General features: G+C 67.3%; 93 protein-coding genes, 4 tRNA genes and 1 pseudogene. 27 read left to right on the plus strand and 71 right to left on the minus strand.

The genetic code is table 11. The features are described 5' to 3' along the window. From DID98_RS16850 to DID98_RS16895, 10 genes and pseudogenes are all read right to left on the minus strand, one after another. A pseudogene (locus DID98_RS16850) lies at nucleotides 1-264 on the minus strand (c-type cytochrome biogenesis protein CcsB); the annotation flags it as partial. 183 nt (nucleotides 265-447) lie between these two features. Further along, a complete protein-coding gene (locus tag DID98_RS16855; protein WP_124571051.1) occupies nucleotides 448-1128 on the minus strand; it encodes a cytochrome c in 681 nt (226 codons plus the stop codon). Between the two features lie 43 nt (nucleotides 1129-1171). Continuing rightward, nucleotides 1172-2557, minus strand: coding sequence for a cytochrome C (locus DID98_RS16860; RefSeq protein ID WP_185640860.1), 1386 nt, complete (start codon nucleotides 2555-2557; stop codon nucleotides 1172-1174). A 149-nt stretch (nucleotides 2558-2706) separates the two neighbouring features. Beyond that, nucleotides 2707-4431 carry a c-type cytochrome gene (locus DID98_RS16865; protein WP_185640861.1) on the minus strand — a complete coding sequence of 575 codons (1725 nt, stop codon included), beginning with the start codon at nucleotides 4429-4431 and terminating at the stop codon, nucleotides 2707-2709. After that, on the minus strand, nucleotides 4428-5246 hold the full coding sequence (locus DID98_RS16870) for a hypothetical protein (protein ID WP_124571052.1): 819 nt from the start codon (nucleotides 5244-5246) through the stop codon (nucleotides 4428-4430). Before DID98_RS16870 ends, DID98_RS16865 begins: the two co-directional genes overlap by 4 nt. Before the next feature lie 27 nt (nucleotides 5247-5273). Further along, nucleotides 5274-6098, minus strand: a complete 825-nt coding sequence (locus DID98_RS16875) for an outer membrane lipoprotein-sorting protein (RefSeq protein ID WP_409362340.1) — start codon at nucleotides 6096-6098, stop codon at nucleotides 5274-5276. A gap of 42 nt (nucleotides 6099-6140) precedes the next feature. Continuing rightward, a complete protein-coding gene (locus DID98_RS36640; protein WP_373558746.1) occupies nucleotides 6141-6467 on the minus strand; it encodes a hypothetical protein in 327 nt (108 codons plus the stop codon). Nucleotides 6468-6657: 190 nt separating this feature from the next. Beyond that, a complete protein-coding gene (locus tag DID98_RS16885) occupies nucleotides 6658-14946 on the minus strand; it encodes an Ig-like domain-containing protein (RefSeq protein WP_185640862.1) in 8289 nt (2762 codons plus the stop codon). 17 nt (nucleotides 14947-14963) lie between these two features. Further along, nucleotides 14964-16496, minus strand: a complete 1533-nt coding sequence (locus tag DID98_RS16890) for a multicopper oxidase family protein (protein ID WP_260428084.1) — start codon at nucleotides 16494-16496, stop codon at nucleotides 14964-14966. 85 nt (nucleotides 16497-16581) lie between these two features. Further along, nucleotides 16582-18150 carry a multicopper oxidase family protein gene (locus DID98_RS16895; RefSeq protein WP_124487386.1) on the minus strand — a complete coding sequence of 523 codons (1569 nt, stop codon included), beginning with the start codon at nucleotides 18148-18150 and terminating at the stop codon, nucleotides 16582-16584. Between the two features lie 728 nt (nucleotides 18151-18878). Here DID98_RS16895 and DID98_RS16900 point away from each other — a divergent pair. The 5 genes from DID98_RS16900 to DID98_RS16920 all read left to right on the plus strand — a co-directional run bounded on the left by DID98_RS16900 (nucleotide 18879) and on the right by DID98_RS16920 (nucleotide 28283). Beyond that, nucleotides 18879-19703, plus strand: coding sequence for an IclR family transcriptional regulator (locus DID98_RS16900; RefSeq protein WP_124571054.1), 825 nt, complete (start codon nucleotides 18879-18881; stop codon nucleotides 19701-19703). A gap of 273 nt (nucleotides 19704-19976) precedes the next feature. Continuing rightward, nucleotides 19977-21344: an MdtA/MuxA family multidrug efflux RND transporter periplasmic adaptor subunit gene (locus DID98_RS16905; RefSeq protein ID WP_124487388.1), complete on the plus strand. Its 1368-nt coding sequence runs from the start codon at nucleotides 19977-19979 to the stop codon at nucleotides 21342-21344. A gap of 15 nt (nucleotides 21345-21359) precedes the next feature. Beyond that, nucleotides 21360-24473: an MdtB/MuxB family multidrug efflux RND transporter permease subunit gene (locus DID98_RS16910; protein ID WP_124571055.1), complete on the plus strand. Its 3114-nt coding sequence runs from the start codon at nucleotides 21360-21362 to the stop codon at nucleotides 24471-24473. Nucleotides 24474-24476: 3 nt separating this feature from the next. After that, the gene (locus DID98_RS16915; RefSeq protein ID WP_124571056.1) at nucleotides 24477-27785 is read left to right on the plus strand and encodes an efflux RND transporter permease subunit; all 3309 of its coding nucleotides are present in this window, start codon (nucleotides 24477-24479) and stop codon (nucleotides 27783-27785) included. A 114-nt stretch (nucleotides 27786-27899) separates the two neighbouring features. Beyond that, on the plus strand, nucleotides 27900-28283 hold the full coding sequence (locus tag DID98_RS16920) for a VOC family protein (RefSeq protein ID WP_374692660.1): 384 nt from the start codon (nucleotides 27900-27902) through the stop codon (nucleotides 28281-28283). Nucleotides 28284-28387: 104 nt separating this feature from the next. Here DID98_RS16920 and DID98_RS16925 read toward each other — a convergent pair whose 3' ends face one another. Next, nucleotides 28388-29893, minus strand: coding sequence for an NYN domain-containing protein (locus DID98_RS16925; RefSeq protein ID WP_124521891.1), 1506 nt, complete (start codon nucleotides 29891-29893; stop codon nucleotides 28388-28390). A 252-nt stretch (nucleotides 29894-30145) separates the two neighbouring features. Between DID98_RS16925 and DID98_RS16930 the strand changes: the two genes are divergently transcribed. Further along, nucleotides 30146-30775 carry an SDR family oxidoreductase gene (locus tag DID98_RS16930; RefSeq protein WP_124487395.1) on the plus strand — a complete coding sequence of 210 codons (630 nt, stop codon included), beginning with the start codon at nucleotides 30146-30148 and terminating at the stop codon, nucleotides 30773-30775. A 107-nt stretch (nucleotides 30776-30882) separates the two neighbouring features. Here the strand turns inward: DID98_RS16930 and DID98_RS16935 are convergent, their stop codons facing one another. Next, complete coding sequence (locus DID98_RS16935; protein WP_124571058.1) at nucleotides 30883-31434, minus strand: peroxiredoxin; 552 nt, start codon at nucleotides 31432-31434, stop codon at nucleotides 30883-30885. Nucleotides 31435-31713: 279 nt separating this feature from the next. Between DID98_RS16935 and cdpA the strand changes: the two genes are divergently transcribed. Both cdpA and DID98_RS16945 read left to right on the plus strand, forming a co-directional pair. Beyond that, nucleotides 31714-33453, plus strand: coding sequence for a bifunctional diguanylate cyclase/phosphodiesterase (gene cdpA / locus DID98_RS16940; RefSeq protein WP_221622528.1), 1740 nt, complete (start codon nucleotides 31714-31716; stop codon nucleotides 33451-33453). Between the two features lie 27 nt (nucleotides 33454-33480). Beyond that, entirely contained in the window at nucleotides 33481-34992 is a 1512-nt protein-coding gene (locus DID98_RS16945; RefSeq protein ID WP_124521331.1) for an HDOD domain-containing protein, read from the plus strand. A 78-nt stretch (nucleotides 34993-35070) separates the two neighbouring features. Here DID98_RS16945 and DID98_RS16950 read toward each other — a convergent pair whose 3' ends face one another. The 16 genes from DID98_RS16950 to hpnI all read right to left on the minus strand — a co-directional run bounded on the left by DID98_RS16950 (nucleotide 35071) and on the right by hpnI (nucleotide 53295). Beyond that, nucleotides 35071-35865: an ABC transporter substrate-binding protein gene (locus tag DID98_RS16950; protein ID WP_044849131.1), complete on the minus strand. Its 795-nt coding sequence runs from the start codon at nucleotides 35863-35865 to the stop codon at nucleotides 35071-35073. A 356-nt stretch (nucleotides 35866-36221) separates the two neighbouring features. Further along, entirely contained in the window at nucleotides 36222-37280 is a 1059-nt protein-coding gene (astE, locus tag DID98_RS16960; RefSeq protein ID WP_124571060.1) for a succinylglutamate desuccinylase, read from the minus strand. Continuing rightward, complete coding sequence (astB, locus tag DID98_RS16965; RefSeq protein WP_044849129.1) at nucleotides 37264-38604, minus strand: N-succinylarginine dihydrolase; 1341 nt, start codon at nucleotides 38602-38604, stop codon at nucleotides 37264-37266. Before astB ends, astE begins: the two co-directional genes overlap by 17 nt. A 14-nt stretch (nucleotides 38605-38618) precedes the next feature. Further along, the gene (gene astD, locus DID98_RS16970; RefSeq protein ID WP_124521335.1) at nucleotides 38619-40082 is read right to left on the minus strand and encodes a succinylglutamate-semialdehyde dehydrogenase; all 1464 of its coding nucleotides are present in this window, start codon (nucleotides 40080-40082) and stop codon (nucleotides 38619-38621) included. 7 nt (nucleotides 40083-40089) lie between these two features. Next, a complete protein-coding gene (gene astA, locus DID98_RS16975) occupies nucleotides 40090-41121 on the minus strand; it encodes an arginine N-succinyltransferase (RefSeq protein ID WP_124521337.1) in 1032 nt (343 codons plus the stop codon). After that, on the minus strand, nucleotides 41118-42170 hold the full coding sequence (gene aruF, locus DID98_RS16980; protein ID WP_044849126.1) for an arginine/ornithine succinyltransferase subunit alpha: 1053 nt from the start codon (nucleotides 42168-42170) through the stop codon (nucleotides 41118-41120). The genes astA and aruF overlap by 4 nt, the downstream gene beginning before the upstream one ends. 30 nt (nucleotides 42171-42200) lie before the next feature. Further along, a complete protein-coding gene (locus DID98_RS16985; protein WP_044849125.1) occupies nucleotides 42201-43433 on the minus strand; it encodes an aspartate aminotransferase family protein in 1233 nt (410 codons plus the stop codon). A 956-nt stretch (nucleotides 43434-44389) separates the two neighbouring features. After that, entirely contained in the window at nucleotides 44390-45433 is a 1044-nt protein-coding gene (locus DID98_RS16995) for a GlxA family transcriptional regulator (RefSeq protein WP_124487403.1), read from the minus strand. A 19-nt stretch (nucleotides 45434-45452) separates the two neighbouring features. Then, nucleotides 45453-46253 (minus strand): ABC transporter ATP-binding protein, encoded by an 801-nt coding sequence (locus DID98_RS17000; protein ID WP_124487404.1) that lies wholly within the window; start codon nucleotides 46251-46253, stop codon nucleotides 45453-45455. 20 nt (nucleotides 46254-46273) lie between these two features. Continuing rightward, the gene (locus tag DID98_RS17005) at nucleotides 46274-46987 is read right to left on the minus strand and encodes an ABC transporter permease (protein ID WP_044849122.1); all 714 of its coding nucleotides are present in this window, start codon (nucleotides 46985-46987) and stop codon (nucleotides 46274-46276) included. Continuing rightward, nucleotides 46984-47673: an ABC transporter permease gene (locus DID98_RS17010; protein WP_044849121.1), complete on the minus strand. Its 690-nt coding sequence runs from the start codon at nucleotides 47671-47673 to the stop codon at nucleotides 46984-46986. The genes DID98_RS17005 and DID98_RS17010 overlap by 4 nt, the downstream gene beginning before the upstream one ends. Before the next feature lie 265 nt (nucleotides 47674-47938). Continuing rightward, the gene (locus DID98_RS17015; RefSeq protein WP_044849120.1) at nucleotides 47939-48496 is read right to left on the minus strand and encodes a lipoprotein; all 558 of its coding nucleotides are present in this window, start codon (nucleotides 48494-48496) and stop codon (nucleotides 47939-47941) included. Nucleotides 48497-48584: 88 nt separating this feature from the next. After that, the gene (locus DID98_RS17020) at nucleotides 48585-49625 is read right to left on the minus strand and encodes a lysylphosphatidylglycerol synthase domain-containing protein (protein WP_124571061.1); all 1041 of its coding nucleotides are present in this window, start codon (nucleotides 49623-49625) and stop codon (nucleotides 48585-48587) included. Next, a complete protein-coding gene (gene hpnK / locus DID98_RS17025; RefSeq protein ID WP_124487405.1) occupies nucleotides 49622-50506 on the minus strand; it encodes a hopanoid biosynthesis-associated protein HpnK in 885 nt (294 codons plus the stop codon). The genes DID98_RS17020 and hpnK overlap by 4 nt, the downstream gene beginning before the upstream one ends. 3 nt (nucleotides 50507-50509) lie before the next feature. Further along, a complete protein-coding gene (gene hpnJ / locus DID98_RS17030; protein WP_308234889.1) occupies nucleotides 50510-51952 on the minus strand; it encodes a hopanoid biosynthesis associated radical SAM protein HpnJ in 1443 nt (480 codons plus the stop codon). A 167-nt stretch (nucleotides 51953-52119) separates the two neighbouring features. After that, a complete protein-coding gene (hpnI, locus tag DID98_RS17035; protein ID WP_124571062.1) occupies nucleotides 52120-53295 on the minus strand; it encodes a bacteriohopanetetrol glucosamine biosynthesis glycosyltransferase HpnI in 1176 nt (391 codons plus the stop codon). 640 nt (nucleotides 53296-53935) lie between these two features. On the opposite strand from hpnI, the gene DID98_RS17040 reads away from it, so the two are divergent. Next, on the plus strand, nucleotides 53936-54934 hold the full coding sequence (locus DID98_RS17040) for an LLM class flavin-dependent oxidoreductase (protein ID WP_124487406.1): 999 nt from the start codon (nucleotides 53936-53938) through the stop codon (nucleotides 54932-54934). Nucleotides 54935-54976: 42 nt separating this feature from the next. Here DID98_RS17040 and DID98_RS17045 read toward each other — a convergent pair whose 3' ends face one another. Further along, nucleotides 54977-56038 carry an alpha/beta fold hydrolase gene (locus tag DID98_RS17045; protein WP_124487407.1) on the minus strand — a complete coding sequence of 354 codons (1062 nt, stop codon included), beginning with the start codon at nucleotides 56036-56038 and terminating at the stop codon, nucleotides 54977-54979. A gap of 174 nt (nucleotides 56039-56212) precedes the next feature. Between DID98_RS17045 and pdxY the strand changes: the two genes are divergently transcribed. The 3 genes from pdxY to DID98_RS17065 all read left to right on the plus strand — a co-directional run bounded on the left by pdxY (nucleotide 56213) and on the right by DID98_RS17065 (nucleotide 61114). Further along, a complete protein-coding gene (pdxY, locus tag DID98_RS17050; protein WP_044849114.1) occupies nucleotides 56213-57073 on the plus strand; it encodes a pyridoxal kinase PdxY in 861 nt (286 codons plus the stop codon). A 389-nt stretch (nucleotides 57074-57462) separates the two neighbouring features. Continuing rightward, nucleotides 57463-59607 (plus strand): phosphocholine-specific phospholipase C, encoded by a 2145-nt coding sequence (locus DID98_RS17055; RefSeq protein WP_124571063.1) that lies wholly within the window; start codon nucleotides 57463-57465, stop codon nucleotides 59605-59607. Nucleotides 59608-59965: 358 nt separating this feature from the next. Further along, entirely contained in the window at nucleotides 59966-61114 is a 1149-nt protein-coding gene (locus DID98_RS17065) for a branched-chain amino acid ABC transporter substrate-binding protein (protein WP_044844737.1), read from the plus strand. Between the two features lie 217 nt (nucleotides 61115-61331). Here DID98_RS17065 and DID98_RS17070 read toward each other — a convergent pair whose 3' ends face one another. After that, nucleotides 61332-62093, minus strand: coding sequence for a FadR/GntR family transcriptional regulator (locus tag DID98_RS17070; protein WP_124487410.1), 762 nt, complete (start codon nucleotides 62091-62093; stop codon nucleotides 61332-61334). Between the two features lie 424 nt (nucleotides 62094-62517). On the opposite strand from DID98_RS17070, the gene gudD reads away from it, so the two are divergent. Next, nucleotides 62518-63870 (plus strand): glucarate dehydratase, encoded by a 1353-nt coding sequence (gene gudD / locus DID98_RS17080; RefSeq protein ID WP_124571065.1) that lies wholly within the window; start codon nucleotides 62518-62520, stop codon nucleotides 63868-63870. Nucleotides 63871-63968: 98 nt separating this feature from the next. On the opposite strand, the gene DID98_RS17085 is transcribed toward gudD, so the two are convergent. The 3 genes from DID98_RS17085 to DID98_RS17100 all read right to left on the minus strand — a co-directional run bounded on the left by DID98_RS17085 (nucleotide 63969) and on the right by DID98_RS17100 (nucleotide 66574). Continuing rightward, nucleotides 63969-64433, minus strand: a complete 465-nt coding sequence (locus DID98_RS17085; RefSeq protein WP_124521349.1) for a DUF2214 family protein — start codon at nucleotides 64431-64433, stop codon at nucleotides 63969-63971. Nucleotides 64434-64470: 37 nt separating this feature from the next. After that, on the minus strand, nucleotides 64471-65271 hold the full coding sequence (locus tag DID98_RS17090; protein ID WP_124487414.1) for a hypothetical protein: 801 nt from the start codon (nucleotides 65269-65271) through the stop codon (nucleotides 64471-64473). A gap of 238 nt (nucleotides 65272-65509) precedes the next feature. After that, nucleotides 65510-66574 (minus strand): glycosyltransferase family 4 protein, encoded by a 1065-nt coding sequence (locus DID98_RS17100; RefSeq protein WP_044844742.1) that lies wholly within the window; start codon nucleotides 66572-66574, stop codon nucleotides 65510-65512. Between the two features lie 563 nt (nucleotides 66575-67137). Between DID98_RS17100 and DID98_RS17105 the strand changes: the two genes are divergently transcribed. Continuing rightward, nucleotides 67138-68967 (plus strand): ABC transporter ATP-binding protein, encoded by a 1830-nt coding sequence (locus DID98_RS17105; protein ID WP_044844743.1) that lies wholly within the window; start codon nucleotides 67138-67140, stop codon nucleotides 68965-68967. A 109-nt stretch (nucleotides 68968-69076) separates the two neighbouring features. On the opposite strand, the gene otsA is transcribed toward DID98_RS17105, so the two are convergent. Together otsA and otsB are read right to left on the minus strand one after the other, a co-directional pair. Continuing rightward, on the minus strand, nucleotides 69077-70453 hold the full coding sequence (gene otsA / locus DID98_RS17110; RefSeq protein ID WP_124571066.1) for an alpha,alpha-trehalose-phosphate synthase (UDP-forming): 1377 nt from the start codon (nucleotides 70451-70453) through the stop codon (nucleotides 69077-69079). Next, nucleotides 70450-71202, minus strand: coding sequence for a trehalose-phosphatase (gene otsB, locus DID98_RS17115; RefSeq protein ID WP_124487418.1), 753 nt, complete (start codon nucleotides 71200-71202; stop codon nucleotides 70450-70452). The genes otsA and otsB overlap by 4 nt, the downstream gene beginning before the upstream one ends. A 283-nt stretch (nucleotides 71203-71485) precedes the next feature. Here otsB and DID98_RS17120 point away from each other — a divergent pair, with 283 nt between their 5' ends. From DID98_RS17120 to DID98_RS17130, 3 genes are read left to right on the plus strand one after another with little or no spacing between them, the layout of a single operon-like run. After that, nucleotides 71486-72133, plus strand: coding sequence for an SCO family protein (locus tag DID98_RS17120; RefSeq protein ID WP_124571067.1), 648 nt, complete (start codon nucleotides 71486-71488; stop codon nucleotides 72131-72133). 24 nt (nucleotides 72134-72157) lie between these two features. Next, nucleotides 72158-72598: a copper chaperone PCu(A)C gene (locus DID98_RS17125; protein ID WP_124521355.1), complete on the plus strand. Its 441-nt coding sequence runs from the start codon at nucleotides 72158-72160 to the stop codon at nucleotides 72596-72598. 10 nt (nucleotides 72599-72608) lie between these two features. Further along, entirely contained in the window at nucleotides 72609-73481 is an 873-nt protein-coding gene (locus tag DID98_RS17130; protein ID WP_124571068.1) for a cytochrome c oxidase assembly protein, read from the plus strand. Between the two features lie 14 nt (nucleotides 73482-73495). Here DID98_RS17130 and DID98_RS17135 read toward each other — a convergent pair whose 3' ends face one another. Continuing rightward, nucleotides 73496-73987, minus strand: coding sequence for a GNAT family N-acetyltransferase (locus DID98_RS17135; protein WP_124487421.1), 492 nt, complete (start codon nucleotides 73985-73987; stop codon nucleotides 73496-73498). Between the two features lie 128 nt (nucleotides 73988-74115). After that, nucleotides 74116-74982, minus strand: a complete 867-nt coding sequence (locus tag DID98_RS17140) for a pirin family protein (RefSeq protein ID WP_124521359.1) — start codon at nucleotides 74980-74982, stop codon at nucleotides 74116-74118. Between the two features lie 110 nt (nucleotides 74983-75092). On the opposite strand from DID98_RS17140, the gene DID98_RS17145 reads away from it, so the two are divergent. Then, on the plus strand, nucleotides 75093-76010 hold the full coding sequence (locus DID98_RS17145; RefSeq protein ID WP_124571069.1) for a LysR family transcriptional regulator: 918 nt from the start codon (nucleotides 75093-75095) through the stop codon (nucleotides 76008-76010). A 165-nt stretch (nucleotides 76011-76175) separates the two neighbouring features. Next, the gene (locus DID98_RS17150; protein WP_124487423.1) at nucleotides 76176-76688 is read left to right on the plus strand and encodes a GAF domain-containing protein; all 513 of its coding nucleotides are present in this window, start codon (nucleotides 76176-76178) and stop codon (nucleotides 76686-76688) included. A 127-nt stretch (nucleotides 76689-76815) separates the two neighbouring features. On the opposite strand, the gene map is transcribed toward DID98_RS17150, so the two are convergent. Next, on the minus strand, nucleotides 76816-77622 hold the full coding sequence (gene map, locus DID98_RS17155) for a type I methionyl aminopeptidase (RefSeq protein WP_044844753.1): 807 nt from the start codon (nucleotides 77620-77622) through the stop codon (nucleotides 76816-76818). After that, complete coding sequence (locus DID98_RS17160) at nucleotides 77622-77861, minus strand: ParD-like family protein (RefSeq protein ID WP_044844754.1); 240 nt, start codon at nucleotides 77859-77861, stop codon at nucleotides 77622-77624. Before DID98_RS17160 ends, map begins: the two co-directional genes overlap by 1 nt. A 140-nt stretch (nucleotides 77862-78001) precedes the next feature. Between DID98_RS17160 and DID98_RS17165 the strand changes: the two genes are divergently transcribed. After that, nucleotides 78002-78661 carry a helix-turn-helix domain-containing protein gene (locus tag DID98_RS17165; RefSeq protein ID WP_124571070.1) on the plus strand — a complete coding sequence of 220 codons (660 nt, stop codon included), beginning with the start codon at nucleotides 78002-78004 and terminating at the stop codon, nucleotides 78659-78661. Beyond that, nucleotides 78658-79206 carry a GNAT family N-acetyltransferase gene (locus DID98_RS17170; protein ID WP_044844756.1) on the plus strand — a complete coding sequence of 183 codons (549 nt, stop codon included), beginning with the start codon at nucleotides 78658-78660 and terminating at the stop codon, nucleotides 79204-79206. The genes DID98_RS17165 and DID98_RS17170 overlap by 4 nt, the downstream gene beginning before the upstream one ends. A gap of 332 nt (nucleotides 79207-79538) precedes the next feature. Here the strand turns inward: DID98_RS17170 and DID98_RS17180 are convergent. The 6 genes from DID98_RS17180 to uvrC all read right to left on the minus strand — a co-directional run bounded on the left by DID98_RS17180 (nucleotide 79539) and on the right by uvrC (nucleotide 82913). Next, nucleotides 79539-79612 (minus strand) — tRNA-Cys (locus tag DID98_RS17180). 101 nt (nucleotides 79613-79713) lie between these two features. Next, a tRNA-Gly gene (locus tag DID98_RS17185) sits at nucleotides 79714-79789 on the minus strand. A gap of 51 nt (nucleotides 79790-79840) precedes the next feature. Next, a tRNA-Gly gene (locus tag DID98_RS17190) sits at nucleotides 79841-79916 on the minus strand. A 53-nt stretch (nucleotides 79917-79969) separates the two neighbouring features. Then, nucleotides 79970-80045: transfer RNA gene (locus tag DID98_RS17195), tRNA-Gly, on the minus strand. A 144-nt stretch (nucleotides 80046-80189) separates the two neighbouring features. After that, a complete protein-coding gene (gene pgsA, locus DID98_RS17200; protein WP_006757520.1) occupies nucleotides 80190-80777 on the minus strand; it encodes a CDP-diacylglycerol--glycerol-3-phosphate 3-phosphatidyltransferase in 588 nt (195 codons plus the stop codon). Nucleotides 80778-80876: 99 nt separating this feature from the next. After that, a complete protein-coding gene (gene uvrC, locus DID98_RS17205; RefSeq protein WP_124571071.1) occupies nucleotides 80877-82913 on the minus strand; it encodes an excinuclease ABC subunit UvrC in 2037 nt (678 codons plus the stop codon). Nucleotides 82914-82989: 76 nt separating this feature from the next. Here uvrC and earP point away from each other — a divergent pair, with 76 nt between their 5' ends. The 3 genes from earP to DID98_RS17220 all read left to right on the plus strand — a co-directional run bounded on the left by earP (nucleotide 82990) and on the right by DID98_RS17220 (nucleotide 86538). Beyond that, nucleotides 82990-84186 (plus strand): elongation factor P maturation arginine rhamnosyltransferase EarP, encoded by a 1197-nt coding sequence (gene earP, locus DID98_RS17210; protein ID WP_124521370.1) that lies wholly within the window; start codon nucleotides 82990-82992, stop codon nucleotides 84184-84186. A 138-nt stretch (nucleotides 84187-84324) separates the two neighbouring features. Further along, nucleotides 84325-84882, plus strand: a complete 558-nt coding sequence (gene efp, locus DID98_RS17215) for an elongation factor P (protein WP_044844759.1) — start codon at nucleotides 84325-84327, stop codon at nucleotides 84880-84882. Nucleotides 84883-85152: 270 nt separating this feature from the next. Beyond that, on the plus strand, nucleotides 85153-86538 hold the full coding sequence (locus DID98_RS17220; RefSeq protein WP_124571072.1) for a sigma-54 dependent transcriptional regulator: 1386 nt from the start codon (nucleotides 85153-85155) through the stop codon (nucleotides 86536-86538). Nucleotides 86539-86694: 156 nt separating this feature from the next. Here the strand turns inward: DID98_RS17220 and nagZ are convergent, their stop codons facing one another. From nagZ to DID98_RS17330, 22 genes are all read right to left on the minus strand, one after another. Further along, nucleotides 86695-87723, minus strand: coding sequence for a beta-N-acetylhexosaminidase (gene nagZ, locus DID98_RS17225; protein ID WP_124487450.1), 1029 nt, complete (start codon nucleotides 87721-87723; stop codon nucleotides 86695-86697). 16 nt (nucleotides 87724-87739) lie between these two features. Next, entirely contained in the window at nucleotides 87740-88177 is a 438-nt protein-coding gene (acpS, locus tag DID98_RS17230; RefSeq protein ID WP_044844762.1) for a holo-ACP synthase, read from the minus strand. Between the two features lie 69 nt (nucleotides 88178-88246). After that, a complete protein-coding gene (pdxJ, locus tag DID98_RS17235) occupies nucleotides 88247-89023 on the minus strand; it encodes a pyridoxine 5'-phosphate synthase (RefSeq protein WP_124521374.1) in 777 nt (258 codons plus the stop codon). After that, nucleotides 89020-89859 (minus strand): DNA repair protein RecO, encoded by an 840-nt coding sequence (recO, locus tag DID98_RS17240; protein WP_014897645.1) that lies wholly within the window; start codon nucleotides 89857-89859, stop codon nucleotides 89020-89022. Before recO ends, pdxJ begins: the two co-directional genes overlap by 4 nt. Further along, nucleotides 89846-90745 (minus strand): GTPase Era, encoded by a 900-nt coding sequence (gene era, locus DID98_RS17245; RefSeq protein WP_006476493.1) that lies wholly within the window; start codon nucleotides 90743-90745, stop codon nucleotides 89846-89848. The genes recO and era overlap by 14 nt, the downstream gene beginning before the upstream one ends. A gap of 60 nt (nucleotides 90746-90805) precedes the next feature. Then, on the minus strand, nucleotides 90806-92101 hold the full coding sequence (rnc, locus tag DID98_RS17250; protein WP_124571073.1) for a ribonuclease III: 1296 nt from the start codon (nucleotides 92099-92101) through the stop codon (nucleotides 90806-90808). Between the two features lie 153 nt (nucleotides 92102-92254). Then, a complete protein-coding gene (lepB, locus tag DID98_RS17255) occupies nucleotides 92255-93148 on the minus strand; it encodes a signal peptidase I (RefSeq protein ID WP_124487453.1) in 894 nt (297 codons plus the stop codon). A gap of 16 nt (nucleotides 93149-93164) precedes the next feature. Further along, the gene (gene lepA / locus DID98_RS17260) at nucleotides 93165-94958 is read right to left on the minus strand and encodes a translation elongation factor 4 (protein ID WP_044844766.1); all 1794 of its coding nucleotides are present in this window, start codon (nucleotides 94956-94958) and stop codon (nucleotides 93165-93167) included. Between the two features lie 210 nt (nucleotides 94959-95168). Beyond that, nucleotides 95169-95405: a glutaredoxin family protein gene (locus DID98_RS17265; protein WP_124487454.1), complete on the minus strand. Its 237-nt coding sequence runs from the start codon at nucleotides 95403-95405 to the stop codon at nucleotides 95169-95171. Between the two features lie 7 nt (nucleotides 95406-95412). After that, nucleotides 95413-96918 (minus strand): DegQ family serine endoprotease, encoded by a 1506-nt coding sequence (locus DID98_RS17270; RefSeq protein ID WP_124571074.1) that lies wholly within the window; start codon nucleotides 96916-96918, stop codon nucleotides 95413-95415. A gap of 16 nt (nucleotides 96919-96934) precedes the next feature. Beyond that, a complete protein-coding gene (locus DID98_RS17275) occupies nucleotides 96935-97987 on the minus strand; it encodes a MucB/RseB C-terminal domain-containing protein (protein ID WP_124487456.1) in 1053 nt (350 codons plus the stop codon). A 5-nt stretch (nucleotides 97988-97992) separates the two neighbouring features. Further along, on the minus strand, nucleotides 97993-98610 hold the full coding sequence (locus DID98_RS17280) for a sigma-E factor negative regulatory protein (protein WP_124487502.1): 618 nt from the start codon (nucleotides 98608-98610) through the stop codon (nucleotides 97993-97995). An 87-nt stretch (nucleotides 98611-98697) separates the two neighbouring features. Further along, nucleotides 98698-99297 (minus strand): RNA polymerase sigma factor RpoE, encoded by a 600-nt coding sequence (gene rpoE / locus DID98_RS17285; RefSeq protein ID WP_006752490.1) that lies wholly within the window; start codon nucleotides 99295-99297, stop codon nucleotides 98698-98700. A gap of 91 nt (nucleotides 99298-99388) precedes the next feature. Next, nucleotides 99389-99853 (minus strand): hypothetical protein, encoded by a 465-nt coding sequence (locus DID98_RS17290; protein WP_124487457.1) that lies wholly within the window; start codon nucleotides 99851-99853, stop codon nucleotides 99389-99391. A gap of 12 nt (nucleotides 99854-99865) precedes the next feature. Continuing rightward, nucleotides 99866-101098 carry a beta-ketoacyl-ACP synthase II gene (gene fabF, locus DID98_RS17295; protein WP_044844772.1) on the minus strand — a complete coding sequence of 411 codons (1233 nt, stop codon included), beginning with the start codon at nucleotides 101096-101098 and terminating at the stop codon, nucleotides 99866-99868. 164 nt (nucleotides 101099-101262) lie between these two features. Further along, complete coding sequence (gene acpP, locus DID98_RS17300) at nucleotides 101263-101502, minus strand: acyl carrier protein (RefSeq protein ID WP_004197638.1); 240 nt, start codon at nucleotides 101500-101502, stop codon at nucleotides 101263-101265. Between the two features lie 144 nt (nucleotides 101503-101646). Continuing rightward, a complete protein-coding gene (gene fabG, locus DID98_RS17305) occupies nucleotides 101647-102396 on the minus strand; it encodes a 3-oxoacyl-ACP reductase FabG (protein WP_124571075.1) in 750 nt (249 codons plus the stop codon). 36 nt (nucleotides 102397-102432) lie between these two features. Then, the gene (gene fabD / locus DID98_RS17310; RefSeq protein WP_124571076.1) at nucleotides 102433-103365 is read right to left on the minus strand and encodes an ACP S-malonyltransferase; all 933 of its coding nucleotides are present in this window, start codon (nucleotides 103363-103365) and stop codon (nucleotides 102433-102435) included. A gap of 85 nt (nucleotides 103366-103450) precedes the next feature. Then, nucleotides 103451-104440 carry a beta-ketoacyl-ACP synthase III gene (locus DID98_RS17315; protein WP_044844775.1) on the minus strand — a complete coding sequence of 330 codons (990 nt, stop codon included), beginning with the start codon at nucleotides 104438-104440 and terminating at the stop codon, nucleotides 103451-103453. Then, the gene (plsX, locus tag DID98_RS17320) at nucleotides 104441-105547 is read right to left on the minus strand and encodes a phosphate acyltransferase PlsX (RefSeq protein WP_044844776.1); all 1107 of its coding nucleotides are present in this window, start codon (nucleotides 105545-105547) and stop codon (nucleotides 104441-104443) included. Between the two features lie 129 nt (nucleotides 105548-105676). After that, the gene (gene rpmF, locus DID98_RS17325) at nucleotides 105677-105856 is read right to left on the minus strand and encodes a 50S ribosomal protein L32 (protein WP_006051932.1); all 180 of its coding nucleotides are present in this window, start codon (nucleotides 105854-105856) and stop codon (nucleotides 105677-105679) included. Between the two features lie 98 nt (nucleotides 105857-105954). Next, nucleotides 105955-106590, minus strand: coding sequence for a DUF177 domain-containing protein (locus tag DID98_RS17330; RefSeq protein ID WP_044844777.1), 636 nt, complete (start codon nucleotides 106588-106590; stop codon nucleotides 105955-105957). A 265-nt stretch (nucleotides 106591-106855) separates the two neighbouring features. Between DID98_RS17330 and DID98_RS17335 the strand changes: the two genes are divergently transcribed. Beyond that, on the plus strand, nucleotides 106856-107488 hold the full coding sequence (locus DID98_RS17335; RefSeq protein ID WP_124487459.1) for a Maf-like protein: 633 nt from the start codon (nucleotides 106856-106858) through the stop codon (nucleotides 107486-107488). Next, complete coding sequence (locus DID98_RS17340; RefSeq protein ID WP_124571077.1) at nucleotides 107485-108207, plus strand: SAM-dependent methyltransferase; 723 nt, start codon at nucleotides 107485-107487, stop codon at nucleotides 108205-108207. Before DID98_RS17335 ends, DID98_RS17340 begins: the two co-directional genes overlap by 4 nt. 63 nt (nucleotides 108208-108270) lie before the next feature. Here the strand turns inward: DID98_RS17340 and DID98_RS17345 are convergent, their stop codons facing one another. From DID98_RS17345 to DID98_RS17360, 4 genes are read right to left on the minus strand one after another with little or no spacing between them, the layout of a single operon-like run. After that, entirely contained in the window at nucleotides 108271-109263 is a 993-nt protein-coding gene (locus DID98_RS17345) for a S49 family peptidase (RefSeq protein WP_124571078.1), read from the minus strand. A 12-nt stretch (nucleotides 109264-109275) separates the two neighbouring features. Beyond that, on the minus strand, nucleotides 109276-109686 hold the full coding sequence (locus DID98_RS17350) for a Rieske 2Fe-2S domain-containing protein (protein WP_124487462.1): 411 nt from the start codon (nucleotides 109684-109686) through the stop codon (nucleotides 109276-109278). Beyond that, nucleotides 109683-110342 carry an HAD-IA family hydrolase gene (locus DID98_RS17355; RefSeq protein ID WP_044844782.1) on the minus strand — a complete coding sequence of 220 codons (660 nt, stop codon included), beginning with the start codon at nucleotides 110340-110342 and terminating at the stop codon, nucleotides 109683-109685. The genes DID98_RS17350 and DID98_RS17355 overlap by 4 nt, the downstream gene beginning before the upstream one ends. A 5-nt stretch (nucleotides 110343-110347) precedes the next feature. Continuing rightward, nucleotides 110348-111352, minus strand: coding sequence for an RluA family pseudouridine synthase (locus DID98_RS17360; RefSeq protein WP_124571079.1), 1005 nt, complete (start codon nucleotides 111350-111352; stop codon nucleotides 110348-110350). A gap of 723 nt (nucleotides 111353-112075) precedes the next feature. Between DID98_RS17360 and DID98_RS17370 the strand changes: the two genes are divergently transcribed. Next, a complete protein-coding gene (locus DID98_RS17370; RefSeq protein ID WP_124571097.1) occupies nucleotides 112076-115243 on the plus strand; it encodes an Rne/Rng family ribonuclease in 3168 nt (1055 codons plus the stop codon). Nucleotides 115244-115343: the final 100 nt, after the last annotated feature.

Consider the following 115343-nt stretch of genomic DNA (forward strand, 5'->3'; position numbering starts at 1 on the left):
CAGCCGCGCGGGCTTCCAGCGCCAGCCGAGCACGACGAGCGCCGGCACGGTGCCGATCATCACCGCCTTGTCGTAGTCATTCATGTGTTCGTTGTAATGCACGAACGCATGGCCTGCGCACGCCACGAGTGCCAGGGCGAACAGCCAGTCGATGACCGACAGGCGCGCGAGGAACGGACGGTCGTCGCCCGGCCCGCACGCGCGAACCGCGGCCGGCGCGCGAAGTCGTCGGGGCAGCCGATACAGTGACGCGGCAACGGACATCATGCCGCCGCGGGACGATTGAATGGCTTTCATGAGCGTCACCAGGATGGAACCATCGGATGCAAATAAAAAGAGGCGCCCCGCCCCGGGGGAGACGAGACACCTAAACGATCGCCGCCGGCGCCGCTCGTCTGCCCGCCCCGCGGCACCTGCCGCATGTGACGCCGGTTCGGCGCCGGCGGCTCATTGCTCGGCCGACGGGCTCGCCGGGCTCGCCGGTGCGTCGGCTTCCGGCGGAAACGCCTCGACATAGGCCGCGACCGCGCGCATGTCCTGTTCGGTCATGTTCGCGCACACGGACTTCATGATCGCGCCGCGTGGCCGCGTATCGGTTTCCCGGAAAACCCTCAGCTGCTTCATCACGTAGTCCGCGTGCTGGCCGGCGAGCCGTGGGAACCCGGTCATGCCCTCGCCATGCTGGCCATGACACCCGACACAGGCCGACACGCCCTTGTCCGGCAGTCCCGACACGAAGATCGCCCTGCCCGCGTCGAGCAGCAAGCGATCGCCGACCTCGCCGAGCACCGCCGGCTGGCTCGAGAAATAATCGGCGAGCTGCTCGATCTGCGCATCGGTCAGATGCGTGAAGCCCCACATGTAGCGCTTCGCATTCGGATCGGCGCGCGCGTGATGCTTGAAGTCGGTCAACTGGTCGACGAGGTATTCCTTGCGTTGCCCGGCGAGCTTCGGAAACATCGGCGATACCGACACGCCGGTCGCGCCATGGCAGTTCGAGCACACCTGCAATGCAATGGTCTTGCCCGACACGGCCGAATTGTCGACTTCCCGCGACCGCTCCAGGTCGTGACAACCCGATGCCGCCAGCACCAGCGCAAGCCAAGCGAAATGGGTCACCTTGTTCATGTCAGCGCTCTCCCTGCCGCAATGTCCGTCGCCCCGCCGGGTGTCAGAATGAAGCCAGCCATAGATAGATGAACAGCGTGTCGTTGTCCCTTGCATTGCGTCCGTTGCCGTCGTAGTTGGTCGTCGCGCCGAGGAACTTGGTGAAGTGCGTGTACTGGATACCGATTCGCACGTGCTGATCAGGTATCCAGAATATTTCCGGCGTCCACCCCTGCGTATTCGGATGGAAGTTCGCGCTCGCCGCATAGGCGGCGCTGTCCGCAGTCCCCGTCGTATTGAAGAACGACAGGCTGACGCCGTACTTGGCCTGGTAGATGTACGACGCCTTGAGCCGCAACGAATTCAGGTTCGCCGCCGTGTTGTCGCTCACGACGAAGTTGTTCGGATCGTGAATGTTCTCGCGCACGTAGCGCGCCTGCGCGGTGATCGTGTGCGGCTCGAGCAGGTACTGGTATTGCGTGTCGAAACCGTAGTCGCGATAGCGCGTCACGCCCGTGCCGAAGATCGGGAAACTGTTCGGGTCGTTCGGATAGACGTTGACGCTCAGCCCGAACGCGCCGACCATCAGGCTGTGCGGCCCCCATTCGCGCGTCAGCGCGATGCGCGCATACGGGTTGTAGCCGCGCAGATAGACCTGCGGGTGATCCGGGTTGCCCGCGTGGTTGCCCTTGCTCAGGAACGACCAGATGCCGTCGGCCGTGCTGTAGGCGGTCAGCTCCGCATAGACCGTCTTGTTCCAGTACAGGTACCCGCCCATGCCGACGACCTGCATCGCGAGACCGCCCTCGATGATCGGCGTGACCGGAACGCCGGCCACCGGGCTGATCGCCGAACCGATGTACGGATAGCTCCAGGCCGGCGCGGTATTGAATACATCCTGCACGGTCGGGTTGTTGTGCAGCGTCAGGCCGAGGATCAGATCATTGGCCGGAGACATGATCCGGTCGACGAAGCGAAAGTCGGTGTTGTCCGATGCCCACCAGCCTTTCCATTTTCCGTTGGCATCCTGATGATCGTAGTTCGCATAGGTGAACTGTGCGAAGCCGCCGAGATGGTCGGTGATCTTCCCGGCGAGGAACACGCTCGCGAAGTCGAAGATCGGCAGGCCGTTCTTCGGCGTGACCGGATTGCCGCTGGCGTCGCTGTTGGCTCGCGTCTTGCTCATGTCGGCGACGGCCATCGCCGCGAGCGGAATCGTGCGCTCGCCCAACGTATAACCGTTCAGCTTGAACATGCGCCCGTACGGCGTCAGTTCGGGAAACTGGCCGCCGGCGTGACACGCGACACAACTTTGCCCGGTCTGGCGCGCGAAGATCGGCAGCGCCTGCCCGACGGACGCGTGCAGCAACGCGAGCGCCGCGACCACGATCATCCAGCCGCGATGCGCCCAGCGATGACGCGTGTCATGCCCGACAAGAAACGTTGTCATGGCGGTTTCCCTCCTCACGCCGTGTGGCCCGCGCTGCGCCGGAACGTCGCGCGATGCCTTCATTGTGCGAAGCGTACGCGAGACCCGGCATGGGGAGACTTCCTCCATTCGCGGTCTGATTCCTACTCCATCTCGACGCGCGCGGCCGCTCAGGGAACGATCCAGCCTCCGTCGGCGGCAAGCTTCGCCCGATCCGGCCCGGCGAACCGCGCGATATAGCCGCCCTTCGACGCGAAGCGCTGCCCGGGCGCGAGCGTCAGGCGCGGGTAGTAGCCGGTCAGGATGCGACGTTCGAGCATGTCCTCGATGCGCTCGACGAGATACTCGCCCACGAACGCATCGACCAGATGCTTCAGCGTCTCGGCGAGCAGGCCGCATGCGAGATACGTGTCGGCCTGCACCTGCGGCGCGACCATCGGGATGTGCCGGATCGTGAACCAGCCGAACGCGTAGTCGACGCGCACGCGCCGCCCTTCGGGCAAGTCGAACGGATAGGCGACGCGCGTCACGCCGCGCCAGCGCGTCGGCAGCGGCGTGCTGTCGAGCCCGCCGAGCAGCCCCGACATGAACACCGTATCCGCCGCGGGCGGCACATGCTCGAGCGCCGCGAGGTCGGGCGGCCGCAGCCACAGCACGAGCGCATCGTCGCGCGGCATCCCGTGCAACGCATGTGCGACATCCTCGTGAGGCGCAAGCGCGCGATTCGACACCGCGATGCCGTGCGCCTTCAGCGCGGCGGCCAGCGCCTGTGCGCCCCGCTCGCCGTTGTCGCCCGCGCGATAGACCTGCCTGACCGTCTTCACCGGCCGCGCACCGGCTTCGTCCAGGATGCGCTTCGCGATCAGGTCCGACTCGAGCAGCACGCCGCGCGAGAAGTACACGGAGTAGAAATCGTGATCGGTCTCGACCGGTACCTCGACGTTCGGAAACAGGCACGGCACGGCCTCCTGTTCGCAGAAGTCGTGAACGGGCGCCCAGTTCCTGCCGCCGAGCCCCGACACGACGGCCAGCACCGGCTGTCGCGCGAAATACTGCCTGAGCTGCTCATGCCACGTGTCGGGCGGGCCGGTGAGCGACCACACATGAAGCTCCCAGCGCCGATTGACCATGAACATCATCTTTCGCGTCGAGCGCAGCGGCGGCGTCGCGCCGAACGGAAACGCGTTCTTGTCCACGAAGTAGTGCTGCAGGACGTCGAGCATGCCGGCCCGCTTCACCGGGTCCGCATCGGGCGTGACGATCGTCGCGAAATGCAGCACCGTGTCGGTCACGCCCGACGGCCGGCGGCGATCGAGGCGCTTCAGATAGGCCGTCAGCGCAGCCATGTCGGCATCGCCGAGCGCGTACTGCGGCATCAGCCTGCCGAGCGGCTGGCCATCCGGGGCGGTCCCGTCGCGCACGGCCCGCGCGAGCCGTTCCTCCGTGTACGGTTCGCGATCGGTGCGCATGCCGGCAACGTACGGGATGTCGAGATCCTCGGCGGTTTGCGCGCGCGGATGCGCCAGATAGCGCCACGTGATCGGCGGGACCGTGTTGTTGCCTTCCTTCGAACCGAGGCCGCTGCGCCGGTGGCAATTGATGCAGGCGGCCGCCGCGCCGCGCAGGCGCACGCCGTCCGGATGCACGGCTTCGAGCGGCGCGCCCGAACCGAGGATGCCGCGCTGGTAGATCGCCTCGCCCGCGTCCGCCGGCGCGACGGGCACGGGCACGGGCGCGACCGGCGCGACGGGCTCGGCGGGCGCCACCTCGTCGCAGCGCGCGTAACCGGCGGGCGCGCACAGCGCGGCCAGCAACATCCAGCGCGCCAGCCGGCGGCTCACGGCAAGCGGACGCGCCGCCACGAGGACGCGCAGCCGCTGCCGGATACCGTTCATGGCCGTGCCGTCGGCAGGCCGGCACGCGGCGGCGCCGGCGACACGCTCGCATCGATCGCGACCGAACGGCGTCCGCCCGGCGACGCGGGCCGCGTGAAGATCGCATCGTCGAGCGGCGGATTCAGCGACACCTTGTCGATGACCAGCGTGTCCCTGTTCGGGGAAGCCGCCGCATGGCTTTCGATCCTGAACGGGATCTGCAGGCCGTCGACGCCCTTGAAATCGCTGTAGCTCACTTCGACGGTGACCAGGCCGCGCGGGCCGCGCAACTGACGGTCGAACTTCACGTCCAGGAACGTGCGGCCATCGATCCACACATGGCGAACCGCGCCGGAAGGCAGCGTCACCGCGAGGCGGTATGCATCGTGGCCGCCGATCTGGTCGACCCCTTCCAGCGCCACGCCGACGCCCTTCGCGTCGTGATCGATCAGCGGCCCGTCGATCACCTGCTCGTCACGCGCCGACCTGATCTCGTCGCCCGAATACGGCCGCGGACTCGCGCCCAGCTTCCAGCCTTCCCTGCCGTCGAAGACGCGCACACTCTTCTCGTTCAATACCGTCAGCTCGAAGCGCGTCTTGTTCGGCCGCTTCATCGCGAGGACGAACGGCATGTCCCGCACGGGGGCGTTCGCGCTGTCGACATGGCCGAACCAGACCATCGTCCGGACCTTGCGCCATGCGTCGAGCCCGCCCCGCGCGGCGACATTCTTCTCGACGATCTGGTCCGCGGTGAGACCCTGCCCCGGTACCTGCTTGCACGCGCACAAGGCTGCCGCCATGCAGGCGGCGAGCACCCACGATTCGATTCGCTTCATGGCCTCGGTCCTCGCCCGATCGTCCGGCTAGCGGCTCGACACCCTGGCCGCCCCGAGCTGCGGCTTGCCGAACGACGCATCGTCCACCGGCTGATTCACCGCCACGTGATCGATCGTCAACTTGTGCGTGCCCTTCACGCCGGCAACGGCCGTCTCGAGCGTGTGCGGCACGACGACTCCCCCCTCCTTGCGGAAGTCGCGGAAGAACACGGAGACGCCGTGCGTCCTGCCGTCGAGCACGCGCGGCTCGCCGTCGATCTTCAGCTCGAGGAACGTGGCCGCATCGATCCACACGCGACGCTCCGCGCGCTCTTTCGTCGTCACTTTCAACACGTAGGCGCGATGTCCTTCCACCGTTTCCGAGCCGATCAGCTGAACCGTGCTGCCCTTGCTCGCGTAATCGACGAGCGGCCCGTCCAGTTCCGCGGACTGCGCCGCCGACTTCGCCTCGGCCGGCGTATAGGGCTCGACTTCGTCACGGCCGAGGAACGGCCGGACTTTCCAGCCCTGCGCACCGTCATAGACCTGGAACGCCGTCTGCCCGTTGAAGCGGACTTCGAAGCGACTCTTGTGCGGACGCTTCATCGTCATCACGAACGGCAGCGCGGTGTTCTTCTTGCCGCCGGCCTCCATCAGCCCCGACATCGTCAGCGTGTTGACCGTGCGCCACGCTTGCAGCCCGCCGCGCGCCGCCACGTTGCGCTCGACGATCTGCGCGGCGCTCGCTTGCCCCGCCGATGCCGCCTTGGCCTGGGCGGTGCCTGCCGCCGAGGCCGCGATCGAGTCGGGCGCCAGCGCAAGCAAACCCGCCAATGAGACCGCCCCCATTGCTACCGAAAGAAACCGGGTCATGAGTCTTCTCCTGTCCCTGTGCCGCGCATCGCGGCCGCATCGTCATTCGACCAGCAGCCCGTCGATATGCAACGATCCGATGATCACGTTCACGCGTTCGCCGACCTTGACGACGTTGCCCTTGTTCGAAAACACCATCCAGTATTCCCGGCCGGCTTCGAGCCGGCCGCTTTGCCGCAACTGGCCGACCTTGTCCATCACCGGCACCTCGAGCAGCGCGTGACTCGTCTGCCCGTACAGATACGGAGTCGCGCTCCTGTCGGCTAGCCGCTTCGCCGCGGCCGGATCGGTCACGCGGTAGCTGAAACGGATCAGGTTGTCCGATGTGATGCGGTGCACCTTCAGGTTGTCGATCCCCCTCGTCATCATGTAGTAGGTTCTCGCGCGCCGCGGAAGGTCCGGCCGGTATGGCGAATGCTTCGCACCGGCGCCGGGCGTAGCGGGCGCGCCCTGCTGCGCCGCGGCCGGCTCTGCGACGGCTGCGGCGGCGAGACAGGCGGCGACGGCGTAAAGCGCCGCTCGCCTGCACGGCAAACGTGAACGGTTCATGGCCCCCCCTTCAAGGTCGATTCAGCGCCGCGCCGAACCCAAGCGGATTGTTTGGCAAGCCGCCCACGACACCGGCCGGCGCGGTCGGCGCCGCCAGCGGAGCGATCGGCAGGCCGCCCACGGCGCCGGCCGGCACGTTCGGCACCGCGAGCGGAGGGATCGGCAGGCCGCCCACCACGTCGGTCAGCACCGTGCCGAGCGCCAGCGGATCGATCGGCAGGCCGCCCACGATGCCGGACGGCAGGAACTCGACCGCACCGATGTCGTACTTCCCCTGTTGCGGACGCGTCGTGCCGAAGAAGTCATGATTCGGCGCGCCCGCCTGCGTTCCCGCGTTGATCGCGGGCGAACCTGCGCGCGGCGAGTAGTTGCCGAGCAGCACGCCATACCCGGAGCCGCCTGACACGATCGACATGTTGAACAGCGACAGCGGGCCGTACGACATGTTGATCCACTGATTGCCCTCGTCTGGCACCGCCGACGGCAGCAGGCTGAACAGCGGGTTCGGCAGCACCGTGTCCGAGATGCCGGGCGGCACCGCGAAGCCGTTTCCGCCTCCTTCCGGCGGCACGCGCGCGCCATTGCAGTACTGGCTCACGACCGACGGGTTGGCCCCGCTGTTGTTCGCGCCCGGGTAGTCGCCCGCATCGGTCAGGATCGAGTACTGAGGGCTCAGCGTGAGACCAGACTGATGGTTGCTCGGGCCCGTGTCGCCATATGCACCGATGTCCCAATAGACCGCGTGCGGATCGCAATAGCCCGTCGCATGCCCGGCCTGGTTCAACGTCGGGTTCAGCGCAACCGTGTTCTGCAGCCCGGGTATGTTCGGATTCACTCCGGACACCGTGATGAAGAACGTACGGTTCTGCCAGAACACGTTGTTGGTCAGGATCGGGTTCGAGAACGTCGTGCAGTTCGGCAGACCCGCCGGACACGCGACGCCGGGCGCGGTGAACGCGGCGATGAAGTTCGCCGTATGCCGCGCGGTCTCGAGTCCGGCCGGCTGGTACGTCGACGTCGTGATCGGATTGCACGTCGTTTGCGCGCCGACCGTGGTGCAGTTCGGCGGCCCGACGTTCGCCTGGGTGGCCGCATCCGTGTTGAACAGCACGCCGGCGGACGCCGTCGCGTCGTTCGACATCACGGTGTTGTTGACGAAGCTCACGCGCACCGCGTCCTGCAGCGACACGCCGCCACCGCCCCAGCCCGCCACGTTGTTCGCAATGATGTTGTTGATCACGCGAACCGTGTACCAATTCGCCGCATTGTTGGGGCTGCGCTCCACGTCCGTGCCGTTCACCTGCTGCAGCCGCAACCCGCCGCCCTTGCCGCTCTCCGCCGTGTTACCCATGATCAGGTTGCCGTCGATCACGAGCCGCGGCCCGATACCGTCGGACAGTTGCGGTGCGCAGTCCACGTCGACCGTCGAGTTTTCGCAGAAGGTGCCATCCGGCGGCACGCCCTGGGCGATGATGCCGCCGCCGTAGGTGGGCAGTGTCGGGTTGTTGCTCTGGTTGAACAGCACCCAGTTGTGCGAGATGTCGCCGGCGTAGCTGAAGCCGAAGTGCGCGACGCCTCCGCCGTCACCGCTGCTCATGTTGCCGCACACCCAGTTGTAGTTGAAGTGATAGTTGTCGGCGCCCGAGCAGAACACCACGCCGCCGGCCGACGACGGCGTGCTCGAATTGATTTCGTCGCCGTACGCCGCGTTCGACGTAACCGAGTTGTGATGCACGTTCACGGCCTTGTTGAAGCCGAACGGAAGCTGGGTGATGCCGTCGGCCGCGATCGTGCCGTCCGGTACCTCGACCTGGCCGACCGAGATACCGCCGGAAAGCGTGCCCGCGTTCGCGAACACACGGTTGTTCGACACCTCCATCAGATGGTTCCAGCCGTGCAGGAAAATCCCGCCGCCGCCTTGCGAACTGTTCGTGACCGTGATGCCGTCGATGCGCGACGGATTGCACAGGAAGTTGCTCGGGTTATTCCGGCAATCCGGCGGGTTCGGCTGGAACCGCGTCGGGCCCGTGAGCGGCACGCAAATGCCGTTCGCGGTGCAGTTCGGGTCGGGTTGCGGCACGCCGCCCACCAGCACGTCCCGCACGCCCTTGCCGAGCACCGTGATGCCCGCGCCTTCGTACGCGCCCATCAGCGTCGGCTCGAGCAGCATTTCGCCGAGGTTGCCGTTCAGGTTCGAGTCCCACCCCACGGTCGGCTCGAACGGGATCGGGTCCACCTTGCGCTGCATCGCCGTCGGGCACGTGTACGTGCCGGTCGGATCGAACGGATTCGATGCCGAGATCATCGCGCCGTTCATTGCGACACCGAACAGGCAGTCGACCTTCCTGCGCCACGCGTCCATCTTGCCCGACGGATGCGTGTTCGCGTTGATCACGACCGATGGGGCGCCGACGCCCTGCAGCCGCACCGGCTTCCACATCACGACCATTTCGTTGTAGGTGCCCGGACCGACGATGATCAGGTCGCCCGGGGTCGCGTTGTCGATCGCGGTCTGGATCGCGTCGTTGGTCGCGTTCTCGCCGTTCACGTAAGTGGGCGCCTTGCCGCCCACCGTCACGGTGACCGTATCGATCGTGTTCTTGCCGCTGGCGGTCGTGACGACCAGTTCGCCGCACGACGCCGGCGTCAACACGCCGCGCTGGTCGACGGTGCAGCTCGAGCCGATCAGCGGCGTGACGACGACATGGATCTCCGAGTCGGTCCACGACTGCACCGAAGCTACGTGGCCGCCGATCGTGACCTTCCCTTGCGTCGCACCGAAGCCATAGTGGCGCTTGACGAATTTCTGGTTGAACGGCGCGGCGGTCGCGGCTGGCCCGTTGTACGCGTTGTTCGGCACGACCTGGTCGCCGAGCGCCTTGATCGTCAACTGGTGACCGACCGTGCTGACCCACGGGCCCGCCCCTCCGCCGCTCGAGTCGCCGGTCACGCTGGCGATCGCGGGCGTGCCGTCCGGGTACGCACAGTCAGGCGGGTTGTAGCCGGACGCAAACGCCTGCACCGGCACCACCGGCGTGTCCATGTACTGGGTCTGTCCGGGCATGAACGGGATCTCGTAGCAGAACTGGCTGTATGCCGGGTTGAACATCGGATCGCGGATCGTCTTCCCCGGATGCGCCGGGTCGGGCATGTCCGGATCGTTCATGCACGCGACCATCATCGTCGGCGCGTAGCCGGTCGGGTTCGGCGGGTTGACCTGCCACGTCGAATAGTTCAGCCCGTTGAAGATGCCCCACGAATCCGAATACGTACGCGCCACTTCATTGCCGGCGAAGTCCTTCATCGAGATCGGCACGTTCGGCACCGCGAACTTCTCGCCGAACTGCGGCGAGTACGGATCGAACTCGGACGAGAAGTCGTCGAGCATGAAGCCGGTGTAGTGCGCGGCGACATGCGTCGAGCTGAACAGCCAGAACTTCGCGAGCACCGACATCTCGTTCGTGAGCGTGACTTCCTTGCGGTCGCACAGGTGCCGCGAGGCACCCGCGAACGGCGCGACCTCCTTCGAGCCCGGGAACAGGCTGATGTAGTCCGGCACGATGCGCAGCGCGCCGACGCACGGCCAGAAGGTCTCGACACTGCCCGTGTCGCCTTCGTGCCGCGGTGTCGAACCGAGATCGGACGTCGGGTTCTGCGCATTGTTCGGGTTGAAGGTCGAATTCATCGCCGCCTGGTCGGGCAGGATGAAGATGTTGCCGAGGCCGCCGAACTGCTGCGTCACCGGGGCGATGTAGTTGTCGCCGATCAGGATGTTCTTGTCCTCCTCCTTCACGAGCTCGTAGCCCGGCGGCACCACCACCTCGACGACGTATTTCCCGGTCGGCAGCATCTTGGTGCCGTCGCCCGACGGATTCGCCACGCAGATCGTGCAGTTCGTGCCCGTCGGCAGGCCCGTCGACGGATCGCGCGTCGTCACGCTCGGGAACTGGTACATCCCGTCGTAGGGCGCCGGCTGCACCTGGTTGAACGCATGCATGCCGTCATAGCACTTGAACTGCGAATTCGCAGGCAACGCGCGATGCGTCGGGTCGAGCCACTGAGGGCTGTTCTTCAACGTATAGAAGAACGGGTCGCTCGCCTCCTGCCCCGGGCAGTTCATGTTCGGAATGCCGTCGGAGCGGAAGCCCTGCGCCCAGTCGTCCCAGCTGCTCGTCTTCGTCGTGTCGACGAGCGCGAGCGTCGTCGTACCGTCCGTCGCCGTATCCTCCCGGTACAGGTTGACCGTCACGTTCGGAATGTTCGGCGTCCAGCTCGTGTGAATCAGCAGCGCCGGGTCGTCGAACGGCCGCGTCGACGCGTAGATCACCTCGCCCTTGATGCCGCCGTTCTCGGTCGGCCCGTACGGCTTCTTGCCGAACTCGATGAACGAATTCTGGCCGGAGAAGCCCTGCCAGCCTTCGGTCGTCACCCACGGCGGATCGATCCGCGCGGTCGACGGGTTCGTGCCGGACTGGTCGGTGCAGTCCGCGTCGTTGCAATACTTGGCGCCCGGCACGCGCAGGTTCGTCGGCAGATGCGCGGTCGAGGATTCGATCGTGTTGGCGAAATTCGCCGCGATGTTCGAGTTGCCGCCGCCAGGCGTGCCGTCGACCGGGCCGCCCGCGTCATACACCACGTGCACGCCCGTCTGTTTGTAGCGCGTCGTGTCGGCTTCGGCCACGTACCAGTTGAACAGCGGGAACACTTCGTTGAATCCGGCGAAGCCGTTCAGGTCCGTGTTGTTGAAGTTCGAATAGCTCCCGTCGCGGAAACGGATGTTGGTCGGCACGAGCGTGAGCCCGGGCTCGCTGTCCTGCGACACCCCGTCGCCGTTCTGGTCGAAGAAGGTCCGCGTGTACAGATTCGTGTGCCACTGCAGCACGGGGATATCGCCGAGGTCCTTGGACTGTCCGCCCTTCAATTGCGTCGCCGTCGCCAGCCCGTCGACGATCTGGTCGTTCCACTGATCGAAGACCGTGATGCGGAACGTGCCGTCGGGCAGGCCGCTGATCTTGAACGTGCCGTCGGGATTGCACTTGGTAAAGGCGATGTCCTCGCCGTCGGTATCGCCGACGCTCACGTAGCACTGCGTGAAGCCGAGCGAATCGCGCGAGCCCGAGCCGTACAGGTTCTCGTTCGGCGGACGGCTGTAGTGCAGATTCGTGATCCGGCCGGCGACCGAGTTGTTGCAGATCGCGCCGGCGCATACCACCGGCAGCCGGTCGTTGATGATCTTCGGATTCGCGAAGCCGATCGACACGTGGAAGCCCGCGGGCCCGAACTCCTGGAAGTACGACGGGCCGCCGACCTTGATGAACGCGTCGTGCGCCTTCTGTCCGTCCAGCGTGTTGGTCTGCAGCCATTCCTCGCCGCGGCCGGTCCGGTCGGCGCCCGGCGTCGCGACGACGCCATAGCGTCCCGGCATCAGGTTCGCGATGACCGCCTGGCCGACCAGCGGCGACAGCGTCTTGCCGTCGGACTCGTACTTCGGGCAGGTCGGGATCATGCCGACGAGGCCGTCGGTCGACGTCGTCGAAATCGGGCAGGCGTTCAGGCCGGTGGAAGGATCGACGGTGCCCTGCAGCGAGTTCGACAGCGGCATGTTGAACATGTCGTAGGTCATCTGCCCGGTGGCGTCGCCGGTGCCGCCGGCATCGTCGAACAGCTTGATCTCGAACCCGCCGAGACCCGGCTCATGCGCGCTGCCGAAGCCATCGTTGCCGCCGCTCACGTCCACTTCGCCGTTGACGGGCGCGTCGTCCTCGAACACGAATACCGAGATCTTCGCGGTCTGCAACGGCGTCTCCTGCACGAGCACGTTGACGTTCTTCTGGGCCGGCGCGATCGGCGCGCCGCCCATCGTATGGCCGCAGGTGCCCGTGCCCGGCGCGAAATCCGCGCCGCCGGGGCCCGACGGGCAATCCTTTGAAATGTCGAACTGCCGCATCGCGCCGGTGGGGTTGTTCGGATCGACGGGTTTCGGGGCGCCGCCGCCATTCGAGAAACTGTTACCGGCATCGCCCGGCAGGATCGAGATGTAGTAGTGCTTGGTTGGATCGAGCGACACCTGGCTCGGGTCGACCGGCACCTGCTGCGCGGCACTCGTGCGGCATGCGCCGTCGCCGATGTCGCACACCGCGGGCACGTGCGTGTTGGTGGCGGGATCAAACACCGTCTGCCCCGACTCGCACGCAACCGTGCCGACGCAACCCGCCGCGACCACCGGCATGTAGCTCGTATGGAAGCTGGTGCCGAGACTCGGCACCGGCAGCGGCGGACAGTTCGCGGGGCGCGGTGTCGTGTTCACCTGGCAGGCCGGGTCGATCTGGAACGTGCGGTCTTCCTCGATGATCCAGCGGTAGTCGGTGAGCTGCACGGGCGTCTTGCCCGGTGCCGTGCTCGGCCCGTCCAGCACCTTCACGGCGAGCCCGCTGCCGCCCTTGAACGTGACGGCAACGTTCGCCGGGGCGCTCGCCGTGTTCTGCGAGTTGACCGCCGTATACTTGAAGGTCACGCCCGCGGTCGCGGCGCCGACGGGCGGCGCGCTCGGCGTCACGGAGAACGAACCGTCCGCATTCAGCGTGACGGTGCCGCCGCTGACGCTGCCCGGCACCACTGCCGCGGTGAGCGGCAGGCCGCTCGGGTCCGTGTCGTTGACGAGCACGCCCGGCGCGCCGATCTGCAGCCGCGACGCGATGTTGCTCGTGTAGCTGTCGTCGTGAGCGACCGGCGGCCCGGACAGGCAGCCGGCGGCTTGCGTGCACGCGGCCAGCGTCACCGTCGCGGTGACCGCGGGATTACCGTTCGCCTGGTACACGAAGCTGTCCGACGTCGCACCGGCATTGGGCACGTAGCTGAACGTGCCGTCCGGGTTCAGCGTCACCGTGCCGTTGGCCGGCTTGGTTACGAGCTGCACGCCATAGACGCCGACGTCATTGGCGATCACCCCTTTCCCGGGGTCCGCCACGGTCAGCGTGTTGCCCGCCACGAGGAAGTACTTGTCGGGATTGGCGACGACGTTCTGGCCGCCTCCGCCTGCCGACGGAAGCGCGCCGTTGTTGATGCTGAGATACGCCTGCATGCCGCCGTCGCGCTGGTTGTTGGTGGACAGGCTCAGTTGCCGGTCGAACACCGGCAGCGCGGGCGCGTTCAGGCCCGGCGCGGTCATCATCACGTCGTAAGTCTTGCCGGCCGCCAGGAACACGGACGACTGCACGCGCGGATTGCCGGGCAGCGGATTGCCGTCCTCGGCGACGAGCGTGAAGCCGGAGACCGACGGGTGCCCGCTTTGCGCGCCGACCACCGACGGCACGTGCATCCGCAGGCCCGCGTTGACGAAGCGCAGCAGCACCTGGCCGGTCGACACGGAAGCCCTTGCGGGGAACGACGAGCGGTCAGGATGCGTACGATCGAAAGCGACGCCGTTGATCAGGTAATAACGCGGATCGTAGTTCACGGCCGGCGGATAGCAGGTGCCGAACGATGAGGAGTGAGAATCCCCGCAGCCACCGGAAAGGCCGGACCATACCTTGGTTTCGCTGAAGCCGCTCTTCACCACGGCCGCGGCGACCGCGGCGTTCTGCACCGGATCGATTTCGCTCAGCACGAGCGGAATGTCGGCATCGTATGGCACGCCCGGATAGGCGACCGGTCGCGACGTTGCGGACGCCGGCGGCGTGCGCACCACCAGCACGCCGTAGAGGCCCATCGGCCCCTGGATCGACGGATGGGAGCCCGATTCGATCAGGTAGGTGCCGGGGCGCAGGTTGTTCCACGTCAACGCCGTCGTCGCGCCGTGCGCCACTTCGGTCGAGAACGACTGAACCCGCGGCCCTTGCGCGGGCGGCGTAAACGTCGCACCGCTGCCGGTGCCGGCGATCGGCCAGGTCGTCGAGGTCTGGGTCGGATGCACGGGGCTCGGGGTCGACGTCGCCGTCTTGCCGAGACCGCCGCCCAGCTGGCCGACGATCACGAGCGACGTCGGCACGGAGGCCGGCAGACTGTTCGTGAGGTTGATCGTCAGCGACGCGCCGGACGGCACGGTGATCACCACCGGCGACCAGCCCGTTCCGGCGCCGGGATTGGCCGCCGCACAGGTGGCCGGCGCCACGGCGGCCGCCGAGCACGTGTAGCCCCACATCGGCACGATCTCGCCGTCGGGCATCGTGGCAGTCACGGCCTTCGCCGTCAGGTTCACGGTCTGGGCGAGCGATGCCTCGCTCGCTGCCAGCAGCATCGACGCGGCGAGGCTCGCCTTGGCCAGGCGGAGAAACGTCGCCTTGAACTGGATGAATCGCATTTCCGTTCTCCCCGCCTCTAGTTGCCTTCGTTGATCACGAAGACTTGTGGATCGACGAGCATCATCATCATCATTCCGCCCGGGAAGATGTTGTTCGTGGTGATCTCGCGTTCATTGTGCGAATGCCACATGAATGCAAAGCCCGCTTCGCTTCCCGGCGGATTCGCGATCGTGCCGCTCGGCGGCGTCGTGCCGGTCGGCGAGGTCGCGCGAATCGTCGCATCCGGTCCGAGATAGGGACTGCCGCCATACCACGCACCGTTCGTCAGGATGTGCGAGTCGGGCAGCGTGACCGGTCCGCCGCTGCCGACGTTGCCGAACGGATGCGCTTCGAGCGCCTTGTTGTGGTCCGCGCACCATTCGTAGTAGTTCGGCGCCGTCGGGTCAGCGGTGTAGTAGCCGTTCGCATCGGGAATGCAGACGCTGCCGTCGCCGGGCTTGTGCCCGTATACGTCCCAGTTGAGCCCCTTGCCGGTCCAGTAGAAGATGCCGTCCAGGGTTTCGCCCGGCGTCGTGGTCGTGGTGAACAGCAGCGGGCCCGCGACCTTGGTCGCGTCCGTCTTGGCAAGCAGCAGGTTGCCGTCGCGCGCGAGCACGCGGACGTGATTGCCGTGCTCGTGGAACGGATGCTGCCAGCGGCCCGTGCCGATGATTCGCAACAGCACCAGCTCGCCGGGGTGCATGTGCGGATTGCCGTTGTAGGGCTGATGCGGATACTGCATCGCATAGTTCGGATCCATGTCGTCCGGCATCGAGCGGCCGTTGATCATGAAGTACGCGGGATGATAAGGCTCGGTCTCGACGGTCATGCAGCCCGTCGGCAGCGTGCACGTCTTCGCGGCCTCCTGCTCGGCCTGCGTATGGATGCGCGGATCCATTTCGGAGAACTGAAAAAGATACTCACGGTCGTAGCACGCCGAAACATGGTTGTATGCCGCCGCCGCGTTGCGGTAGTCCGGCTGGCCGTCGGGCAGCGTCGCGCCGACTGCGCGGCATCCCGCCGGCACGGCCAGCACGCCCGGCGCCGAGGTCGGCAATACGATGATCGCGCCATAGAGGCCCATCTCGATCTGCAGGTCGCCCCGTGTGCCGCTGTAGTAGGCATGCGTGCCGGGCGTCGCCGCGACGAAACTGTAGGTGACCGTGTTGCCGTGCGACGCCTCGCGCGTGAGCAGCCCGGGCACGCCGGTGAGCGCGGCCGGACACGAGCCGTCGGGATTGAGCGCCGCCGCGCACACCTGGAATCCCTGAAACAGGATCGACGTGTTGCCCGCGGCCGCGGGCAGGTTGTTCGTGAGCGTCACCGTGATCACGTCGCCCTGCCGCACGATCAGCGTCGGCCCGGGAATCTGCATGCTCGGGCAGTTCGCCCCCGTGATGCCCGCCGGCGAGAATCCCGCCGGCGCCGTGCGGCAGCCGTAGCCCCACGAATAGACGCTCGTGCCGTCCGGCTGGCTGATGCGGCTCGCTTCCGCGCTCAGGTCGAAATGCGTGCCGGTGATGCCCGGCGCGGCGGCCAGAACCGGCCCGCAGAGCAATGCGGCAAGCATTGCCACGGCGAGCCGTACGAGCCGTCCGGCACCCGTGCACATAGCGGTCCGGATGTCATGAGTGAAGTGGCCCACGATATTTCTCCTAGATGCAGGACTTCGTAGCCGGGTTGAGCGCGGCCGGGCAGATGCGGACCTCCGTCATCAGCCCCCCGAAGTTCTCGGCGTCGTTCGACAGGTGATCGAGATTCGGCGTGTAGAGGTAGTAGACCGACCCCGGCGCGTACTTCGTCGTGTCGCTCGCATCGAGAATCACGTCGATGGATTCGCCGCCGCCGAGCGTGATCGAGTTCGTGTAGTAGGTCATGTCGTTGCCGGCCATGTCGCGCAGCAACCGGGCGTTGACGCCGATCACGTGCATCCTCACGCCCAGCGACGCGAGCGTCTGGAATTCGGTGACGTCGAGATCGGAAATCCTGAGCAGCGCGCGGCCGCCGGCCGGGATATTGATGATGGTCGGCAGCGGCTGGGAAACATGGGCCGTGCCGTCGGCCACCGGGGTCTGCATCGGCCCCTGGGTCACCGTGTCCGGATAGCTGCGCCCGTTCAGCATGAAGTACTTGTCCTTCATGTCGGTGAACGGTTCCGGGTTGAACGTCATCCCCACGAAATGGAAGTTCGGATCGAAGCCGTGGATCTGCACCGGATACTCGACGTCGTATGCAGTCGAACCGTCGCCGTCGTTGTACGCGTAGAGCGTCGGCTTGCCGCTCTTGTCGTTGACGTGCAGCACGCCATTCGAAGGCGGCAGCGGCGTCGAGCACAGAATGTCGTTGCCGCACCGCGTACGAAGATCGCCTTGCTGCGCCACCAGCGCGGCGTACAGCGAATGGCCGGACGGCACCCGGTTCTGGCGCGGCCGCACGAAGATCTGGCCGACCATCCCCATCTGGAGGTGCTCCGGCGGCGTGATGTGGCAGTGCCAGAAGTAGGTGCCGGCATCGGGCGCGAGATAGTAATAGGTGAAGCTGGCGCCGATGTTGATCGCCACCGACGCATCCGGCACGCCGTCATAGAACGACGACGCATTCGGATAACCGTGGAAGTGCACCGTGTGCTGCTCGAACAGGTCGGGGCGCATGATCATGCCGACGTTCGTGAGCGTCAGGAAGAACTCGTCGTCCTCGTCGATCGCCATCTCGGGCGCCGGCATGTTGCCGTTCATCACGCCGATGTCCATGATCGGGCGCGGATCCACATGGCCGGTCAACTGGCCCGGCGGCGACGATTCCGGGTCGGGCACGAGGCCGACCGCGCCGTTGTAGGTCGGGTCGGTTCTCGGATCGCCGACCGTGTTGAACACCGATGCGAATTCCGTACCGGCGCGGCCGGCCTGGATGTCGGCAATGCCGGACAACGGGCCGAAGGCAAACAGGTACGTCTGCGTGCCGTCGGCCATGGTGGCGTACCCGTCACCGCCCGAGATCTGCTGACACTTGATGGCGCCGTTGACGATACCGGTCGGCGTGGAGTTCAGCCCGGTGAAGGACGGTCCGGTGTAGGCGGGTTCCGCACCGCCGGCCGGCAGCGCCGTCGGATGGGACGGCGTGGTGAACGGACATTGAACGCGAAACGTTTGGGCAAACGAGGGAACGGCGCACATCAGGAGCAACAGTGCCGCCACACTGCTGCAACACGCGCGGGTACTGAACATATGACCTCCATCCAAGGGGTCCGCCAGCGACACGCGCTGGACGTCATGCTCTGCTGCAGACGCGGGCCGCGAAGCTTTCACGGCCCGTACCGGCATTCTGCGGACGCGCGCGCAAGGCCGGGATGGGTCACCCCCCTACTTTTGCATAGGGGGTCCCCGGCGAACGGGGAGCATCATTTGCCGCACGATCGGCGCACACCGCGCGGGCATGCCGGCGGCGCGGCCAGTCGATGATCGAAATGACGGAAACGAGGTCCGGCGCCGAACGACGCGGCGATTCGGGGGAGGATGGCTGGCGACGCGGTAGACTTCGCTGTGGCGCAACCGCGGCGTTCAGGCCCTGATGGCGGGCTTGCCGGGCTGCAACAGGAAACGACGGGCAAAAAAAAGCGCCACGGAGACCGTGGCGCTAAAAAAGTTCTAGCCATTCCGAGGGCCGTGCTAGAACCTGAGAGACTGCGCGAAACACCGTTGCCGGTTAAACTCCTGAAACGATGTTTCGAAAACGTGAGACATTCTTTCCGTTTCCGCCCGACAAGTCAAGCGGTATTTGCACCGGTTTGTTCACTTTCCGGCAATGCTCATTTGAGCACTTTCCTAATAAACCAAGGGTGAACCCGTAAAATCGCATCGAATGAACGATTCACCCATGGAACATGCATCTTTTGACAATCATCCTACAATACCAACAAAATGAAATCGAGTTTCGGAAATAGAGAGAATCCCTCGTGTCGACATCTGTAACGCCTTCCGCGCCCCGAGACCGCGAATCGTCGCCGGACGAGATCACCGCGCTCGCGCGCGGCCTCGCCGTGCTGCGCCGCATCGCGGCCGCCGACGCCCCGGTCAGCAACCGCGAGCTGACCGAATTGACGGGCATCCCGAAACCGACCGTGTCGCGCATCACGGCGACGCTCGTCAGCGCCGGCTTCCTGTTCCAGCTGCCCGACAGCGAGCGCTTCGTGCTGACCGCGTCGGTGCTGGAGCTGAGCCACGGCTTCCTGCGCAACTTCGACATCCGCGCGCGCTCGCGGCCGTTCATGATCGAACTCGCCGAGCGCACGTCGCTGTCGGTGCACCTCGCGGTGCGCGACCGGCTCGACATGGTCGCGATCGACGTGATCCGGCCGCGCTCGGCCGTGCTCGTCACGCGCCTCGAGATCGGCTCGCGGATGGACATCGCGCGCACCGCGGTCGGCCGCGCGTATCTTGCGGCGCTGGAGGACGACGAGCGCCGCACGCTGCTCGACGCGCTGCGCGCGACGGCGGGCGACGACTGGCCGCACGTATCGGCACGGCTGACCCCCGGCCTCGAGGACGCGATGCGCGCCGGCCACGCGATCGCGATCGGCGAATGGCGCGAAGGGCTGAATGCGGTCGCGGCCGGGTTCGTCGGCCCGTCGGGCCAGCGCTATTCGGTGAACTGCGGCGGCGCATCGAGTCAGTGCCCGCCCGAATGGCTGCAGGAACACGTGGTGCCCGCGCTGCACGAGTGCATCGCGAAAATCACCCGCGAGATCGGCGGCGCGCCGGCCCGGCGCAGCGCCGTGTAATCGATCCGTCATCGCCCCGTCGCGTTCTGTAACGACCGTAACCCGTTGAAAGATAGACGACTGGACTGTAACGGGGACGGGACGTAGGATCATGCCCATCGTCGCGCCGCATTCGCGGCGCGCACCGCTCTTTTCTTTTTCCGCGCAGACCGGAAGGGCCCGGACCGAGCCGGCCTTCCGGCACCGCATGCCCCTGCGCCGCCCAGGCCCGTTTTCCAGCCCGGTTTCGAGCCCGTTTCCCGGCCTGCCGAGCCGTCTTCCTGACAGAACCCGATGGACAATCAACAAAAGCCCACGCCCCCTTCGAAGGATCCCGCCTCCCCCGCCGCGCGCCGACCGCGCCGCACGCTGGTGATCGGGACGCTCGCGGTCGTCGTCATCGGCGGCCTGCTGTGGTGGCACCCGTGGAACCGCACGCAGGCCGACGCGCAGGCGGCGGCCAGCGCGGCCTCCGGCGCGAGCGCAGGCGGCGGCCATCGCGGCCGCGGCGGCCCCGCCGCGATGGCGAACGTTCCGCAACCGGTATCGGTCGCGACCGCGACGCAGGGCGAGATGCCGATCGTGCTGTCCGCGCTCGGCACCGTGACGCCGCTCGCGAGCGTGACGGTCAAGACGCAGCTGTCGGGCTACCTGCAGTCGGTCGCGTTCCAGGAAGGCCAGATCGTCAGGAAGGGCGACCTGCTCGCGCAGATCGACCCGCGCCCGTACCAGGTCGCGCTCGAGAACGCCGAAGGCACGCACGCGCGCGACTCGGCACTGCTCGCGACGGCCCGCCTCGACCTGAAGCGCTACCAGACGCTGCTGTCGCAGGATTCGATCGCGTCGCAGACGGTCGACACCCAGGCATCGCTCGTCAAGCAATATGAAGGAACGGTGAAGACCGACCAGGCGGCGATCGATTCCGCGAAGCTGAACCTCGCGTACGCGCGCATCACGGCGCCGGTGTCGGGCCGCGTCGGCCTGCGCCAGGTCGACCCCGGCAACTACGTGACGCCGGGCGACACGAACGGGATCGTCGTGATCACGCAGCTGCAGCCGATGAGCGTGATCTTCACGACTTCGGAAGACAACCTGCCGCAGATCGTCAAGCAGGTGAACGCGGGCCGGAAACTGTCGGTCACCGCGTACAACCGCAACAACACGGTGCCGCTCGAGACGGGTTCGCTCGCCACGCTCGACAACCAGATCGACACCAGCACCGGCACGGTCAAGCTGCGTGCGACCTTCGATAACAAGGAAGGGCTGCTGTTCCCGAATCAGTTCGTGAACGCGCGGCTGCTGGTCGACGTGATGCGCGATGCGACGATCGTGCCGACGGCCGCCGTGCTGACGGGCTCGATCGGCCAGTTCGTGTACATCGTGAAGCCCGACAACACGGTGACGGTGCGCAAGGTCACGATCGGCCCGGTCGACGGCGAGCGCACGAGCATCGTCAGCGGCGTCGCGCTCGGCGAGCGCGTGGTCACCGACGGCTCCGACCGGCTGCGCGAAGGCGCGAAGATCACGATCCCGGCCGACAAGCCGAAAGGCGCGTCGGGCGCGCACGGCGCCGGCGCGGCGTCCGGCGCATCGGGCGCGGCCGCCCGCCGCGGCGGACACAAGCACGGCGCGTCGCAGGCAGCGGCCCCCGCGGCCCAGTAACGCGCGGGCCGCTCGATGAATCCCTCCCGCCTCTTCATTCTCCGGCCGGTCGGCACCGCCCTCCTGATGGCGGCGATCATGCTGGCCGGTCTCGTCGCGCTGCGCTTCCTGCCGCTCGCCGCCCTGCCCGAGGTCGACTACCCGACGATCCAGGTCCAGACCTTCTATCCGGGCGCGAGCCCGGAGGTGATGACGTCGGCGGTCACCGCGCCGCTGGAGCGGCAGTTCGGCCAGATGCCGTCGCTGAACCAGATGTCGTCGCAAAGCTCGGCCGGCGCGTCGGTGATCACGCTGCAGTTCTCGCTCGACCTGCCGCTCGACATCGCCGAACAGGAAGTGCAGGCCGCGATCAACGCGGCCGGCAACCTGCTGCCGTCCGACCTCCCTGCCCCGCCGATCTACGCGAAGGTCAACCCGGCCGACGCGCCGGTGCTGACCCTCGCGATCACGTCGAAGACCCTGCCGCTCACCCAGGTGCAGGACCTGACCGACACGCGTCTCGCGATGAAGATCTCGCAGATCGCGGGCGTCGGCCTCGTCAGCCTGTCGGGCGGCAACCGGCCGGCCGTGCGGATCCAGGCGAACCCGACCGCGCTCGCGCAGTACGGGATGAACCTCGACGACCTGCGCACGACGATCTCGAACCTGAACGTGAACACGCCGAAGGGCAACTTCGACGGCCCGACGCGCGCGTACACGATCAACGCGAACGACCAGCTCACCAGCGCCGATCAATACAACGACGCGGTCGTCGCCTACAAGAGCGGCCGCCCGGTGATGCTGACCGACGTCGCGAAGATCGTCGCCGGCTCCGAGAACACCAAGCTCGGCGCGTGGGTCAATGCGGAGCCCGCGATCATCCTGAACGTGCAGCGCCAGCCGGGCGCGAACGTGATCGCGACCGTCGACGCGATCAAGGCGCAGCTGCCGAAGCTGCAGGAGACGCTGCCCGCAGCGCTCGACGTGCAGATCGTCACCGACCGCACGACGATGATCCGCGCCGCCGTGCGCGACGTGCAGTTCGAGCTGCTGCTCGCGGTCGCGCTGGTCGTGCTGGTGATGTACCTGTTCCTCGCGAACGTCTACGCGACCATCATCCCGAGCCTGTCGGTGCCGCTGTCGCTGATCGGCACGCTCGCGGTGATGTACATGGCCGGCTTCTCGCTGAACAACCTGTCGCTGATGGCGCTCACCATCGCGACCGGCTTCGTCGTCGACGACGCGATCGTGATGATCGAGAACATCGCGCGCTACGTCGAGGAAGGCGACACGGGCCTCGAGGCCGCGCTGAAGGGCTCGAGACAGATCGGCTTCACGATCATCTCGCTGACGGTGTCGCTGATCGCGGTGCTGATCCCGCTGCTGTTCATGGGCGACGTGGTCGGCCGCCTGTTCCACGAGTTCGCGATCACGCTCGCGGTGACGATCGTGATCTCGGCGATCGTGTCGCTCACGCTCGTGCCGATGATGTGCGCGAAGCTGCTGCGCCATTCGCCGCCGCCGGAGAGCCACCGCTTCGAGGCGCGCGTGCACCGCGCGATCGACTGGGTGATCGCACGCTACGGGGTCGCGCTCGAATGGGTGCTGAACCGCCAGCGCTCGACGCTCGTCGTCGCGGTGCTGACGCTCGTGCTGACCGGCCTGCTCTACGTGTTCATACCGAAGGGCTTCTTCCCCGCGCAGGATACCGGCGTGATCCAGGCGATCACGCAGGCGCCGCAGTCGATCTCGTACGGCGCGATGGCCGAACGCCAGCAGGCGCTCGCGGCCGAGATCCTGAAGGATCCGAACGTCGCGAGCCTCACGTCGTTCATCGGCGTCGACGGCAGCAACATCACGCTGAACAGCGGCCGGATGCTGATCAACCTGAAGGCGCGCGACGCCCGCTCCGAATCGTCCGCGCAGATCATCCGCGACCTGCAGCAGCGTGTCGCGAACGTGACCGGCATCTCGCTGTTCATGCAGTCGGTGCAGGACCTGACGATCGACTCGACCGTGAGCCCGACGCAGTACCAGTTCATGCTAACGAGCCCGAACCCGGACGAGTTCGCGACCTGGGTGCCGAAGCTCGTCACGCGGCTGCAGAAGGAGCCGTCGCTCGCCGACGTCGCGACCGACCTGCAGAGCAACGGCCAGTCGGTCTACATCGAGATCGACCGCGCGAGCGCCGCGCGCTTCGGCATCACGCCGGCGACCGTCGACAACGCGCTGTACGACGCGTTCGGCCAGCGCATCGTGTCGACCATCTTCACGCAGTCGAACCAGTATCGCGTGATTCTCGAGTCGGAGCCGAAGGAGCAGCATTACGCCGAATCGCTGAGCGACATCTACCTGCCATCCGCGGGCGGCGGCCAGGTGCCGCTGTCGTCGATCGCGTCGTTCCACGAGCGGCCGTCGCCGCTGCTCGTCGCGCACCTGTCGCAGTTCCCGTCGACGACGATCTCGTTCAACCTCGCGCCGGGCGCGTCGCTCGGCGAGGCCGTGAAGGCGATCGAGGCCGCCGAGAAGGACATCAGCCTGCCCGCGTCGTTCCAGACGCGCTTCCAGGGTGCGGCGCTCGCGTTCCAGGCGTCGCTGTCGAACCAGCTGTTCCTGATCCTCGCGGCCGTCGTCACGATGTACATCGTGCTCGGCGTGCTCTACGAGAGCTACATCCACCCGATCACGATCCTGTCGACGCTGCCGTCGGCCGGCGTCGGCGCGCTGCTTGCGCTGATGATCACCGGGCACGACCTCGACATCATCGGGATCATCGGGATCGTGCTGCTGATCGGCATCGTGAAGAAGAACGCGATCATGATGATCGACTTCGCGCTCGAAGCCGAGCGGGTCGAAGGCAAGCCGCCGCGCGAGGCGATCTACCAGGCGTGCCTGCTGCGCTTCCGGCCGATCCTGATGACGACGCTCGCCGCGCTGCTCGGCGCGGTGCCGCTGATCGTCGGCGCGGGTGCGGGCTCCGAGCTGCGCCAGCCGCTCGGGATCGCGATCGCGGGCGGCCTGATCGTGTCGCAGGTGCTGACGCTGTTCACGACGCCGGTGATCTACCTCGGCTTCGACAGCCTCGCACGCCGCGTGCGCGGCTGGTTCGAGCGGCACGGCCCCGGCGCCGGCGCGCGCACGGACGTGTAAGCAATGAACCTGTCGCGCCCCTTCATCACCCGCCCCGTCGCGACGACGCTGCTCGCGCTCGGCGTCGCGCTCGCGGGCCTGTTCGCGTTCATCAGGCTGCCGGTGTCGCCGCTGCCGCAGGTCGACTTCCCGACCATCTCGGTGCAGGCGTCGCTGCCCGGCGCGAGCCCCGAGACGGTCGCGACCAGCGTGACGAGCCCGCTCGAGCGGCACCTCGGCTCGATCGCCGACGTCAGCGAAATGACGTCGACCAGTACCGTCGGCAACGCGCGGATCACCCTGCAGTTCGGGCTGAACCGCGACATCGACGGCGCCGCGCGCGACGTGCAGGCCGCGATCAACGCGGCGCGCGCCGACCTGCCCGCGTCGCTCAGGAGCAACCCGACGTATCGCAAGGTCAACCCGGCCGACTCGCCGATCATGATCGTGTCGCTCACGTCGGAAACGTCGTCGCCCGCGAAACTGTACGACGCCGCATCGACGGTGCTGCAGCAGTCGCTGTCGCAGATCGACGGGATCGGCCAGGTGTCGGTGAGCGGCTCCGCGAACCCGGCCGTGCGCGTCGAGCTCGAGCCGCGCGCGCTGTTCCACTACGGGATCGGCCTCGAGGACGTGCGGGCCGCGCTCGCGTCCGCGAACGCCAACAGTCCGAAGGGCGCGATCGAATTCGGCCCGAAGCACTACCAGCTCTATACGAACGACCAGGCGTCGCAGGCGTCGCAGTACAGCGACCTCGTCGTCGCTTACCGCAAAGGCGCGGCCGTGCGGCTGTCCGACCTGTCCGAGGTCGTGGACGGCGTCGAGGACCTGCGCAACCTCGGTTTGTCGAACGGCAAGCGCGCGGTGCTCGTGATCCTCTACCGCTCGCCCGGCGCGAACATCATCGAGACGATCGACCGCGTGCGCGCGGCGCTGCCGCAGCTCACCGCGTCGCTGCCGGCCGACATCACGGTCACGCCGGTGCTCGACCGTTCGACGACGATCCGTGCGTCGCTGAAGGACACCGAGCACACGCTGCTGATCGCGGTCAGCCTGGTCGTGATGGTCGTGTTCCTGTTCCTGCGCAACTGGCGCGCGACGCTGATCCCGAGCGTCGCGGTGCCGATCTCGATCGTCGGCACGTTCGGCGCGATGTACCTGCTCGGCTTCTCGATCGACAACCTGTCGCTGATGGCGCTGATCGTCGCGACCGGCTTCGTCGTCGACGATGCGATCGTCGTGCTCGAGAACATCACGCGCCACATCGAGAACGGCAAGCCGAGGTTGCAGGCCGCGTTCGACGGCGCGCGCGAGGTCGGCTTCACGGTGCTGTCGATGAGCATCTCGCTCGTCGCGGTGTTCCTGCCGATCCTGCTGATGGGCGGCATCGTCGGGCGGCTGTTCCGCGAGTTCGCGCTGACGTTGTCGCTCGCGATCGGCGTGTCGCTCGCGGTGTCGCTCACCGTCACGCCGATGATGTGCGCGCGGCTGCTGCGCGAAGCGCACGAGGTGCAGGAGGAAGGCCGCCTCGGCCGCTTCCTCGAGCGCTTCTTCACGCGGATGCAGCGCGGCTACGAACGCTCGCTGTCGTGGGCGCTGCGCCGCCCGCTGCTGGTGCTGCTGATCCTGTTCGCGACGATCGGGCTGAACGTCTACCTGTACATCATCGTGCCGAAGGGCTTCTTCCCGCAGCAGGACACCGGGCTGATGATCGGCGGCATCCAGGCCGACCAGTCGACCTCGTTCCAGGCGATGAAGCTGAAGTTCGCCGAGATGATGCGGATCGTGCAGGCGAACCCGAACGTGAAGAGCGTCGCGGGCTTCACCGGCGGCACGCAGACCAACTCGGGCTTCATGTTCGTGACGCTGAAGGACCGCACCGAGCGCAAGCTGTCGGCCGACCAGGTGATCCAGCAGCTGCGCAGGCCGCTGTCGGACGTCGCGGGCGCGCGCACGTTCCTGCAGGCCGCGCAGGACATCCGCGTCGGCGGCCGGCAAAGCAGCGCGCAGTACCAGTTCACGCTGCTCGGCGATTCGAGCGCCGAGCTGTACAAGTGGGCGCCGCTCCTGACCGAGGCGCTGCAAAAGCGCGCCGAGCTGACCGACGTGAACTCCGACCAGCAGCAAGGCGGCCTCGAGGCGATGGTGACGATCGACCGCGCGAGCGCCGCGCGGCTCGGCATCAAGCCCGCGCAGATCGACAACACGCTGTACGACGCGTTCGGCCAGCGCCAGGTCTCGACGATCTACAACCCGCTGAACCAGTACCACGTCGTGATGGAGGTCGCGCCGAAATACTGGCAGAGCCCGGAGATGCTGAACCAGGTGTGGATCAGTACGTCGGGCGGCAGCGCGAACGGCTCGCAGACCACCAACGCCGCGGCCGGCACCTTCGTCGCGACCTCGGCCGGCACGTCGAGCGCCGGCACGGCCGCCACCAGCGCCGCGGCGATCGCGTCCGATTCCGCGCGCAACCAGGCGCTGAACTCGATCGCGTCGAGCGGCAAGTCGAGCGCGTCGTCGGGCGCGGCGGTGTCGACGTCGAAGTCGACGATGATTCCGCTGTCCGCGATCGCGACCTTCGGCCCGAGCACGACGCCGCTGTCGGTCAACCACCAGGGGCTGTTCGTCGCGACGACGATCTCGTTCAACCTGCCGCCGGGCGTGTCGCTGTCGCAGGCGACCCAGGTGATCTACCAGACGATGGCGCAGATCGGCGTGCCGCCGACGATCGTCGGCAGCTTCCAGGGCACCGCGCAGGCGTTCCAGCAGTCGCTGAACAACCAGCCGATCCTGATTCTCGCGGCGCTGCTGGCCGTCTACATCGTGCTCGGGATCCTGTACGAGAGCTACATCCACCCGATCACGATCCTGTCGACGCTGCCGTCGGCCGGCGTCGGCGCCCTCCTCGCGCTGCTGCTGTTCAAGACCGAGTTCAGCATCATCGCGCTGATCGGCGTGATCCTGCTGATCGGTATCGTGAAGAAAAACGCGATCATGATGGTCGACTTCGCGATCGACCAGACGCGCAACGGCAACAAATCGTCGTTCGATGCGATCCACGAGGCGTGCCTGCTGCGCTTCCGGCCGATCATGATGACCACGATGGCGGCACTCCTCGGCGCGCTGCCGCTCGCATTCGGCCACGGCGACGGCGCCGAGCTGCGCGCGCCGCTCGGGATCGCGATCGCCGGCGGCCTGATCATGTCGCAGGTGCTGACGCTCTATACGACGCCGGTCGTCTATCTGTACATGGACCGGTTCCGCGTGTGGGGCGAAAAGCGCCGCAACCGCCGCGGCAATTCGGGCGGACCGGCGGTGGCCGGGGAGTAAGCGGACCACGGGCAGGCGGCCGCGCCACGCGGCCGCCTGACAGGCTTGCACGCCGGCGGCGATCGGCTATCGTGTGTCCATGCCCACCCTCGCGCCCCGTCCCGGGGACCCGCCATGAACGTCCAGCTGAACCATACGATCGTCTGGTGCCGCGACAAGCACGCATCGAGCCGCTTCCTCACCGAACTTCTGGAATTGCCGGCGCCGACGCCGTTCGGCGCGATGCTGGTCGTCCAGCTCGACAACGGCGTGTCGCTCGATTTTTACGAAAAAGAGGGGGAGATCACCGCTCAGCACTACGCGTTCCTGACCGACGAGGCCGGCTTCGACCGCGTGTTCGCGCGCATTCGCGCGCGCGGCCTGCCGCACTGGGCCGATCCGGCGAAGCGGCAGCCCGGTGAGATCTACCGCCATGACGGCGGGCGTGGTGTGTATTTCGACGATCCGGACGGTCACTTCCTCGAGGTGATGACGCGGCCGTACGTGCTGAACGGATAACGAAGCGCGTCGGCCGGTGTTGCACCGGCCGACGCAGCGGCGCGGGCAGCGCCCTCGGTCGGACGCCGTCCCGCCCGGACGCCCTCTGACGCCCGCTGACTCCGTTACTCGGCGGCGGCAGCCGTCTTGCGCGGACGGCGCGCGCGGGTCGCCGTCTTGCGGGCTGGCTTCTTCGGCTTGGCGCCGGCTGCTGCGTCGGCGGCCGCTTCAACGGTCGATTCGGCGGTCGGTGCGGCTTCGTGCGACGGCTGCGCGGCAGCCGCCGAGGCACCGTACTCGCCGGCCGTCGGCGCCGCGTGCTGCGCCGCGACGTGCCGGTCCTCGCCGTGCTCCGCGTCGCGATGTGTCGCTTCTGCATGCTTGCCTTCCGCATGCTTGTCGCCACCGTGCTTCGCACCGCCGTGCGCGGCCTCGTCCGGATTCGCCGCCGTGTGACGGCCGGCCCCCTTCGCATCGCCCGCCTGCTTCACGCCGGCCTTCTTCGCCCCTGCCTTCTTCGCCGCGGTCTTGCGCGCGCGCTTGCGGCCATCCTTCGCGTCACCGTGCGTGTCGGTCGCTTCATTCGCGTCGGCCGTCGCGGCCGGCACGAGCGCCGCTTCGTTCACGAAGTCGACGACGTCCGCGTCGTCGGCATCGGCCCGCACGCTTTCACCGACAGCCGCTTCCGCCTGCTGCCCGCGGCGTCGCGGCTCGCGCTCGGCCGTTGCGGCTTCCCCGTGGCGCCCGCCGTGACCGTGCTGCGCGCCGCCCGTATCGCGCGCCGCCGCCACCGGCTCGGCCGCCGCCGCGGACTGGCGCGGCCGCGACACGAACGCGCCCGACTTGTCGTCGCGTCCCACCTCGAGCAGGCCGCGCGCCTGCGCTTCGTCGAGCAGGTTGCCGAATGCGCGGAAACCGTAATACGACTCGTTGAAGTCCGGCTTGCGGCGCTTGATCGCGCTCTTGAGCACCGACGCCCAGATCTTGCCGACGTCGTCGCGCTCCGAGGCCAGCGCATCGAACGTCTCGACCGCGAGCGCGATCGCCTCGCTGCGGCGCACTTCCAGTTCCGGCTTGCGCGACGGCTCGTCGGCGCGCTTCGCGCCGCCGTTGCCGGTGCGCTGCTGTTCGCGCTTCGCCAGCGCGCGCTGCTGCTCGCGCACCAGGTCGTCGTAGAAGATGAATTCGTCGCAGTTCGCGACCAGCAGGTCCGACGTCGACTTCTTCACGCCGACCCCGATCACCTTCTTCGCGTTCTCGCGCAGCTTCGACACGAGCGGCGAGAAATCCGAGTCGCCGCTGATGATCACGAACGTATCGACATGCGACTTCGTGTAGCAGAGATCGAGCGCGTCCACGACGAGCCGGATGTCGGCCGAATTCTTGCCCGACTGGCGCACGTGCGGAATCTCGATCAGCTCGAAGCTCGCCTCGTGCATCGAGGCCTTGAAGCCCTTGTAGCGCTCCCAGTCGCAATAGGCCTTCTTCACGACGATGCTGCCCTTCAGCAGCAGCCGCTCCAGCACGGGCTTGATGTCGAATTTCTCGTACTTCGCGTCGCGCACGCCGAGCGCGACGTTCTCGAAGTCGCAGAATACGGCCATGCTGACGTTGTCCAGGGGTAATGCCATGTGTACTCCAACCGGTTGGTCGCCGCGTTGTATTGCCTGGCGGCGAAAAATGCATCGCGCACATGATAGCCGGTCGGCGGGGCGATTCCGCGATCCGTGCGCGCGAGCGCGCGGAGACGGGGCGCCGCGCCGGCCGTTTCGGTGCGGTACAGCCCCAATTACCCGAGCGCCGCCGCCCCGATCGACATACACTTGAGTATCGGTCGTCCGTCCCTATCTGGAAGGACGACGCATCGAGCAAGGAGCGGTTTCATGACGACGAAGGTATTGCTGATTGGCGCGACCGGCCGCACCGGCCGGGCCTGCGCGGATCTGCTGCTGGAGCAGCCGGAATTCGAGGTGACTGCGCTGGTGCGCCGGCACGGCTATGCGCTGCCGGGCGCGAAGGTCGTCGAGGCCGATCTGACGGGCGATTTCTCGCACGCGTTCCAGGGCATCACGCACGTGATCTACGCGGCCGGCTCGGCGGAATCGGAAGGCGCCGCCGAAGAGGAGCAGATCGACCGCGACGCGGTCGCGCGCGCGGCCGAGCATGCGCTCGCCTACAACGTGCAGAAGCTGGTCGTGATCAGTTCGCTGACCGCGTACTGGCCGGAGCGCAGCGGCGACGCGCTGCGCCACTACTCGCAGATGAAGCGCGAAGGTGACGACCGCGTGATCGCGTCGGGCATCGATTACGTGATCCTGCGCCCCGGCCCGCTCGCGGACGGCCCGGGCGTCGGCAAGATCGCGCTGACCGAGGAGCCGCTCGACGCAGCGCCGCCGGTGTCGCGCCAGGATGTCGCGTGGGCCGCGATCGAGGCGATCAAGCTGGGCATTTCGCGCAAGGTCATCGGCTTCGTCGGCGGCAGCGTGCCGATCGAACAGGCATTGCGCGCCTGACGCTTGCCCGGCCTGCCCGCGCCGCCACGGGGCGGCCGCGTGTCATCGCGCCTGCGGCCCGCGAAGCGGGCCGCTTTACGGCGGGCTGACCGCCTGCTCGTGGCTGCTTACGGCTTCGGATGCGCGTCGGCCCACGCCTTCACCGCGCCGAGCGTGTTCTCGACATGCTTGTCGGGCGACAGGCTCGTATATTCGTACAACACCTTCCCTTCCGGCGAAATCACGTAGGACACGCGGTTCGCGCGATCGAGCGCGGGCAGCTTCGCGTCGTATTCGCGGATGATCTTCGCGTCCGGATCGGCCGCGACCGGGAACTTGCTGCGGCACTCGCTCACCGAGAACTTCGTCAGCGTGTCGATGTTGTCCGCGGATACGCCGATCACCGTCGCGCCGTAAGCCTTGTAACGATCGACCGCATCCGCGAACGCATGCGCCTCGATGGTGCAGCCCTTCGTGAACGCGGCCGGATAGAAGTACAGCACGACCGGCCCGTGCTTCAGCGCATCGGCCAGCGAGTACGTGTAAGTCTTGCCGCCCAGCGACGCCTGCGTCGTGAAAGGGGGCGCCGCGTCGCCCGGCTTCAGTTCCGCCTGCGCGACCCGCGCATGACCGGCCACCAGCAGCGCCGCCGCGGCGCCCACCCATAGTTTTCGCTTCATCTGCGTCCTCATTTCTTATAAAGTCAGCCTCGATGTAGGCCGTATCGGCGTTCGCCTGTCGAACGCCGATGTGCGCGACCCGGTCCAGCGGCCGTGCCAGCCGCGGCCGGCCGGTTAAAGATTTTGCGCAGCCTGCCGTTATTTCTTCCGGACAACCAGTTCCAGCCCTTCACGTCAGCGAGACACATGGAAGCCAACAGGAAACAGACGCCACGCAAGGGCTCCTGGCGCAATGCCTTGCATACGCTGCGCCGCTTCGCCTGGTCGGGCGGCGCGCTGATGCCTGCGCGCGCCGGCGCGCCGCGCCGCGACGACACCGTGCGCAACTGGCTGGAACAGACGGTCGGCACGGTGGACTTCCTCGCCCATGTCGACCGCGAGCTGCGTTTCCTGTACGTGTCCGATGCGAGCCTGCGCTTCATCGGCTATCACCGCGACTACCTGCACACGCTGACGCTGCGCGACCTGATCGCGGAACAGGATACCGCGACGCTCGAAGGCCTGCTTGCACGCGCCGCGCGCTCCGGCCAGGTCGAGAAGGCGACGATGTGCATCGTCAAGTCGCTCACGTATCCGCTCGACGTCGAGGTCCGCGCGTTCAAGAGCCGCCACCACGGCGTCGACGGCTTCGCGATCGCGGCGTTCGACGTGTCGGCCTGGCGTGCGCTCGAGGCCCGCCTGACGTACGAGATGCACCACGACCCGATGACGGGGCTCGGCAACCTGTCCGCACTCGTGCCGGCGCTGATGCGCGCCCAGCAGGCCGCCGACGAAAGCGGCACCTGCGCCGCCCTGCTGCTGCTCGACCTCGACGACTACCAGCGCATCAACCGCGCGCTCGGCTACGACGCCGGCGACACGCTGTTGCGCGACACCGCCCAGCGGCTGCAGGGGCTCGTCGCGCCCGGCGAGCAACTCGCGCGTGTCGCGAGCGACAAGTTCGCGGTCGTGCTCACCGCACCGGACCGCGCACACGCGAGCAATGCCGCGGACGCGCTCGCGCGCCGGCTGCAGGCCGCGGTGCGCGAACCTTACGCGTACCAGGGGCAGACCGTCCACCTGTCCGCGAGCATCGGCATCGCCGTGTACCCGGACGAACGGGCTGCGCCCCATCGCGCGCAGCATCACAGCCCGCTGCTGCGCCGCGCCGACCACGCACTCGCGCAGGCGAAGGCATCGGGCGGCAACGCGCTCGCGTTTCACGCGCCGGTCGACGATCCGGCCGACGCCGAGCGGCTCAAGCTCGAAGCCGACCTGTACGACGGCGTGCGCAACGGCGAGTTCTCGCTCCACTTCCAGCCGATCACGCGCAGCCAGTCGGGGGCGGTGGACGGCGTCGAGGCGCTGATCCGCTGGCGTCATCCGGTGCACGGCCTCGTGCCGCCGGCAACCTTCATTCCGCTCGCCGAATCGATCGGCCTGATCAACTATCTCGGCAACTGGGTGCTCAAGGCCGCGTGCATGCAGCTCGTCGCCTGGGATCGCCAGGGGCTCGCGCTGCAGTACGTGGCGGTCAACGTGTCGCCGCAGCAGTTCCGCGACCCGCGCTTCACGCAGAGCGTGCGCGAGGCGATCGCGCTGACGGGCATCGATCCGCGCCGCATCGTGCTGGAAATCACCGAAAGCCTGCTGATGCACGACCCCGTGCAGGCAAAGGGGCTGCTCGAGGAGCTGACCGAGCTCGGCATCCGCTTCGCGATCGACGATTTCGGCACCGGCTATTCGAGCCTCGCCTACCTGCAGCGCTTCCCGCTCGCGAAGCTGAAGATCGACCGCAGCTTCGTCGAGAACCTGCTGACGTCGCGCAACGACCGCGCGATCGTGTCGGCGGTGGTCGGCCTCGCGCAGACGCTCGATCTCGAACTCGTCGCGGAAGGCGTCGAGACCGAGGCACAGCGCGAACTGCTGACCGAGATGGGCTGCAACCACATCCAGGGCTGGCTCGTGTGCCAGGCGCTGCCGTCCGAGGAACTCGCACGGCGCTTCGAGGCGCAGCAGCTGCGCCTGCACGCCGCCTGACGCGCGCGGCGAACCGGATAGATCCGTATGTCAATCACCGCACACCTGCCCCGCACGGCGCTGCTCGACAAGCTGTGGGCCCGGATGAACGAACGGGGCGACTTCCCGCTGCTGTCGGAGTCGCTGCGCGCGACGATGGCCGCGATGAAGAACGACGACCTCGACTTCACCGCGCTCGTGCGCGTCGTGCTGTCGGATTTCGCGCTCACGCAGAAAGTCCTGCGGCTCGCCAATTCCGCGATGTACATGGCGTTCGGCGGCAACATCACGACCGTCACGCGGGCGCTGATGGTGCTCGGCATGGACACGGTCGGCCATCTGGTCGTCGGGCTGAAGCTCGTCGACCACTTCCACCACAGCACGCCGCGCCGCATCGACGCGAAGCTCGAGCTGAACCGCGCGCTGCTGTCCGGCTGCGTCGCCCGCAAGCTCACCGAGCATGCGGAGCTGCGCGGCGGCGAGGAAGCCGTCGTCTGCACGCTGATGCGCCAGGTCGGCAAGCTGCTGGTGGTCTGCTATCTCGACAGCGAATGGGACCGGATCCGCCGTCGCGCCGCCGAGCTGGACGGCGACGATGCGGCCGCGTGCATCGACGTGCTCGGCGTCGGCTTCGACGAGATCGGTATCGAGGCCGCCGCGAACTGGCGGCTGCCCGACGTGATCCGCGCCGGGATGGCCGACGGCGACGGCAGTACCGCGCATGCCGCGAGCCTCGACGAGGACGATGACGACGCCGATCGCCAGCGCTCCCGCGACGCGTGCGCCGACGACAGCCCCGGCCGCGTACGCTGGCTGCGCGCGGTGAGCCGCTGCTCGACCGATGTCGCCGGTGCGCTCGCGATGCCCGCGGGGCCGCAGCGCGACGCGCACATCGCGGTGCTCGCGCAGCACTACAGCCAGGAGCTGGACATCGACGCCGACGCGCTGGTGGCGATCGCCGACCGGCTCGCATCCGAGGAAGCGAGCGACACCGTGATGCGCGAGATCGTCGAGTTGCGCGCGAACGCCGACGCGATCGCGCGGGCGCAGCCCGATCCCGAGGCATGCCTCGAGGCCGGTCTCGCGGACCTGCGCGCGCTGCCGTCCGAGCACGTGCTGACGCCGGTGCTCGCGCTCGCGTCGGAAAGCCTGCTCGCGGGCCTCGCGTTCACGCGCACCGTGATGTTCGTGCGCCGGGAAGACGGCGCGTTCGCCGCGCGTCTCGGCTTCGGCCCGGGCGTCGATGCGGCGCTCGACCGGCTGTGCTTCGACGAGCGCTTCGAGCCGGACGTGTTCCATCTCGCGATCACGAACTCGGTCGGCATCTTCATCGAGCAGGCGCAGGACCCGAAGATGGTGAAGCGCCTGCCCGCGTGGTATCTCGACGCGCTTCCGGACACGCGCGCGTTCGTGCTGCTGCCGGTGCGCGTCGGCGCGAAAACGGTCGGCCTGCTGTACGGCGACTGGGCCGGCGCGCAGCCGGCGCGCAAGATCACGCAGCAGGAGATGAGCGTGCTCAACGAACTCGCGCGCGAACTGGGGCGGTTCTTTCCCGCGTAATCGGCGTGATGCGGGCGGCGCCCCAAAAGCAAACCGGCCGCAAAAGCGGCCGGCTGCAGGTACGACGGATCGAAATGCTTACTTGAGCGTGACCGGCACGCTGAAGTACTTCTTCGCGAGGTTGTCGATCGTGCCGTCGGCCTTCAGTTCCTTCAGCGCCTGATCGAGCGCGGTCTTCAGCGCCGCGTCGTTCTTGCGCAGACCGAAGCCGACGCCCGAACCGAGGATCTCGGCATCGCTGACCGTGCCGCCCGCGAAGCCGAAGCCCTGGCCTTGCGGCTTCGACAGGAAGCCCTTCGAGCCCGCCTCCGAATCCTGGAACGCCGCGTCGAGACGGCCCGACTTCAGGTCGGCGTAGGCCAGGTCCTGCGTCTGGTACGGCACGACTTCGACGCCGGCCGGCGCCCACTTCTTCTTCGCGTACGCTTCCTGGATCGTGCCCTGCAGCACGCCGACGCGCTTGCCCTTCAGTGCTTGCGGGGTCGGCTGCAGGCCGCTGCCCTGCTTCGCGATCAGCTGGTTCGGGATCGTGTAGATCGGATCGGTGAACGCGATCGCGTGCTTGCGCTGGTCGGTGATCGTCATGTCCGAGTTGATCGCGTCGAACTTGCGCGCCTGCAGCGCGGGGATCAGGCCGTCGAAGTCGTTCTCGACCCACACGCACTTCGTCTTCAGCTTCGCGCACACCGCGTTGCCGATGTCGATGTCGAAGCCGGTCAGCTTGCCGTCGGGCGTCTTGTATTCGAACGGCGCGTACGAGGCCTCGACGCCGAACCGGATCTCCTTCAGATCCGCTGCCATCGCGCTGCCTGCCGCCACGGCCGATGCCGCCACTACCGCGTGCGCGGCCACTTTACGCCAATCCAACTTCATCAGGTGTTCTCCTCGATACTCGAATGTTCCGGAACTACGGGCGCATGCATCATCGCAGGGTCGGATGACGACGCCAATGCCGATGCCGCGCCTTGATGCGGCGCAACAGCCGCAAGGCCGCGATTGTACCAATCCGCGCGGCCCGGCACGGCAAAGCGGCCGCCGGCCCGCGATGCTGCGCTGCGTGCGCGATGACGGCAGGATGCGCCGTCGAACTTGCAAGACGATGTCGCAAATACGCAAGCGCGACGCACGGGCCGTCTGCGCGGCATGCGGGCGTCGATCGCAAAAAAGGGAAATGCGGCCGGACGATGCGCGTGCCGCGGCCCCCGCAGCCACGCGCCACCGGCCTTGGATCAGACGAGTGCGGCCAGCGTCTCGCGCGTCGTATCGACCACGAGCAGGCCCGCGCGCAGGCCCGGCTTCACGGCCGGATTCGGAAACACGATGCGCTCCTCGTCGTGCTGCACCGTGTAGCGGTAGTCGCCGTCCTGCGCGAGTACCGTGCCGCGCGCGAACGCGGTGAAATTCGCGACGTCGGCCGCGACGAACAGCTCGAGCGCATCGCTCTGCTTCGTGATCTGGTCGATCACGGTGAACACGCGCGGCAACGCGGCGTCGACGTCGCGCGGCGCACCGGACACGAGCTTGCGCACCGCACGGTCCGCCGGCGCGAAGCGCGACAGGTCGTTCTGGCCGAACGGCCGCACCTTGCCGAGTTCGAGCGTGCACGCGAGCGCGCCGCAGTGCTCGGCCGTGTAATGCGAATACGTGTTGCCCTTCGCGGTATGCAGCAGCACGGCCGCGATGCGCGCATCGCCGAGCCATTCGACCATCTTGCGGGCAGGCGGCGTGCCCGTGTGCGGCAGCAGCGCGAACTGTTCGAACACCGATGCGCGGATCGCCGTGTGCATGTCGACGTGCCAGCGCGCGCTGCCGGCCGGCGCGGCCGCGAAGAACGCGGCGGCCGCCGCTTCGAGCTGCACCGCGCGCGGCGCTTCGCGGCTCGCGGGTACTTGCGCGTGACGGCCGCTGAACAGGCGGTTCAGGTCGTCGTCGAGATAGCGTGCGCCCGCGCGCATGGCCGGCACGTTGCCGAGCACGACGAGCAGCCGGCACGCGAGCGGCAACGTGCCCGCCGCGAGATCGCGCACGAGCATCGACAGCAGCTCGATCGGCGCGGTCTCGTCGCCATGCACGCCGGCCGACACGAGCACGCTCGCACGCGCCGCAGCGCCCGCTTCATCCGCTGCCGGCTCGAGCGCGAGCAGCCCGTCGCCGAGCCAATGCCAGCGTACCGCGCCGTTCGCGCACGTGCCGACCTTCACGGCCGGCGCGTCGCCCGCGAGCGTGAACGCGAGGAAGTCGTCGAGCAGCACGGCGGCCGGCACGCGGGACTCAGCGCTGGAAGTCATACAGCGACCCGACGCGCAGGATCTGCGTGAGCTCGTCGAGCGCCGTGCGCGATTCGTCGAGCAGCGTCGGATCGGCGAGGTCTTCCGGTGCGAGACGGTCGCGGTAGTGCTTTTCGATCCACGCGTCGAGCGACGCGAACAGCGTGTCGTTGATCCACACGTTCGACGTGACGGCCGCACGCTCGGCGTCGTTCAGCACGACGCGCAGGCGCAGGCAAGCCGGGCCGCCGCCGTTCTTCATGCTTTCGCGCAGGTCGAACACGAGCACGTCGCGGATCGGGCCGTTGCCGGCCGCGAGCTGGTCGAGATAGGCGGCAACGTTCGCGTTCTCGCGGCATTCCTGCGGCACGACGAGCACCTGCGAGCCGTCCGCGCGCGACAGCAGCTGGCTGTTGAACAGGTACGACGTGACCGCATCGTTCACGCTCACGGCCGCATCGGGCACCTCGATCACGTTCAGCCGCGCGCCGCGCGCGTCGAGCGTGGCCGTCAGCGTGTCGTAGATCGCCTGCTTGTTGACGAACGCGCGCTCGTGCGTGAACAGCGTGTCGCGGTTGCCGACCGAGATCACGTCGTTGTGGAACACGCCTGCATCGATCACGTCCGGATCCTGCTGCGCATAGACCGTCGCCGTTTCGGCGAGACCGTGGCGATGCGCGACCGCGCGGCTCGCCTCGAAGGTCTGGCGCGCCGGGAAGCGCTTCGGCTCCACGCCGCGGCGGTATTCCGCGCGGCCGTACACGAAGAACTCGACGCCCGGCAGGCCGTATTCGGCGCAAAAGCGCGTGTGGTTGGCCGCGCCCTCGTCGCCGAGTGCCGGCGTGCCCGTCAGCGCCTCGTGCACCGCGAAGTGCGCGGGATCGGCGAACAGCGTCGACAGCGTGCGGCGCGTCGCTTCGTGCTCGATCGCGCGATGCAGCTTGCTGCACAGGTTGGCCGGCGTGAAGTGCACGCGGCCGTCGCTCGTGTCGGCCGACGGGCTGACGGTCGCCGCGTTCGCGGTCCACATCGCCGACGCCGAGCTCGCCGCGGCGAGCAGCTCCGGCGCCTGCTTCGCGGCCTTCGCGATCACGTCCGCGTCCTTGCCGGAGAAGCCGAGCTCGCGCAGCAGGCGCAGCGACGGGCGCTCCTGCGGCGGCAGCACGCCTTGCGCGAAGCCGAGGTCCGCGAGCTGCTTCATCTTGCGCAGCCCCTGCTTCGCGGCGGCCTTCGGATTCGCGGCCGATTTCTCGTTGTTGAGCGACGCCACGTTGCCGAACGACAGCCCGGCGTAGTTGTGGGTCGGGCCGACGAGTCCGTCGAAATTGGCTTCTTGTGCGTTCATCGTCGTTCCCTCGATCAGAAATGCAGGCCCGGCGACAGGCTCGCGGGCAAGGTCAGTTGGGTGCTTTCCACCGACGCCATCGGATACGCGCAATAGTCGGCCGCGTAGTACGCGCTCGGCCGATGGTTGCCCGAGCGGCCCGTGCCGCCGAACGGCGCGGCGGACGATGCGCCGTTGGTCGGGCGGTTCCAGTTGACGATCCCCGCACGAATCGTGCGGCGGAAGTGGTCCCATGCGTTGGCGTCGTCGGCGAGCAGGCCGGCCGACAGGCCGAACGCCGTGTCGTTCGCGCGCTCGATCGCTTCGTCGAACGTCGCGTAGCGGACGATCTGCGCGAGCGGGCCGAAGTGCTCTTCGTCGGGCAGGTTCGCCACGCCGGTCACGTCGATGATCGACGCGTTCACGAAGCCCAGGCGCGGATCGCGCTGCGTCATCGCGATGATCGGCTGCGCGCCCTGCTCGATCAGGCGCGACTGCGCGTCGACGAGCTTGGCGGCCGCGCGTGCCGAGATCACCGCGCCCATGAACGGCTGCGGATCGGCGTCGAACACGTCGGCCGTGATCTTCGACGTGACGTCGGCGAAGCGTGCGAGGAAGCGGTCGCCGAACGCGCCGTGCGGCACGAAGATGCGGCGTGCGCACGTGCAGCGCTGGCCGGCAGACAGGAACGCCGACTGGATCGTGTGATGCACGGCCGCGTCGACGTCCTCGACTTCGCCGATCACGAGCGGGTTGTTGCCGCCCATCTCGAGCGCGAGCACGATTTCCGGACGGCCGCCGAACTGCTTGTGCAGCAGCGTGCCGGTATCCGAGCTGCCGGTGAAGAACAGCCCGTCGATCTGCCGGTGATTCGCGAGCGCGATGCCCGTGTCCTTCTCGCCCTGCACGAGGTTCAGCACGCCGGCCGGCAGACCGGCTTCCTGCCACACCTCGACCGTCGCGCGCGCGACGCCCGGGGCGAGCTCCGACGGCTTGAACACGACCGCGTTGCCCGCGATCAGCGCCGGCACGATATGACCGTTCGGCAAATGGCCGGGAAAGTTGTACGGACCGAACACCGCGACGACGCCGTGCGGGCGATGGCGCAGCACCGCGACGCCGTCGGCCATGTCCTGGCGCTTCTCGCCGGTGCGTTCCTGGTAGGCCTGGATCGAGATGCCGACCTTCGCGGCCATCGCCGCGACTTCGGTACGGGCTTCCCACAGCGGCTTGCCGGTCTCGCGGCCGATCGCGGTCGCGATCGCTTCCTTGCGTTCGGTGAGCAGCGCGGCGAAGCGCTTGACGATTTCGCAGCGCGCTTCGAAGTCGAGCGCCGACCAGCCGGCGAACGCGCGGCGCGCGCTCGCGACCGCGCGGTCGACGTCGGCCGCCGACGCGCTTTCGCCCTGCCATGCGATCGCGTCCGTGCCCGGGTTGCGCGAAGCGAAGACGGGGCCCGAGCCTGCGACCCAGGCGCCGTCGATGAAGAGTTCCGTCATGATTCGTTTATCCCTGTTTGACTTTGAGCGGCAGCACGCGGACCGGATCGCCGGCCTTCACGTCGAGCGCGGCGGCATCGTCGGCCGACAGCACGAACGACCCGTTCACGACCACGCCCGGCGCGACGCCGACGCGGAAATCGCCGAGCGACGTGTTCGATACGAGCGACTTCGGCATATCTTCCCGCACGTCGGGCACGCCGATCGCGACCGGCACGACGACGCTCTCGCGCACCGTGCGCAGGTCGTTGATGTGGCATTCGAGCACCGGGCCCGCGTCGAAGATGTCGACGTGGTTCTGGTAGCGCAGCCCTTCGGCCTCGAGCATCTTGCGGGCCGGCAGCGTGTCGCGGTGCGTGAGGCCGACCGCGTCCTGCGCGTCCTGCGGCAGCAGGTCGACGTACACCGGATAGCGCGGCATCAGTTCCGCGAGGAACGACTTGCGGCCGTGCGAGCTGAGGTAGTCGGCCGCGTTGAAATCGATCTGGTAGAAGTGCGAACCGACCGCGCGCCAGAACGGCGACGTGCCGTCCTCGTCGAAGTGGCCGCGCAGTTCCGCGCAGATGCGTTCCGGGAAGCGTTCGCGGAACTGCGCGATGAACATGAAGCGCGAGCGCGACAGCAGGCCGCCGACGCCGCCCGTGCGGTAACGCGGGCTCAGGAACAGCGAGCACACTTCCGCGTAGCCCGTCAGGTCGTGCGAGATGTTGAGCGCGGACATCCGCGTCCACACACCGAGCTCCTGGCTCGCGTGCACGACCGTGCTCACGCGATAGTTGTAGAACGGCTGTTCGAGGCCGACCTGCGTCTCGATCCCGCACACGCCCGCGATGTCGCCCGTCTTCGATTCTTCCATCACGAAGAAGTAGCCGGCCTCGCCCGGCGCGGCCTCGCCGTCGAGCGTGCGGCGCGTGCGTTCGATGCGCGCGGCGAGCGCGTCGCGATCGGGCTTGAACGTGGTCAGGCCCGGCCCGGTTTCCTTAGCGAGCGACACGAGCGCGTCGACGTCGCCCGTTTGTACGACCCGAACGACGATCATGCTGCGTCTCCCTTCATGTCTTCATCGTCGCGGCGGTGCAGCGGCACGCAGCGCACGACATCACCATCCTTCACATCGAGCGCCGCGCGCACGTCGCCGGCGAGCGGCGCGTCGGCCGTATCGCCCGGCAGGTCGGCCAGTACGCAGCGGAACGATTCGCCGCTGCCGGTCGACACCATGTACGCGACGTCGCCCTGCTGATGCGCGGCTTCGCGCACCGTGCGCTCCGCGCCGTGCTTCACGCATGCGGTGCGGTCGACCTGCGCGGTCAGCACGGGGCCCGCGTCGAAGATGTCGACGAAGCGGTCCGGCTCGAAGCCTTCCTCGAGATGGATGTCGTACGCGAGCAGCGCCGTTTCGTTCGGCTCGCCGAGCACGCGCTGCGCGGCTTCCGGCAGCAGCGGCACGTAGAGCGGATACGCCGGCATCACTTCCGCGATGAACGTGCGGCTGCGGCCGCCCGACGCGATGTCGACGTCGGTGAAGTTGCGGCCGAAGAACTTGCGGCCCACCGCTTCCCAGAACGGCGATGCGCCCGTGCTGTCGCTCACGCCGAGCAGCAGCGTGAACACTTCCGGCGTGAAGCGGCGGCGGTTCGCGGCGATGTACATCATCCGCGCACGCGAGATCAGGTGCGCGGCCGCGTCGCCGCGCAGCGACGGATCGACGTAGAAGCCCGCCAGCCGGCTCTTGCCGGTCAGCTCGTGCGACATCGTGAGCGCGTGGATCTTGCGGTTCACGTGCAGCTCGCGCGACGCGTGGATCAGTGCATCGTTGCGGAATGCGTAGAACGGTTCCGAGTAGCCGGCCGCGGCCACGATGCTCGCCGTGCCGAGCAGCTTGCCCGTCGACGAATCCTCGAGCACGAAGAGATAGAACTCCTCGCCGGCGAAGTCGACGTCCGCGCGAAACGAATCCTCGGAGAGCGCCACGCGCGCTTCGAGCGCCGCGCGATCGTGCGGCAGCGAGTGCAGGACCGGCTGCGCGGTGCGCGCCATGTGCGCGAGCGCATCGAGATCCGTGAGTTTGCCGGGGCGAACAAATAGCATCGTCGTTCCTGTCTGCGATGGGCGCGCCGATCAGCGCGCGGTGGCTTCCTGGGCCGCGAGCACCTGCTCGACTGCCTTCTCGAAGCGCTTCACGCCTTCGTCGAGCAGGTCGAACGGGATCACGAGCGACGGCACGAAGCGCAGCACGTTCGGGCCCGCGATCAGCATGATCAGGCCGTTCTCGGCGGCGGCGGTGACGAAGTCCTTCGCGCGGCCGTCGAATGCGGCGGTGAGTTCCGCGCCGACCAGCAGGCCCTTGCCGCGGATGTCCTTGAAGATGCCGAAGCGTGCGTTGATGCGTTCCAGCGCGCCCTTCAGGCGCACGCTGCGTTCGCGCACGCCTTCGAGCAGCGCCGGGTCGCCGATCAGCTCGACGACCTTGTCCGCGATCGCCGACGCGAGCGGGTTGCCGCCGTACGTCGTGCCGTGCACGCCGACCTTGAAGTGGGCGGCCAGTTCGTTCGTCGTCAGCATCGCGCCGATCGGGAAACCGTTGCCGAGTGCCTTCGCGGTCGTGAGGATGTCCGGCGTGACGCCCGTGTCCATGTATGCGTAGAACTGGCCCGTGCGGCCGACGCCCGTCTGCACTTCGTCGAAGATCAGCACTGCGTCGTTGGCGTCGCACGCTTCGCGCAGTGCCTTCAGGAAGGCCGGATCGGCCGGGATCACGCCGCCTTCGCCCTGCACCGGCTCGACGATCACCGCGCAGGTTTGCGGGCCGATCGCGGCCTTGGCCGCTTCGATGTCGTTGAACGGGAGGTGCTTGATGCCTTCCGGCACCGGGCCGAAGCCTTCCGAGTATTTCGGCTGGCCGCCGACGCTGACCGTGAAGAACGTGCGGCCGTGGAACGACTGGACGAACGACACGATTTCGTACTTGTCGGCGCCGTGGCGGTCGAATGCGACGCGGCGCGCGAGCTTGAGGGCGGCTTCGTTCGCTTCCGCGCCCGAGTTCGCGAAGAATGCGCGGTCGGCGAAGGTCAGCGCTTCGAGGCGCTTCGCGAGGCGCAGCACCGGCTCGTTCGTGTAGCCGTTGCCGATGTGCCAGAGCTTGCGGCCTTGTTCGTCCAGGACCTTCAGCAGTTCCGGGTGGCCGTGGCCGAGCGACGTGACGGCGATGCCGCAGGCGAAATCCACGTATTCGCGGCCGGCCGTGTCCCACACGCGCGAGCCCTCTGCACGGTCCGGCACGAACGGCGCGGGGGAGAATACCGGCACCATCACTTCGTCGAATGTCTGGCGGGTCACGGTCGAGGTCGTCATGGTCGTTCCTTTCGGTTTCGTAAGAGGGTTCAACAGGATCAAGTTTAGGTAAGGGTGACGCAAGCGTCTTGCGGAATTGCGACGGGTTCTATCGGAAGCGGATAGGGCGCTTTATTTTGCCTCTCCCCGGCGGGGGGCGTGGCGTTTTGTGCTTGGTTGCTGTTTTCGCGGTTTTTTTGGCGGTGCGCTTGCGTTTGACGTGAAGCACCTGTGATCGTGTCGGTCTATTAGCGTCGCCCCTGCGCGGGGCGGCGGTTACTTTTCTTTGTCTTGCCAAAGAAAAGTAACCAAAAGAAAGGCGCCCGGATAACACATGACTTCCCGGTGCCGTAGTCCACCAAGTGGCCCTCGCCTAAGTGTCCGCGCCAGTCGGGAACCCGGAGTGGTTCGAGCAATGGTTCTGACACCACTCCCTACGCAACGGAGCGGTATACCGCCCGCTAGCTCCATCCTCGCTATGCTCGGCTGCAAGGTTCTTCGGCCGCAATTCATCCGCCCGCGCCACACATGGACACCCACTGATCAGTTCCCCAAATCACTGAGGTGCCGCTGCACCGCAACGACGATTTCAATTTATTGAATTCATGCGTCGCTGGCCGCAATTGTGCAAATCAATCGACCGACAGCTTTGCGAAGCGGGACGTGTGGACCTATCGACCGAGCGAAGCGAGGGCGGAGCTAGCGGGCGGTATACCACTCCGCGGGGTGGTGAGTGGTGTCGGAACCATTGCTCGAACCACTCCGGGTTCCGGACTGGCGCGGACACTTAGGCGAGGGCCACTTGGTGGACTACGGCACCGGGAAGTCATGCGTTATCCGGGCGCCTTTCTTTTGGTTACTTTTCTTTGGCAAGACAAAGAAAAGTAACCGCCGCCCCGCGCAGGGGCGACGCTAATAGACCGACACGATCACAGGTGCTTCACGACAAACGGCGAGCGAACCACCAAAAAACAGAATCAATCCTTAGCACCGCGCTCAACAAGCGCGCCCCCGCGAGGCTCCCCCCCACCGCCGGTCTGCTTCTCGAGCCAGGCTCTCCGATCCTCCCGAGGCGTGACCCCAAACCTTTCGCGGTACGCATTAGAAAAGTGCGCAGCAGAAGAAAACCCGCAGGCGAGGCTGACCTGAACGACCGACTTGCTGGTCCGCTGCAACTGCGTGCGAGCCTTGAGCAACCGGAGATTGAGGTAATACTTGGAGGGCATCGCCCCGAGATACTGCCGAAAGAGCCGCTCGAGCTGCCGCCGCGACACGCCGACGAGCCCGGCGATCTCATCGGTCGTCAAAGGATCCTCGACATTGGCTTCCATCAAAAGCAACGCATCGTTCAGCCGAGGATGCCGCTCACCGGGCGCGGTGACAAAAGGAATCCGCTGCCGCTCCTCGCCGCTGCGCAGCGTGCCGGCCCCGAGCGCATCGGCAATGCGCTCACCCAGATCCGCCCCGTGTTCCCGGCCGATCATGGCCAGCATGAAATCGACGGTCGCCTGCCCGCCCGCACAGGTCGCCCGATCGCGATCGATCTCGAAGATCTGCTGCGTGACGATCGACCGCTCGAACTGTTCGGCGAACTGCTGATACGTCTCCCAGTTCACGCTCACGCGATATCCGGAAAGCTGCCCGGCCATCGCGAGCCACCACACGCCGTGGTGAATCCCCGTGACGACCGGCGTGCGCTGCCCCACCCGCGCGAGACTCGCGAGAAACAACCGATAGTCGGCAAACTGCTGAAACCGCTCCGACACGACGATCAGCCAGTCGCACGCGATCGCATCGTTGAACGCCGCATCGGCATGCCACTGCGCGCCGCCGGCGAGCGGCACCGGCCGCCCGTCCCACGAACACACCTGCCAGCGATACAGCAAGCGCCCGTCGATCTCGTTCGCGAGATGCAACGCATCGACGATCGGACCCACACCCGACATCGACACGGGCGGCAATGCAACGATCGCCACCTGCGTCGTGCGGGTGGCGCCTGCGGGACGAGACACCGGTACCACGTATGAAACGCCCTTCGCGTTACTTGAGGCTACCCGACAGGAACTGCTTCAGACGCTCGCTCTGCGGACGCACCAGCACCTCCTTCGGATCACCCTCTTCCTCGGTCCGCCCCTGATGCAGGAACATCACGTGATTCGACACGTTGCGCGCGAAACCCATCTCGTGCGTGACGACGATCATCGTGCGGCCTTCCTCGGCCAGCTTCTGCATCACCTTCAGCACCTCACCGACGAGCTCCGGATCGAGCGCCGACGTCGGCTCGTCGAACAGCATCACGTCCGGATGCATCGCCAGCGCCCGCGCGATCGCGACACGCTGCTGCTGGCCACCCGACAAATGCGACGGATACTGCTTCTCGACGCGCGGCGGCAAACCGACCTTCTCCAGGTACTCGCGCGCACGCTCCTCGGCTTCCTTCTTCGCAATGCCGAGCACGTGCACCGGCGCTTCCATCACGTTCTCGAGCACGTTCATGTGCGCCCAGAGGTTGAAGTGCTGGAACACCATCGCGAGCTTGGTGCGGATGCGCTGCAACTGCTTGTGATCGGCCACCTCGAGCGCACCGGCGCGGTCGGTCCTGGTGCGCACGGCCTCGCCGTCGACGACGATCTGCCCCGCATTCGGCCGCTCGAGAAAATTGATGCAGCGCAGGAACGTGCTCTTGCCGGAACCGCTGGCGCCGATGATGCTGATGACGTCGCCGGCCTTCGCGTTCAGCGACACGCCCTTGAGCACCTCGTTGTCGCCATAGCGCTTGTGAATGTCGACCGCGGCAAGCTTGGTGGAAGCGGACGCGCTCGTTTGAGTGATCTCGGCCATCTGGCTCTCCTCGAATGAAATCAATGACGGCCGGCCGCGAGATACGCGAGCCAGTGGCGCTCCGCCCGGCGAAATGCCGCGACGAGTGCGAACGATACCGCAAGATAGATCAGTGCGGCGATCCCGAACGACTGGAACGCCATGTAGGTCGCGGAATTGGCGTCACGCGCGACCTTCAGGATGTCGGGCACGGTCGCCGTGAACGCAACGGTGGTCGCGTGCAGCATCAGGATCACCTCGTTGCTGTACAGCGGCAGCGCACGGCGCAGCGCCGACGGCAGGATCACCCGGCGGTACATCGTGAACGGCGACATCCCGTACGCACGCGCCGCCTCGACCTCGCCGTGCGGAATCGCACGAATCGCACCCGCGAAGATCTCGGTCGTGTACGCGCAGGTGTTCAGCGCGAACGCGAGGATCGCGCAGTTGAAGCCGCTGCGGAAGAACGCGTCGAGCAGCGAGTGCGAGCGCACGAACTCGAGGCTGTACATGCCCGTGTACAGCAACAGCAGCTGCACGTAGAGCGGCGTGCCGCGGAACACGTACGTGTAGAACCGCACCGGCATCGACAGCCACTTCTTCTTCGACACGCGTGCGACCGCGAGCGGCACCGCGCACACGAAGCCGAGCGAAATCGACGCGACGAGCAGCCACAGCGTCACCGCAAGGCCGGAGAGGCGCTGGCCGTCCCAGTAAAGGAACGCCTGGCCGAATTCCTGGAGGATCTCGATCATAGTTCTGCGTGGCGCACGCCCGTGGAATAACGTTTCTCGAGCTGGATCAGCACGAGGTTGGAAACGGTCGTGATCGCGAGGTAGATCAGCGCCGCAACGAGGATGAAGAAGAACATGTTGAACGTGCTCTTGCCGGCGTCCTGCGCCGCCTTCACGACGTCCGCGAGACCGATGATCGACACCAGCGCGGTCGCCTTCACGAGCACCTGCCAGTTGTTGCCGATGCCGGGCAGCGCGAAGCGCATCATCTGCGGAAACATGATCCGCACGAACACGCGCAGCCCGCTCATCCCGTACGCCGAGCCGGCCTCGAGCTGGCCGCGCGGCACCGACAGGAACGCACCGCGGAACGTCTCGGTGAAGTACGCGCCGTAGATGAAGCCGAGCGTCAGCACGCCGGCGACGAACGGGTCGATGTCGATCTGGTCCCAGCCGACGAGGTCGGTGAACTGGTTCAGCCAGATCTGGATGCTGTAGAACAACAGCAGCATCAGGACGAGATCGGGCACCGAGCGGATCAGCGTCGTATAACCGGTCGCGACCGCTCGCAGCACCCGGTTGTGCGACAGCTTCGCCACCGCGCCGATCAGCCCCAGCGCCACCGCAGCGGCGAGCGACAGCACCGACAGCTCGATGGTCTGCACGGTGCCGGCCCAGAGGACAGGACCAAAGCCGTAAAGGAACACGCGCGTCTCCAGTGTTGATGTGAACACCGGCGCGCTCACTGTCCGGCGCCGGGCTGACGCGGATAGTCGCAAGCGAAATTGTTTGCCTCAAATCACCGTGCGCGCGATTGCTGCGTCGCAGCAATTCGTCCCACCATTTGCAGGCACGGCCTACCGCGCTGTTTCAAAAGGAAAAAAGCCGCTTCCTGACAGTCGGATGACACGCAGGGAAGCGGACTTTTTGCAATTTTCCGGTCGCTTTTTCGATATAGCGCCGCAGGCGGTCTCACCGCCCTTTCAGGATGTCGGAGCGCGAAGTCGTATAGACAAGCCCGTCCGGGCCGAAATGGACGTTGAAGAACGCGTCGGTGTTGACGCCGTCCTCGAGCCAGCGCCAGCTCCATACGGTCTCGGGCTTCAGCGGATACTGCGCGACGTCGCCCGGCTTGCCGAGCAGGCGGCGCACCTCGTCCTCGGTCATCCCCGGGCGCACCTTCGCGAAGTTCTCGGCGGTCAGCACCTGCGTCGCGCCCGTGTAATACCCGCCCGGGTCGAGGTCGACGAACCAGGTCTGGTTGCCCATCGGGCCGCGCGGGTATTCGAGGCGCTTCGAGCCGTCGGTGAACGCGCGCTCGGTCTCGGGCTTGCCCATCGTGGCGCGCACGTCGGCTTCGGTCGAGACGCCGGCCTTCAGCCCCTTGAGCAGCAGCGGCGCCGGCTTGATCGCGTTGAAGAAGTCCCTGATACGTTGCACGTCGAGATTGCCTTGCTTGTCGTCGCAGCCGGTCAGCGCCAGCGCGGCGGCCAGCATCGTGACGGGAAGCAGCCGGAAACGGAAGATCATCGGAAGAAATGCGCGTCGAGAAAACACGCGGCAAGGATACCCGCGCAACGCCAAAAGCGCGAGACGGACCGCGCGGCCCGTCTCGTGATCAATGCGTCGTTTCGGTTTGCACCTGGGCCTCGCGGCCCGCTTGCGGGGCGCGCGGCCCGGCCGGCACCGCCTTGATCCGGCGGCGCGTGCGCACCAGCTCGGCCAGTTGCCACGACCCGAGCGCGAGACAGCCGAACAGCACCTCGCGGCCGCGCTTGACCAGCGCGAGCGACAGCGCCGTCTCGCGATCGACGCCGAACATCTGCGCGAGCAGCACGACGGTCGCCTCCTGCACGCCGAGACCGCCCGGCACCATGAACGCCGCATGCCGCACGGCCTGCGTCATCGCCTCGATCGCGATCGCGCCGCCGATCGAGACCGGATGACCGAGCAGCGCGAGCGCCCAGTAGATTTCGAGCGCGCCGAGCACGTAGCCGGACAACTGCCAGAAGAACGCACTGAACAGCAGCGGCGTGCGCGACATCAGCGCGTCGATGTCGCCGTCGAGGCGGCGGCCGTCGACGCCCTGCAGCAACCGGTGCGAATCGCCGAGCAGACGCCCCGCGAACCGCTCGATCGCATGGAAGATCCCGCCGCGCCGCATCAGCACGACGCCGAGCACCGGCAGCGGCAGGGTCAGCAGCAGCGCGAGGCCGATCATGCCGCCGCCCATGTCGTGCGTCGTCGCGAGCAGCAGCACGAGACCGAGCGCCGCGAACGCATACTGGACGACGATCGTCACCAGCACCTCGACGATCACCGACGCGGTCACGCGGCTCGCGTCGGGCACCTGCCAGCGCGCCATCCGGATCCCGACCAGCTCGCCGCCGATCCCGACGACCGGCAGCAGCCGGTTCACCGCTTCACGCACGGTCGCGACCCACCACAGGAACGACAGCGACGCGCGCCGGTCGAGCAGCTGGTGCCACGCATACGCGTCGAGCAGCAGCGGCAGCGCATGGAACGGCACGAGCCACAGCAGCGCGAAGCCGGCGCGCTCGAGCATCCGCGTCACGTCGCCGATGCCTTCGTGCAGCCCGAGCGCGAGCAGGATCCCGATGCCGATCGGCCAGCCGAGCCATTTGATCCACTTGGTCATGACGGCTGCGCCCCCGCTTCGCGCGACGCGTGCGTGCCGCGCCGCGCCGCCGGCTGGCCGAACACGTCGGCAAAACCGCCGGTCGCGACGCCCGCGGCCTTCAGCGCGGCCGCGACGCGCGGCGACAGCAGCGCATCCAGTTCGTCGACCGGCCGGTAAGCGGCCATCGTCGGCGTGATCGGGCCGTCCCCGGCTTCCGCCGGATGACAGTAGATCTCGCCGACCCCGGGCGGCAGCGCCGCGAGCGCGTCGAGCAGCACGCGCTCGTCCATCGCGCCCGTATGCTCGATGCCGACCACGTAGTCGTTGTGCGCGAGCCCCGCACGGTCGAGCCGCGCGCGCACCAGCGCGATCCACGGCTTGAGCAGCGCGGGCGCGCGCGTTTCGTACGGCAGCCGCACCGCACGCAGCCCGTAGTCGCGGCCGATCTCGATGATCATCGACAGCACGGTCGGATGCAGGTGGAAATGCTTGTGCGCGTTCACGTGGTCGAGCGGCAGGCCGCTCGCCGCGAACGCGTCGAACTGCGCGCGGATCTCGCGGCGCAGCTGCGCACGCACGTGCGGCAGGAAGAAGAAGCGACAGCCGTCCTTCGCCATCGCATCGCCGAAGCGCCCGTCGCGGCCGACGAGCGCGGGTATGTCATGCGCGGGCAGCGTGGCCGGCCCGTCCGCGAGGACGAGATGCAGGCCGACCGCGAGCGACGGCAGGCGCCGCGCGCGTTCGATCGCGTCCTGCGCCGCGGGCGCACCGACCATCAGGCTCGCGGCGTTCAGCACGCCGTCGCGATGCGCGCGCTCGACCGCCGCGTTAACGCGCGGATGCAGCCCGAAGTCGTCCGCGGTGAAGATCAGCGCCCGCGCCGCCCGCTGCGTCGCCACGAATCAGGCCTCGTGCGCGCGCAGGAAGCGGAAGAACTCGACGCCTTCGCGCAAGCGACGCTTCATCATGTCCCAGCTCGTCAGCATCTCGCGGACGATCTCCCAGATCTTCGACGGGCGGAAGTAGAACTGGCGATAGAACTGCTCGAGATGGTGATAGATCTCGTCGCGCGACAGGTGCGGATAGCCGATCGCCGCGAGCTGCACGCCTTCCTTGCTGACCAGGTTGATGGTCTTGTTCTCTTCCATCCAGCCGTTCTCGACGGCCTGCTTGTAAAGCGTCGTGCCCGGATACGGCGCGGCGAGCGACACCTGGATCGTGTGCGGATTGATTTCCTTCGCGTACTCGATCGTCTTCTTGATGGTGTCCTGCGTCTCGCCCGGCAGGCCGAGGATGAAGGTGCCGTGGATCTTGATCCCGAGCTTCTTGCAGTCCGCGCTGAAGCGGCGCGCGAAATCGGTGCGCACGCCCTTCTTGATGTTCACGAGGATCTGGTCGTCGCCGGATTCGAAGCCGACCAGCAGCAGGCGCAGGCCGTTTTCCTTCATGATCTTCAGCGACTTGTACGGCACGTTCGCCTTCGCGTTGCACGACCACGTCATGCCGAGCTTGCCCAGGCCGATGGCGATCGCTTCGGCGCGCGGCAGGTCGTCGGTGAAGGTGTCGTCGTCGAACATCAGCTCCTTCACTTCCGGCATGTTGTCGCGGATCCACTTCGCTTCCGCGAGCACGTTCTCGACCGAGCGCGTGCGGTAGCGGTGGCCGCTGACCGTCTGCGGCCACAGGCAGAACGTGCAGCGCGACTTGCAGCCGCGGCCCGTGTAGATCGACACGTACGGGTAGTTCAGGTAGCCGATGAAGTAGTTGTCGATCTTCAGGTCGCGCTTGTAGACGGGCGCGACGAACGGCAGTTCGTCCATGTTCTCGAGGATCGGACGCGCTTCGTTGTGCTCGATCGAGCCGTCCTTCGCGCGCCAGCTCAAGCCCTTGATCTCGGGGAACGGCTTGCCTTCGGCGATTTCCTTGCAGGTGTAGTCGAATTCCTCGCGGCACACGAAGTCGATCGCGTCGCTCGCCGTGAGCGAGTTGTGCGGATCGACCATCACCTTCGCGCCCACCATGCCGACCAGCATCGACGGCTTCATCTTCTTCAGATCCTGCGCGAACATCGCGTCGGTCGGGAACGACGGCGTGCTCGTGTGGATGATCACGAGATCGTAGTCGTTGGCGATCTTCAGCGTTTCCTCGACCGACAGGCCGTCGGCCGGCGCGTCGACGACGCGGCTGCCCGGCACGAGCGCGGCCGGCTGCGCGAGCCACGTCGGGTACCAGAAGGAACGGATTTCGCGCTTCGCCTGATAGCGCGAGCCGGCTCCGCCGTCGAAGCCGTCATACGAAGGGGCCTGCAAGAACAGCGTTTTCATGAATGCTCCGGTAGCCTGCATAGTTCGATTCGTTTCAACGATTCAGTCAATCAACCGCGGGCCGCCCTGCCGGCGCCCGCCTCTCTGTCATGTCGCGTCGCGCGGCGTGGCCGCGCAACGCGTCTCGGCCTTCGGGCCGGATTCGATCGGGACCGGGCGCATCGCCGGTTCCCTTCGGGGAACGTACGTCAGCGGCCGTCCCCGCCCTCCACGATCACCGTCGCGCGTTCGCCGCCGACGACCGTCATCCGCGCGCCGCGCCACACGACGTGCGTGCCGAACACGGCCGCGAGCCATTCGAGCGCGAGCAGCGTGTCGCGCACCGCGACGAGCGGCAGGTCGCGCCAGAACGCGCGCCAGCCGTCCTCGCCGCGCGCGTGCAGCACCAGCCGCCCGAACGCGCCCACCACGGCCGCGCCACCCGCCAGCGTGCCGGCGACGGTGCCGTCGAGACGCAGCGCGAGCGCCGCGCCGATCGCGAGCCACGGCACGGTAAACGTGATGAACAGGAACGCGAAGCCGGCCGGGTTCAGCGAACGGATCGTGCGCAGCCAGCGCGTCTCGCGGTGCCAGAGCGGCCCGAACGACGGCTCGATCACGTCGGTCGCGACCTCGACCTCGGACAGCACGGTGCGCCGCCCGAGGCGGCGCGGCAGCTCGGCCAGCCAGAAATCGTCGGCCAGCTCGTCCTTCAACGCGAGAAAACCGCCGATCCGCTCGAGCGTGTCGCGCGTGAGCGCCAGCGTCGCGCCGAAGCCGAAGCGGCTCGAGCGGCCGAGGTGCGTGATCCGTACCGACGGCGCGAACCACGCATCGACGAACTGCGCGCCGATCCGCGTCCAGAACCCGCCGACGCTGCGCGCATGATACAGGCACGTGACGACCCCGACCGACGCGTCGGCGAGCGGCGCCGTCACGCGCTCCAGATAGTCCGGCTTCACCGCGATGTCGCTGTCCGCGATCACGATGCGGCCGTACTTCGCGCGTTCGGCGAGATTGATCAGGTTGCTGACCTTCAGGTTCTTGCCGTGCACGCGCGCGTCGATCACGAGCGTGATGTCGCATTCCGGATAATCGGCGCGCAGCCGCTCGACCACGGCGACCGCCGGATCGGATGCCGACGCGACCCCGAACAGCACTTCATGGCGCGGGTGGCGCTGTTCGCAGAACGTCGCGAGGTTCTCGTACAGGTGCGGCTCGGCGCCGCAGAGCGGCTTGAGCACGCTGACGGGCTCGAAACCGTCGCGCGCGGCGGTGCGCGGCGTGCGCGGGCGCGGCGCGAACGCCGCGACGAACGCATAGCCGGCCGCAGCCAGCGTGAACACGGTCAGGAGCCAGTCGAGCAGCGTGACGGTCGGCGTCATGCGCGACGCCCTCCGGCGACGCGGGCGCCCTGCCGACCGATCGAACCGGGTTGAACGTGATTGGGTATTCCGACAGCAACGAACGCGGGCACGACCCGACTCCTTGTTCCAGCAGCGTCTGTGTAATGGGGAGGCACGGCCCATTTCCCCGAAAGCGGCCATGCCCGGCATCGCGTGGCACATCCTCGCGCGATGCCCGGACGGGATGCGGGAAGATTCTAATGGCTACCGTCGGCACAACATGGACAGGCGCCGGATTTTAGCAGCCCGCGCCACCCCGCGCTTGGCACCACGCGAAACGGACTACTGCGATTTCGGCAAAGCTGTGCGGCCGGGGAACCATTCCGGTGCCACCTCGTTCACGTTAGCGTAAGCACTTTGCAGGCGGATTGCAGTCTTGAAAATCAAACGTTTCGTGGAAATTTGTATGTCGATGCGAAGACACGGCCAATCGCCGTAAAGATCCGTAATTATTCAGTGATTAGATTGATTTTTGCAACAGTTGCCCGCGCCACCTTGCACCCCTGAAAGGCGCATGGGTATCCGCGCGTCGCCAGCGCGTTCCGGAACCCTTTGGCAAAATCATCGCAATCTGTTGCGCATCCGCATCACCGCGCCCCTCCCTTCCGAAGGCCACCCGATGATTCCGTTTTCCGTACTCGATCTCGCCCCCATTCCCGCCGGCGCCGACGCCGCGCAGGCGTTCCGCAACACCGTCGATCTCGCGCAGCACGCGGAGCGCCTCGGTTATCGCCGCTACTGGCTCGCCGAACATCACAACATGCCCGGCATCGCGAGCGCGGCGACGGCCGTCGTGATCGGCCACGTGGCGGGAGCGACGAAGACGATCCGCGTCGGCTCGGGCGGGATCATGCTGCCGAACCATGCGCCGCTCGTGATCGCCGAGCAGTTCGGCACGCTCGCGTCGCTGTATCCGGGGCGCATCGACCTCGGGCTCGGCCGCGCGCCCGGCACCGACCAGACCACGTCGCGCGCGCTGCGCCGCGACCTGATCGGCAGCGCCGACTCGTTTCCGGACGACGTCGCCGAGCTGCAGCGCTACTTCGCGGAACCGGTGCCCGGCCAGCGCGTGCGCGCGGTGCCCGGCGCGGGGCTGGACGTGCCCGTGTGGCTGCTCGGTTCGAGCCTCTTCAGCGCGCAACTCGCCGCGATGCTCGGGCTGCCGTTCGCGTTCGCGTCGCACTTCGCGCCGGACTACCTGATGCGCGCGCTCGAAGTCTATCGCGCGCAGTACCGGCCGTCGGCCGCGTGGCCGAAGCCGCATGCGATGGTCGGCGTCAACGTGTTCGCGGCCGATACCGACGACGAGGCGCGGCGCCTCTTCACGTCGCTGCAGCAGCAGTTCATCAACCTGCGCCGCGGCACGCCCGGCAAGCTGCCGCCGCCCGTCGACGCGCTCGAGGCGAGCGAGTTCGAACTCGCGAACGTCGCGCATGCGCTGTCGTTCGCGGCCGTCGGCTCGCGCGACACGGTGCGCGACAAGCTGCGCGACCGGATCGCGCAAACCGGCGCTAACGAGGTGATCATCACCGCGCAGATCTACGATCACGCCGCGCGCGTGCGCTCGTTCGAGCTGGCCGCGCAGATCCGCGACGAACTCGCGAACGAAACCCGCTGACCCGGCGGGCGGCCCACCCAGGAGGGTGCGCCCGCCTGCGCGTCACTGCGGGTGCACCGCCCCCATCCCGTCGAGCAGCGCCTTGTGGAACGCGTCCGGATCCTGGATCTGCGGCGCGTGCCCGAGCGCCGGGAATTCGACGAGCTGCGCGCCGGGAATCGCCGCCTGCGTGCGTTTCGCGAGTTCCGGGTAACGGCCGAGCTTCGCGTGCACGTCCGGCGGCGCCACGTCCTTGCCGATCGCGGTCGTGTCCTTGTCGCCGATCAGCAGCAGCGTCGGCACGCGTATCGCGCCGAGTTCGTAGACCACCGGCTGCGTGAGGATCATGTCGTAGATCAGCGCCGAGTTCCACGCGACCGCGTCGCGGCCCGGGCCGCGATACATGCCGGCGAGCATCTGCACCCAGCGCTCGTATGACGGCGCCCACTTGCCCGCGTAGTAGGTCGCCTGCTCGTAACGGCGGATGCCGTCCGCCGTCGTCTTCTGCTCGCGTGCGTACCAGTAGTCGACCGACAGCGGCGGCACGCCGAGCGCCTTCCAGTCCTCGAGGCCGATCGGGTTCACCAGCACGAGCTGCTCGGTCGCCTTCGGGTACATCAGCGCGTAACGCATCGCGAGCATCCCGCCCGTCGAATGGCCGACGATCGTCGCCGATTTCACGCCGACCGACTCGAGCAGCGCATGCGTGTTGCGCGCGAGCTGCTGGAAGCTGTACTGGTAGCGCTCGGGCTTCGACGACTTGCAGAAACCGATCTGGTCCGGCGCGATCACGCGATAGCCGGCGCGGCTCAGCACGCCGATCGTGTCTTCCCAGGTCGCCGCGCAGAAGTTCTTCCCGTGCAGCAGCACGACGGTGCGGCCGTTCGGGTGCGCCGGCTGCACGTCCATGTACATCATCTCGAGGGTGTCGCGCTGCGACACGAACGCGTAGCGATGCACCGGCTCCGGATAGGCGAAGCCTTCCAGGCGAGGGCCGTACGCGGGCCCGTCGTTGCCGGCCGGTGCCGGGACGGCGACCGCGACGGACGTCGCGCATGCGGCGGCGACGCCCGCGCCGAGCACGGCCGCGCGCGCGAGGGAGAACATCTTGCAATTCGAAGGCATGGCGCTCACGGTAATGGGAAATGCACGCGGTCAGCCGGGCGGCTTCACGCCCCGCGATTCTACGCGGTCGGGCTGACGACGGCGCGCAACACTCGTCGGCCGAGCGACTTCCGCGCACGCGACGAACTCGGGTATCGTGTGACGAGACCCTGAAACGCCTGCAGGCGAACGCTCATGAAAAACGTCCTCAGCATTCAGTCGCACGTCATCTACGGACACGCCGGCAACAGCGCGGCCGTGTTCCCGATGCAGCGCCTCGGCGTCAACGTCTGGCCGCTCAACACCGTCCAGCTGTCGAATCACATGCAGTACGGCCACTGGGCCGGCAGCGCGATCGACGCCGCGAAGATGGAGCAGCTGGTCGACGGCGTCGCCGCGATCGGCGCGCTCAAGCGCTGCGACGCGGTACTGTCCGGCTTCGTCGGCTCGCCGGCGCAGGCGCGCGCGACGGTCGAGATCGTGCGCTCGGTGAAGGCGATGAACCCGAACGCGTGGTACTTCTGCGATCCGGCGATGGGCCAGACGGGCGGCATCCGCCCCGAACCCGGCGTCGAGGAATTCATCGTCGCGGAGATGCCGGCGCTCGCGGACGGCATGTCGCCGAACCACACCGAGCTGCAGAAGCTCGCCGGGCGGCGCATCGAGACCGTCGCCGAAGCCGTCGACGCGTGCCGCGCGCTGATCCGCCGCGGGCCGAAAATCATCCTCGTCAAGCACCTGCACGACCGCAGCAGCCCGGCCGACCGCTTCAACATGCTCGCCGTCACCGAGACCGAAGCGTGGATCGGCCAGCGCCCGCTGTATGCGTTTCCGCGCCATCCGGTCGGTGTCGGCGACCTCACCAGCGCCATTTTCGTCGCGCGCCGGTTGCGCGGCGACTCGGTGCGCGCCGCGTTCGAGCACACGCTCGCGGCGGTGCACGCGGTCGTGAAGGCAACCTACGACGCACGCCGCTACGAGCTCGAACTCGTCGCCGCGCAGGACGAAATCGCGCGCCCGAGCGAATGGTTCGGCGCGTGGGTGACGGACGCCTGACGCCGCTGCATCCGCATCGCCGGCGCGCGTCAAGCGCCATCTGCTGTCCTGCTGTCCTGCTGTCCTGCTGTCCTGCTGTCCTGCTGTCCTGCTGTCCTGCTGTCCTGCTGTCCGCTTTCCCGCTGTCCGCTGTCCGCTGTCCGCTGTCCGCTGTCCGCTGTCCGCTTTCCCGCTATCCGCGTCCCCGCTGCCCGTTGCACCGCGACCGTCGGCCGTTGTCCGTTCAACGCCGCGCCTGCAAACGTTTCCGGACTTCACATGAATGACACCGATTTCTCGCTATGCTCGCGGCGGCACGACCCGGCGCAGCCGCATCCTGCGCCACGGGGCGCGTCCATTTTCCGCATGTCCCGCCAACCGGCTCCCCCCTTTAACGCACGATAACGACCATGACCCGATCGAACCGTCGTGACTTCCTGCGCGTCGCCGCCGGCACCGCCGGCGCAGCCGCGCTGAACCTGTTCCCGCCCGTGATCCGCGATGCGCTCGCCATCCCCGCGAACCGCCGTACCGGCACGATCCGCGATATCGAACACATCGTGATCCTGATGCAGGAGAACCGTTCGTTCGACCATTACTTCGGCACGATGCGTGGTGTCCGCGGATTCGGCGACCCGCGCCCGCTGCGCCTCGCGAACGGCAAGTCGGTGTTCCATCAGCCGGTCGGCCCCGCCGAGCTGCTGCCGTTCCACCCGGGCGCCGACAAGCTCGGCCTGCAGTTCCTGCAGGACTTGCCGCACGGCTGGCAGGACATGCACGCCGCCTGGAACAAGGGCCGCTACGACCAGTGGGTGCCGAACAAGGGCACCACGACGATGGCGTACCTGAAGCGCGACGACATCCCGTTCCACTACCAGCTCGCCGACGCGTTCACGATCTGCGACGCGTACCACTGCGCGATCCCGAGCTCGACCGACCCGAACCGCTACTACATGTGGACCGGCTACGTCGGCAATGACGGCACGGGCGGCGGCCCGGTGCTCGGCAACGAGGAAAAGGGCTACGGCTGGACGACCTATCCGGAAGTGCTCGAGCAGGCCGGCGTGTCGTGGAAGATCTACCAGGACGTCGGCACGGGGCTCGACGCGAACGGCTCGTGGGGCTGGACGCAGAACCCGTACATCGGCAACTACGGCGACAACGCGCTGCTCTACTTCAACCAGTACCGCAGTGCGCTGCCCGGCACGCCGCTGTACGACAAGGCGCGCACCGGCACCAACATCAGCGCCGGCGGCACGCTGTTCGACGTGCTGCAGCAGGATGTGAAGAACGGCACGCTGCCGCAGGTGTCGTGGATCTGCGCGCCGGAAGCGTACTCGGAGCACCCGAACTGGCCGGCGAACTACGGCGCGTGGTACATCGAGCAGGTGCTGAAGGTGCTCGTATCGAATCCGGACGTGTGGAGCAAGACCGCGCTCTTCATCACCTACGACGAGAACGACGGCTTCTTCGACCACGTGCCGCCGCCGTTCGCACCGCAGTCGCGCGACAACGGGCTGTCGACGGTCGCGACGACCAACGAGGCATTCGCCGGCGACGCGTCGCACATGGCCGGCCCGTACGGGCTCGGGCCGCGCGTGCCGATGCTGGTGGTGTCGCCGTGGACCAAGGGCGGCTGGGTCTGCTCGCAGACCTTCGATCACACGTCGCTGCTGCAATTCATCGAAGCACGCTTCGGCGCGCAGTACGCGGTCACCGCGGCGAACGTGTCGCCGTGGCGCCGCACGGTGTGCGGCAACCTGACGTCCGCGTTCGACTTCGCGACGCCCGACGCAAGCTGGCCGCAGCTCCCGGACACGAGCGGCTATGCGCCGCCCGACCGCAACCGTCACCCCGACTACATCCCGGTGCCGCCGGTCGTCCAGCATCTGCCGAAGCAGGAGGCCGGCCTGCGTCCGGCGCGCGCGCTGCCGTACGAACTGTTCGTGCACGGCCGGATCGACAATGCGAGCGGCCAGTTCCGGCTGACTTTCGCGAACACCGGCACTGCGGGCGCGGCATTCCAGGTCCAGGCGCGCAATCGTGTCGACGGCCCGTGGACCTACACGGTCGACGCCGGCAAGCGGCTCTCCGACCTGTGGAGCCCGGCGCCGTCGCTCGGCCTGTACGACCTCGACGTGTACGGCCCGAACGGCTTCTACTGCCACTTCCGCAGTCCCGCGGCGATGGCGGTCGGCCCCGCGAGCATCAACCCCGAGGTGATCTACGGCTACGACGTCGCGAACGGCAACATCACGCTGCGCCTGATGAACCGCGGCCACCAGGCCGTGCGGCTCAAGGTGACGAGCGCATACGGCCACGGCCATGCGCGCGAGTTCGACCTCAAGCCGGGTACGCACGTCGACGACTACTGGGATCTGCGCGGCAGCCACGGCTGGTACGACCTGACCGTCAGCGACGGCCGCCCGCTCGGCTTCCTGCGCCGTTTCGCGGGCCACGTGGAGACCGGCCGCCCGAGCACGAGCGACCCGGCGATCCGCACGAACGCGTCGCATGACGACGCCGAAGCCGCGTCGGACGCCCTGTCCGACTGACGACGGCGAACGCGGCGCGGCCCCCTCTGGGGGTTGCGCCGCCCGCCCGCACCCGCCTCCCGTCCATTCGTGACGGGAAACTCCCGATACCAGCCGCCCGCGCTCGCGCGGAAGCTGTGCGCAAATCCGCATCGAATGCGCGGCAAATTGCCAAGACCCGCGCATATCGGCGACCTATATATCGAGACGATCGGGGCTCCTCGCAGAGCCTGACGGGAGGTCCTTTCCGGGAAGCATCAGCAAGCCGACCTCCACGTCCGATTCCGAGAAGCGGTCGAACCGCCCGCCCGTCGCACGCGCCCGGCCCGCCGGCTGCGTGCGGTACCCACCCGCTGGTGTTAGAACAAGAGGAACGAACATGACATTCCGTCATTCCCTGTTGTCGGTATCGGTCGTATCCGCGGTAGCCCTTCTCTCGCAACACGCCGCCCAGGCCGCCGACGCGTCCGACGTGAAGGTCGGCTTTGCCGCGCCGCTCACCGGCGTGAACGCCGGCTACGGCAAGGATCTCCAGAACGGCGTGCAGCTCGCGCTCGACGACGCCGCCGCGCAGAAGGTGCAGATCGCCGGCAAGCCCGTGCATTTCGACCTGGTCGTGCAGGACGACCAGGCCGACCCGCGCATCGGCGTGCAGGCCGCGCAGGCGCTCGTCGACCAGAACGTGTCGGTGGTGGTCGGCCACTTCAACTCGGGCACGACGATTCCGGCGTCGGTGGTCTACGACAAGGCCGGCATTCCGGTGATCGACCCGGCCGCGACCAACCCGACGCTCACGTCGCGCGGGCTCGCGAACATGTTCATGGTGATCGCGACCGACGGCCAGAACGCCGGCAACGCGGGCAAGTACGCGGTCGACGTGACCAAGGCGAAGCGCATCGCGATCATCGACGACCGCACCGCGTTCGGCCAGGGTGAGGCGGACGAGTTCGAGAAGGCCGTGAAGGCGGCCGGCGGCAACATCATCGGCCGCGAGTTCACCAGCAACCAGGCGGTCGACTTCCGCGCGCAGATCACGAGCCTGAAGGGCAAGAACCCCGACCTGATCTTCTTCGGCGGTCTCGACTCGCTCGCCGCGAACTTCATCAAGCAGATGCGCCAGCTCGGGCTGAACGCGCAGTTCGTCGGCGGCGGCGGTGTGAAGGACAACGAGTTCATCAAGATCGCCGGCCCGGCCGCGGAAGGCGCGATGGCGTGGGAATACGGGCGGCCGCTCGACGAGCTGCCGCAGGGCAAGGATTTCGAGCAGCGTTTCAAGAAGCGCTTCGGCGTCGACGTGCTGTCGTACGCGCAGTTCGGCTACGACGCGGCCTGGGCGGCGATCAAGGCGATGCAGGCGGCCAACTCGACCGACCCGAAGGTCTATCGCCCGGCGCTGAAGAAGGTCGACTTCGAAGGCGTGACCGGCCGCATCTCGTTCGCGAACGACGGCTCGCTGAAGAGCGGGATGTCGACGCTGTACCAGGTGAAGAGCGGCGCGTGGAAGACCATCGTGACGAAGGGGGGCTGATCGGGCAGGATCGGCGGTCCGGGTAGGGGGCCGCCCCGGGGCGCGGGCGACGGCGGGAACGCCGCCCGGCGCCCCTCGCACGATGCGGGTGACCGGACGATCCGCAGCCGGCGCTCAAACGATCGGCACAATCGCATCGATCTCATACGATGACCGATGTCGAGGCGATATTCGTCAAGGCCTGCGGCGCCGCGCAGGCCATGTCAGCGGCCACGCGTCAGCTGGCCTGCGTGTCGCGTTCCGCCTCGGCCGCTTCGTGCGCACGGCGCAGCCGCTCGCGGCTGTTGGTCAGGTGCGTGCGCATCGCGGCGCGCGCGGCTTCCGGGTCGTGACGCGCGATCGCCTCGTAAATGTCTTCATGCTCGTGATTGAGCCGGCCGACATAGCGCTCGAGGTCGTCGCCGGCGAAGCGCGCCGAATTCACGCGCGTGCGCGGAATGATCGACGCGCCGAGCTGCGTCATGATGTCCACGAAATAGCGGTTGCCGGTGGACTGCGCGATCTGCAGGTGGAACTGGAAATCGAGTGGTGCCGTGTCACGGCCGCCGCCCGCCCCCGACGCGATCGCGTCGAGCGCGCGCCGCAACGCGGCGAGGTCGGTATCGTTCGCGCGCTGCGCGGCGAGGCTCGCGCATTCGCTTTCGAGGCTGATGCGCAACTCGAGCACCGCGAGCACGTCGCGCAGCGTCGTGATGGTCGCGGGATCGATGCCGAGCGTCTGCCGGCGCGCCGGCTCGAGCACGAAGCTGCCGATGCCGTGGCGCGTCTCGACGAGGCCGCTCGCCTGCATCCGCGAGATCGCTTCGCGCACGACCGTGCGGCTGACGCCCTGCGCCGCCATGACTTCGGTTTCGGTCGGCAGCTTGTCGCCGGGACGCAGCGTGCCGTTTTCGATCTGCGCGGTCAGCGCGTCGACGACATCTTGTGCGAGGCTGCGTGCGCGACGGCGCGGCGCTGCGGGAAGCGTGGGCACGGACATGAGGCCGGTTCCTTTTTGAATGATCGTAATGTGAGCCGAGGGTTTACGCGGGGTTTGAGCGAACGCCGATGATTCATTATACTGCGTCACAAGTCATCCGACGACTGATGATCGCGACACGGATCTCCTGTCGACCGAGGCTGGCGCTCCAGCGCTGCCCGGTCCCGTGGTTCACGATCGGCCGGCATTCGCGCTTCTGCGCGGCTGCCGGCGCCCGGTTTCGCGACCGATCGAAGCGCGCTTGCGCGCGTGCTCCGGCCTGTCGCGACACCGGCATCGAGCGGGTCGCCCCCATCCTTTCGGGTTGCTGTCGACATGCGGGGCTTGCGCACCGCGCACGTCGGTTGTCGAATGATCGCACCTCCCGCCGCGCGCAGCAAAGATTTTGCCGCACGGCATTGCCCACTCTTTTGCCATCGCCGCCATGAACGCCGTCACTGCCTCGCCTTCCCACGACACGCCGCGCATCGTCGACCTGCAAGCCATTCCGGTCGCCGGCCACGACAGCATGCTGCTCAACCTGAGCGGCGCGCACGGCCCGTTCTTCACCCGCAACCTCGTGATCCTGAAGGACAGCGCGGGCCGGACCGGCGTCGGCGAGGTGCCGGGCGGCGAAAGCATCCGCCGCACGCTGGAGGACGCGCGCGCGCTCGTCGTAGGTCAGCCGGTCGGCAATTACCATGCGGTGCTCAACGACGTGCGGCGCACCTTCGCCGACCGCGACGCGAGCGGCCGCGGCCTGCAGACCTTCGACCTGCGCACCACGATCCACGCGGTCACCGCGCTCGAAGCCGCGCTGCTCGACCTGCTCGGCCAGCATCTCGGCGTGCCCGTGGCGGCCCTTCTCGGCGAAGGGCAGCAGCGCGAGCGCGTCGAGATGCTCGGCTATCTGTTCTACATCGGCGATCGCACGCAAACTGCGCTGCCCTATCGCGACGGCCGCGGCGCGACCGACGACTGGACCCGCGTGCGCGACGAAGCCGCGCTGACGCCCGAGGCGGTCGTGCGCCTCGCCGAAGCCGCGCATGCGCGCTACGGGTTCAACGACTTCAAGCTGAAGGGCGGCGTGTTCGAAGGCGCGCGCGAGGTCGAGGCCGTGACGGCGCTTGCCGAGCGCTTCCCCGAAGCGCGCGTGACGCTCGATCCGAACGGCGCATGGTCGCTCGACGAGGCCGTGCGGCTGTGCCGCGACCTGCATCACGTGCTTGCGTATGCGGAAGATCCGTGCGGCGCGGAGAACGGTTATTCGGGCCGCGAGGTGATGGCCGAATTCCGCCGCTCGACCGGGCTGCCGACCGCCACCAACATGATCGCGACCGACTGGCGCCAGATGGGCCACGCGGTGCAGTTGCAGGCGGTCGACATCCCGCTCGCCGATCCGCACTTCTGGACGATGCAGGGCTCGGTGCGCGTCGCGCAGATGTGCCGCGACTGGGGCCTCACGTGGGGCTCCCATTCGAACAACCACTTCGACGTATCGCTCGCGATGTTCACGCACGTCGCGGCCGCCGCGCCCGGCCAGGTCACCGCGATCGACACGCACTGGATCTGGCAGGACGGCGAACGGCTGACGCGCGAGCCGCTGAAGATCGAGAACGGGCTCGTGGAAGTGCCGAAGCGTCCGGGCTTCGGCATCGACATCGACATGGAGGCGGTCGCGGTCGCGCACGAACTGTACAAGCAGCACGGGCTCGGCGCGCGCGACGACGCGGCCGCGATGCAGTATCTGATTCCGGGGTGGACGTTCAACAACAAGCGCCCCTGCCTCGTGCGCTGAGCGCGGGACGAAACGGGCGGCGGGTCCGCCCGGTCGACATGCGCGGCCGGCCGGGCCTAGTCGGCCAGACCTAGCCGGCCGCACCTACCAGGCCAGACCTAGCCGGCCGCCCCAATCCCCCGCGCCATCCCCGACGCGGCGAGCACGATCACCATCACGAGCACGGCCTGCCAGTGGCCGATCCGCACATAGGTCCGTGCGCGGCCCAGATCGGGCATCTGCTGCTGCCGCGCGGCGATGCGCCAGCGGATCAGCCCGAGCATCGGCACGATCTCGAGCAGCAGGATCAGCACGAGCGCGGTCATCTTGAGGTGAAAGAGCGGCTCATGAAGGTAGTACGCCGAGCCCTTCTCGAAGCCGCCGAATGCGCGCGTGAGCCCGGTCGCGATCAGTACCAGCGCGGACAATCCCCAGGCCGCGTCGGCCTTGAACACGCCGGGCAGGTCGGCGGCCTGCGCCGACGCGATGACCCGGCGCAGCGCACGGTTGCGTCCCGCGATCGCGGCGAACGCGACGCCGAATGCCATCAGGTGAACGGCTGCCAGCAACCAGCGGACGATCATTGCGCCTCCTTGTCGCCCGCGCGCCGCGCAGGCCTTGTCAGACGATCTGTTTGAGCGCCGCGTCGAGCGCGAGCACCGCGACGCGGTCGCCCTCGGTCGCGAGCGGCGCGCGCATCACGATCTGCCGGTTATGGCCGACGGCCGCCGGCGAATCCCACAGCAGTTCCACCTTCGGCCGCCGGAACAGGCTGCCGCGACGCGGCGGCACGGCGGCCGGCTGCGCACCCTGCTCGCCCGCGGCGGGCGCGACCCGGCCGGGCCAGCGCACCGACAGTTCGCGCGCGTCGTACTGACCGACCTTGCGGCTCTCCATCCAGACGATCGCGGTACGCGTGAGCGTATCGAGCGAGATCGCGTAGCGGCCGACCGCGAAGCGGCGCGCGGCCACGTTGGTGCGCCACAGCGGCCGCGGGCGGCACATCCAGACGATCGCCGCATACAGCGCCGGCGCGGCGACGAGCCAGCCGTTGGTCGCCGTCACCGCGTGCAGCGCGCGGCGCCAGCCGGCCGCCCACGCGAATGCGCCGATCGACCACACGGCGAACAGGAAACCGATCAGCGCGAAGACCCGCAGCGCCTGGCGCAGCCACTGCGGCAGCGGATGGAACGGCCGCTCGGCGCGCGCGACGGCGCCCGGCAGCGCGAGCAGCAGGAAGATCAGGACGAGATAGACGAACGCCCAGGGCGACGACACCATCGCCGACAGCGACGCGCGATAACCCATCTGGGACATCGAGAACAGCCAGCGCGCGAGCAGCACGAGACCGATCGCGCGCAACGCGAAGATCACGCCGGCGCCGGGGGCCGGTGCTGCGCGCGTGGTTTTCGTTCTCGCCAAGACTGCTCTCCTCTCGATGTTCGTGCGGGGCCGGATTTCACGGCACGGCCATTATAGGGACATTACCGTCTGGACAGACGGCCGGATGGCGTGCCGGACCGCTTCCGCGGCCGTTCGCGGCGCCGGGCGCGGCGAGAATACAACAGATCCGCGCCGCAGATGTGACAACGCCCCGCCGGAGACCCGGACGGGGCGTCGATGACGGGGCCTCAGCCGCGGTGCGGCCGGCGGCCCGGCATCAGCCTGCGTTGACTTCGCGCAGGACGGTGCGGCGCTTCTGGCGCAGCAGTTCCTCGTAGCCCTTCACGTAGTTCTGCGCCATCACCTTCGACGAGAAACGGGCTTCGAACGCGGCGCGCACCTTCTCGCGCGGCAGCGTATCGAGGCGCTTGAGCGCCGCGACGGCCGACAGTTCGTCTTCGACGACGAAGCCCGACACGCCGTTCTCGATCACTTCCGGCACCGAGCCGCGCTTGAACGCGATCACCGGCGTGCCGCACGCCATCGCCTCGATCATCACCAGGCCGAAGGGCTCCGGCCAGTCGATCGGGAACAGCAGCGCGTGCGCGTTGCCCAGGAATTCGGTCTTTTCCGACTCGCTGATTTCGCCGATGTACTCGACGTGCGGCAGCGCGAACAGCGGCTTGATCTTCTCTTCGTAGTACGCGCGGTCAGCCTTGTCGAGCTTCGCGGCGATCTTGATCGGCAGGCCGGCCTGCTCGGCGATGCGGATCGCGGTGTCGACGCGCTTTTCCGGCGAGATGCGGCCGAGGAACGCGAGGTAGCTCGGCTTCACGTTCGGGATCGGCGTCAGCAGGTTTTCCGGCAGGCCGTGGTACACGGTCGACAGCCAGTTCGCCTGCGGCAGCGGGATACGCTGGTTGTCGGAGATCGACACGACCGGCACGTCGCTGAACGCATTGAAGATCGGCTGCAGTTCCGGCAGGTCGAGACGGCCGTGCATCGTCGTCAGATGCGGGACCGGCTGGCGCGAGAACAGCGAGAACGGGTAGTAGTCGATGTGGCAGTGCAGGACGTCGAACTCTTCCGCGCGGCGGCGCACCTGCTCGAGGAGCAGCATGTGCGGAGCCATCACGTCGCGGATCGTCGGGTCGAGGCGCAGTGCCTGCGGCCAGCACGCTTCGAGCTTCGCCGACGTTTGCGAATCGCCGCTCGCGAAGAGCGTGACGTCATGCCCCATCTCGACAAGTGCTTCGGTGAGGTAGGACACCACTCGCTCGGTACCACCGTACAGTTTCGGGGGCACCGCTTCGTGCAACGGAGCGATTTGGGCGATTCGCATGCGTAACTCCTAAAAAATCGGCTAAAAACCAGGTATGGGTCGGCAACCTGCCGGCGGTCCGGGCTGGATGCATTTCATCCGAAAAATCGGACGAATCAGCCTGCCGGGGGCGTCGAACCCGCGCTGCTCAAGGAGCGTCGGCGACGCGACAGGCATAGAACGTTTGAAACGAAGACCCGTTGACAGGGGTTCGTAAAAACCTGGAATCGAACCCGGAGCCGATTATCTAGGGTTAATCCCGATACGGCGCACAACATTTCAAACTCTTTGCTTTGTTACAAAGGCGCAACACTTTGCAACCCGCGGACTTGGGTGTCCGTTCTAGAGTGGAAGGCTCTTTTTGGCGTTCCGAGTCATCCGCCACGGCCGGCATCGTGATTCCGGTGCACGCGGCAGGACGGATGCCGGATTTTATCTCAAAATTGATCGCGCGCCCCTGACCAAGGCAAGATTCGCGCTGCGCAATGCACGGCCTTGTTTACAATGCCGGATTATTCAGTCCGGGCGGCCGTGGGCTGCGATCCTGACGATCCGCTCAACCACCGAATCACCGCACGCATATTTTGGAATCTCTCACCCCTGCCCAGCGCAACGCCCACAACGCGAAGCTGTCGAGCTACGCGCATCGGCCGATCGCGTTCCTGTTCCGCTACATCCGCCTGCATCCGGTCGCGCACCTGGTCGTGCTCTGCAGCGTGCTGGCCGCCGTCGGCTGCGCGCTCGGCTCGCAATACGCGATCAAGCACCTGATCGACGTGCTCGCGACCGGGCGCCATCATCCGGGCCCGCTGTGGAGCGCGTTCGCGCTGCTCGTCGGCCTGATCGCGGCCGACAACCTGCTGTGGCGCGTCGGCGGCTGGGCCGCCGCGCACACGTTCGTCGCGGTCACCGGCGACCTGCGGCGCGACCTGTTCCAGTACCTGATCGGCCATTCACCGACCTACTACTCGGAAAAGCAGCCGGGCACGCTCGCGAGCCGCATCACCGCCACGTCGAACGCCGTCTATACGTCGGAGAACACGATGGCGTGGAACGTGCTGCCGCCGTGCATCGCGGTGATGGGCGCGATCCTGATGATCATCGTCGTGAACCCGCTGATGGCCGCCGGCCTGCTCGGCTGTTCGGCCGTGCTCTCCGTCGTGCTGTTCAAGCTCGCCGGGCGCGGCTCCGCGCGCCATCACGCGTTCGCGTCGAAGGCCGCCGCGGTCGACGGCGAGCTCGTCGACGTGATCGGCAACATGGGCCTCGTGCGCGCATTCGGGATGACGCTGCGCGAACAGAAGCGCTTCGGCGCGACGGTGAAGGCCGAGATGGACGCGCGCCAGCAAAGCCTGTTCTACCTCGAGAAGCTGCGCCTGCTGCACGCGGTGATCACCGCGATGCTGTCCGCCGGCCTGCTCGGCTGGGCGCTGTGGCTGTGGGACCAGGGCCGCGCGACCTCCGGCGACATCGTGCTCGTCAGCTCGCTCGGCTTCACGATCCTGCACGGCACCCGCGACCTCGCCGTCGCGCTCGTCGACGTCACGCAGCACGTGGCACGCCTGTCCGAAGCCGTGAAGACGCTGCTCGAGCCGCACGGGATGCCGGACCGCTCCGACGCGCAGCCGCTGTCGGCCAAGGGCGGCCGCGTCGATTTCGAACGCGTGACGTTCGCGTATCCGCATCGCCGCGCAATCCTCGACCACTTCGATCTCCATATCGAACCGGGCCAGCGCGTCGGCCTGATCGGCAAGTCGGGCGCCGGCAAGTCGACCGTGCTCGCGCTGCTGCAGCGCTTCTACGACACGCAGGACGGCGCCGTGATGGTCGACGGCCAGGACGTGAAGGCGATCACGCAGGACAGCCTGCGCCATGCGATCGCGCTCGTGCCGCAGGACATCTCGCTGCTGCACCGGACCATCTACGACAACATCGCGTACGGCCGCCCCGAGGCGACCCGCGAGGAAGTGCTCGCCGCCGCGCGCGACGCCCGCTGCTCGGAGTTCATCGAGGCGATGCCGGAAGGCTATGACACGATCGTCGGCGACCGCGGCGTGAAACTGTCGGGCGGCCAGCGCCAGCGCATCGCGATCGCGCGCGCGATCCTGAAGGACGCGCCGATCCTGCTGCTCGACGAAGCGACGTCCGCACTCGACAGCGCATCCGAGGAAGCGATCCAGAGCGCGCTCGACCGCCTGATGGTCGGCCGCACGGTGATCGCGATCGCGCACCGGCTGTCGACGCTGCGCAACTTCGACCGGATCATCGTGATGAGCAACGGCAAGGTGATCGACGACGGCAGCCCCGACGTGCTGCGCAATCGTCCGGGCCTGTACCGCGACCTGCTCGCAAAGCAGCACGGCCGCCATCACGCCCCCGACGGCACCGCGCCGACCGGCGAACGCGTGGCCTGACGCCGCCCAGGCAGCATCCCGTCCTGGCAGCCGATAAAAAAACCGCCGTGCGCGAAGCACGGCGGTTTTTTTCATGGCGCCGCGCGACCGTCGCCGCGCGGCACGCGGATCACACGCGCTGCAGGTCGCGCAGGAAGTTGTCGCGCCACACCGACACGTTGTTCTCGCGCAGCTGCGCGATCATGTCCGCATAACGCGCGCGCCGCTCCGCGAGCGGCATCGTCAGCGCCTGCGACAGCGCATCGGCCATCCCGTCGATGTCGATCGGATTGACGATCAACGCGCCCGTCAGCTCGCGCGCGGCGCCCGCGAAGCGCGACAACACCAGCACGCCCGGATCGTCCGGATTCTGCGCGGACACGTACTCCTTCGCGACCAGGTTCATCCCGTCGCGCAGCGGCGTCACGAAGCCCACGCGGGCGAGGCGATACAGTGCGGCCAGCACCTGCCGATCGTACTGGCGGTGAATGTAGAGGATCGGCGCCCAGTCGAGCTCCGCATAGCGGCCGTTGATGCGCCCCGACTCCGCTTCGAGCTGCAGGCGGATGTCCTGGTACGCGCGCAGGTCGGCGCGCGTCGACGGCGCGATCTGCAGGAACGACACGCGGTTGCGGATCGAGGTCTGGTGCTCCAGCAGCTTCTCGAACGCGCGGAACCGCTCGACGAGCCCCTTCGAATAATCGAGCCGGTCGACGCTCATGATCAGTTGGCGCCCGCGCAGCGACGTGGCCATGCGCGCGGCCTTGCCGTGCTCGCCCGCCTGCGCGAGCGACGCGATCTCGTCCGGATACACGCCGATCGGATAGGCGGCCGCGCGCAGCGTGTTGCCGAACGCGCTCACGCGCACCGTGTGCCCTTCGCGCGCCACTTCGCCGCCGGCCTCGAACTCGATGTAGTCGCAGAACGCGCGCAGGTCCGGCTCGGTCTGGAAGCCGAGCAGATCGAACGCGCACAGCGATTCGACGAGCTCGCGATGCGGCGGCACGTTGACGAGCACCTGCGCGGCCGGAAACGGAATGTGCAGGAAAAAGCCGATGCGGTTCTTCACGCCGGCCGCACGCAGCGCACGCGCGAACGGGATCAGGTGATAGTCGTGCACCCAGATCACGTCGTCGTCCCGCAGCAGCGGCACGAGCTGCTGCGCGAGCCAGACGTTCACTCGGCCGTAGCCGTCGAACTCGTAGCGGTCGTACTGGATCAGGTCCGCGCGGTAATGGAACGCGGGCCACAGCGTCGCGTTCGAGAAACCGCGGTAATACTGGTCGTAATCGCGGCGCGACAGCCCGACGGTCGCGAACGTCACGGGGCCGCGCTCCTCGATGCGGATCTGCGGCGCACCGGACGCGACCACCTCGCCGCTCCAGCCGAACCACATGCCGCCCGTCTCCTTCAGCGCATCGTAGACGCCGATCGCGAGACCGCCCGCCGCCGGCTCGCCTTCCGAAATCGGGGCGACGCGGTTCGAAACGATGATGAGTCGGCTCATGCGCCCTGCAGCTCCGCGCCAAGCCAGCGGGCGATCTGCGCGTGCAGCGCGTCGACGGAGTCGAGCCGCGTGCGGGCCGACGTCTCGCCCGCGCCGACCTTGATCGACAGGCCGCCGCGCGCGTTGACCACCGCGAAGCCCTTCTCGTCGGTCAGGTCGTCGCCCGCGAACAGCGGCACGCGGCCCGCGAACGGCGGCTCGTCGAGGAACGCGGCCAGCGCGCGCCCCTTGTCGACACCCTTCGGCTTGATCTCGAACACCATCTTGCCGGGCTGCAGCACGTACGCATCCGCATATTCGGCGACGAGGCGCTCGGCCGCCGCGCGCGCGGCCGGCTCACGCTCGGGCGCGTTGCGGTAGTGCAGCGCGACGGCCGCCCCCTTGATTTCGAGCAGCATGCCCGGATGACGGTCGACGACGGCCGCGAGCTCGCGCTCGATGCGCAGCAGCCGTTCGTCGTTGAAGCCGATGCGCTGCGTGTCGCCGTTCGCGTCGCGCCGCTCGGCGCCGTGCAGGCCGGCGATCGGCAGGTCCGGCATGTTCAGGAACGTGTCGAGGTTGTCGATGCCGCGACCCGACACGATGGCGACTGCACCGTGCGAACGGCGCCGCAGTTCATCGAGCAGCGTCAGCAGCGACGCCGGCACGTGAATGCTGTCGGGCGTCGGCGCCAGCTCGACGAGCGTGCCGTCGAAGTCGAAAAAGAACGCGGTATCGGTCAGGGACAGGGAAGCCGGAACGGATTGCATCGATTCGATGGTCTGAGAGCGGCCTGCCAACGCGGGGGCCGCCGCTGCGAGAATGGAATTGTGCGCATCTTACCGCGCCTGCGTACCGAGATGGGCGAAACCGGTGCGGGGCTTGCCTCGCGCCGCCGCCCGCGTCAACTGCGACATATTGCCCCGCTCGCCCGTGCCGTACGGGTTTCGAAAGGACGCGGGCGCGGGAATTGCGCTACAGTCGGCAACCGCCGGCCGCGCGACGCATGGCGCCGCGCCGGCCGACGACCGTTCCGTCCGATCGAGCCCCAGGATGTCGTCTGCCCGTCCCGCGCCGCACTGGCGCTTCCTCAGCCTGACCCGCCTCGTCCGCGCGGCCGCGGCCCTGACCGCCGCCGTCGCGCTCGCGGCCTGCACGCACGACGAGCCGGGCTGGCGCCTGACCAACGTCACGGGCCACCTGCCCGACCTGTCGTTCACGCTCACCGGCGGCGACGGGCGCACGGTCGACGCGAACGCGTTTCGCGGCCGCATCGCGCTCGTCTACTTCGGCTACACGCACTGTCCCGACGTCTGCCCCGAAACGATGGCGCGGCTGATGGAAGTGCTCGCGAAGCTCGGCCCGCAGGCGAACGGCGTGCGCATCCTGTTCGTCTCGGTCGATCCCGCGCGCGACACGCCGCAGGCGATGCAGTCGTACGTCGCCGCGTTCGATGCCGCGCACGCGCGCGGCCTGACCGGCACCGACGGCCAGATCGAATCGCTCGCGAAACGCTATCGGGTCGCGTACCAGATGGAAAAACGCGACCCGTCCGGCGGCTACGAAGTCACGCACAGCTCGGCCGTGTACATCTTCGACGCGACCGGCCGCGCGCGCCTGCTCGCGACCGACCGCGATTCGCCCGACGCGATCGCCGCCGATGTACGCCGGATCATCGACACTGCCTCCACCACCTCCTGAATTCCGAACTCCGACATCTCCGACATGAAGACGACCCTCAAGACGCTCGCCCTCCTCGCCGCGCTGTGCACCGCTGCGCAAGCCTGTGCCGCGGGCGCGATCACCGCGCAGAATGCATGGGTGCGCTGGCTGCCGAACCGGCTGCCCGCGGGCGGCTACGTGACGCTCGTCAACACGGGCGACAAGCCGGTCGACCTGGTCGACGTCGACAGCCCCGACTACGGGATGGCGATGCTGCACCAGACCGTGTCGAACGGCTCGACGCAGAAGATGGAAATGGTCGACAAGCTGACGATCCCCGCGCGCGGCAAGGTCGACATCGCGCCGGGCAGCTATCACTTCATGCTCGAGGAACCGAAGCACGCGATCAAGCCCGGCGACACCGTGCGCCTGCGCCTGAAGTTCTCCGACGGCGAAACGGTCGACACGCCGTTCGCCGTGAAGTCGCCGGCCCAGGCGAAGTGATGCGCGCGCGATGAACGTCCTGTACTGGCTCGATCCGTGGGAACCGTCGCCGACCGTGGTCATGGCGGTGCTGACGGCCGCCGTGCTGTTCGCGCGCGGCGTGAAGAAGGCGAAGGTGTCGCCGCTGCGGCAGTTCTCGTTCTGGCTCGGGCTGACGGCGCTCTACATCGCGCTGCATACGCGGCTCGACTACTTCTTCGAGCACGAATTCTTCCTGCACCGCGCACAGCACCTGGTGCTGCATCACCTCGGGCCGTTCTTCATCGCACTGGCCTACCCGGGCGCCGCGATCCGCGCGGGCATTCCGTTTCGCTGGCGGCAGCGCTTCGTGCGCCCCGCGCTCGCGTGGGCACCCGTGCGCGCGACGCTCGACGTGGTGTTCCATCCGGTCGTCGCGGTCGTGCTGTTCGTCGGGCTGATCTATTTCTGGCTGCTGTCGCCGATCCACTTCGTCGCGATGCTCGACTGGCGCCTGTATCGCGTGATGAACTGGAGCATGGTGATCGACGGGCTGCTGTTCTGGTGGCTCGTCGTCGATCCGCGTCCCGCGCCGCCCGCGCGGCTGTCGCCGGGCCGCCGGATCCTGATCGTCGTCGCGGCGATTCCGCCGCAGATCGCGCTCGGCGCGCTGATCTTCTTCACGCCGCACGAGCTGTATCCGATCTACTCGATCTGCGGACGCGCGTTCACGTGGCTCAGCCCGCTGCGCGACCAGCAGATCGGCGGCCTGCTGCTGTGGATTCCGGGTTCGATGATGAGCGTGATCGGCGCGCTGATCGCGCTGCGGCACTGGTTGCGGTTGTCCGCGCGCGGCCGCTTGATCGAAGAGCGGGCTGCCGCCCTGCACGCGGCACGCCCGCCGGTGACGCGCGCCGCCCACTGACGGCGCGCCGCGCGTCAGCCGCGCGCGCTGGTCATCCACACGTGCGGGATGCCGTCCTCGTCGTGCACGTCCGAACTCGGCGTGAAGCCGAATGCCCCGTAGAAGCGCTGCAGGTGCGCCTGCGCATGCAGGCTCACCTGCGCATCCGGCCACTGCGCGCGGATGTGCCCGATCGCGCGAGAGAGCAGCGCGTTACCGAGGCCGGCGCCGCGAAACGCGGCGGTCGTCAGCACGCGGCCGATGCGCACGTCAGGGTGCTGCGCATCCGGCAGCAGCACGCGCAGGTAACCGGCGAGACGGCCCGCGGGATCGTATGCGGCCAGGTGCCACGCAGCCTGGTCCGCACCGTCGATGTCGCGATAGACGCAGTTCTGCTCGACGACGAACACGGCGCTGCGCGCGTCGAGGATCGAATAGACTTCGCGCGCCGTCAGCGCGTCGAAGAATTTCCAGTGCCAGTCGAGATCGTCGGCATGCAGGGATGCGGCGGGTGCGGAAGCATTCATGGTCGGTCCTGATTCGGGCGCGCCGGCCGGCGCGCGGCAACCGTCGATTATGCCTCGAAGCGCACGCGGCACGCGTGCCGCCCTTCCGCGCGCGAAAAAAAGGCCCCGCATTGCGCGGGGCCTGTCCGTCATGCCGGCATCTGGCCGAAGCGGCCGTTGTTGAAATCCTCGATCGCGGTCCGGATTTCCTCTTGCGAGTTCATCACGAACGGGCCGTAACCGACGACCGGCTCATCGATCGGCTCGCCGCTCAGGATCAGCAGCTTGGCGTCGCCGTTCGCTTCGATCTCGACGTCGCGGCCGTCGCGGCTCAACTGCACGAACTGCGCTTCACGGGCGACCGTCTCGCCGTTCACCAGCAGCGTACCGCTCAGCACGACCACCGCGAGCGTGCGCCCTTCGGCGATCGGGAACCGCGCACGGCCGCCGGCTGCGAGCCGCACGTCCCACACGTCGATCGGCGTGTGCGTGCGGGCCGGGCCGCGCCGGCCGTCGAATTCGCCCGCGATGATCCGCGCGCGACCTGCGCCGTCCGGCAGTTCGACCACCGGGATGTCCGCGTCCAGAATCGTCTGATAGCCGGGCGCACCCATCTTGTCGGCGGCGGGCAGGTTCACCCACAGCTGCACCATCTCGAGCGGGCCGCCCCGCTTCGTGAACGCTTCCGAGTGGAATTCCTCGTGCAGGATCCCGCTCGCGGCCGTCATCCACTGCACGTCGCCCGGGCCGATCACGCCGCCCGCACCGGTCGAGTCGCGGTGCGCGACTTCGCCGTCATAGACGATCGTCACCGTTTCGAACCCGCGGTGCGGGTGCTGGCCCACCCCGCGCGGTGCCGAAGCCGGCTCGAAGTTCGCGGGACCCGCGTAGTCGAGCAGCAGGAACGGGCTCAGGTGCGTCCCGTGAGACTGGTAGCTGAACATCGAACGCACCGGGAAACCGTCGCCGACCCAATGACCGCGCGGCGCACTGTACACACCCTGGATCTTCTTCATTTGCCTTCTCCGAATTGCGGCGAAACACGTGTTTCGCAACCTGAGTAGGAATATAGAGGTGGAACGATCGATCCGGTAGACTGCCAAAATCGCACTCAGCGTTCTATTTCATGAACGATAACGAACGGGATCTGAACGATCTCTATTACTTCGTGCAGGTGGTCGAGCACGGCGGCTTCGCACCGGCCGGGCGCGCGCTGAACATGCCGAAGTCGAAGCTGAGCCGCCGCATCGCGCTGCTCGAGGCGCGGCTCGGGATGCGGCTGATCCAGCGTTCGACGCGCCGTTTCACCGTCACCGACGTCGGCCAGACCTACTACGCGCATTGTCGCGCGATGCTCGTCGAGGCGGACGCCGCCGACGAGGCGATCGCGTTGCTGCACGAGGAGCCGCGCGGCATCGTGCGGGTCAGCTGCCCGGTCGTGCTGCTCGATTCGCTGGTCGGCACGATGATCGCCGCGTTCATGGTCGCGTGCCCGCGCGTCGAGATTCACCTGGAAGCGACCAACCGGCGCGTCGACGTGGTCGGCGAAGGGATCGACGTCGCGATCCGCGTGCGCCCGCCGCCGCTCGAGGACAGCGACCTCGCGCTGCGCGTGCTGGCCGAACGCGGCCAGTGCCTCGTCGCGAGCCCCGCGTTGCTGCGCGAGCGCGGCGTGCCGGCCGTCCCCGCCGACCTGACCCGCCTGCCGAGCCTCGACCACGGCGTGCCGCAGGCCACGCACGTGTGGCGGCTGCGCGGCCCCGACGGCGCGCAGGCGGAAATCCACCATCAGCCGCGGCTCGTCACGGGCGGCATGCTCGCGCTGCGCGCGGCCGCCGTCGCGGGGGTCGGCGTCGTGCAGCTGCCGACGATGATGGTGCGCGACGAAGTCGCGCGCGGCGAACTGACGACCGTGCTGCCGGACTGGGCGCCGCGCCGCGAGATCGTGCATGCGGTGTTCGCGTCGCGGCGCGGGCTGCTGCCCGCGGTGCGCGCGCTGCTCGATTTCCTGGCCGAGCGGTTCGCCGAACTCGAGCCCGATTGAGCGGCATCGCCACGGCGGTTACCCCGCGTTCGGCGTTTCGGCGTGTGCGTCGCGAACCGGACGCTGCAGACCGGCCGCGCGTGCCGTAGACTGCGGGACGCGCATCGCGCTTTTCACGCCGTTTTCACAACCCCGCTGTTCACAACCTCTTTTCGCCTTTCAGCCATGTTCACGCTGTCCACCGACCCTCACGCCTCCAAGGCCGAACTCTATGCGACGCTCGTCGAGCAGGCACGCGCGCTCGTCGAATCGGAACGCGACCTGACCGCGAACGCCGCGAACTTCTCCGCGCTCGTCTATCACTCGCTCGACCGCCTGAACTGGGCCGGCTTCTACTTCTTCGACGGTTCGGAACTCGTGGTCGGGCCGTTCCAGGGCAAGCCCGCGTGCGTGCGGATCGCGCTCGGGAAGGGCGTGTGCGGCACGGCTGCGCAGACCCGCGAGACACAGGTCGTGCGCGACGTGCATGCATTCCCCGGCCATATCGCCTGCGATGCCGCGTCGGAATCGGAAATCGTCGTGCCGCTGGTCGCTGCCGACGGCACGCTGATCGGTGTGTGGGACGTCGACAGCCCCGTCGCCGCGCGTTTCGACGACGAGGACCGCAACGGAATGGAAGCGCTGTGCCGCGTGTTCGTCGAACACGCGTGGCAGAAGGCGCGCGGTCGAGCCGCGTGACGCTGCCAGCGGCGGCTGCGGAGACCGCAGCCTGCTGATCGCGCCGCTTGGCCGCCAACGAAAACGGGCCCCGCTCATTCATGCGGGGCCCGTTTTCGTTGCGTCGCGGCGCGCGGCGCGCCGCGTGTCAGGCCGCGTGCGTGCCGGAAAGCGCCGCGAACGCCGGCGGCTTCACGTCGTCCGACAGGATCTCGAAGCCCTGCTCCGTCACGACGACCATGTGCTCCCACTGCGCGGACAGCGAATGATCCTTCGTGACGACCGTCCAGCCGTCCGCCAGCACGCGCGTATCGCGCTTGCCCGCATTCAGCATCGGCTCGATCGTGAAGATCATCCCCGGCCGCAGCGGCACGCCGGTGCCCGGGCGACCATAGTGCAGCACCTGCGGCTCGTCGTGGTACACGTCGCCGATCCCGTGCCCGCAGTACTCGCGGACCACGCTGAATCCCTCACGATGCGCGACCTGCTGGATCGCATAGCCGACGTCGCCGAGCGTCGCGCCGGGACGAACCGCGCGGATGCCCGCATGCATCGCCTCATAGGTCGTCGCGACGAGGCGCCGCGCGAGTTCGCCCGGCTCGCCGACGAAGTACATGCGGCTCGTGTCGCCGAACCAGCCGTCCTTGATCACCGCGATGTCGAGATTCACGATGTCGCCGTCGCGCATCGGCCGCGACGACGGAATGCCGTGACAGACCACGTGATTGACCGACGTGCACAGGGTTTTCGGATAACCGTGATAGCCGATGTTCGCCGGGATCGCGCCGAGCACGTCGACGATATATTCGCGGCAGCGCACGTCGAGCTCGTCGGTGGTGACGCCCGGTTTCACGTGTTCGGTGATCATCGTCAGCACCTGGGACGCGAGCTTCGCGGCCTCGCGCGACTTGGCGATTTCCGCGGCACCGCGGATCGGGATTTCGCGCCTCGCCATTACGCCACCTGCTCGATGCCGTGGGCGACGACCGATTCCGTGCCGCCGGCATCGCCGCCGCGCGCTTCGGTCTCGATCAGCAGCCGGCAGATATCGCCGTAGGACAGAGACGGATTGAGTTCCGCCAGCATCCCGACGCGCAGCCAGTGCTCCGCCTGCGCATTAATCGAACGGCTAAGCGCGGTACTGGTCGAACGCAGCCGTTCGTGCATGTGCTCGGATATCTTGATGATTCCCATATGTCTCTAATTAAACGAAATGTAGTCGTTTCGTATATTACGCTCACCCCGGTCGCCCGGCAAGCGCCCGGCTGCCGGCGAATCGCCGATCCGGGATCCCGTTGACATCGAATTCCAACTTGCTGGAAAATAAATCCATCATGAAAGAATCAATCGACGCCCCTGGCGACGACACCGGCATCAACGAACGCATCGCCCGGCGCGTGCGCGAGCTGCGCACGCTACGAGGCTACACGCTCGATGCGCTCGCCGCGCGTTCCGGCGTCAGCCGTTCGATGATCTCGCTCATCGAGCGCGCGTCGGCGAGCCCGACGGCCGTCGTGCTCGACAAGCTCGCGGCCGGTCTCGGCGTGTCGCTGGCCGGGCTGTTCGGCGGCGATCGCGACAACGCGCCCGCGCAACCGCTGGTGCGGCGCGCGCAGCAGGCGGAATGGCGCGATCCGGCGTCCGGTTACGTGCGGCGCAACCTGTCGCCCCCCGGCTGGCCGTCGCCGATCCAGCTCGTCGAGGTCGATTTCCCGCCCGGCGCGCGCGTCGCGTACGACTCCGGCGGGCGCGAAAGCGCGCTGCATCAACAAATATGGGTCATCCACGGGCGCGTCGACGTCACGTGCGGCGACCAGCTTCACGAACTTCACGAAGGCGACTGTCTGGCCATGCGCGTCGATCAGCCGCTGATTTTCAGCAACCCGTCGTCGCGCGTCGCGCGCTATGTCGTCGCGATCTGCGATGTCCCCGCCGCCGCCGGCGCGCGGAGTGTTTCATCCGTTCAAGGCCGACAGGCGCAGGAGCCCGCATGAATTCCCCGAAACCGCGCGAAGACGTGCGCCTGATCGATTGCAGCGAGGCCGAGCATGCCGCGGCCATCCTCGACATCCTGAACGACGCGATCGTGAATTCGACCGCGCTGTACGACTACCGGCCGCGCCCGCCGGAAGCGATGGTCACGTGGTTCGCGACGAAGCGCGCCGGCGGTTTTCCGGTCGTCGGCGCGGTGGATGAATCGGGCACGCTGGTCGGCTTCGCGAGCTGGGGCACGTTCCGCGCGTTCCCCGCGTTCAAGTACACGGTCGAACACAGCGTGTACGTCCACCGCGACCATCGCGGCCGCGGGCTCGGCGAACTGCTGCTGCGCGAGTTGATCCGGCGTGCGCGTGAAGCCGAAGTGCATGTGCTGGTCGGCTGCATCGATGCGACCAACGGCGGCAGCGTCGCGCTGCACACGCGCCTCGGCTTCGTGCACTCGGGCACGATCACCGAAGCGGGCTTCAAGTTCGGCCGCTGGCTCGATGCGGCGTTCTATCAGCTGAGGCTCGACACGCCGGCTCGGCCGGTCGATGGCTGATCGGCATCGCCGAATGTTTGGCACACGCATGATGACGCGGGCGGCCGCAGCCGCGGTCCGGAAAACGGCATCGACACCCCGTCGGATCTCGAATCGGAAATTCGCAAACAGGTTTTAGACGAACCGGCCGACGGCAACAATCCGAATCGCAGGACGATCATGCTGCCGATCCTGAACAGCAAGGGCCGGCATCTGCTCGCGATTTACGACTATGGCGGCAAGAGCACGTCGAAGTGCGAGCGGGTGACGCTGACGTATCCGGCGGAGTAGCCGCGCGGATCGAGCGCAGAAAAAAGAAAAGCCCCGCCGAAGCGGGGCTTTTCTTTTCTTGCTGGAGGCGCGAGCCGGAGTCGAACCGGCCTAAACGGCTTTGCAGGCCGCTGCATAACCGCTTTGCTATCGCGCCAAAATCGGACTGTCCGGATGCCGTTGAGGCAAGCGACAGATTTCTTATTCGAGGACCGTCGGTCCATCAAATAAAAAGGGAAGCGTGGCTTCCCCATGACTTGGAGCGGGAGACGAGTCTCGAACTCGCGACCTCAACCTTGGCAAGGTTGCGCTCTACCAACTGAGCTACTCCCGCATTGTCCTGCACCTGCAGCGCTTTGCCTTACAACACGCTGCCAGAAAAATCTGGAGCGGGAGACGAGTCTCGAACTCGCGACCTCAACCTTGGCAAGGTTGCGCTCTACCAACTGAGCTACTCCCGCATGTGTCCTGCATCTGCAGCGCTTTGCCGTACAACACGCTGCCAGAAAAAATCTGGAGCGGGAGACGAGTCTCGAACTCGCGACCTCAACCTTGGCAAGGTTGCGCTCTACCAACTGAGCTACTCCCGCGTATTGCTGCGCTACTGCTTCCCCGTCACACACTTACTTCGTCGTGCAGCGGAGAAGCGAGATTATGTCGAAGGCACATTCGTGTGTCAAGGGCTTTTCCAGCCCTTTTTCCAAAAAACTGCGAACCGACCGTGCAGGGGCCGGTCACGCACCGCCGCGCTCGCGAATCTGCGGCCATGCGAGCTTCATGTAGTACAGCATCGACCAGATCGTCAGCACCGCGGCGAGGTACATCAGCCACTCGCCCCACACGCGCGTGTCGATCGTCGCGATGCCGAGCGGCAGCGGGCCGTAGTACAGCAGCATCGGAATCGCGACCATCTGGCACGCGGTCTTGAACTTGCCGAGCTGGTTCACCGCGACGCTCTTCGACGCACCGATCTGTGCCATCCATTCGCGCAGCGCCGAAATCGCGATCTCGCGGCCGACGATCACGAGCGCGATCGCCGCGTCGACCCGCGAAATCTGCACGAGGATCAGCAGCGCGGCCGTCACCATCAGCTTGTCCGCGACCGGATCGAGGAACGCGCCGAACGACGACGTCTGGTTCCACTTGCGGGCGAGAAACCCGTCGAACCAGTCGGTCAGCGCGGCGAGGATGAAGATCGCCGCCGCCGCGAGGTTGCGGTGCGCGCCGCCCATCACCGTGTCCGGCAGATAGAACACGCCGACGACGAGCGGGATCAGCACGATCCGTACCCACGTCAGGAAAATCGGGAAATTGAACGGCATGGCATGCGGGTCAGTAAAGGATTCGCAATTGTGCCGTGTCGACCGGCCTGCCACAAGAACGCGAGATCGCGCTCAGGCGCGGCCGGTCGCACGGCCGGATCAGTGAAGCTGCTTGTAGATCTGCTCGGCGAGCGCGTGCGAGATGCCGTCGACGCTCGCCAGCTCCTCGACGCTCGCCGCGACGACACCGCGCAGCCCGCCGAACCGCGCAAGCAGCCGCTGCCGGCGTTTCGCACCGACCCCTTCGAGCTCCTCGAGCCGCGAGGTCTGGCGCGCCTTCGCCCGTTTCGCGCGCATCCCGGTGATCGCGAAGCGGTGCGCCTCGTCGCGGATCTGCGCGACGAGCATCAGCGCGGCGCTCTCCTTGCCGAGTTCGAGCGGCGTGCGGCCGTCCGCGAACACGAGCGTCTCGAGGCCGACCTTGCGCCCCTCGCCCTTCGCGACGCCGACCAGCATCGACGTATCGAGCCCGAGCTCGGTGAACACCTGGCGCGCGATCTCGACCTGCCCCTTGCCGCCGTCGATCAGCACGATGTTCGGCAGCAGGCTCGATGCCTCGGCCTGGCGCGTCGATTCGCCGTCGATGCCGGCCGCATCGTCGGCGGCCGCCGCCTGCGCGGCCTGCTCGACCATCTTCTCGTAGCGGCGCGTCAGCACCTGCCGCATGGCCGCGTAATCGTCGCCCGGCGTGATGCCGGTGATGTTGTAGCGACGGTACTCGCCCGACTGCATCTTGTGATGGTGATAGACGACGCACGACGCCTGCGTCGCCTCGCCCATCGTATGGCTGATGTCGAAACATTCGATCCGCAGCGTCGCGAGATCGTCGCTTTCGAAGCCGAGCGTTTCCGCGAGCGCGCGCGTGCGCGCCTGCTGCGAACCCTGCTCGGACAGCAGCCGCGCGAGCGCGATCTGCGCGTTCTGCTCGGCCATCGACAGCCACGCGCGCCGCTGCCCCTGCGGCTGCCGCACCAGCGAGACCTTGTGACCGGCCTGCTCGGACAGCAGCTCGAGCAGGTCGCGGCTCGCGGGCGCATGGCTCACGACCAGCACGGGCGGCACGCGATTGCCGAGATAGTGCTGCGCGATGAACGCATCGAGCACCTCGGCCTCCACCGACGCGCCCGCGTCACGCGCGGCGGCAGCGTCTTCCGCGGGCCGCTCGGGCAACGCCGCAGCGGTGTCGTCGGCAGCCTCCGCTGCCTCGCCCTCGGCCTCGTCGCCGAGCCCGCCTTCGGCCAGCGTCAGCGCACTTTCGACGTGCGCCGGGAAATAGGCCTTGTCGCCGAGATGCCGGCCGCCGCGCACCATCGCCAGGTTCACGCACACGCGTCCGCCCTGCGCGACCACCGCGAGGACGTCGACGTCGCTGTCGCTGCCGACCTCGATCGCCTGCTGGTGCAGCACCGTCGCGAGCGAGCTCATCTGGTTGCGCACGGCGGCTGCCTGCTCGAACTTCAGCTCGGCCGCGAACGCGTGCATCTTCTGCTCGAGTTCCTTCATCACTTCCGATTGCCGGCCGAGCAGGAAGCGCGCGGCGTTCGACACGTCGATCGCGTAGTCGTCCTCGGAAATCGCGCCGACGCACGGCGCCGTGCAGCGCCCGATCTGATGCAGCAGGCACGGCCGCGTGCGATTGTTGAAGACCGAATCCTCGCAGGTGCGCAACTGGAATACGCGCTGCAGGATCTGGATGCTCTCGCGCACGGCCCACGCGCTCGGGAACGGCCCGAAATACTGGTTCTGCTTGTCGACCGAGCCGCGGTAGTACGCCATGCGCGGAAAGCGGTGCGCGGTGAGCTTCAGGTACGGATACGACTTGTCGTCGCGAAACAGGATGTTGTAGCGCGGCGCGAGCGCCTTGATCAGGTTGTTCTCGAGCAGCAGCGCCTCCGCCTCCGAGCGCGTGACGGTCGTCTCGATGCGCGCGATGCGCGTGACCATCATCGCGATGCGCGGCGACAGCTGCGTCTTCGTGAAATAGCTCGAGACGCGCTTCTTCAGGTCGCGCGCCTTGCCGACGTAAAGCACGGCGCCCGCCGCATCGTAGTAGCGGTAGACGCCCGGCATGTGCGGCAGTTGCACGAGGATCTTCTTCGGTTCGAACGGGGTGTCGGCGGCTTCTGGGGATGTCATGCGCGATTCGGGTGCCTTGTGGCGCGGAACGGGTCCATTAGAATCGCCAGTTTAGAGCATTCACCGGTCCGCTTCGATGCCCCGCACCGCCCCCGCCTCCCCTGCCTCCGCTGCGCCGCTCGCGCCCGACGAACCGATCGCGTGCGACCTCTTCTGCACCGTGATCGACAACTTCGGCGACATCGGCGTGTGCTGGCGCCTCGCCCGCCAGCTCGCGCACGAGCACGGCTGGCAGGTGCGCCTGTTCATCGACGACCTGCGCACGTTCGCGCGGCTGCTGCCGGGGGTCGATCCCGATGCCGGGCGGCAGACGCTCGACGGTATCGTGATCGAGCACTGGCATGCGGAAGTCGGCGACGCACTGGAGATCGCCGACGTCGTGATCGAGGCCTTCGCGTGCGAGCTGCCCGGCGCCTATCTCGCCGCGATGGCGCGCCGCGCGCGCCGCCCGGTGTGGATCAATCTCGAATACCTGAGCGCCGAGGACTGGGTCGCCGATTTCCATTTGCGGCCGTCGCCGCATCCGCGCTATCCGCTGCTGAAGACGTTCTTCTTCCCGGGACTGTCGGCCGGCACGGGCGGCGTGCTGAAGGAACGCGACCTCGACGCGCGCCGCACCGCCTTCGAAGCCGACGCGGCGGCGCGCACCGCCTGGTGGCGGCATGCGACGGGCGACGCGCCACCGGCGCCGGGCACGACCGTCGTCAGCCTGTTCGCGTATGAGAATCCGGGCGTCGACGCGCTGCTCGCGCAGTGGCGCGACGGCGCGTCGCCCGTCGTCGCGCTCGTGCCCGCCGGCCGCGTGTCGCCGGCCGTCGCCCGCTTCTTCGGGGTCGAATCGTTCGGCGCCGGCGCGCGCGCAAGCCGCGGCAATCTGACCGCGTACGGGCTCGCGTTCGTCCCGCAGGCCGACTACGACCCGCTCCTGTGGGTGGCCGACGTCAACTTCGTGCGCGGCGAGGACTCGTTCGTCCGCGCGCAGTGGGCGCGCAAGCCGTTCGTATGGCACATCTACCCGCAGGCCGACGATGCGCACCTGCCGAAGCTCGACGCCGCGCTCGCGCACCTGTCGGCCGGCCTCGCCGACGCACCGCGCGCGGCACTCGGGCGCTTCTGGCATGCATGGAACGGCGCCGGCACGCCCGACTGGGCCGATTTGCTGCAACACCGTGCCGCACTGGATGCCAACGCGGCGTGCTGGGCCGACGCGCTGGCGAGCGTCGGCGATCTCGCCGGAAAGCTGGCGGAATACGTAAAATCTCAGTTAAAATAAGCGGTTATCCGACGGCTGACCACGCAAGCGCTCGCGTTTGGGGCTCTTGGCACCTACCGGAACGCACCGCCGCTTGCGCCGTCAGCCGTTGCGCAACGCTCAGGCACCTATTTATTTGATTGGATCAGGACAGTTTTTATGAAGACCGCACAGGAACTCCGCGTAGGCAACGTCGTGCAGATCGGCAGCGAAGCATGGGTCATCGCAAAGGCGGAATACAACAAGTCGGGCCGCAACTCCGCCGTCGTCAAGATGAAGATGAAGAACCTGCTGACGAACGCAGGCCAGGAATCGGTCTACAAGGCTGACGACAAGTTCGACGTCGTCGTGCTCGACCGCAAGGAAGTGACGTACTCGTACTTCGCCGATCCGATGTACGTGTTCATGGACGCCGACTACAACCAGTACGAAGTCGAAGCGGAAATGATGGGCGAAGCGCTGAACTACCTCGAAGACGGCATGGCGTGCGAAGTCGTGTTCTACAACGAGAAGGCGATCTCGGTCGAACTGCCGACGATCCTGGTTCGCGAGATCACCTACACGGAACCGGCCGTCAAGGGCGACACGTCGTCGGGCAAGGTGCTGAAGAACGCCAAGCTCGCAACGGGCTTCGAACTGCAAGTGCCGCTGTTCTGCAATACCGGCGACAAGATCGAAATCGATACGCGTACGAACGAATATCGCAGCCGCGCGTAATCGCCTGCGATTTCCGGATCGAACAAAGCGCCCTTCGGGGCGCTTTTTGTTTGTCTGGCGTCAACAGCAGCGGGCGTCGGCACCATGGACAGCACGAAATCCAGCATTAAAGGTATTCAATTTGTATCATCGGTAACTGTTTTATAGCGTGAAAGAAATAATGCACGTCAGGCGTTCAGCGGGGCATAAAATCAGTTTTTAATCTGACATGCGGCTGCGGCCGGCTCGATGGCCGACAGCCCGCCTCTCTTGACTCGACTCGCGTCCACCATGCCACACGCCCTGATTGTCGAAGACGATCCCAACAGTCTGTCCGGCCTGACCGCGCTGCTCGCCGCAGACGGCTTCTCGGTCGACACGGCCACGTCGCTCGCCGAGGCACGCACGGCGCTCGGCCGCTCGATTCCCGATGTCGTCCTGGTCGACCTGAACCTGCCGGACGGCAGCGGGTTCGACCTGCTCCAGCACCTGCCGCAGCAGCAACCGAACGGCTCGCTGCCGGTGATCGTGCTGACGGGCAACGCGACGGTCGAGAGCGCGATCGAAGGCCTGCGTCACGGCATCTGGGACTACCTGCTGAAGCCGATCAACATTCCGCGCCTGCGCAGCCTGCTGGCCCGGATTCCGCGCCCCTACGAACTGATCGACGAAGTGCGGACGCTGCGCGCGTCGCTGCGCCACCTCGGCCGCTTCGGCGCGCTGGTCGGCCGCAGCGAGGCGATGCAGCACGTGTACGACATGATCGAGCACAACGCGGGCACCGAAACGGCCGTGCTGTTCACCGGCGAAGCCGGCACCGGCAAGAAGCTGGCCGCGCGCACGCTGCACGACCTGAGCCGGCGCCGCAAAGGGCCGTTCGTGTCGTTCGACTGCCGCACGATCGCCCAGGCCGGACGCCACGGCGCGTCGCTCGACAGCGTGCTGTTCGGCCATGAGCGCGGCGCGTTCGACGGTGCCGAGCGGCGCGAGTCGGGCCTGTTCGAACAGGCCGGCGGCGGCACGCTGTTCCTCGACGAGATCACCGCACTGCCGCTCGTGCTGCAGGAGGCGCTGCTGCATGCGCTCGACTCGCAGAACTTCATGCGGATCGGCGGCACGAGCTCGATCGCGAGCGACTTCCGGCTGATCGCGACCACGCGCCGCCCGGCCCGCGAGGCGGTCGCGAACGGCATGCTGCGCGAGGATCTGTGGCTGCGTCTCGATGCGGCGTCGATCACGATGCCGCCGCTGCGCGAACGCGACGGCGATGTCCTCGCCATCGCGGACGCGCTGATCGACGACCTCAACCGCGAAGCGCGCAGCACCGGCCGCAGCACAACCGACAAGCGCGCAGCGCCGGGCTTCGTGCGCGAATGCGTGTCCTACGAATGGCCCGGCAACGTGCGCGAACTCCAGGAGCGCGTGCGCTTCGCCTATGACGCATCCGGCGATTTCATCGAAACGCTGCGCGCGGGCGAAGCAAGCTTCGCGGCCGGCGCCGCGCTGAACGGCAGCAGCGTGCAGATCAAGGTCGGCACCCCGCTGTCCGACGTCGAGGATCTGCTGATCCGCGCGACGCTCGACGCGGTCGGCGGCACGCGCCATCGCGCAGCGACGCTGCTCGGCATCAGCCCCAAGACGCTGTACAACAAGTTGCAGCGGATGAAGGTCAACTGACCGGGCGGCCGTTGTTCGGGGCGCCGGCCGGAGCTGACGGTTAGTTGCGCAAAGGCGTGTGGCCCCATGCTTCGCCGTCAAAGCAAAAAAGCCGCGCAAAGCGCGGCTTTTTTGCTTTCGGCAACGGAACAGGCGGCCTCGCGCCGCCCTTCCCGCTTACGCCAGTGCGCTGCTCAACAGCGCCTGCGCCTGCAGATACTCAGGCTGCGCGATCAGCTTGTCCCACTTGAGCGGCTTGCCGCGCGCCCGCATCCGCTTGATGCGCCGCACCGACTCGGCCGACGCCTGCGCCTTCAGGCCGTTCAGCACGACTTCGGCCGCATCCGGCTGGTTGCAGACGAGCACCATGTCGCAACCGGCGGCGAGCGCCGCGTCGGCCGCCTGCGTGAGCGTGCCGCCCTCGCGTGCTGCCTCCATCGACAGGTCGTCGCTGAAGATCGCGCCCGTGAAGCCGAGCTGCCCGCGCAGGATGTCCTGCAGCCACACGCGCGAGAAGCCGGCCGGCCGCTTGTCGACCTGCGTGTAGATCACGTGTGCGGGAATCACCGCGGTCAGCGCCAGGCCGAGCCAGTCGTACGGCGCAACGTCCTGCTTGAGGATCGCGTCGAGCGGCCGGTCGTCGGTCGGCAGCGCGACGTGCGAATCGGCTTCCGCGAAGCCGTGCCCCGGGAAATGCTTGCCGCAGTTCGCCATGCCCGCGAGCGACAGCCCATGGTTGAGGCTCTTCGCGAGCAGCGTGACGACGCGCGGGTCGCGATGGAACGCACGATCGCCGATCACCTTCGAGTGCCCGTAGTCGAGATCGAGCACCGGCGTGAAGCTCATGTCGATGCCGCATGCGCGCAGCTCGGACGCCAGGATGTAGCCGACCGCGGTCGCGACCTTCGTCGCGAGCAGCACGTCGCGGTCCCACAGTTCGCCGAGGCGGCGCATCGCCGGCAACACCGTGAAGCCGTCGGTGCGGAACCGCTGCACGCGGCCGCCTTCGTGATCGACGGCGATCAGGATGTCCTCGCGCACCGCGCGGATCGAGTCGGTCAGCGCGGTGAGCTGCGCACGGTTCTGGAAATGCCGCGCGAACAGGATCACGCCGCCGGTGTTCGGATGCGCAAGGCGCCGCGCATCGTCGCGCGACAGGGCCGTGCCGACGACGTCGAGCATGACCGGGCCGGGAGTCGTTTTCATCGAATCGGAAAGTCCGTCAGGGAGTGGTTCGGGAAACAGGTGCGGGTGCAGGCGGCGCTGCGTCGGTCTCGGCGACCACGAACGACACCGCGTAGTCGCGTTCGTCGCTGACCGTCACGCGCGCCGTGATGCCGCGCGCGGCGAGCCAGTCGGCCAGCTCACCCGACGCGACGACGTACGGCTCGCCGCTGCGCTGGTTGAGGGTCTGCAGCGCGCGCCACGTCATCGGCCAGTGCATGCCGAGCCCGATCGCCTTCGAGAACGCTTCCTTCGCGGAAAAGCGCGTCGCGAGAAACGCGATGCCGCGCGCCTCGGAGCGCGCGCGGCGCGCATGGAACACGCGCAGTTCGTCGGGGCCCAGCACCTTCTCGGCAAACCGGCCGCCCGTGCGCTCGAGCACGGCCGCGATGCGGCTCACCTGGACGATGTCGGTACCGATGCCGTAGATCGCCATGTCAGCGCCCGCCGTGACGCACGGACGACGCCGGGTGACGAGCGAAGCGCGCGCGCACGGAATGCATCGTCAGCGCGCGCCGCCGTGCAGCGCGGCCACACGCGCGGCGACCATGATCGCCTTCATCTCGCGCACCGCGTTGTCCCAGCCCGCGAAGATCGCGTGCGCGACGATCGCGTGGCCGATGTTCAGCTCGACGATGCCGTCGATCGCGGCGATCTGCTGCACGTTCGTGTAATGCAGTCCGTGACCGGCGTTGACCTTCAGGCCCAGTTGCGCGCCGGCCTGCACGCCCGCGACGATGCGTTCGTATTCGCGCTGCTGCTCGGCTTCGTCGTGCGCATCGGCGTAGCGGCCGGTATGCAGCTCGACCACCGGCGCGCCGGCTTCGTGCGCGGCGCGGATCTGCGTTTCGTCCGGATCGATGAACAGCGACACGCGCACGCCGGCGTCGGCGAGCTGCCGGCATGCCGCACGCACGGCCTCGAAGCGGCCGGCGACGTCGAGACCGCCTTCGGTCGTCAGTTCCTCGCGCTTCTCGGGCACGAGGCACGCGTCGTGCGGACGCACTTCGCATGCGATGTCGAGCATCTCGGCCGTCACCGCGCATTCGAGGTTCATCCGCGTCTTCAGCTGCGGGCGCAGCGTGCGCACGTCGGCGTCGACGATGTGGCGGCGGTCCTCGCGCAGGTGCAGCGTGATCGCGTCAGCACCGGCCTCTTCGGCCGCGAGCGCCGCGCGGATCGGATCGGGATAGGCCGTGCCGCGCGCGTTGCGCAGCGTCGCGACGTGGTCGATGTTCACGCCGAGGTCGATGACGGTGGGCGTTGTCAGGAAGAAGCTCATAGGTTTTGCAGGTCGATCAGGATCTGACGCGTGGCAAGCGGCGTACCGCCGAGATAGGTGTTCAGCAGGAAGCGCATCAGCGTCTTGCTTTGCGCGACCGTCTGGGCTCGATGGTAATCGTCCTGCTCCATGTCGAGCAACGTCTGTCCGGTAATCACCGGCCAGTGCGACGGCACGTCGTCGTCCGCATTGCGCACGCCGCGCTCGGGATCGAACACGTAGCGGCGATCGGGCTCGACCGCCCGGCGCGCGACCGTGCGGTTCAGCGCCATCGCATAGCCGGTCTCGCGCAGCAGCACGCGCTCGAACGAGCGTAGCACCTGCACCGCGGGCTCGCCGTGCGCGAGACGCGTCAAGGTCAGCACGTAATGATTGAAGAGCGGCGGCTGCGGATCCTCGCGCGCGCAGAATTTCACGAGCAACTCGTTCGCGTAGAAGCCGCACAGCAGCCCGTCGCCGCCGAGCGGCAGCATCCCGCCGACCCACTCGGCGCCCGTCAGCGTGCGCACTTCGGATTTGCCCGACCAGGACAGCAGCAGCGGCTGGAACGTCTGCAGCACGCCGCGCAGCGCGGAGTGCGGGCGCTTCGCGCCCTTCGCGACGAGCGCGAGCCGGCCGTGATCGCGCGTGAGCACGTCGATGATCAGGCTCGTTTCCCGGTACGGATAGCTGTGCAGCACGAACGCCGGCTGCTCGGCGACGCGGAAATCGGACGTGCGAGAGGTCGCGCGCCGCGCCTTGCGACGCGGCGGTTCGGGCGGTGCCGGCAATGGCGCGTCGTTCGCGCCGGCGGTCACCGCATCTTCGGTCGACGTCAGCGCGTCATTCGTACCCATAGGCGCGCAGCCCCGCCTCGTTGTCGGCCCAGCCGCTCTTCACCTTCACGAAGGTCTCGAGGTACACGGGGCCGTCGAACAGCTTCTCCATGTCCATCCGCGCCTCGGTGCTGATCTGCTTGAGCTTCTCGCCCTTCTTGCCGATCACCATCGCCTTGTGCGAATCGCGTTCGACGAGGATCGTCGCGAAGATGCGCTTCAGGCGCCCTTCCTCCTCGAACTTGTCGATCAGGACGGTGCTCGTGTACGGCAGTTCGTCGCCGGTCCAGCGGAACACCTTCTCGCGCAGGATTTCGGCCGCGAGAAAGCGCGAGCTGCGGTCGGTCAGCTCGTCCTCGCCGTAGATCGGCTCGCCTTCCGGCAAGTACGGCTTGATCGTGTCCAGCAGGCGCTTGATGTCTTCCGGCTTCTGCGCCGACAGCGGCACGAGCTCGGTGAATTCGCGCAGTTCGCTCACCTTCTGCATGAACGGGAACAGCGTGGCCTTGTCGTTCACGCGGTCGATCTTGTTCGCGATCAGCAGCGTCGGCATGCCGGGCGGGATCAGGTCGAGCACCTTCTGGTCGTCGGGCCCGAAGCGGCCGGCCTCGATCACGAACAGGATCACGTCGACCGACGTGAGCGTCGACGTGACCGCGCGGTTCAGCGAGCGGTTCAGCGCGGTGCTGTGACGGGTCTGGAAGCCCGGCGTGTCGACGAACACGAATTGCGCGTCGTCGAACGTGTTGATGCCGGTGATGCGATGGCGCGTGGTTTGCGCCTTGCGCGACGTGATGCTGATCTTCTGGCCGACGAGTGCGTTCATCAACGTCGACTTGCCGACGTTCGGGCGGCCCACGATCGCGATCATGCCGCAACGGAAACCGGTAGGAGCGGGAGTGTTCATATCGTTTGGGAGACAGGTTCGGAAACGGCCGCGCGACGCGCGGCACGATCGATGGGCAATTCAGTGATCGGCATCGGCCACGCGCGCCTGCGCGGCAGCGAGGCTTGCGCCGCCCTGCGGCGCCTCGGGGCCGGGCGCCGCGGCGTCGCGGGCGCGCGGCGTCGCACGCGAAGCGGCGTCGGAACCGGCAGCAGGCTTGTCGGCGGACGACACGGCCGGATCGGTCGCCTGGCCCGCCGGCTTGTCGGCTGCACGGGGCGCGCCTTCGGCTGGCTTGTCAGTGCGTTCGGCTGGCTTGTCCGCCGCGCGCGCGCCGGGTTCGCTGCGATCCGCCGGCTTGTCTGACGGTTTGTCGGTCGCCTTGTCGGCAGGTTTCTCGGCAGGCTTGTCGGCCGTCGGCTTCGCGGGCCGGTCGGCCTTGTCCGCGGCTGTATCGACATGCGCCGCGCGAATCGCGGCCATCGGCGCCTGCGCCGGCCGGTCGCCCGGCTGTGCGCCGGCATCGGCCGCTGCGGACGCGGCAGCGGCCGCCTTCGCGTCACGCGCCGCCGCACGCTCCTTGCGCTCCGGAGAACGCAGGTCGAGCGCTTCCTGCACACCCTTCACGCCCGGCACGATTTCAGGCTCGACATGCTTCGACCCGCGTGCGTTCTTCGAACGCTTCGGCTTCGAAGCGAGCATCGGCGCGGCCGCCAGCACCTCGTCGAGCGCCTTCTTCGCGGCGGCCTGCTCGGCCGCCCGCCGGCTCGCGCCGGAGCCCGACACCTTCACGTCGAGCTTCGGCACCGTGCATTCGACCTCGAACTGCTGATTGTGCGCCGCACCATGGGTCGCGACGACCGTGTAGGTCGGCAGCGCGATCTTGTGCCCCTGCAGGTATTCCTGCAGCAGCGTCTTCGCGTCCTTGCCGAGCGTGCGCGGATCGATGTGGTCGAGAATCGGGATATAGAGGCGCTTGATGACCCCTTGGGCGGCTTCGAAGCCGCCATCGAGGAATACCGCCCCGATGATGGCTTCGAACGCGTCCGCGAGGATCGACGGGCGACGGAAGCCGCCGCTGCGCAACTCGCCCTCGCCCAGCCGCAACCCTTCGGAAATATTCAGGGCCTGAGCGATTTCATACAGCGACTGCTGCTTGACGAGATTGGCGCGCACGCGCGACAGGTCGCCTTCGTCCAGCTTGCTGAAACGCTGGAACAAAAGGGCGGCCACCGCGCAATTCAGAACGGAATCGCCGAGAAACTCGAGCCGTTCGTTGTGCGTGGCACTGTGACTGCGATGGGTCAAAGCCTGGCGCAACAATTCCGCATTGCGAAATTCGTAGCGCAGCCGGCTTTCCAACTGGGATAGGGGCATGTGCAGGAGTATAACGCGGGCGCCGGTCGGGCCGAAACGGCACGGCCGGACGCGAAAAGGCGTGACGAGGCGGTGTTACCGCCGGTTCTTAAAGTAGTTCGGCAATACGCGACGCGGCCCGTGCGTCGCGTATTGCGTGTGAATCGAATACGGTCAGTTGAAGGAACCGATGCGCTTCAGGTCGCCGAAGTTCATCCAGATGAAGAACGCACGGCCGACGATGTTGTTGTCCGGCACGAAACCCCAGTAGCGGCTGTCCGCGCTGTTGTCGCGGTTGTCGCCCATCATGAAGTAGTGACCGGGCGGCACCTTGCAGATCACGCCGCGGCTGTTGTACGTGCAGTTGTCGCGATACGGATAGTCGTAGGCGCCCATCACGAACGGCGGCACGGCGGGATTGTTGAGGATCGCGTTCTTCTTCGTGCCGATCGTTTCCTCGAACTGCTTCGCGTAGTTCTGGCGCTCGTCGTCGAAGAAATCCGGCAGCGGCGTTTCGGGCACCGGCTGGCCGTTGATCGTCAGTTGCTTGTCCTGGTAAGCGACCGTGTCGCCCGGCAGGCCGATCACGCGCTTGATGTAGTCGACCGACTCGTCCTTCGGATAACGGAACACGACGACGTCGCCGCGCGACAGCGGGCTGCCCTGCGTGATCTTCGTGTTCGTGATCGGCATGCGCAGGCCGTATTCGAACTTGTTGACGAGGATGAAGTCGCCGACCAGCAGCGTCGGCACCATCGAGCCCGACGGGATCTTGAACGGCTCGACGATGAACGAACGCACGACGAACACGGCCAGGATCACCGGGAAGAAGCTCGCGGTGTACTCGAGCCACCACGGCTGGCGCAGCTTTTCGTCGCGCAGCTTCGAACGCGTCTGCCCCGCGTTTTCGTCCGCGAAACGCTTGTCGATACGCGACTGCTGACGATCGAACTCCTCGATCGCCGCGTCGGCCGCCTTGCGCCGCTGCGGCAGGAACACCAGTTTGTCCAACACCCACGCTACGCCCGTCACGACGACGAGCACAAAAAGAATCAGCGCAAAATTCATAAAAGGATCAGTCCTGTTATTTGTCTTCGACGCGCAAGATCGCGAGGAACGCCTCCTGCGGGATCTCGACCGAACCCACCTGCTTCATGCGTTTCTTACCTTCTTTCTGCTTCTCGAGCAGTTTCTTCTTTCGCGTGATGTCGCCGCCGTAGCACTTCGCGAGCACGTTCTTGCGCAGTGCCTTGATGTTCTCGCGTGCGACGATGTGCGCGCCGATCGCGGCCTGGATCGCCACGTCGTACATCTGGCGCGGAATGATCTCGCGCATCTTCGCGGCAACCTCGCGACCGCGGTATTGCGACTGCGACCGGTGCACGATGATCGACAGCGCGTCGACCTTGTCGCCGTTGATCAGCATGTCGACCTTCACGACGTCCGACGAACGGTATTCCTTGAACTCGTAGTCCATCGACGCATAGCCGCGCGACACCGACTTCAGGCGATCGAAGAAGTCGAGCACGATCTCGGCCATCGGGATTTCGTACGTGAGCTGCACCTGGCGGCCGTGATACTGCATGTTGATCTGCGAGCCGCGCTTCTGCTCGCACAGCGTGATCACGGAACCGACGTAGTCCTGCGGCATGTACAGGTTCACGGTGACGATCGGCTCGCGCACTTCGGCGATGCGGCCGGGCTCCGGCATCTTCGCCGGGTTCTCGACCATGATCGTCGAGCCGTCGCTCTGCACGACCTCGTAGACGACCGTCGGTGCGGTCGTGATGAGGTCCATGTCGAACTCGCGCTCGAGTCGCTCCTGCACGATTTCCATGTGCAGCAGCCCGAGGAAGCCGCAGCGGAAACCGAAGCCGAGTGCCTGCGACACTTCCGGCTCGTACTGCAGCGATGCATCGTTGAGCTTCAGCTTCTCGAGCGATTCACGCAGCGCGTCGTACTGGTTCGCCTCGACCGGATAGAGGCCCGCGAACACCTGCGGCTTCACTTCCTTGAAGCCCGGCAGCGGTTCGGCGGCCGCCTTGGTCGCGTGCGTGACGGTGTCGCCGACCTTCGCGGCCGTCAGTTCCTTGATGCCGGCGATGATGAAACCCACCTGCCCCGCCGACAGCGAGTCGAGATTGCGCGACTTCGGCGTGAACACGCCGACGTGCTCGACCGGATACTGCGCGCCGGTCGCCATCATCTTGATCTTGTCCTTCGGACGCAGCGTGCCGTTGACGATCCGCACGAGCATCACGACGCCGACGTAGTTGTCGAACCACGAGTCGATGATCAGCGCCTGCAGCGGCGCGGCCGGATCGCCCTTCGGCGGCGGCACCTTCGCGATCAGCGCTTCGAGCACGTCCTCGACGCCGAGACCCGTCTTCGCGCTGCAGCGCGTCGCGTCGGTCGCGTCGATGCCGATCACGTCCTCGATCTCCTCGATCGCATTCTCGGGGTTCGCGGCCGGCAGGTCGATCTTGTTCAGTACCGGCACGACCTCGACGCCGAGCTCGATCGCCGTGTAGCAGTTCGCGACCGTCTGCGCCTCGACGCCCTGGCTCGCGTCGACCACGAGCAGCGCCCCTTCGCACGCGGACAGCGAACGGCTGACTTCGTACGAGAAGTCGACGTGCCCCGGCGTATCGATCAGGTTGAGGTTGTAGACCTTCCCGTCGCGAGCGCGATAGGACAGTGCAGCCGTCTGCGCCTTGATCGTGATGCCGCGCTCGCGCTCGATATCCATCGAGTCGAGCACCTGCGCTTCCATTTCACGGTCGGCGAGGCCGCCGCATACCTGGATGATGCGATCCGCGAGCGTCGACTTGCCATGGTCGATGTGCGCGATGATCGAGAAATTGCGAATATGATCCATTCAGTGCCGATCAAGCGAAAAAGGCGCGCTCGACGACTGCGGAGCACGCCTTGTAAGTCGGTGAAAAAACGGCTTATTTTAGCCGAAAAGGCCTTTGCCGGGCGGTAATTTGGGACGCCCGGCCAGGGACGCCCCGCCGGAGGCCCTGGCCGGCGGGTCCGCCGCCGGAAGCCCCGCGCAACGCGCGGCCGGCCGGCAGCAGAGCCGGGTTCAGCGCCGAGCCGCGAGCGCGCCGCGCACCCTCGCCTCGTCGAACCGGTGGCGGCACACTTCCGTGCCATCCAGCAACAGCACCGGCACGTCCTCGTCGTAACGCGCAACGAGTGCCGGATCCGCATCGATGTCGACGTAGTCGACCGCGACGCCGAATTCGGCCGCCAGCGGCGCCAGCGCATCGCGCAGGTCGTCGCACAGATGGCACCAGCCGCGGCCGTAGAGCGTGAACATCGGCGCGTTACTTCTGAATCGGGCGCGGGCGCACCGGCACGAACTGCGTGTTGTCGCCGCGCCGCACCAGCACCGCGACCGCCTTCTGCGGATCGAGCTGCGCGGTCACGTCGGCGAACTGCTTCGCGCTCGTGATGTCGGTGTCGCCGACGCGCAGCACGATGTCGCCGCGCTGCAGCCCCGCTCGGGCCGCCGGGCCGTCGACGCCGTCGATCTGCACGCCGTTCTTCAGCTTCAGCGACTTCAGCTGATCCGCGGAAAGGTCGCTGACCGTCAAGCCGAGCGAATTCGCCTGGCGCGGCTTCTGCGGCGCGCTCTTGCGCTGCTCGGCCTTCGCCGTCGTCTCGGCCGGCGTCTCGGCGATCGTGATCGGCAGATCGCGCGCCTGACCCTTGCGCCATACGCTGACGGTCGCCTTGGTGCCCGGCTTCGTGTCGCCGACCATGCGCGGCAGATCCGACGCCGTATCGACCGGCCGGCCGTTGAACTTCAGGATGATGTCGCCCGGCTGGATACCGGCCTTGTCGGCCGGACCGCCCGGTTCGACGCTGCTGACGAGCGCGCCTTCCGCCTTCGGCAGCCCGATCGAGTCGGCCACGTCCTTCGTCACCTCGCCGATCGCCACCGCGATGCGGCCGCGCGTGACCTTGCCGGTCGCCTTCAGCTGGTCGGCCACGCGCATCGCCTCGTCGATCGGGATCGCGAACGAAATGCCCATGAAACCGCCGGTGCGGCTGTAGATCTGCGAGTTGATGCCGATCACCTCGCCCTGCATGTTGATCAGCGGGCCGCCCGAGTTGCCGGGGTTCACCGCGACGTCGGTCTGGATGAACGGCAGGTAATCGCCCGTGTTGCGGCTCTTCGAACTCACGATGCCGGCCGTCACGGTGTTGTCGAGGCCGAACGGCGAACCGATCGCGACGACCCACTCGCCGACGCGCACCTTGTTCGAATCGCCGATCGCGACGACCGGCAGGTTCGACGCCTGGATCTTGACGACCGCGACGTCCGTGCGGTCGTCGACGCCGATCAGCTTCGCCTTGAATTCGCGCTTGTCGGTCAGCGTCACGTAGATGGTGTCCGCGTCGTCGACGACGTGCGCGTTGGTCATCACGTAGCCGTCTGCCGACACGATGAAGCCCGAACCGACACCGCGGTTCTGTTCGGTGTCGGGCGGATTGTCCGGCGCCGGCGCGTTCTTCGGATTGCCATTACCGCCGCCACCACCGTTGCCGGGCGCCTGCGGCAGCGGAATGCCGAAGAAGCGCCGGAAGAATTCCGACATGTCGCCATTATCGAAGCCTGGCGGGAGCACGCCGCGCGGGCCGGGCGTCGGCACGTTCGCGGTGGTCCGGATGTTCACGACAGCCGGCCCGACCTTTTCGACCAGATCGGCGAAATCGGGAAGGCTGGCAGCGGGAGGCGTGACCGCGGCCGCGGTATGCGGGGCGAGCGGCAGGCAGGCACACAGCACCGCCGCCGCGAACACTTTGCGCAGCGTGAGTTTCGTCATGTCGGAAGCCGTAGCGTTACTTGGAAGCCTTGTATTCTATGGCAGACGCGAACTGCTGCAACGTGGCCGGCGGCACTTCGCCGAGCACGGTGATCCAGTAGTCGCCGCGACGCTTCACGAGCACGTGGGTCGCGCCGGTGCTGCCCGCGCCTTCCTTGCGCGTATTCTTTTCGGCCGGCTCGATGAAGACGGAGATCGTCGCGAGGCCGTCCGTGAAGACGGCCTGGTCGACCGGAATCGGAGGATCACCGGCGTCGCGCGCGGCCATCGGCCGGCGCACCTCGCGAATCTTCCGGAAGCCGGCGATGGTCGGCGCGATCTGCCAGCCCTGCGCCTCCATGTCGACCGCCGCGACCGGCGGGCGGACCACCGTCCAGCCGCTCAGGTTGCGCATGCCGGCCGCGATCGCGGATTTGTCACCGGTCGCGCCGCCCGTCTGCAGCTGCGAAAACGCGACCTGCTCGAGCACGTGATCGCTCGCATCGAGCGTCTGTGAACGCAGCAGCAGCCCGGTGCGGGTGTCGGCCCACAGCTTGTAGGTGAAGCGGTACGCGTCCTTCGGCACGAGCTCGACCACCTGTGCGTCGATCCCGGCCACACGGTCCTTGCCGAGCAGCTTCGCGTCGTAGACGGACATCACGTGCTCGCCGCCGGCACCGAGCAGCGCGGGGAACGAATCGCGCGTCTGGCGGCGCTCGACCACGCACAGCTTGCGCTCGGGCACGAACGTGTACAGCTCGTCGTTATGCCGCAGCACCTTGCGCGGCTTGCCGTCGAGCGACTCGATCCGCTCGAACTCGCCGTCGCGGGACGCCACATGCGCGATGCGCGACGACTGGACATACCCGCCGCGCTGGTAGACGAACGTACCCTCGTAGCTCTGCTGCTGCGCCGCCTGCTGGATGCGGTCGAGCCAGTCCGCCGCACCCTTGCGGGTCGCGACGGGATCGTCCGGTTGCTGGGCGCTGGCAGGCAGGGATTGAACGGACAACAGGGCGGCTGCGCAAAGCAGGAGAGCCGGCAGCCGCTTCCATCCGGAGATGGCGTGATTCAACTGCAATGTCCGCATCGGGTTTATTGGCCTGGCGTGGTGGTCACGGCAGCGCGGATCAGCGGCATCGAGCCCGTGACGACGGGCTGCTGCGCGAATTGCTGATGCGCTTCAAGGTATTGGTCGAGACTTGCGTCGCGGATGATGTTGACGTCCTGCAGGCCCGGCTGCGCGGATGCCTGTGCAACCGTCACGCGCTGCAGGTTGCCGCTCTGCGGCGCGCCTGCCGATGCGACCTGGACGGCGCCCGGCACACCCGCCGTCTGCATCTGCGGGACGACGATCCACGTCAGCGTGGCTGCCGCGGCGGCCACCGCGAACGCGGGCACGACACGCCGGCGCAGCGACAGCAGCTTGCGCGCGACCGGCGCGGCGGCCGGCGCGAGCAGGTGCGGCTCGCTTTCGAGCGCGGCGGACATGCGCGCGGTGAACGCGACGCTCAGCGCGGGCGACAGCGCGAGCTCGTCCGAGCGCAGCGCATCGCCGATCAGGTGGTAATGGGCCCACGCAGCGCGATCCGCGCGGTCGAGCTCAGCCAGAAACTGCCCGTGATCCGGGCCGTCGAACAGTTCACCGTCGACCAGAGCGGAAAGGCGCTCGCCGCGCGAGCACGCTTGCGACTGCGTATTGACCGACCCCATGATGCTCCCCATCTTGCACACACCCCGTCGTGATTTCACGACTCTATCCGTAATAGACCCCGACCCGCGTCGTTGCGCCCGCCGCGCTTACCAGCGCTTGCCTTCGGGCGTATCGAGCAGCGGACGCAATTTCGCAGCGATTGCCTCGCGCGCCCTGAAGATCCGCGACCGGACCGTCCCGATCGGACAATCCATCATTTCCGCGATCTCTTCGTAGCTCAAGCCTTCGATCTCGCGCAGCGTAATCGCCTGGCGCAGCTCTTCGGGCAGGACGGCCATTGCAGCGTTGACCGTCTCGGCAATCTGCTTGCTCATCAACATCGACTCAGGCGTGTTGATATCCCTTAGTTGGTCTGCGTCGGAGAAAGTTTCCGCTTCCTCGGCATCGGCCTCGGTGGAGGTCGGTGCCCGCCGGCCCTGCGTCGCAAGGTAGTTCTTCGCCGTATTGACGGCAATCCGGTACAACCACGTGTAGAACGCCGACTCGCCGCGAAATTGCGGCAGCGCACGATACGCCTTGATGAACGCGTCCTGGGCCACATCCTCGACCTCGGCGGGATCCCGCACGAGGCGCGAGATCAGCCGAATGATCTTGCGGTGGTATTTGGAGACCAGGAGTTCGAACGCTGCCTTGTCGCCTTTCTGTACGCGCTCGACCAGAGCCTGATCGATTTCTTTTTCACTCACCTGACAAATCCGTTAACTAGGGATGCAACGCGGAGCGTTATTGTAGCGTTCCGGCGCCGGCCGCTGGTTACGGCTGGTAACCGCGCCGCCGTCATGCCCGCCCCGCCGTGCCCGCGGTACGCGCCAGCACGGACAGCGCGCTGAACGACGCGGTGTCGAGCGCATCGGCCGGAATCAGCAACGGCCGCGCGCGCCGGGCGCCCTGCCCGACCGACAGCACGAGCAGCAGGCTGCTCCAGTGTGCATGACCCGTCACGCGGCCCCGGGCCAGCAAGCGCCCGGTGCGGCCAAACGCCGCAATCTCCCCGAATGCATCGATCCGCAACTCGGCCGGCAGCCGGCGGGCACAGGCTCGCGCGGCGCACACGGCAAGCAGCGCGGCCGTCGCCGCCGACACGCACGCGCCGGCAGCGGCACCGGCCCGCGGCGCCCAGAACAGGTACGCGGAGACGGCCGCCGCCGCGACGAACGCGGCCAGCACCACATACGACACGGCCGAGGCCCGCAATGCAAAGCATTGCGGACGCCCGGCCGGAGCATCGAATGGACTCGTCAAGCGATTTCAGCGTCAGACGCGCTTGAACACCAGCGTGCCGTTGGTACCGCCGAAGCCGAAGTTGTTCTTCACGGCCACGTCGATCTTCATGTCACGCGCGGTGTTCGCGCAGTAGTCGAGATCGCACTCGGGGTCCTGATTGAAGATGTTGATGGTCGGCGGCGACACGTTGTTGTGCAGCGCCAGCACCGTGAACACCGACTCGAGGCCGCCCGCGCCACCCAGCAGGTGACCCGTCATCGACTTCGTCGAGTTCACCACGAGCTTGTACGCGTGCTCGCCGAATGCCGCCTTCACCGCATCGGACTCGTTCTTGTCGCCGAGCTGCGTCGACGTGCCGTGCGCGTTCAGGTACTGGACCTCGTCCGCGTTCACGCCGGCGTCGCGCAGTGCCGCGACCATGCAGCGGCGAGGACCGTCCATGTTCGGCGCGGTCATGTGGTACGCATCGCCCGTCATGCCGAAGCCCGAGACCTCCGCATAGATCTTCGCGCCGCGTGCCTTCGCCGCCTCGTATTCCTCGAGCACCATCACGCCTGCACCCTCGCCCAGCACGAAGCCGTCACGGTCCTTGTCCCACGGACGGGACGCGGTGGCCGGATCGTCGTTGCGGGTCGACAGCGCGCGCGCGGCCGCGAAACCGCCGATGCCCAGCGGCGACACCGTCGATTCGGCGCCGCCCGCGACCATCACGTCGGCGTCGCCGGCCTGAATCAGGCGCGCCGCGAGGCCGATGCTGTGCAGACCGGTCGTGCAGGCCGTCACGGCCGCGAGGTTCGGGCCCTTCAGGCCGAACATGATGCTCAGGTGACCCGAGATCATGTTGATGATCGAACCCGGCACGAAGAACGGGGAAATCCGGCGCGGGCCGCGATCGACGTAGGTCTGGTGCGTGTCTTCGATCATCGGCAGGCCGCCGATACCGGAGCCGACCAGCACGCCGATGCGTTCCGCATTGGCTTCGTTCACTTCGAGGCCGCTGTCCCGGATCGCCTGGACGCCGGCTGCGATGCCGTAATGGATGAACGTATCCATGTTGCGGGCTTCCTTCGCCGGGATGTACTCCTCGGCGCTGAAACCCTTCACTTCGCCCGCGAAATGGCAGGCGAGGTTCGACGCATCGAACTTCGTGACGGTGGCGATACCGGACTTGCCGGCGACGAGATTGGCCCAGCCGTCGGCAACATTATTGCCAACAGGCGAAATCAGCCCCAGGCCTGTAACAACAACACGACGGCGGCTCACGGTAACCTCTTTTCCATTATTGGATGACAAAAACAAAAGCCACAGTGGCCACAGGAACCAGCCCTGCGAGCCCTGTGGCTGTTAGTCCGTCCGGCACGAAGCCGGCAGGATGGCGCGTCAATCGCGAAGATCGCGGCGACGTGGCGGACAAGCGCGAAAGGCGCTTACGCCTTGACGTTTGCGCGAGCGTAGTCGATCGCTTGCTGAACGGTCGTGATCTTCTCTGCTTCTTCGTCCGGGATTTCCATGCCGAACTCGTCTTCCAGAGCCATCACCAGTTCGACCGTGTCGAGCGAATCCGCGCCCAGATCGTTCACGAACGATGCTTCGTTCTTGATCTCGGCTTCCGCGACGCCCAGTTGCTCAGCGACGATCTTCTTGACACGTTGTTCGATGTTATCCATTACCCCTCCGAGGGAAAGTTCAGATTTACAAGTGCGCGCATTTTATCAGGTTTGCTGACGGCAAAACGCGCGTTGGCTTGATGGTCGATCAAGCACCGATCCGCCTGAAAAACGGGATACGGCGCGGATGGTAAACGAAAACCGTTACGACATGTACATGCCGCCGTTCACGTGCAGCGTCGTGCCGGTGATATAACCGGCCTGCGGCGATGCGAGGAACGCGACGGCATGGGCGATGTCTGCCGGGCTGCCGAGGCGGCCGAGCGGAATCTGGGTCTTGAGCGCGGCCTGCTGTTCTTCCGGCAGCGTCTTCGTCATGTCGGTGTCGATGAAGCCCGGCGCGACGCAGTTCACCGTGATGCCACGGCTGCCGATTTCACGTGCAAGCGCACGCGTCATGCCCGCGACGCCGGCCTTCGCGGCCGCGTAGTTGACCTGGCCCGGGTTGCCGGCCGAGCCGACCACCGACGTGATGTTGATGATGCGACCGCCGCGGGCCTTCATCATCGGGCGCAGCACCGCGCGCGACAGGCGGAACACCGACTTCAGGTTGGTGTCGATCACCGCATCCCAGTCCTCGTCCTTCATCCGCATCGCGAGCTGGTCCTGCGTGATCCCCGCGTTGTTGACGAGCACGTGGAGCGCGCCGAATTCCTTCACGGTCGCGTCGATCAGCGCTTCGGCTGCCGCCGCGTCGTTGACGTTCAGCAACGCGCCGCGGCCCGTCACGCCCGCTTCCGCGAACCCGGCGGTAATCGCGGCGGCGCCCGATTCGCTCGTCGCCGTGCCGATCACCGTCGCGCCCAGGCGCGCGAGTTCGAGCGCGATCGCCCGGCCGATGCCGCGCGATGCGCCGGTCACGATCGCGACCTGTTTATCGAGAGTCTTTTCCATGAATCGAATATCCGTCTCTTGAGGAAAGGCGCCGCGTCAGGCGGTCGCCAGCTTCAGTGCTTCGTCGAGCGAAGCCGGATCGAACACCGATGCGCCGACCAGGTTGCCGTCGATGCGCTTCGTCAGGCCTGCCAGCACCTTGCCCGGACCGCATTCGATCACGTGCGTGACGCCCGTGCCCGCGATGTGCCGCACGCATTCGACCCAGCGCACCGGGCCCGCGGCCTGGCGCACCAGCGCGTCCTTGATCGCGGCCGGATCGCTGACCACCGCGACGTCGATGTTGTTGACGACCGGAATCTGCGGCGCCTTCACGTCGACGTTCGCCAGATAGTCGCGCAACTGGTCCGACGCCGGCTTGAGCAGCGACGAATGGAACGGCGCCGATACCGGCAGCGGCAGCGCGCGTTTCGCGCCCTTCGCCTTCGCGATCTCGCAGGCCTTCTCGACGGCCGCCTTCGCGCCCGCGATCACGACCTGCGCCGGCGCGTTGAAGTTCACCGCTTCGACGATGCCCGCTTCCGCGGCTTCGGCGCACACGGCGCGCACCATGTCGTCATCGAGACCCAGGATCGCCGCCATGCCGCCCTGGCCGACCGGCACGGCCGTCTGCATCGCCTGCGCGCGGAAGCGCACGAGCGGCACCGCGTCCTTGAACGCGATCGCGCCCGCGGCGACGAGCGCCGTGTATTCGCCGAGGCTATGGCCCGCGACGATCGACGGTGCCGGACCGCCGGCCTGCTGCCATGCGCGATAGCACGCGTAGGCGGCCGTCAGCATCACGGGCTGCGTGTTGGTGGTCAGATTCAGCTCTTCGGCCGGACCTTCGGCGATCAGCTTGCCGAGATCCTGATTGAGTGCATCGGATGCTTCCTGGAGCGTCTCGCGCACGACGGCGAGATCGGCGAATGCGTTGAGCATGCCGACCGACTGCGAGCCCTGCCCCGGAAAAACGAATGCGAATTTCATATCGTCCCCAATTGAATCGATTCGGACGGCGCGCACGAACGGCGCGCCGGTTCGGGATCCGCGCGCAGCAATTGCGCGCCGCGGATCAGTAGCGGAAGACGGACGCGCCCCACGTGAAGCCGCCGCCGACGCCTTCGATCAGCACGTGCTGACCGCGCTGGATGCGGCCGTCACGCACCGCGGCGTCGAGCGCCAGCGGGATCGACGCAGCCGACGTGTTGCCGTGCTGGTCGACCGTCACGACCATGCGCTCCTGCGGCAGGCCGAGCTTGCGGCAGGTGCTGGTCATGATGCGGATGTTGGCCTGGTGCGGAATCAGCCAGTCGACCTGCTCGGGCGCGAGATTCGCCTTGGCGAGCGCCTCGATCGCGACCTTTTCGAGCACGTTGACCGCGAGCTTGAACACGGCCTGCCCATCCATGTACAGGAACGCGCTGCCGTCGATCACACCGCGATTGACGTTGCCCGGCGTGCAGAGGATGTTCGAATAGCTGCCGTCCGCGTGCAGCGCGCTGCCGAGCACGCCCGGCTCTTCCGAGGCGGACAGGATCACCGCGCCCGCGCCGTCGCCGAACAGCACGCAGGTCGTGCGGTCCTTGAAATCGAGAATGCGCGAGAACGTCTCCGCGCCGACGATGAGCGCCGTGCGGTGCTGGCCGCTGCGGATGAAGCTGTCGGCCGTCGCCATCGCATAGGCGAAGCCCGAGCACACGGCCTGCACGTCGAATGCCGCGCCGCCGTTCTTGATGCCGAGCTTGTTCTGCAGCAGGCAAGCCGTGCTGGGGAACACGAAATCGGGGGTCGAAGTCGCGACGATGATCAGGTCGATCGACTGCGGATCGATATCGGCCGCCTCGATCGCACGGCGCGCCGCTTCGAGCGCGAGATCGCTCGTCGTGACGTCCGGTGCGGCGAAATGGCGCGCATGGATGCCCGTGCGCGCAACGATCCACTCATCGCTCGTCTCGATGCCTTCCTTCGCGAGACGGTCGGCGAGCTGCTGGTTCGTGACCCGGTCGGGCGGCAGGTAGCTGCCCGTGCCGAGCACGCGGGAATAGAGAGTCGATTGGGCCATTTATGCTTTAGAGGATTGCGCAGCGGAAGGTTCGGCGTGGTGGCCTGCGGCCGGGCTCGTCGGGCCTGCGCCGCCCGCGTCGTGTTCGCCGTCGCCGAGCGACACCGAATTGTCCGCCATCGCACGCGTGAGGCGCTCCAGCACGCCGTTTTTGACGGCATCATAACCCCGTTTGATCGCCCACTCAAACGCGTAGGCGTCGGCCGAACCGTGGCTTTTGATCACGAGGCTCTTCAGCCCCAGCAGCGCCGCGCCGTTGTACTGGCGGTGATCGACGCGCTTCTTGAAACGCATCAGCACCGGCAGCGCGAGCAGCGCCATCAGCTTCGACATCAGCGACCGGCCGAACTCCTCGCGGATGATGTCGGACAGCATCTGCGCGAGCCCTTCGGACGTCTTCAGCGCGACGTTGCCGACGAAGCCGTCGCAGACGATCACGTCGACCGTGCCTTTGTAGATGTCGTTGCCTTCGACGTTGCCACGGAAATTCAGCGTGCTGGCGCGCAGCAGTTCGCCGGCGCGCTTGATGGTCTCGTTGCCCTTGATGACCTCTTCGCCGATGTTCAGCAGGCCGATCGTCGGACGCTCCTTGCCTTCGAGCGCGGCGACGAGCGCGTGCCCCATCTCCGCGAACTGCAGCAGGTGCTGCGGCTCGCAGTCGACGTTCGCGCCGAGGTCCAGCATCATCGTGTAGCCGGTCGGGTTCGGCAGCGCGAACGCGATCGCAGGCCGCTCGATGCCGGGCAGCGTCTTGAGCACATAACGGGAAACGGCCATCAGCGCGCCGGTGTTGCCGGCGGAAATACAGGCCTGGGCCGCGCCTTCCTTGACGTGGTTGAGCGCGACACGCATCGAAGAATCCTTCTTCTTGCGCAGCGCCACTTCGACAGGGTCGTCCATCGCCACGACTTCGGTGGCGGGCACGATGGTCAGCGCGGGATCGTCGAGGGCTTTCAGCTTTTTCAGCTGAGCGCGGATCGCGCTTTCGATGCCGACGAGCATCAGGTGCGCATCGGGATGCGCGCGGACGAACTTGACTGCCGCGGGAACGGTCACGGACGGGCCGTGGTCGCCTCCCATGCAATCGATTGTGAGCTTTACGGTCATGGAATGCGACGAATTTCAGGCACAAAAAAGCGGCAGTTGAATGCCGCCTTTTTGTTGAGCCAGGAAAGTGTCAAGCGAACCAGTTGTCACGCGAACGGCGATCGTAGCGCGCAACGCGTGACTTGACGCTTAGTCGTTCTTCGTCTTGACGACTTTCTTGCCGCGATAGTAGCCGTTCGGGCTGACGTGGTGACGCAGGTGCACTTCACCCGTGCTCGGCTCGACTGCCAGCGGCGCTGCCGTCAGGAAATCGTGCGAACGATGCATGCCGCGCTTCGACGGCGACTTCTTGTTTTGCTGGACTGCCATGACTAACTCCTAAATAATTTTCCGGATTCTAACACAGCCCGATCCGGCGCTTAACTACCCTGGCCCAAAGCCCTTACGCCTTCCCGCGCCACAACTGCTTAGTGTTTCTTGCTGCCGTCCCCGTCCTTCTTCAGCGCTTCCAGCGCTGCGAACGGATTCGGCCGTTTGCCCTCGTCCTCGTCTTCGGCGGACTCGTCGTCCGCGTCTTCCGAAGGACCGCTCGCACCCGACACGAGGCTTTCGTGAACTGCCGGGCAAACCTCGTGCTTGGGCACGAGCGGCAACGAAAGCAGCAACTCCTCTTCGATCAAGTCGACGAGATCGAACTGGCGTGAGCCCACGATCACATCGGCTTCATCGTCGTCGAGCGGAAATTCTTCAGCTTCTTCTTCGGTCGCAACGACCCGGTACGTCATGTCGACGTCGAACGTCTGGTCGTACGGGGTCATGCAGCGCTGACACGTGAGCCACGCATGGCCATGCACCGCGAGGCGCAGATACGGCTGCTGCCCATCGGCGCCGTCGTCCTGCAACTCCTTCTGGGTGAACCCTTCGGCCTGCCACGTGAAGACCGTGTCGCGATCGGGCGCGTCCGCCGGCACTTCGTTCAGCATGCGCGGCAGTTGCGACAGGCGCACGGCACCCGCTGCCTGCCGCCCGCTGCGGGCGAATTCGAACAGATCGACCGCGTGCGGATCAAGCGCTGCCGCAGGCTTGCCAGAAGAAGTGTTCATGTTGCGCTCCTGCCTACAGGCTGACTTGCGGGATCCGGCTTGCTGGCGCCACTCATTTGACGCCGCGCACGTACGCGATCCACGCCACGTACGCCTCGCACGATTACGTACTTTACTTCCGAAGACCCGGCAGGCGCCACCACCGCGGAAAGCCTGCCGACGAAAAGCGGGAAAGCATACCTGTTTTACCTTTTGCGGTCAATCACTTATGCTTGCGCCCTTGCAACACCGCGCCACACCCGACGACTCACCGACCCAACCGACCATGCCGGATACCGTTTGCCGCCCGCCGCGGCTGATTCTCGCCTCCAGTTCCCGCTACCGCCGCGCGCTCCTCGAGCGCCTCGGCCTGCCGTTCGACGTCGTGTCGCCCGACCTCGACGAAACCCCGCTCGCGGGCGAAGCGCCGGCCGCGACCGCGCTGCGCCTCGCCGGTGCGAAGGCGCGCGCGGTCGCGGCGACGATCGACGCGCCGGACGGCGTGCTCGTGATCGGGTCGGACCAGGTCGCGACGTTCGACGGCCACCAGATCGGCAAGCCCGGCACGCACGAGCGCGCGCTCGCGCAGCTGCTGTCGATGCAGGGCCGCGACGTCGAATTCCACAGCGCGCTCAGCCTTTACGACAGCCGCACCGGCGAAACGCAGAGCGAGGACGTCGTCACACACGTGCGCTTTCGCTCGCTGCCCGAAGCCGAACTCGATGCGTACCTGCGCGCGGAAACGCCGTACGACGTCGCCGGCAGCGCGAAGTCCGAAGGGCTCGGCATCGCGCTGCTGGATGCCATCGACTCCGACGACCCGACGGCGCTCGTCGGCCTGCCGCTGATCGCGCTCACGCGGATGCTGCGCGCCGTCGGTTATCCGCTGTTCGCCGCACCCCAAGGAGACCGCGCATGACCGCCGGCACGCTCTATCTCGTCCCGAACACGCTCGGCGACGGCGACGCATCGATGCTCGCCGCCGTGCTGCCGGCCGCCGTGCAGGCGCGCGCCGGCACACTCGGCTATTACATCGGCGAAAACGCGAAAACGACCCGCGCGTTCCTGAAGAAGATCGGCACGACGCGGCCGATCCAGGAAATCGAGATCAGCGAACTGAACGTCAATACGCCGGCCGGCGCCATCGACCGGCTGCTCGCGCCCATACTGGCCGGCGCGGACGCCGGCCTCGTGTCGGAGGCCGGCTGCCCGGCCGTCGCCGATCCGGGCGCGCTGCTGGTGCGCCGCGCGCACGAGCGCGGCGTGAAGGTCGTGCCGCTCGTCGGGCCGAGTTCGATCCTGCTCGCGTTGATGGCGTCGGGCCTGAACGGCCAGAGTTTCGCGTTCAACGGCTACCTGCCGGTCGATGCGGCCGCACGTGCGAAGCGCTTGCGCGAACTTGAGCAACTGTCACGCAAGGCGCGCCAGACGCAGATCTTCATCGAGACGCCGTACCGGAACCAGGCGATGCTGGATACGCTGGTCGCGACCTGCGCGCCGTCGACGCAAATCTGCGTCGCGGCCGACCTGACCCTCGAGACCGAGACGATCGCCAGCCGCTCCGTGGCGGACTGGAAAAAGACGCCTGCGCCGAATCTGCAGAAGCGCCCCGCCATCTTCCTGCTGCTCGCGAACTGAAGCCGGCGGCCGCGCGACACGGGGCGCCCTGCCCCGTTCGCCGCGGCGCCGGCTGGCCGCCGCTCAGCGCAGGCTGAACGACGTGCCGCCCGCGGTGAGCGCCTTCATCGCGGCACCGCCGACCGCAGCGCCGAACTTGCGCGCGACGCGGTTCGTCAGGCTTTCCTTCACCGTATAGTCGACGAGATCCGGCGCCTTCAGCACGTCGCGCGCGACCGTGTCGGTCGTGCCGTAGCCGTCGGCGAGCCCGAGCTCGACGCTCTTTTCGCCGGTCCAGAACAGCCCCGAGAACATGTCGGGCGTTTCGTGCAGCCGCTTGCCGCGGCCGTCCTTCACGGCCTTGATGAACTGCGCATGGACCTCGTCGAGCAGCGCCTGCGCGTGGGCATCCATCTTCGGCGTCTCGGGCGAGAACGGGTCGTAGAAGCCCTTGTTTTCGCCCGACGTATGCAGGCGGCGATCGACGCCGAGCTTGCCCATCAGGCCCGTGAAGCCGAACCCGTCCATCAGCACGCCGATCGAGCCGACGATGCTCGCCTTGTCGACGAAGATCTTGTCGGCGGCGGACGCAATGTAATAACCGCCCGATGCGCACATGTCGGTCACGACGACGTACAACGGCTTGTCCGGATACTTCTTGCGCAGCCGGCGGATCTCGTCGTAGACCATCCCGGCCTGCACCGGGCTGCCGCCCGGGCTGTTGATCCGCAGCACGACGCCGGCCGTGCCGCTGTCGTCGAAAGCAGTATCCAGCGCCGTGTTGATGTCGTCGGCGTTCGCGTTGGTGCCCGCCGCGATCTCGCCGTCGATCGTCACGAGCGCCGTGTGGCGCCCGCTCGCCGAGAATTTCGAGTCGCTCGAGAAATCGATCAGCGCGAACGCGAGCAGCACGAACACGCCGAGGAACGCGAAACGGAAGAAGATCTTCCACCGCCGCGCGGCGCGCTGTTCCTTGACGGCCGCGAGCGCGATCCGCTCGAGCGCCGCGCGCTCCCAGTTCGGTTCGCGGCTGTCGGAACGGGACGAGGAATCAGGAAGGTTCGGTTGGTCGGCCATGCAGTGGTGTCGTCAGTCGGTCGTGGCGGGAGGGGGCGAAGCGGCGGGACCCAGGTCGGCATCCGGTAGCCAGAATACCGCACGCCCGTCCGGCGTGTCGCGCTCGTCGACCTCGACCGGCCGCAGGCGGCCGCCGCGGCACGGGCCGCCGACGCACTTGCCGGTATCCGGCGCGTAGATCGCGCCGTGCGTCGCGCACATCAGGTACAGGCCCGACGACTCGAAGAACTGCCCTTCGGCCCAGTCGAGCTCCATCGGCACGTGCGCGCAGCGGTTCAGGTAGCCGTATGCACGGCCTTCGTAGCGCACGAAGAACACGACCGCCTGCTCGCCGCGCAGCGTCGCATCGACGCGCACGCCGGCACCGCCGTCGGCCAGCGCGTCCGATGCGCACACGCGCACGGCATCCGGCGCCGCGCTCATGCGTGCTCCCGCAGCCACGCGGCCAGTGCGCCGACGTCCGGCGCGACGAAGCGCGGTGTCAGCGCGGCCAGCGCATCGGCCGTGTGCGCGCCGTACGCGACGCCGATGCCGGCCGCCCCCGCACTCGCGGCCATCTGCAGGTCGTGCGTGGTGTCGCCGATCATCACGGTACGCGCGAGATCCTGCCCCAATTCACGGGTCAATTCGTGCAGCATTGCCGGATGCGGCTTCGAGAACGTTTCGTCGGCGCAGCGCGTCGCATCGAACAGGCTCGTGAGCTTCGATTGGTCGAGCACGCGGTTCAGCCCGACCCTGCCCTTGCCGGTCGCGACCGCGAGCAGGTAGCCGGTATCGCGCAATTCCGCGAGCAGTTCGCGCACGCCGGCGAACAGCTCGATGCGCTGATCGTCCAGCAGGTAGTGATAGCGGTAGCGTTCGGCCAGCCGCGGATAGTCGGACGGATCGAGGGTCGGAGCAGTAATCTGCAGTGCATCGCGCAGGCCGAGGCCGATGACGTAGCGGGACGCCTCGTCCGACGGCGTGGGCAGGCCGAGATCGCGGCAGGCGGCCTGGATGCTGTGCGCGATGTGCGCAGTCGAATCCATCAGCGTGCCGTCCCAGTCGAAGACGATCAGATCAAATTGCTGTCGGGCCATGCGAGTCAGGCGGTATCGCGCAGAGCGCGGAGTTGATCGAGGAAGCGCCGGCATTCGTCCGGCAGCGGCGCATCGAACTGCAGCGCCTCGCCGGTCAGCGGATGCGCGAGCTTGAGCCGGTGCGCATGCAGGAACATCCGCTTGAGCGACGGTTGCGCGTTCGCGCGCGCCAGCGCCTTGTTCAGTGCGAAATCGCCATACTTGGCGTCGCCGGCGATCGGCAGGCCGAGATGCGCGAGGTGCACCCGGATCTGATGGGTCCGACCCGTTTTGAGTTCCGCCTCGACCAGCGCGTAGTCCGGCCAGCGCTCGATCAGGTTGAACACCGTGTGCGACGGCAGGCCATCGTCCTGCACGCGCACGCGCCGCTCCCCTTCCGGGGTCGAATACTTGAACAGCGGCGCCTTCACGGCACGGCGGCGGCCCCAGTCGGGCTGCCATTCGCCGTGTCCGCACGCGAAGTAGCGCTTGTCCATCCGGTTCTCGCGGATCTGCTCGTGCAGGCCGACGAGCGCCGTGCGCTTCTTCGCGAGCATCAGGATCCCGGAGGTCTCGCGATCGAGCCGGTGCACGAGTTCGAGGAATTTTGCGCGCGGGCGGGCCTGGCGCATCTGCTCGATCACGCCGAACGCGACGCCGCTGCCGCCGTGCACGGCGACGCCGGCCGGCTTGTTGATGACGAGCAGCGCGTCGTCTTCGTACAGCACCTCGAACTGCGCGGGCGGCACGATCGGCGTGTCGGCGCGCGCGAGGTCGGCCGCCGCCACCCGCACGGGCGGCACGCGGACGAGGTCGCCGAACGCGAGACGGTACTGGGCGTCGACCCGACCCTTGTTCACGCGGACTTCGCCGCTGCGCAGGATCCGGTAAATATGGCTTTTGGGCACGCCTTTACAGACGCGCAACAGGAAGTTGTCGATCCGCTGACCGGCCGAGTTTTCGTCGATCTGGATCATCGATACCTGGCCGCTTGCGACTGAATTCTGGGATATTTTGCCTAACTCATTCATACTGAATATAATTTTGCCCAGCCTGACGTTGAGGGTGGCCTGACAGGCCGGTCCCGACGGAATCGGGCAAGGCGCAAGCGCAAACCGTTATTTTACTTGCGCCGGGGGTCTGCTGCTCGCCCCTAATCAAAGAGATGCAGCAAGTTGCACGCACGGCGCCGGCCGTCGGCAAGGATCGCGCCCACAGGCGGATTCGGTCGACCAGGCGCCGCGGTAACGGAAAGTTGGTTGAAAAGAATTTGATCGGCAGCCCGACGGCGCGAGGTGCGTCCGCAGGCTGCCGGTTGCGAAAATACGGCGTTGCGCCCGATTTGGCCCCGCGAAGCGTGCGGGGCTTGGCGACGTCAAACCAGGGAAGTACACCCCAGGCGGGAAAGTCGGGCTGGATTCGATACTCCCCGCTGCGGCCCAAGCCGCAGCATCTGCCGCCCGTCGGCGCGCGCGACGCATTGCGCGCGCCCCGTGGCAGTGCCCCGGTCTCAGGCTTAGCGCGCTTTCGCAGCGTGCGGTGTGTGGACGCCGTGCTTTGAAGCCGTGTTCGCAGGTGCCCTATGGCCGCCGGCCCCGTCTTTCGGGCCCAAGCGCCTCTTCAGGCAATTCTCCCCGCCATCCTTCCCGCTCCAGCGTGCTTGTGACAACACAACAAGGTGCGGCCTGCCGTCGTTCCCGCCCTCGCGACTGACAACCGCGAGGCGCCGGCAGCAGAGCCGCCTGGAGTCGTTCATGAAACGCATGCTGTTCAATGCGACGCAGCAGGAGGAGCTGCGCGTCGCCATCGTCGATGGGCAAAAGCTCATCGACATCGACATCGAGACAGCCGGGCGCGAACAGCGCAAAGGCAATATCTACAAAGGTGTCATCACGCGCATCGAGCCGTCGCTCGAAGCGTGCTTCGTCAACTACGGCGAAGACCGTCACGGCTTCCTGCCGTTCAAGGAAGTCGCCCGCCAGTACTTCAAGGAAGGCATCGACATGCGCTCCGCGCGCATCCAGGATGCCCTGCGCGAAGGCCAGGAGCTGATCGTCCAGGTCGAGAAGGAAGAGCGCGGCAACAAGGGCGCCGCCCTCACGACCTTCATCTCGCTCGCCGGCCGCTACCTCGTGCTGATGCCGAACAATCCGCGCGGCGGCGGCGTGTCGCGCCGGATCGAAGGCGACGAGCGTCAGGAACTGCGCGAAACCATGGCGCAGCTGCAGATTCCGGACGGCATGAGCATGATCGCCCGCACCGCGGGCATCGGCCGCAGCGCCGAGGAACTGCAGTGGGACCTGAACTACCTGCTGCAGCTGTGGCGCGCGATCGAAGCGGCGTCGCAAAGCGGCAATGCCGGCCAGCCGATGCTGATCTATCTGGAATCGAGCCTCGTGATCCGCGCGATCCGGGACTATTTCCAGCCCGATATCGGCGAAATCCTGATCGACACGACCGAGATCTACGATCAGGCCCGTGCGTTCATGGACATCGTGATGCCGGACAACGTGTCGAAGGTGAAGCGCTACCACGACGACGTGCCGCTCTTCTCCCGCTTCCAGATCGAGCACCAGATCGAGACCGCGTACTCGCGCACGGTGCCGCTGCCGTCGGGCGGCGCGATCGTGATCGACCACACCGAGGCGCTCGTCGCGATCGACGTGAACTCGGCGCGGGCGACCAAGGGCGCGGACATCGAGGAAACGGCGACCCGCACGAACCTCGAGGCGGCCGACGAAGTGGCCCGCCAGCTGCGCCTGCGCGACCTCGGCGGCCTGATCGTCATCGACTTCATCGACATGGAGTCGGCGAAGAGCCAGCGCGAAGTCGAGCAACGCCTGAAGGACGCGCTCAAGCACGACCGTGCGCGCGTGCAGATGGGCAAGATCTCCCGCTTCGGCCTGATGGAACTGTCGCGCCAGCGCCTGCGTCCGGCCCTGTCGGAAGGCAGCCACGTGACGTGCCCGCGCTGTAACGGCACGGGCCACATCCGCGATACCGAATCGTCCGCGCTGCAAGTCCTGCGGATCATTCAGGAAGAAGCGATGAAGGAAAACACCGCGGCGATCCATTGCCAGGTGCCAGTCGAGGTGACCGCCTTCCTGCTCAACGAAAAGCGTCAGGAAATCAACAAGATCGAGTCGCGCTTCAAGGTCGGCATCGTGCTGATCCCGAACAAGCACCTCGATACGCCGCATTACAAGCTCGAGCGCCTGCGCCATGACGACGCGCGCCTCGACGATCCGCGCGCGTCCTGGAAGATGGCCGAGGAAGCCGCCCGCGAACTGGAGTCGGAAACCGGCTACAGCAAGCGCGCGGCCGACGTGAAGCCGAAGCAGGAAGCGGCGGTCAAGGGCATCACGCCCGAGCGTCCGGCACCGAGCCCGGCACCGCAGCGCCCGGTCGAGCCGGTTGCGGCACCCGCACCGGTCGCCGCGGCGAGCGGCGGCTTCATCGGCTGGCTGAAGGGTCTGTTCGGCATGTCGCCGGCTCCGGCGCCCGCGCCGATCGCACCGGCGCCGGCCAAGGAACAGGCTGCCCGTCCGGCCCGCGAGCGGACCGAGAAGACCGAGCAGCGCGGCGGCGATCGCAACCGCAATCGTCGTGGCGGCGCCCAGCAGGCTCAGGGTGGTCGCGACCAGGCAGCGGCAGGCCGTGGCCAGTCGCAACGCCAGGAACGCGAAGGCAAGGAAGCGCGCGAGCCGCGTGAACCGCGCGAGGGTCGCGAACCGCGTGAAGGCCGCGAGCCGCGCGAAAGCCGTGAAGGTCGTGAGGGCCGCGAAGGTCGCGAGGGCCGTGGCCCGCGCGAAGGCCGCGAATCGCGCGAGCCGCGTGAAAGCCGTGAGCCGCGCGAACCGCGCGAGAACCGCGAACCGCGCGAGCGCACCGAGCAGCCGGAAGCCGTCGAGGCAGCCGGCCGCGGCGAGCGCCAGGAACGCGGCGAACGTCGCGAGCGCGGTGAGCGCCGCAAGCCGACGCAACACGCGGCTACGCTCGAGACCGTCACCCGTGGCGAGAACCATCCGGAAGCGGAAGCCGACCAGGCCGCAGCCGTCGCCCTGCCGGGCGCCGATGTCGCAGCCGACGCGGAAGCCGGCGCACGTGACGGCGAGGAACGTCGTCGCCGCCGCCGCGGTCGCCGCGGCGGTCGTCGCGAGCGCGAGGACGAAGGCGCAGTCGTCGACCACGCCGAGCAAGGCGCGGACGGCGAAGCCGTGCAAGCTGTGACGACGGAAGCCCCGAGCGCGTTCGAGCCGGCCCATACGGCCGCACCGGTCGCCGTGGCAGCGGTCGCCGCAGCGGGCGCCGTGGTAGCCGAGGCCGCAGTCGAACAGCGTGCCGAAGCGGTCGAGCCGGCCGTGGTCGAGCCGCAACCGGCACCGGTTCGCGTCGAAGCGACGCCGGTCGCGCCGATCGAGCCCGCCCCGGTCGCACCGGTCGCCGAATCGGTACCGGTCGCGCCGGCCGCTGCTCCGGAAGCCGGCCCGGCACCGGTCGCGGTGTCGCCGACCGATGCGTTCGAAGTGCCGGCTGCCGTCGAAGCGCCGCAGTTCGCGCCCGTCGAGCAAGCCGCACCGGCATCGGTCGCCGCGGTTGAAGTCGCTCCGGCACCGGTCGCCCCAGCACCGGTCGCGCCGGCAGCCGTCGAACCGGCTCAGGTCGAACCGGCCCCGGTCGAAGCCGTTGCCGCGCCCGCGCCGGCGCCGGTTCAACCGGCCGCTGCGCCCGCTTCGGCGAGCCTCGACGTCGTGCTGGAACAAGCCGGCCTCGTGTGGGTGAACACGGATGCCGCCAAGTTCCGCGCTGCCCAGGAAGCCGCGTCGCGCCTGCCGCGTCCGGCCCGCGTGCCGCGCGAGCGCAAGGCGCTGCCGCCGGTCGATACGACCCCGATGCAGCAGGTCGAGACGTCGCACCATTAAGCGGCGCATCGCCCGACCAGGAAAAGCCCGCCTCCGGCGGGCTTTTTCATGTCCGCGCTGCGGGTTTCCGCCCACCGGCCCGGCCGGCCGCTTGCGGCTA

This window comes from Burkholderia sp. Bp8984 (assembly GCF_003853755.1).
In the GTDB taxonomy this organism is placed as follows: domain Bacteria; phylum Pseudomonadota; class Gammaproteobacteria; order Burkholderiales; family Burkholderiaceae; genus Burkholderia.

Bases quoted from the DNA above. Each gene is read 5' to 3' on its own strand.
- fabD (WP_124571076.1), bottom strand. From the start codon at position 103,365: ATGAAATTCGCATTCGTTTTTCCGGGGCAGGGCTCGCAGTCGGTCGGC.
- DID98_RS16935 (WP_124571058.1), bottom strand. From the start codon at position 31,434: ATGAAGCGAAAACTATGGGTGGGCGCCGCGGCGGCGCTGCTGGTGGCC.
- pdxJ (WP_124521374.1), bottom strand. From the start codon at position 89,023: ATGAGCTTCTTCCTGACAACGCCCACCGTCATCGACCTCGGCGTGAAC.
- lepA (WP_044844766.1), bottom strand. From the start codon at position 94,958: ATGGATCATATTCGCAATTTCTCGATCATCGCGCACATCGACCATGGC.
- DID98_RS17000 (WP_124487404.1), bottom strand. From the start codon at position 46,253: ATGGCCGAGATCACTCAAACGAGCGCGTCCGCTTCCACCAAGCTTGCC.
- DID98_RS17280 (WP_124487502.1), bottom strand. From the start codon at position 98,610: ATGGGGTCGGTCAATACGCAGTCGCAAGCGTGCTCGCGCGGCGAGCGC.
- DID98_RS16950 (WP_044849131.1), bottom strand. From the start codon at position 35,865: ATGAAGTTGGATTGGCGTAAAGTGGCCGCGCACGCGGTAGTGGCGGCA.
- gudD (WP_124571065.1), top strand. From the start codon at position 62,518: ATGAACGCCGTCACTGCCTCGCCTTCCCACGACACGCCGCGCATCGTC.
- DID98_RS17270 (WP_124571074.1), bottom strand. From the start codon at position 96,918: ATGACGAAACTCACGCTGCGCAAAGTGTTCGCGGCGGCGGTGCTGTGT.
- DID98_RS17070 (WP_124487410.1), bottom strand. From the start codon at position 62,093: ATGTCCGTGCCCACGCTTCCCGCAGCGCCGCGCCGTCGCGCACGCAGC.
- map (WP_044844753.1), bottom strand. From the start codon at position 77,622: ATGGCGAGGCGCGAAATCCCGATCCGCGGTGCCGCGGAAATCGCCAAG.
- plsX (WP_044844776.1), bottom strand. From the start codon at position 105,547: ATGACCGTAAAGCTCACAATCGATTGCATGGGAGGCGACCACGGCCCG.
- DID98_RS16890 (WP_260428084.1), bottom strand. From the start codon at position 16,496: ATGCTTGCCGCATTGCTCTGCGGGCCGGTTCTGGCCGCCGCGCCGGGC.
- DID98_RS17020 (WP_124571061.1), bottom strand. From the start codon at position 49,625: ATGACCAAGTGGATCAAATGGCTCGGCTGGCCGATCGGCATCGGGATC.
- efp (WP_044844759.1), top strand. From the start codon at position 84,325: ATGAAGACCGCACAGGAACTCCGCGTAGGCAACGTCGTGCAGATCGGC.
- DID98_RS17170 (WP_044844756.1), top strand. From the start codon at position 78,658: ATGAATTCCCCGAAACCGCGCGAAGACGTGCGCCTGATCGATTGCAGC.
- astA (WP_124521337.1), bottom strand. From the start codon at position 41,121: ATGATCGTCGTTCGGGTCGTACAAACGGGCGACGTCGACGCGCTCGTG.
- rpmF (WP_006051932.1), bottom strand. From the start codon at position 105,856: ATGGCAGTCCAGCAAAACAAGAAGTCGCCGTCGAAGCGCGGCATGCAT.
- DID98_RS17275 (WP_124487456.1), bottom strand. From the start codon at position 97,987: ATGCGGACATTGCAGTTGAATCACGCCATCTCCGGATGGAAGCGGCTG.
- nagZ (WP_124487450.1), bottom strand. From the start codon at position 87,723: ATGAAAACGACTCCCGGCCCGGTCATGCTCGACGTCGTCGGCACGGCC.
- DID98_RS16855 (WP_124571051.1), bottom strand. From the start codon at position 1,128: ATGAACAAGGTGACCCATTTCGCTTGGCTTGCGCTGGTGCTGGCGGCA.
- DID98_RS17340 (WP_124571077.1), top strand. From the start codon at position 107,485: ATGACCGCCGGCACGCTCTATCTCGTCCCGAACACGCTCGGCGACGGC.
- otsB (WP_124487418.1), bottom strand. From the start codon at position 71,202: ATGCAATCCGTTCCGGCTTCCCTGTCCCTGACCGATACCGCGTTCTTT.
- DID98_RS16875 (WP_409362340.1), bottom strand. From the start codon at position 6,098: ATGACCCGGTTTCTTTCGGTAGCAATGGGGGCGGTCTCATTGGCGGGT.
- DID98_RS17330 (WP_044844777.1), bottom strand. From the start codon at position 106,590: ATGAACACTTCTTCTGGCAAGCCTGCGGCAGCGCTTGATCCGCACGCG.
- DID98_RS16895 (WP_124487386.1), bottom strand. From the start codon at position 18,150: ATGTTCAGTACCCGCGCGTGTTGCAGCAGTGTGGCGGCACTGTTGCTC.
- DID98_RS17130 (WP_124571068.1), top strand. From the start codon at position 72,609: ATGAACGTCCTGTACTGGCTCGATCCGTGGGAACCGTCGCCGACCGTG.
- DID98_RS17140 (WP_124521359.1), bottom strand. From the start codon at position 74,982: ATGAAGAAGATCCAGGGTGTGTACAGTGCGCCGCGCGGTCATTGGGTC.
- DID98_RS17350 (WP_124487462.1), bottom strand. From the start codon at position 109,686: ATGAGCGCGGCGCCGGATGCCGTGCGCGTGTGCGCATCGGACGCGCTG.
- DID98_RS17370 (WP_124571097.1), top strand. From the start codon at position 112,076: ATGAAACGCATGCTGTTCAATGCGACGCAGCAGGAGGAGCTGCGCGTC.
- DID98_RS16925 (WP_124521891.1), bottom strand. From the start codon at position 29,893: ATGGCATTACCCCTGGACAACGTCAGCATGGCCGTATTCTGCGACTTC.
- DID98_RS16915 (WP_124571056.1), top strand. From the start codon at position 24,477: ATGAACCTGTCGCGCCCCTTCATCACCCGCCCCGTCGCGACGACGCTG.
- DID98_RS17360 (WP_124571079.1), bottom strand. From the start codon at position 111,352: ATGAATGAGTTAGGCAAAATATCCCAGAATTCAGTCGCAAGCGGCCAG.
- DID98_RS16985 (WP_044849125.1), bottom strand. From the start codon at position 43,433: ATGACGACCTCGACCGTGACCCGCCAGACATTCGACGAAGTGATGGTG.
- DID98_RS17335 (WP_124487459.1), top strand. From the start codon at position 106,856: ATGCCGGATACCGTTTGCCGCCCGCCGCGGCTGATTCTCGCCTCCAGT.
- DID98_RS17120 (WP_124571067.1), top strand. From the start codon at position 71,486: ATGTCGTCTGCCCGTCCCGCGCCGCACTGGCGCTTCCTCAGCCTGACC.
- cdpA (WP_221622528.1), top strand. From the start codon at position 31,714: ATGCCTGCGCGCGCCGGCGCGCCGCGCCGCGACGACACCGTGCGCAAC.
- DID98_RS17165 (WP_124571070.1), top strand. From the start codon at position 78,002: ATGAAAGAATCAATCGACGCCCCTGGCGACGACACCGGCATCAACGAA.
- DID98_RS17040 (WP_124487406.1), top strand. From the start codon at position 53,936: ATGATTCCGTTTTCCGTACTCGATCTCGCCCCCATTCCCGCCGGCGCC.
- DID98_RS17135 (WP_124487421.1), bottom strand. From the start codon at position 73,987: ATGAATGCTTCCGCACCCGCCGCATCCCTGCATGCCGACGATCTCGAC.
- earP (WP_124521370.1), top strand. From the start codon at position 82,990: ATGCCCCGCACCGCCCCCGCCTCCCCTGCCTCCGCTGCGCCGCTCGCG.
- rnc (WP_124571073.1), bottom strand. From the start codon at position 92,101: ATGCCCCTATCCCAGTTGGAAAGCCGGCTGCGCTACGAATTTCGCAAT.
- era (WP_006476493.1), bottom strand. From the start codon at position 90,745: ATGAACACTCCCGCTCCTACCGGTTTCCGTTGCGGCATGATCGCGATC.
- DID98_RS36640 (WP_373558746.1), bottom strand. From the start codon at position 6,467: ATGATGACGAGGGGGATCGACAACCTGAAGGTGCACCGCATCACATCG.
- lepB (WP_124487453.1), bottom strand. From the start codon at position 93,148: ATGAATTTTGCGCTGATTCTTTTTGTGCTCGTCGTCGTGACGGGCGTA.
- DID98_RS17220 (WP_124571072.1), top strand. From the start codon at position 85,153: ATGCCACACGCCCTGATTGTCGAAGACGATCCCAACAGTCTGTCCGGC.
- DID98_RS16870 (WP_124571052.1), bottom strand. From the start codon at position 5,246: ATGAAGCGAATCGAATCGTGGGTGCTCGCCGCCTGCATGGCGGCAGCC.
- DID98_RS16905 (WP_124487388.1), top strand. From the start codon at position 19,977: ATGGACAATCAACAAAAGCCCACGCCCCCTTCGAAGGATCCCGCCTCC.
- DID98_RS17005 (WP_044849122.1), bottom strand. From the start codon at position 46,987: ATGATCGAGATCCTCCAGGAATTCGGCCAGGCGTTCCTTTACTGGGAC.
- DID98_RS17085 (WP_124521349.1), bottom strand. From the start codon at position 64,433: ATGATCGTCCGCTGGTTGCTGGCAGCCGTTCACCTGATGGCATTCGGC.
- DID98_RS17055 (WP_124571063.1), top strand. From the start codon at position 57,463: ATGACCCGATCGAACCGTCGTGACTTCCTGCGCGTCGCCGCCGGCACC.
- otsA (WP_124571066.1), bottom strand. From the start codon at position 70,453: ATGAGCCGACTCATCATCGTTTCGAACCGCGTCGCCCCGATTTCGGAA.
- DID98_RS17045 (WP_124487407.1), bottom strand. From the start codon at position 56,038: ATGCCTTCGAATTGCAAGATGTTCTCCCTCGCGCGCGCGGCCGTGCTC.
- DID98_RS16920 (WP_374692660.1), top strand. From the start codon at position 27,900: ATGAACGTCCAGCTGAACCATACGATCGTCTGGTGCCGCGACAAGCAC.
- DID98_RS17150 (WP_124487423.1), top strand. From the start codon at position 76,176: ATGTTCACGCTGTCCACCGACCCTCACGCCTCCAAGGCCGAACTCTAT.
- DID98_RS16865 (WP_185640861.1), bottom strand. From the start codon at position 4,431: ATGAACGGTATCCGGCAGCGGCTGCGCGTCCTCGTGGCGGCGCGTCCG.
- aruF (WP_044849126.1), bottom strand. From the start codon at position 42,170: ATGCTATTTGTTCGCCCCGGCAAACTCACGGATCTCGATGCGCTCGCG.
- DID98_RS17100 (WP_044844742.1), bottom strand. From the start codon at position 66,574: ATGCGAATCGCCCAAATCGCTCCGTTGCACGAAGCGGTGCCCCCGAAA.
- DID98_RS17355 (WP_044844782.1), bottom strand. From the start codon at position 110,342: ATGGCCCGACAGCAATTTGATCTGATCGTCTTCGACTGGGACGGCACG.
- DID98_RS17265 (WP_124487454.1), bottom strand. From the start codon at position 95,405: ATGTTCACGCTCTACGGCCGCGGCTGGTGCCATCTGTGCGACGACCTG.
- DID98_RS17125 (WP_124521355.1), top strand. From the start codon at position 72,158: ATGAAGACGACCCTCAAGACGCTCGCCCTCCTCGCCGCGCTGTGCACC.
- DID98_RS16910 (WP_124571055.1), top strand. From the start codon at position 21,360: ATGAATCCCTCCCGCCTCTTCATTCTCCGGCCGGTCGGCACCGCCCTC.
- DID98_RS16945 (WP_124521331.1), top strand. From the start codon at position 33,481: ATGTCAATCACCGCACACCTGCCCCGCACGGCGCTGCTCGACAAGCTG.
- pgsA (WP_006757520.1), bottom strand. From the start codon at position 80,777: ATGCCGTTCAATTTCCCGATTTTCCTGACGTGGGTACGGATCGTGCTG.
- DID98_RS17145 (WP_124571069.1), top strand. From the start codon at position 75,093: ATGAACGATAACGAACGGGATCTGAACGATCTCTATTACTTCGTGCAG.
- DID98_RS16860 (WP_185640860.1), bottom strand. From the start codon at position 2,557: ATGACAACGTTTCTTGTCGGGCATGACACGCGTCATCGCTGGGCGCAT.
- DID98_RS16930 (WP_124487395.1), top strand. From the start codon at position 30,146: ATGACGACGAAGGTATTGCTGATTGGCGCGACCGGCCGCACCGGCCGG.
- recO (WP_014897645.1), bottom strand. From the start codon at position 89,859: ATGGGTACGAATGACGCGCTGACGTCGACCGAAGATGCGGTGACCGCC.
- fabG (WP_124571075.1), bottom strand. From the start codon at position 102,396: ATGGAAAAGACTCTCGATAAACAGGTCGCGATCGTGACCGGCGCATCG.
- pdxY (WP_044849114.1), top strand. From the start codon at position 56,213: ATGAAAAACGTCCTCAGCATTCAGTCGCACGTCATCTACGGACACGCC.
- DID98_RS17160 (WP_044844754.1), bottom strand. From the start codon at position 77,861: ATGGGAATCATCAAGATATCCGAGCACATGCACGAACGGCTGCGTTCG.
- uvrC (WP_124571071.1), bottom strand. From the start codon at position 82,913: ATGACATCCCCAGAAGCCGCCGACACCCCGTTCGAACCGAAGAAGATC.
- hpnI (WP_124571062.1), bottom strand. From the start codon at position 53,295: ATGACGCCGACCGTCACGCTGCTCGACTGGCTCCTGACCGTGTTCACG.
- hpnJ (WP_308234889.1), bottom strand. From the start codon at position 51,952: ATGCAGGCTACCGGAGCATTCATGAAAACGCTGTTCTTGCAGGCCCCT.
- acpP (WP_004197638.1), bottom strand. From the start codon at position 101,502: ATGGATAACATCGAACAACGTGTCAAGAAGATCGTCGCTGAGCAACTG.
- DID98_RS17345 (WP_124571078.1), bottom strand. From the start codon at position 109,263: ATGGCCGACCAACCGAACCTTCCTGATTCCTCGTCCCGTTCCGACAGC.
- DID98_RS17015 (WP_044849120.1), bottom strand. From the start codon at position 48,496: ATGATCTTCCGTTTCCGGCTGCTTCCCGTCACGATGCTGGCCGCCGCG.
- acpS (WP_044844762.1), bottom strand. From the start codon at position 88,177: ATGGCGATCTACGGCATCGGTACCGACATCGTCCAGGTGAGCCGCATC.
- astE (WP_124571060.1), bottom strand. From the start codon at position 37,280: ATGACTTCCAGCGCTGAGTCCCGCGTGCCGGCCGCCGTGCTGCTCGAC.
- DID98_RS17315 (WP_044844775.1), bottom strand. From the start codon at position 104,440: ATGGCCCAATCGACTCTCTATTCCCGCGTGCTCGGCACGGGCAGCTAC.
- DID98_RS17065 (WP_044844737.1), top strand. From the start codon at position 59,966: ATGACATTCCGTCATTCCCTGTTGTCGGTATCGGTCGTATCCGCGGTA.
- astD (WP_124521335.1), bottom strand. From the start codon at position 40,082: ATGACGGAACTCTTCATCGACGGCGCCTGGGTCGCAGGCTCGGGCCCC.
- astB (WP_044849129.1), bottom strand. From the start codon at position 38,604: ATGAACGCACAAGAAGCCAATTTCGACGGACTCGTCGGCCCGACCCAC.
- DID98_RS16885 (WP_185640862.1), bottom strand. From the start codon at position 14,946: ATGCGATTCATCCAGTTCAAGGCGACGTTTCTCCGCCTGGCCAAGGCG.